This is a genomic window from Myxococcus sp. MxC21-1, assembly GCF_032612255.1.
GTDB lineage: Bacteria > Myxococcota > Myxococcia > Myxococcales > Myxococcaceae > Myxococcus > Myxococcus virescens.
Genome location: NZ_CP123278.1, coordinates 908,003 through 1,021,276, shown reverse-complemented (window position 1 = coordinate 1,021,276; position 113,274 = coordinate 908,003). Strand labels below are relative to the sequence as shown.

Sequence of the window (113,274 nt, the reverse complement as noted above, 5' to 3'; positions counted from 1 at the left end):
CTCCGTCGCCAAACTCGCCCCCGACCGCCACATCCCCCGCCACGACGAGGATGCCGCGGTTCGACACGTCACTCGCCACCTGGAGCCCACCCGGGAACAGACGCACTTCGCCCTCCGCCACGTCGAGCGCGTCGACGCGCGTTACCGTGGCAGGCGCGCCGAGCGTCCTCCCCCACAGCCACGCCAGCGCCTCCAGGAGCGCGCCCTCGGTTCGGTTCGCGCGCGAGAAGAGCTCCTCCAGGGAAGCCCCCTCTGCTTCAGCGAGGAGGTCCTGGAGGTGTGGCGCCAGTTCCTTCAGGAACATCGGCATGGCGTCGATATCGCGGCGGAAGGCCGACCACAGTTCGTCCAGAAATGACATGGCGGCGGACAGCCTACCACCCGCGTCCTACTTCGTTGGGTGCCAGCACTTCCGAAACAAACGCCCTAGTCTGCGTCGACGGTGGGCACGGCACGCCGTCCCGAGGCTTGCACGCGGGGATCCGGCCGAGGCCACACGGCGAAGGCCACGGCGACGGCGAGCGCCACCATGATAGCCACCGTGAGCGGCGTCAGCTTGCGCTTCGGCTCGGCGGCGAGGACGCCAGACGCGCCGGCCCGCGACGCGCCCGCCTTTGAACGCAGCAGCACGGTGGACGCCACGGCCCCCGCGTTGGGCGCGGGTGCTCCAGCGCGGGCGGCATCCGGCGGCCGGGCGCCACCGGCGTTTCCCGCGGCCACGGGCGACCTCGCGATGGGCGCGGGGACCACCTTCGGCGACGCGGCGCCGGCCTGCGCGCCTCCTGACGGCTGAGGAACCGGCGTGCGGGTGCGGCGGACTTCCGGGGACGGCGCGGGGACGGGCTTCTCCGCGGGAGCGGGCTCTTGGCGGGGACTGGCCTCACGGGCCGCGGACTCGCCGCCCTCTTGCGGAGATGCCGCGGGCGCGCTCGCTCCGGCCACGGCGCCATCCCGGGACGTCGCGGGCCGCGCCACGGCCGCGTCCCTGGGATTTCGCGCCCCCTGCGCTGGAGACGCCACGGCTGGCGGCCGGCCACCGGCGAGCGGGCGATGGGCGCGGGCACGACGTCCGCGGGCGCCACGACGGGCCGAGGCGGGGGCGCCTCCATCTCCGGCAAGGGCATCGCCTCGGCGATGGTCGCGGCGTCGTGAGACGGGGCCACCGCGGGCACCGGCGCGGACAGGCTGACCGTCTCCGACTCCCGGAAGGGCGGGTTCACGTCCGGAGGATTCACGTCGACGTCTTCGTCCTCCGTCCCACGTCCCGAGCGCCTGCCGGGCACCGTCTCCGGCTTCGACTCCGGAGCCAGCCCCACTGCGAGCTGCGGCGTGCGCAGCGGCGTGAGCATCGGCACCTCGCCCATCGTCTGGAGCGCGCGCCCCGTCAGCGCGAAGATGAAGCTGGCCACGTCCGGGAAGCGGTCCTCCGGGCGCTTCTCCAACGACTTCTCCACCGCCGCGATGACGTGGTCCGGCAGGTCCGGCACCAGCGCCTCCAGGGGCTCCGGCGGATCATAGACGATGCGGTAGATGAGCTCCGGAAGGTTGCCGTTGTCCCGGAACGGAAGCCGGCGCGCCAGCATCTCGTAGACGAGGCACCCGAAGGCGAAGATGTCCGTGCGCGGGTCCACCTCGCCGTTCTTCCCGGTGGCCTGCTCGGGCGCCATGTACTGCGGCGTGCCCAGGAGGATGCCGCCCTGCGTGTGCACGCTCTGCGAGTCGATGACCTTGGAGATGCCGAAGTCGAGCAACTTCACGTGCTCCATCATCACGCCGCCCACCTCGGTGGGCACGAGGAACACGTTGCCCGGCTTGAGGTCGCGGTGGACGATGCCCGCGCGGTGCGCGGCCTGGAGCGCCGAGCCCATCTGCCGCGCGCAGGAGAACACCTCCTCCAGCGTCATCGGGCCCTTGCGCAGCCTGCGCGACAGCGGCATGCCGCGCAGGCACTCCATCACCATGTAGGGCGAGCCATCCTCGAGGCTGTCGAAGTCGAGCACCTCGACGATGTTGGGGTGCCCCAGCTTCGAGGCAATCTCCGCCTCGCGCCGGAAGCGCACGAAGGCCTCGGCCCCCATGCCCGCATCGTGGCGCAGCACCTTGATGGCCACCTGCCGCCCGCGCAGCCGCAGGTGGTTGGCCAGGAAGACGGTCCCCATGCCACCTCGGCCGAGGACGCCTGCAATCTCATAGGTCTCCCTCAGCACCGTGCCGAGGGGAATGTCATTGGGTTGGGAGGGAGCCATGAGTAACCGGTTTTCAGCTTTGAACCGGATTCTATCCTGCTCCCTCTGACATGCCTTGGCCACCGCGGCCAAGGCGTTCAGAAAGCCCAAATCCAATCCACAAGACCTCTCAGGTCTTGAGAACCGCGACTACTTCGCGGGCACGACGGCGGCGTCGCTGGCCGTGCGCAGCTCGTCTACCACGCGCCTGGCCCCGTAGACGTGCTCCAGCCCCGCCAGGATGCCCTCTCCGTGCACGGCGACCGCGCGGTTCGTCTCAGGGACGTAGGCATAGCGGCCGCCCAGCGAGTGCAGGTTCCCATCGAAGATGAGCCCCACCACGCGCCCGTCGCGGTCCACCAGGGGCGAGCCGGAGTTGCCGCCGATGATGTCGTTGGTGGTGGCCACGTCGAACGGCGTCTGGGGCGGCACCTTGCCGCGCGCCTTCAACCAGGTGTCCGGGAGCTTGTACGGCTCCTTGCCGGTGTGCCGCTCATACGCGCCGCCAAAGGTGGTGAGCGCGGCCACGGGGCGGCCATTCTCATCCCAGCCCTTCACCTGCCCGGCGTTGAGGCGGAGGGTGAAGGTGGCGTCCGGATAACCGGAGGTGCCGTACACCGCGAGGTGCGCCTTGGCGATGCGCTCGCCATTGCGCTTGAGCACCGCCTCCACGGTGTCCTCGTAGCGCTTGCGCGCCGCGCGGGCCTCCGCGTCCACCTTGCGCGCGAAGAGAATCATCGGGTCCTTGGAGGCCTCCACCGCCGCCTTGCCGCCCTTGAGCAGCGCGGCGCGCACCTTCACGTCCCGCAGCTTCGTGCCACGCACCAGGGTGCGCGCCAGGTCGGCGGGCGCCTCGCGTCCGAGCACCAGTTGGACGAAGGGGTCATCCGCGCCCAGCGTCTCGCGCACGCGGGTGAGGCCGAACGTCAGCAGCGCCTGGTCCAGCTCGGGCGTCACCGGCGCGTCGCGCAGGAGCTGCTGCTCCAGCGTGGGGAGCTGGGACTGGGTGTACTCGCGCAGCCGCTCCGCGTTGGGCCGCTCCTTCTCCTCGGCCACGCGCACCGGTGCCGGGCCATGCGGAAGAGCTCGGAGGGATAGGCGTCCCCGGCCTCCTTCATGCGGTAGTCGGGCAGCATGCGGCGGTACGCATCCAACGCCTGGGTGATTTCGTCCCACGCGCCGTCGGTGGCGGCCTTCACCTGCGCGTTGGCGTCCACCTTCTGGCGCAGCGCCGCCTCGTCCTGACGCTTTCCGGCCAGCAGCGCCGGGTCCGCCAGCGACTGGTGCCGCCCGCGCAGGGCCTTCAGCCCGTTCTCCACGCCGCGCAGCATGGAGCGCGTGGTGCGGTAGCGCTCCGCCGAACCCCGGCGTACTCGCGCAGCATGCCGCGCAGCTCGGCGAGCTGGAGCAACGTGTACGGCAGGTTCACGTCGCGCTGGAACTCCAGCTCGGCGACGGTCGCCTTGCGCTCGGTGCCACCCGGGTGGCCGGAGACGAAGACGAGGTCACCCTCCTTCGCGCCCTGCTTCGCCCACGGCAGGAAGTGCGGGCTCTTCGCGGGCGCATTGTCCTGCCACACGCGCAGGAAGGCCGCGTCGAAGCCGAAGCGGGGGAAGTTGAAGTTGTCCGGGTCACCGCCAAAGGCGGCCATGGAGAACTCGGGCGCGAAGACGAGCCGCACGTCCTGGAAGCGACGGTACTTGTACAGGTGATACTTGCCGCCGTTGTAGAGCGTCACCACGTCACAGCGCACGTCTCCGGACGTGGCGCAGGCGGCCTCCACCGCCGCCGTCTCCTTCTTCAACGCGGTGTTGAAGGCCGCGCCAGTGAGGCCCTTCGTCGCCGCGTTCATCCGAGCGGTGACGTCCGTCATCTCCACCAGCTGGTTGGCCTCCACCTTCGGGCAGCGCAGCTCCTGCGCGGCGCTCGAGGCGTAGAAGCCCTTGGCCAGCAGGTCCTTCTTCGGCGAGGACAGGTCCTCGATGCAGCCGCGGATGCAGTGGTGATTGGTCATCACCAGGCCCTCTGGCGACACGAAGCTGGCGGAGCAGCCGCCGGCCAGTCGCACCGAGCCGAGCCGGACGTGGTCCAGCCACGCCTGCGTGGGCGTGAAGCCGTAGGCCTTGTTCACCGTGTCGGAGGGAAAGGCGTCGTAGGTCCACATTCCCTCGTCCGCCGAGGCGGGGAGGGACAGGAGCAGGCCGAGTGCGAGCAGTCTGCGATCCACGTGCGGGCGTCCTTCTGTCATGACTGGGAGTGGGGGTTGCCGGTTCTCGACTTGACGGCCGGCGCGCGTCAACCCCCGAGCGGAGGATGCATTCCCCACGGGTATCATGCGCCGCGTCAGATATGGTGGAGGCAATGCCAGGCAAGCATCGCGTCTACCTCGTCCCCGGTTTCTTCGGCTTCATCAACCTGGGCGAGCTCATCTACTTCGGCCACGCCCTGGACTATCTGAAGGACGAGCTGGCCCGCAGGCAGGTTGAGGCGGAGGTCATCATCGTCCTCTCCCATCCCACGGCTTCCATCCGCACGCGCACCGCGGACCTGCTCAAGGCCGTGCAGGAGACGGCGTCCGGAGACGATGGCCCCATCCACCTCATCGGCCACTCGACGGGCGGGTTGGACTCGCGCCTGTTCGTCAGCCCCGGCGCGCAGGTGGCGGAGGGCGTGGACCTGGAGTCCTTCGCCAGGCGCGTGCGCACGGTGACGTCCGTGTCCACGCCGCACGCGGGCACGCCGCTGGCCACGTTCTTCATGGGCCTGTTCGGGCAGCGCATCCTCAAGCTGCTGTCGCTCTTCACCGTGTACGTGCTGCGCTTCGGCAGGCTGCCGCTGCGCGTGGTGTTCCGCTTCGGACACCTGCTCGCGCGGGCGGATGACCAGCTCGGATGGAAGCCCACGCTGCTGGACCAGCTCTATGACCAGCTCCTGGGGGACTTCTCCTCGGAGCGCCGTGACGCGGTGTCGAAGTTCCTCAGCGACGTGGGCAACGACACCTCGCTGATTCCGCAGCTCACGCCGGAGGGCATCGACCTGTTCAACGCCAGCACGCTGGACCGGCCCGGCGTGCGGTATGGCTCGGTGGTGACGCAGGCGCGCCCGCCGTCGCTGCGCACGCGCATGGCGGCGGGGCTGGACCCCTACGCACAGCTCACGCACACCATCTACGCGCTGACGTACGGGCAGACGCAGCGGATGCCACTCACGGCGCTGCCGCTGCACACGCCCGCGCAGACGGCGGCGCTGGTGCAGGCCTATGGCGCGATGCCCGGGCCCACGGCGTGTGACGGCATCGTCCCCACGCGCTCGCAGGTGTATGGCCGGGTGCTGGCCGCGGTGCGCGCGGACCACCTGGATGCGATTGGCCACTTCGACCAGCCCGCGCACCAACCGCCGCACGTGGATTGGCTCATCTCCGGCTCCGGCTTCCGCAGGCCCCAGTTCGAGTCGACGTGGAAGAGCATCGTCGACTTCCTCCTGGAGGACGAGCGCCCTGTCTTCACGGGGTCGTGACGACCGCGAAGACCTCCACGTCCGGCAGGGTCAGTAGACGCCAATCAGGTGAATCTGCACGCGCGGATTCCCAAGGTATTCCTCCAGCCGCCATCGGCTGCGCATGCCGTCATCACGGATGCCCAGGCCGCCTCCGGGCTTCGGCGCCTCCGCGCTGGCGAGCGCATCCCGGAGCTGGGACACGGCCCAGGTGTCGAAGTTCGGGTCGCCGGAGCCTTCAATCACCTTGAGGTCGAGCAGTTTCCCATCGCGCGCCTGCCAGACCTCGACGATGGCCGCGAGCGCGAGCACCGGCGTGGTGACATCCACCATGTACATGTTGGCGGCGCGTCCGGCCTCGACGGCCGCTTGCATGCGATTGCGCTGCTCCAACCGGTGGTCCCGGGGCTCGGCGGCGATGGGAGTGCCTGTCTTTCCGAAGCGCGCAATGGCATCCACCTGATCGCGCTTCATTCGTGAGCCCAACACCTTCAGGTCCGGGGGTGGCGGGTTCACCAACTGCTTCGCGAAGCCCTCCCGCAACTTCGCGAAGTAGGGATGCGTGGCGCCGCTCGACGCGCGCGCCGTGGCGGCGGCGTCATGGGCCCAGCCGTCTACACGCACGCGGGCCTCCTCGGCCTGCCGGGCCGCCAGCGCCTTCGGGTCGGGGCCTTCGCCAGGGCGGAGCGTCCGTCCCGTCGAAGGAGGGCCACCGCGCAGCATGCCGCCTCCCAGCAGGCCCTGTGGCTCCAGGTTGGGACGCTGCTGTGGCGCGGGGACGTCGCGAGGGACGTCTTGCGCCAGGGCTGGTGGCGATTCGCTGGAGCCAGTTGGGGCGACCTCGGGCGGAGGTTCCTCGGACGTATCGGGGGACTCCGTCGTGGTGGGGCGCGGACGCTCCGCGTGACGAGGCGGATCCTCCTTCTTCGGAGGCAGGCGCGGGGGCGCTTCGTCAGGAGGCGGCTGGCGGGGCTCCGGCGCTGGCGGCTCGGGGAGAGGCGTCACGTCCTGATAGACGACCTCCACCTCGACGGCACGTGGTGCCTCGCGGCGCTGGCGGTCGTTGGGCTCGCTGCCCGACAGCGCCACGAAGAGCGCGACGTGCAGGAGCCCCGACACCAGGAGCATGAGAAACAGTTGAGCGCGCCGCGACACGGCGGACAGCTTGCCTCGACGGGTCACCACAGTGAAGCAGCCCCTTTTGACGGGTGCCCGGAGCTGACTCCTGCCTGCCAGCTACTCGCCTTCACCTCCCTCAACGCGGGCGGTCCCGAACTTCCGTGCCGCCGCCTGGTCCCAGCGCAAGGGGGCAACCCTACGCCGCCTCAGGCCTTCTTCATCACCGCCAGGAAGCGGGCATCCGCGATGTGCGTGCCCTCGAAGTCCTCCAGCCGAACGGGAATCCACTCACGGGCCTTGTCCCCCTTCTGCCGGAGCGCGGCGTCCAGGGTGTTGAACACCTCGGGAGGCGGCTCACAGATGGCGCGAACGCCGCCCTTCGCCTTCGCGTGGAAGGACACCTGCAACTCATTCACGAGCGCCAGGTAACGGCCCGGCGGGAAGCGGCGGAAGAGCCACACGCCCATGGTCAGCTCCATCACCGTCACCTGCACCCCCAGGTACACGCTGCCCACGTGGTTGCGCGTGCGCCGCTTCAGCGGCACGGACACCTGGGCCCGGGCATCCGATGCGTCCTCCACCCGGACGCCCATCACCGAGGACAGCGGGATGATGTTCTTCACCGCCACCGTCAGCAGCGCATTCGCCGCGCTGGGAGATACCTGGCGCAGCCGTTCCACGAGGTCGAGAGCAAGCATGGTCCGCCCATCATACCGACCGTGAGCCCGGCCGCCTGCCCCCCAGGCGCCACGCACGGGCTGGCATTCCCGGCAGGAATCCCCACCTTGGAATGACCTTCTGGAGGAACCGCGCACCATGAACTTTCCAAGCCATGTGAATCTCCCCACCGACGCACGTGAGGAGCTCATCGATTCCCTCAACACCCTGCTGGCCGACGCCATCGACCTGCATTGGCAAATCAAGCAAGCGCACTGGAACATCCGCGGCCGGCACTTCTACAGCCGCCATGAGCTGTTCGACGACCTGGCCAAGCACGTCCGCAAGCAAGCCGACGAGTTCGCCGAGCGCGCAGGCACGCTGGGCGGCTACGCCGAGGGCACCATCCGGCTGGCGGCCAAGAACAGCGAGCTGCCCGAATACGACCTGAAGGCCGTGGACGGTGACGACCACCTCAAGGCCCTGGTGGACCGCTTCGCTCGCTACGGGGCCAGCATCCGCACCGGCATCCACCGCTCCGACGAGCTGAACGACCCCGTCACCTCCGACCTGCTCACCCAGACGCTGGGCGAGGTCGAGCTGGACCTGTGGTTCCTGGAGAGCCACCTGCACGGCGAGCCCCGCGCGGGGGTGCGCCGCGGGGGGACCTCCGGCCCCAGGACACCACCGCCAGCCCCTCCAACGCCTGAACGGAGCGTTGACCACCGGAAGGCCCCCGCGCGCCTGCTCAAGAGCAAGCGCGCGGGCGGACTCCAGCGTATAGAAGGCGTCCTTTCGCGACGGAGGACGCCTTTTTGACTTCACAGACGCGCATGGATGGGAAGGTGTGCCTCATCACCGGGGCCACCGGCGGCATCGGCCTGGAGGCCGCCAAGGCGCTCGCGCGCATGGGCGCCACGGTGGTGCTGGTGGGCCGGGACGCGGGCCGCACCGAGGCGGCCGTGGCCGCCGTGAAGGAGGCCGCCCCCAGCGCCCAGGTGGACTGGCTCCGCGCCGACCTCACCTCCCTGAAGTCCGTGCGGGAGCTGGCGCAGACCTTCCGCTCCCGCTACCCGCGCCTGGACGTGCTGCTCAACAACGCGGGGCTCATCATCGACCGGCGGCAGGTGACGGAGGACGGGCTGGAGGCCACCATGGCCACCAACCACTTCGCGCCCTTCCTCCTGACGAACCTGCTGCTGGACGTGATGAAGGCCACCGGCCCGGCCCGCATCATCAACGTCTCGTCCGATGCCCACGCCGCGGGCAAGCTCGACTTCGATGACCTGCAGAGCGAGCGCGGCTTCATCGGCTTCCGCGTGTACGGCACGTCGAAGCTGGCCAACATCCTGTTCACCCGCGCGCTGGCGAAGCGGCTGGAGGGGACGCAGGTGACGACCAACGCCCTGCACCCCGGCGTGGTGCGCACGGGCTTCGGTCACAACACCCAGGGGTTCTTCCGCCACCTCGTCAAGTTGGGCGCGGCGTTCATGATTTCGGCGGAGAAGGGAGCGCGAACGTCCGTGTATCTGGCGTCCTCGCCCGAAGTGGAGGCAGTGTCCGGGCAGTACTTCTACAAATGCCGTCCGAAGAAGCCGTCCTCCGCCGCGCGGAACGACGCGCTCGCGGAGCGGCTCTGGCAGGTGAGCGAGCAGCTCACGGGAGTCAAGGGATGATCGACCTCTACACGTTCGCGACGCCCAACGGGCAGAAGGTATCCATCGCCCTGGAGGAGCTGGGCCTCCAGTACAAGACGCACGTGGTGGACATCACCAAGGGCGAGCAGTTCAAGCCCGAGTTCCTGGACATCAACCCCAACAACAAGATTCCGGCCATTGTCGACCACGCGACGCAGGACCACCGTCCGCTCAAGGTCTTCGAGTCCGGCGCCATCCTCATCTACCTGGCGGAGAAGACGGGCCAGCTGCTGCCCTCCAACCAGCGAGGCCGGGCGGAAGTGATGGAGTGGCTGATGTTCCAGATGGGCGGCGTGGGCCCCATGTTCGGCCAGCTCAACCACTTCGCCCGCTTCGCCCCCAAGAAGGTCCCCTACGGCATCGAGCGCTATCACGCCGAGTCCCGGCGGCTCGTCGGCGTGCTCGACGGGAAGCTGGGCTCCGGGGATTACGTCGCGGGCCGCTACTCCATCGCGGACATCGCGCTGTATCCCTGGGTGGCCGGCACCCGCGCGTACTTCCCCGAGCTGTTCCGGGGGAGCAGCAACGTCGTGCAGTGGCTCCACCGCGTGGGCAGCCGGCCCGCCGTGGAGCGCGGCATGAAGGTCCCCCAGCTCAAGTAGTCCCACGCAGCTTCCCGGAAGCGCGGTGGCTGGATGGCCGCCGCGCTTCCATGTGTTCTCCCCCGTCATGGCCACGCTCGAACAGCTCCGCTTCGACAACACCTACGCCCGCCTGCCCGCTGGGTTCGGCGCGCGCGTCCACCCCAGTCCCTTTCCAGACGCGAAGCTGGTGAGCGTCAACCCCGCCGCCTTGAAGCTCCTGGACCTGACGCCCGAGGAGGCGCAGCGGCCGGAGTTCGTCGCGGCGATGGGGGGCGCAAAGCCCCTGCCGGGAATGGAGCCCTTCGCCATGGTGTACGCGGGGCACCAGTTCGGCGTGTACGTGCCCCGGCTGGGCGACGGCCGCGCCCTGCTGCTGGGCGAGGTCCGCGACGCCGCCGGGGCGAAGTGGGACTTGCACCTCAAGGGCGGCGGGCCCACGCCCTTCTCGCGCGGGGGACGGACGCGCGGTGCTGCGCTCCACCATCCGCGAATACCTGTGCGGCGAGGCCATGCACGGCCTGGGCATCCCCACCACGCGGGGCCTGGGCATCCTCGGCAGCCGGCCCCGGTGTACCGCGAGGCGGTGGAGACGGGCGCCATGCTGGTGCGCATGGCGCCTTCGCACGTGCGCTTCGGCACCTTCGAGTTCTTCCACTACACCGAGCAGACCGGGCACGTGGCCACGCTGGCCGACCACGTCATCGCCGAGCACTTCCCCCACCTCGCGGGCCAGGAAGGCCGCTACCCGCGCTTCTACGCGGAGGTGGTGGAGCGCACGGCGCGGCTGATTGCGCAGTGGCAGGCGGTGGGCTTCGCGCACGGGGTGATGAACACGGACAACATGTCCATCCTGGGCCTCACGCTGGACTACGGGCCCTTCGGCTTCCTGGACGACTTCGAGCCGGGCTTCATCTGCAATCACTCCGACGACCGGGGCCGGTACGCATTCGACCAGCAGCCGCGCATCGGCCTGTGGAACCTCGCGTGTCTGGGTGAAGCGCTGCTCACCCTCATCTCGGAGGATGAGGCCCGCGCGGCGCTGGCCACCTACCAGCCCACCTATAACGCGCACTTCATGGACCGGATGCGCGCGAAGCTGGGCCTGCGGGAGGCGCGCGACGAGGACCGCGAGCTGGTGAGCGACCTGTTCGCCCGCATGGCCGAAGCTCACGTGGACTACACGCGCTTCTTCCGCGCGCTGGGCCACTTCGCCTCGGTGGACGGCGCGGACACACGTCCAGTCCGTGACATGTTCTCCGCTCCCGAGGGCTTCGATGCCTGGGCCGGGCGCTACCGGGCGCGGCTGGCCGCCGAGGGCAGCGTGGACGCAGAGCGCCACGCGCGCATGACGCGGGTGAACCCCAAGTACGTGCTTCGCAACTGGGTGGCGCAGGAGGCCATCTCCCGCGCGGAGGCCGGGGACTTCTCGCTCGTGGACCGGCTGCTCGGCGTGCTGTCGGACCCGTTCGCCGAACACCCCGACGCGGAGCCCTACGCGGCGGCGCCTCCCGCCTGGGGCCGGCACCTGGCGGTGAGCTGCAGCTCCTGAGGCCGCGCCACGGGCCAAGGTTGAAGAAGCGAAGATTCCGCCCGGCCACGGTTGCCGGAACACGCGGCAGGCGCAACCTTTGCTGTCTATGGTGACGGACCTCACCCGGTTGCCCCTGCGAGGGAAACAAGGCGCCTTTCACGTCATCGTCGAGTCTCCCCGAGGCTCCACGCTGAAGCTCAAGTACGACACGGCGCTCAAGGCCTTCAGCCTCTCACGGCCGCTTCCCAGGGGCCTGAGCTATCCCTTCGACTGGGGCTTCATCCCCTCCACCCAGGGGCCGGATGGGGACCCGCTGGATGCGATGGTGTACTGGGACGACGCGAGCTTTCCCGGCGTGGTGCTGCCCTGCCGTGCGCTCGGCGTGCTCCAGGTGGAGCAGAACACGGGCGACGGCGGACGCGAGCGCAATGACCGCATCCTCGCCGTTCCCATCACCCCGTCCCGCGCCGGACACCTGACGGACTATCAGCAGTTGCCACAGCGCGAGCGAGAGGAGTTGGAGCACTTCTTCCTCGCCGCCGTGCGCTTCGAGGACAAGGACGCGCGCATCCTGGGCTGGGAGGGGCCGGAGGGTGCCGAGCGGATGCTCCGCCAACACGCACGCACGGAGGAATAGATGGCCCAACCCACGCCCATCCGAGGGCTCGGGCCCGACAGCCGCCTGGGAGACGCCGCGCGCCGCATCCTCGCGGGCCGGCTCGCGGACGTCCGCAAACCGGAGGCCGGCTTTCAGGACGCCGTGGATGACGAGTCCGTCCATGACATGCGCGTGGCCACCCGGCGGCTTCGCGCCGCCCTCAAGGTGTTCCGCTCCCTGGGCGGCATGAAGAAGCTGGAGCGCGACGTGAAGCGCATCCAGGACGCGCTGGGGGGCGTTCGGGACGTGCACGTCCAGGCCGCGTGGCTGGAGAGCGTGGCCCAGAAGGCGAGCAAGAAGCCCCAGGTGCGCGCCGGCATCCTGACCCTGCGCAAGAAGCGGCTGTCCGAGTTGGAGACGCACGAGACGCGCCTGCACGCGGAGCTGGAGCGCTGGGTGGACAGGACGGTGCCGCGGCTCTTGCGCAAGCTGGACGGGCTCGATGACGGGCACCGCTTCGCCGGCCGACGCGTCCGGGACGCGCTGCGCCAACGCCTCAAGCGCGTGCAGAAGCGAATCGACACGTACGTGGACGCGGCCGACGCGGCGTCCGCCCACGAGCTGCGCAAGGAGCTGAAGCGGCTGCGCTACGAGCTGGAGATCTTCCAGCCTGCCTTCCGCCGCACCCTGGACGCGCTGCTGGAGGTGCTCGTGCCGCTCCAGGACGGCCTGGGCGAGCTGCACGACGCCGACGTGCGCCTGGAGCTGTTCGAGCGGCTGGCCGCGGAGTCGGCGCCGCGCGAGCGCAAGTCCGCGCGGGCCCTGCTCCCCCTGGTCCGGGAGGAGCGAACGAAACGCGCGGCGGAGATTGCCCGCGAGGTCCAGCGGTGGCGCACGGAAGAGATTCCCAAGCGCTTGCGCCGCATGTTGACCTGAGTCCCTGTCAGCCGCCGAGCCTCACTGCACTGCGGCTCCTGCGGGCACCCAGGGCCCGGACAGTCTGTCTAATCATTTATCGCGCATTCCGTTACATGAAATTGAAGGGCATGGCGACGGAGAGCGTATGGATGAGCTGCTCGGTCTCCGCATAGGGCCTGCGCGTGAAGACGTTGAGGTAGCCCACCTCCACGGAGGAGTGGTCCCCGTACTTCCAGCCCGCACCAACGAACACGCGGTTCATGTCGAAGCCGGCGCTGGGGCCATTCGCCACCGAGCTGAGGTGGTAGAAGACCTCATCCCAGACAATCAACGACAGCCGCCCCTCCGCGGCCACGGGGTGCGCACCGCGCAGCATGACGCGGCCCCGGTGGGAGACCTCCGTCGTGCCGGGCAGGAAGCGCTGCTCCAGACGGGCGCGGAGCGTGCCCCGGACCTGGCCGAACTTCGGCGTGTAGAGGAACTGCTGGAAGAGCCGGCTTTCGCCCTGACGCAAGGCCGGGTCGCCCTCCCAGCGCCACGATGGAAACCAGCCCTGCCCCAGCCACAGCGACATGTCCGGGGCCAACCGTACGCCTCCCGCCGAGCGGAGGATGCCGCGGGCGTCGTCCTTGCCGAAGCGCGGCTGGGCTTCCAGGTAATAGAGGAGGTGTTCCCCGATGCCCCCCTGCGCCGACACCGTGTACCAGAGCTGCGCTTCCGCGCGGACGGGCCGGGCCTCCACGGTGTGGAAGGGGATGACGAGCAACAGGCCGATGAGGGGAAGCCAATTCTCCGTGCGCATGATGCGCATGCCTAGAGCACGACACACGCACCTGCTCAACTGGGCAAAGCGTGAGTGCGGTCTGATCGACGATGCCGCGGCCGCTTCACACACCCCGAGCGTCCGCCCTTCACCGTGGGGGAAGGACGGACCCTGTCGCCTACTGCGTGGGCTGCTGGGAGCCCGGGGTGGACTGGCCACTCTCCGGCGCAGCCGGCGCCGTGGGCTGGACCTGGGAGGTCGCCTCGATGCGCACCGCCTGGGGCTCCCCGCTCTGCTCGTCGGTCCGGTAGGAGGCCCGGACCTGACTGCCCTCCTGGATTTCCCCAGCGCTGGCCTGGCGCCCGTCCACCATGACCTGCGTCTGCGGTGACACTTGCAGGCGCAGCTGCGGCTCGCCCTGTGAGCTGAGCAGCAGCTCGTCATCATTGGCGCGCAGCACCTCACCGACGATTTGCTGCTCCGAGCCCTGCTGGGTCTGGGCGCCCTGCTGCTGCTGCGCCTGGGGAGAGGGCGCCGCGGCGACTGGCTGCTGCGTCTGCTGGCGAAGCTGCTCGGACTGCTGACGAGCCTGCTGGTTCTGCTGCGCCAGCGCGTCGCTCTGCTGTCGCTGGGCCTGCTGCGCCTCCTGCTGAGCCTGCTGGGCCTCCTGCTGGGCCTGCTGCGTCTGCTGCTGGGCGCGCTGCTGGGTCTGCTGAGCCTGCTGCGAGGCCGACTGCGCCTTGGCCTGGGCCTCCTGGTACTCCCGCTGCTTGTTCTGAAGCTCCTGCTGGGCGTCGGCGGCCTGTTTCTGCTGGCTGCTCGCCTGCTCCTGGGCCTTGCGAGCCGAGTCAAAAGCGTTCTCCGAGCGCTGCTGGGCCTGCGCCACCTGGTCGTTCACCGTGGACTGCCCGCTTGCCTGCCCTTGGGTCCCCCGGTCGCGTTCTTCACACGCCGTGCCCAGCGTCAGCGCCGCGGCGCCCGCCAACAACCACCCCGCGCGAAATCTCATTTGGAAGCCTCCCGTCGTCATGCACGTTCGAGGAGAAAGATGGCGAGCGGCGTCCTCGCGCCAACCCGCATCCAATCCGGGCGTCCGCCCTCCTGGCCGCCCTCCTCCCACGGGTTGGTGCACGAAGCGCTACCCATGGATGGGGTTTAACGGTAAGGGGCGCCCCCCATGCGTGCGTGCGGACTCGATTTCGGAACCAGCAACACCGCCGCGGCCCTGCCTGACGGCACGGTGCTGTCCCTGCAACCCCATACCGCGGAGGCCCGTCTCTTCCGCTCCGTCCTCTTCTTCCCGGACGACGAGCAGGACATCTACGCCGGCGCCGACGCCATCCAGCGCTACCTGGAGGACAACACCGGACGCTTCATCCAGTCCGTGAAGTCCTTCCTCCACTCCAACTCCTTCCGCGCCACCCAGGTGAAGGGGCGCACCTACACCATCGAGGAGCTGGTGGCCGTGCTGCTGCGCCGCGTGCGGGACGCCGCCGCGAGCTCCATGGGTGGCGCGCCCGAAGCCGTCGTGCTCGGCCGGCCCGCCGTCTTCACGCCGGACCCGGAGGCGGATGCCCTGGCCCAGCAGCGCCTGCTGCGCGCCGCGGAGCTCGCGGGCTTCCAGCACGTCCAGTTCCTCATCGAGCCCATCGCCGCGGCGCTCGCCTATGAGGCGCAGCTCACGCGCGACGAGCTCGTGCTGGTGGCGGACTTCGGCGCCGGCACCACCGACCTCACGCTGATGCGCCTGGGCCCCAGCCGCCGCGACAACCCGGACCGCCGCCAGGACGTGGTGGGCTCCACGGGCGTGCGCATCGGTGGTGACCGCTTCGACGCGGAAATCATGCGCCACAAGCTGCTGCCCCGCTTCGGCGCCGGCTCCACCTACCAGGTGCGCGGTTTCAGCGACAAGCGGCTGCCCATTCCCCAGCACATCATGGCCAAGCTGCTCACCTGGCACGAGATGTCCTTCATCCGGGAGAAGTCGACCCAGGAGCTGCTGGAGACCATGCTCAACACGAGCGACCGCAAGGCCGAAATCCAGGCCCTGTACGACCTCGTCATGGACAACCTGGGCTACCGCCTGTTCCGCGCCATTGAAGCGGCCAAGGTGCGCCTGTCCCAGGAAGACACGGCCACGGTGGACTTCGAGGAGGCCCGCATCACCCTCCACGAGCCCATCACCCGCGAGGAGTTCGACACCTTCAGCCAGCCGCTGCTGGACGAACTGGACGCGTGCACCGCGGGCCTGCTGGAGAAGCACGCGGAGGCGAAGGACATCGACGCGGTGTTCCTCACCGGCGGCTCGTCACAGATTCCCGCGGTGCGCCAGCTCTACATGCGCCGCTTCGGCGAGGGGCGCGTGCGCACCGCGGATGCCTTCACCTCCGTGGCCGAAGGGCTCGGGCGCGCGGCGGCGCACCTGTCCGTCTGAGCCGGACGCCCGGGGCGGGGGCCTACGGGCCCACGTCCACGGTGCGGCTGAGCCACCCCACCCCGCCCCGCCCATCCCGCGCCACCACCCAGAAGGTGACGCGCTGGGGCGTGGCGGGCGTGTCGTACGCCGACGTCGGGTCACCCGGCCGGCCTTCCACGGGCTCCTGGGAGCGGAACTCCTTCACCTCGCCGTCGCCAGTCGCGAACCAGCTGAAGAAGACCTGCTCGGGGCGCGGGCCTTCGTCCGTCTCTTCGATTTCGACGCTGCCTTCGGCCAGCACCGGTGTGAAGGTCACCTCGCGCGACACGGGCAGCGGGCCGGTGAGCGGCGCGCCGTCCCACAGGACGTCCGACACCACCGGGTTCTGGTTGGGCGTGGTGGTGGCCCGCAACGTCACCCGGCGCACGCCGCGCTCCGTGCCTTCCGGTGTGCCGCTGCCGTCCGTGGCCTCGTATCCGATGAAGAGCGGGATGCCCCGGGCCAGCGCCTCGCGCAGCGCCGGGTCCTCGGGGTCCAGCGTTCCACCGCCCCCGGATTGCCCGCGGCCAGTGCCTCCAGCAACACCGCCTGCACGTTCGGGTCCGACAGCGACAGCTCGCCGTCCGGCAACGGTACGCTGTCGTCCCCGGGCACCGCCCGTCATAGGGATTGCCAGTGAAGCGGCACAGCGCGTAGCGGACGGTGACGGGGCGCGCGTCCGGCGTCACCGCCAGCGCGTTGAACGTCATGGGCCCGGGCAGCGTGGAGGCGTCCGGGTCCACCACCAGCTCGGCGGGCTCCACCTGGATGGCCAGCACGCGCACGCGCCGGATTTCGCTCTGAAGCTCGAAGTCGGGCCCGCAGCCGGCGAGCAGCCACACCACGAGCGCGGGGAGGATGGAACGCATGCTCAGAAGCTCCCCCGGGCGCCGATGATGGGAAGGATGGGCAGTCCTTCGAAGTAAGCGCTTTGGGTGTAGTTGTAGTTGTAGGCGATGCCTTCCACCGCCGGGTTGTTGTAGGCGTTCGTGAGGTCCAGGTAGACGTTGAGCGCCCACTTCTCGAAGGCGAAGTTCTTGTCCACGCGGATGTCCAGCTGGTTGAAGGACGGCAGCCGGCGCGAGTTCACCGCCGCGTAGAGCGGGATGAAGACGTCCGACCCGTCGTCGCGCACCGAGCCCACCACCGGCGTCGTGGGATTGCCCGAAGCGAAGCGCATGCGCGCGCCCACCTCCCAACCCGCCGGCAGCTTGTAGGACGCAATCGCTGTCAGCACGTGCGTCTGGTCATTGTCGAAGAGGCGCCAGCCCACGCCCGGCGCGTCCTGGCGCTCGCTGCGGCTGAGCGTGTAGGAGACCCAGCCGAAGAGCCGGTCCGTCAGCGCGCGGCGCACCAGCACCTCCAGGCCGTAGATGCGTCCCACGCTGCCGTTGCTCAACCGCTCGGGCACCCGCTGGCCGTTGCGCACCACCGTGGCGTTGGAGCGGACGATGAGCCCGTCCAGGTCGTTGTAGAAGACCTCGCCGCCCACGAACCACTCCGGCCGCGCCTGCCACTCCGCGCCCACGCTGTACTGGAGCGACCGCTTCGCGCGCAGGTCCGGGTTGCCGAAGGCCACGCTCGGCTCGTCCTGCACGGGTGGCCCGTGATAGACGCCCGCGCCGCCCTTGAGCGTCAGCGTGTCCGTCAGGCCGTAGCGGACCGCCAGACGCGGGTTGAAGGTGCGGCGGGCCTGGGTCTGGTCGGTGAAGACGTAGCTCTCCGCGCGCAGGCCCGGCACCAGCAGCAGGCGCGGCACGGGGCGCCAGCGCGCCTCCACCCAGGTGGAGGGGAAGTACTGGAGGAAGTCGCCGTCCGCGGTGAGCACGTCATCGGTGACGGTGGGCGTGGGCGGCTCCCCCTCGCGGGAGAGGCCCTGGATGCGCGCGGTGACGCGGGCGAAGTTGCTCACCACGTCGATGCCGCCCGCCAGCGTGAGCGCCTCCCCGAAGGCGTACTCCACGGTGGAGCGCAGGTTCAGGTCCGTGGAGGCGATGCGCAGGCCACGGTCGCCGATGCCGAACTGGACCAGCGTGTTGCCCACCAGGCCGTGCGTGTCCAGGGTGAGCGCGTCCGCGCGGTACTGGTGCCGCAGGCGCAGCTGGTTGAAGCCGGTGGTGACGTTCAGCCCACCGGTGACGGTGGGGTCGTCATCCGCCGGCCGGTCGAAGACGAGCCCCAGCCTGTCTCTGGAGGTGAGCCCCTGCAGCGTGAAGGTGTGGCGCGACTTCGGCTTCCACACCAGCTTGAGCTGCGCGTCGTAGTAACGCGGCGCCACCTGGAGGCTGGGGCCGTTGTCGCCCTGTGGCACCAGGCCCAGCACCAGGTCGATGTACGAACGCCGTCCCGCCACCGCGAAGCTCAACGTGTCGGAGATGGGCCCCTCCACCACCGCGTTGGATTCGATGAGGCTGACGCCCACGGTGGCGTGGAGCCGGTCCGTGCGCGGCTCGCGGCTGCGCACGTTGATGACGCCGCCGGTGATGTCTCCGTAGTACGCGGAGAAGTTGCCGGGCAGGTAGTCCACCGCCTCCAGCAGCTCCGAGTTGTAGACGGAGGTGAGGCCGCCGAAGTGGTAGAGCAGCGGAATCCGCTGGCCGTCGAGGAAGACGCCGGACTCCTGCGGGCCCGTGCCGCGGATGACGAGCTGGCCACCATTGAAGGCGGGGCGCGCCACGCCGGGCAGGTTCTGCACCACCTTCAGCGTGTCGCCCTGGGTGCCGGGGACGCGCTGCACCTCGGCCAGTTGGAGCGTGGTCTGCGTCACTTCCTTGCGCTCGCGCTCGCTGCGCACCACCGTCTCGAACGCGCCGAAGATGCGCTTGCGCACGTAGTACGTGGCGCGCGTCTCCTGGCCTTCGGTGAAGGTCTCCTCGGTGCGGAAGCGCTCGTAGCCGCTCTGCACCACCAGCACCTCATACGTGCCCAGCGGGATGCCGCGGAAGGAGAAGCGGCCCTCCTCGTCGGTGACGGTGGAGCGCTCCAGCGCGGGCAGCACCACCTCCGCGCCCAGGAGCGCGTCCCGCGTGCCCCGCTCCAGCGCCCGGCCGCTGAAGTTCACGGGAGCCTCGGGCTCCACGGCGGCGGCGTCCTCCCCTCCGGCGGTGGCGGTGGACGGAAGACGAACTGGTAGGCGTATTCGATGCGCACCGGCGCGGGGACACCGTCCACCTCGGCGGGCTCGAACTGGAACTGGCGGACCGCCTCCACGGCGGCCTCGTCGAAGCCGTGGCCGGCGGGCTGGGACACCTCGACGTTGGAGACGGCGCCCGTCTCCGAGATGTCGACCCACATCACCACCGTGCCCTCGAGCTGCTGGGCAGCGGCTTCCGGTGGATAGATTGCCTCCACCGGCGCATCAGCGCGGGGGCTTCGTCAGCACGCCCTGGGGCGCGCCGGCGTCGGCATCCGTGACGCCCGCGTCCTGCTGAGCGGCGGCGCCAGTGGCGGCGAGGAGGCAGAGGACGGCGAGAAGGATTTTCATGAGGGGCGCGGGACTCCCGCGCCCCTCCTAGTGCGGCGCCTACTTCGGCGCGAGCACGATTTCGATGCGGCGGTTCAGACTGCGATTCTCCGCCGAATCGTTGGCCGCGATGGGCTGGTACTGCCCATAGCCCGCAGCGGAGAGGAACGTCGGGTCCACGCCAGCGTTCTGGAGTGAACGGACCACCGCCATGGCGCGCGCCAGGCTCAGCTCCCAGTTGGACGGGAACTGACCGCCGCCGGTCGGGACGTCGTCCGTGTGGCCTTCCACGCGGATGATCTTCCCCTGCACCGTCTTGAGCGCGTCGGCGATCTTCTTCAGCGCCTCCTCGCCTTCCTTGCCGACCCGGGCAGAGCCGGAGGCGAAGAGAATCTTGTCCTTGAGCTGGACGGTCATCTTGCCCTTGAGCTCGGACAGCTCAATCTTGCCGTCGGAAATCTCCTGCTTGAGGCTCTGGGCCAGGTTCTCGTACTCGGAGCTGCGCTTCTCCAGCTCCTCCTTCGCCTGGGCCAGCTTCTTCGTGTTGCGCGCCAGCTCGTCGTTGAGGGCGGCCAGCTGAGAGTTCTTCTCCTCCAGCGCGCGGCGCTCCGCGGCGCCCGCGGTGAGGCGGGACTCAGCGGTGCCCAGGCGGGTGTTCAGCGCCTCCCGCTCCTGCTCCAGCTCGGCGATCTTCTCCTCCAGCGCCTTCACCTTGGCTTCGGCGGCCTCGCGAGCACCCTTCTCGTCGTTGAGGCCCTTGGCGAAGTTCTCCGCCTCGAGCGCCTTGGCGTCGAACTTCCCCTGCGAAACGCAGCCCGTGGTGGAGAGCGCGACGAGTGCAGCCAGAACCAGCGGTTTCCGCATATGTACGTGTCCTCCTGACACCTTTGAATGAAGGGCCAGCCTATCGCTGGTGGTGCTCCGGGTCAGGAAGAACCTCGCACATATTTTGAGCTGAAACGAATGAGCGGCTGACGGACAGCCGAGTATGTCAGTCAGCGCGGAAAAATAGGATGAGAGTCGAGCCAGACGGAGAAGAGTGCGTCCGCGAAGTGCTTGCCGGGGATGAAGACGCCACCGGAAGCATCTCCTCCGACTTCGAGCCCGACGCCTGGGGTGTAGGTGATGACGAGGTCCTCGCCCTTCTGCACGTCCTTCAGCGACGCGAGCATGATGCTCAGGTGGTTCGCCAGCGGCCCCCGACGCAGGGCGGGGCTGTGCTCCAACCCGTCCCGGAAGCTGCCCACGAGCTGGTCCCGGGAGATGTTGCGCAGGAAGTGGAAGTGGAGCCGCTTCACGGAGTTGGAGTTGATGGCCTCGTGCGTGGAGCGTGGCCGGTCCTCCATGTAGAGGCTCCAGACGTAGACCTTGAAGAAGAGTTGCTTGTGCAGCTCCATGTGGGCGAGTTCGACGGTGCGCCCCTTGAGGTTCAGCGACACCGGCATGTGCACGCCGCCGACCTGCTTCTGTCCCGCCTGCGCGGAGCCCGCGACGAGCAGCATGCCCGCCACGAGACACCGCAGATTCCCACCCCACGCTTGAGTACGCATGCGCCCGACCCCCGACCCCAGACCCCACTGAATCCGACAGGACATACGCTGCACACGCTCCCGGGCACCGCCAACGCCCGGAAGGGCACCGCTGTACGGCAGTGGACGGCGACAGGTCCTGGAGGCTCAACGTCGGGCAATCAACCGCGACGGGCCCGCCGGGCGGCTCACCGCGCCGGGGTGCGCTCCAGCAGGGCCCCGGCCCACGTCAGGCCGCTGCCCACGACGCTCAGCACCACCGCGTCTCCCACTGCGGGGTCGTCCCAATGCTCGCTCAGGACGCCGGCGCGCCGGCGGCGCCGGTGTTCCCCGGGTGTGCACATTGAAGAAGTGCCGCGCGTCCGGCACCACACACCGCCGCTGCACGGCCTCCAGCATGCGCAGGTTGGCCTGGTGCCCGATGAAGGAGACGGCCCCCGCGCCCTGGTCCGGGTGACGCTCCATGAAGCGCGTTCGCAGGGCCTGGAACGTCTCCCCGCGCGGCGGATGGCGAACTTCTGCACCTCGCCGCCGTTCTGGGTGAAGTGCCCCATGCGCGGCACGCGCACCTTGTCCGCGCCCGAGGGGTCTCCGGCCAGCAGCGTCTCCGTGAGCTGCCAGCGCCCCGGCACGCGCGGCGACAGGATGGCCGCGGACGCGCCGTCTCCCCACAGCACCGCGCTGGAGCGGTCCGTGTAGTCCACCACACGCGTGGAGTTGTCCATGTTGACCACCAGCACGTAGTCCGGCAGCCGCTCCGGCCGCATGCCCGCCAGGAAGTGCAGCTGCATGCAGAAGGACGAGCAAGCGCTCTGCAGGTCCACCGCCGGCGCTTGGATGTTCAGCAGCTGCGCCACCCGGTTGGACTCGGCGGGAATGCATTCGTCGGGACTGCATCCACCCGCCACCACCAGCCCGATGTCGGACGGCTTCAGCCCCGCGCGCTCCAGCGCCATCAGCGCCGCGCGGCGTCCCGTCTCCGCGTTGCTGAAGAGCGCCGCCTCCTGCGCCGCGCGCACGTCGCGGTTGCGCGTCTCCCGCAGGTAGTCCAGCGGCAGCACCGTGTGCCGCGTGCGGATGCCCACGCGGTCCACAATCCACGCATCGCTGGTCTCCAGCCCCAGCTCCTCGAAGAAGGCGTTGGTCAGAAGGTTGGGAGGATGGAAGTGGCCGAGCGCGTGCAGGTACATTCAGAACCCTCTAACCGCGCAGCCTCCCAAAACTCTGTCAGCCGACTGTCACGCCTCCGCGCCTTCGCGCACAGCGGACGACCTGCCGGGCCATCCGCCTAACGCGCGGCGTCAGCCTTCCGGCCCGTGAGCCGCAGCCGCATCGCGCCCTCGCCGCGCGCCTCGAAGCCCTGCTCGACGGCGTCGTCGGTCAGCTCCACCTTCACCGGCCCGGACAAGGTGAGCTCCAGCAACTGGATGCCCTCCGCGAGGACGGACATCTGCCCTTGCAGCGGAATGGTCAACAGGAACGGCGCATTGATTTCCTGGCGTAACACCGTCATCGCCACGTCGAAGATGCCCACGGCGCCGCGCGGGTCCTGACGCACTTCGACCAACCGTGCGCGCGCCTGGGTGACGCGGGTGTCATCGCCCTGCTCGTCCACGATTTGCTTCGCGAGCGCATCGGAGAAGCCGTCCAGGGTGGCGCCCACCGCCAGCGGATTCTTCGGAAAGGCGGCCTCCAGCCGGTCGGGCTTGCCGAGCTCCGGCAGGTGCTTCGTCACCTCGTCCGCCTCCTCCTTGGGCACCGGCTTGCCCGCCGCGTTCGTGATGACCACGCGGTCCTTCTTCCACTCCGCCAGGTACGTCTTCCGGCTGACGGGGCTGGCCTTGCGCTGGACCTTGCCCTGCTCCTCGGCCACCTCGCCCACGTCACCGAACGCCATCTTCACCTTGGAGATGACCTTCCCCTTCGCGGCCAGCACCGTCACCGTGTGGCGGCTGGACGAGGTCACCGACATCGCCACCGACATCGGCTTGTCCATGTCCGAAGCGCGCAGGTCGAGCGCCAGCCGCATGTCCACGGCGTTGTCCAACTCCTCCTGGTCCCCCACGCGGGCGTTCACCTGCTTGAACTGGATGGTCGGCGCCTTCACCTCGGGCGCGGGCGCAGCCGGCGCCGTGGCATGGGCGGCGAGCGGCGCGAGCGAGAGCCCCAGGGAGACGACGAACGGATACACGCGGTGCATGTGCTGCCCTCCTGGGACGGCATCCTTTCACGGGCCTCTCGCACGTGTGCCGCTGAAATCGTGCAGTCCGCCAGGAAGCCCATCGTCTGAACCCAGACGGATGGAAGCGCGACCCGCGCCGCCGGGCGGACGGCCCTCCGCCGCGCGCTACAGTTCCGCGAATGAGCGCCGCCCCGGGTCCCCAGGTCCACTTCCGCACCTGCAACCTGTGCGAGGCCATGTGCGGCCTGCGCATCGAGTTGGACGCCGGACGCATCACCTCCATCCGGGGTGACGCGGAGGACCCCTTCAGCCGGGGCCACGTCTGTCCCAAGGCCCTGGCGCTGGAGGACCTGCACCAGGACCCGGACCGGCTGCGCGGCCCCATGCGCCGCACCGCCAGCGGTTGGGAGCCCGTCTCCTGGGACGACGCGCTGGATGAAACCGCGCGCCGCCTGCATGCCATCCAGCGGGAGCACGGCCGTGACGCGGTGGGCTCCTACCTGGGAAACCCGAACGTCCACAACCTGGGCAACATGCTGTTCGCCCCAGAGCTGGTGCGCACGCTGCGCTCGCGCAACCGCTTCTCCGCGACGTCCGTGGACCAGCTGCCGCACCAGTTCACCGCCTACCTCATGTTCGGCCACCAGCTGATGGTGCCGATTCCCGACATCGACCACACCGGCTACATGCTCGTGCTGGGCGCCAATCCCCTGGCGTCCAATGGCAGCCTGATGACGGCGCCAGACGTGCGCGCCCGCCTGCGAGCCATCCAGCAGCGCGGCGGCCGCATCGTCGTCATGGACCCGCGCCGCACGGAGACGGCGCTCATCGCCGACACGCACGTCTTCATCCGGCCGGGCACCGATGCGCTCGCGCTGCTCGCCCTGCTGCACGTCGCGGTGGTGGAGCACGCGCCACGCCTGGGTCCGCTGGATGCCTTCACCGATGGCCTGGAGACCGTGTGCGCGCTGGCCCGGGACTTTCCTCCGGAGAAGGTCGCCCCGCACACGGGCGTGCCCGCGCACACCCTGCGCCGCATCGCCCGGGACTTCCTCTCCGCGCGAGCCGCCGTGTGTTACGGCCGCATGGGGGTGTCCACCCAGGCCTTCGGCGCGCTCTGCCAATGGCTCATCACCGTGCTCAACGTGGTGAGCGGCAACCTGGACCGGCGCGGCGGCGCCATGTTCACCCTGCCCGCGTTCGACGTCGTCGGAGGTCCACGGGCCCTGGCCGTGGGCCGCGGCGGCTTCGGCCGCTGGAAGAGCCGCGTGCGAGGGCTTCCGGAGTTCGCGGGGGAGTTGCCCACGGCGGCGATGGCGGAGGAGATGCTCACGCCGGCCCGGGCCGCGTCCGCGCGCTGCTCACCGTCGCGGGCAACCCCACGCTGTCTACGCCGGATGGCGCTCGGATGGAACAGGCGCTCGCGGGCCTGGACTTCATGGTGAGCATCGACCCGTACCTCAACGAGACGACGCGCCACGCACACCTCATCCTCCCGCCGGTGTCACCGCTGGAGCGCAGCCACTACGACATCGCCTTCCACGCGCTGGCGGTGCGCAACACCGCGAAGTACTCGCCCGCCCTCTTCGAGCCCGGGCCGGGCAGCCGCCAGGACTGGCAGATTCTGCTCGCCCTCCAGCACCGGCTGCTGACGCTGCGCAAGGGTCGCCCCTCCGTGCGCGCCACGCTCAAATACCAGGCCCTGTCCCGTCTGGGTCCGGAGCGGGTGCTGGACCTGGGCCTGCGGCTGGGGCCCTACGGCGCGCGCTTCCACCCGGCAAAGCACGGCCTCAGCCTGGCGACGCTGCGCCAGTCGCCCCACGGCATCGACCTGGGGCCGCTCCAGCCCTGCCTGCCCCGGCGTCTCCAGACGAAGGACCGCCGCATTCACCTGGCACCGGAGCTGCTGGTGGCGGACGTGCGACGCCTGCAAGCAGCCTTCCCCCAGGACACCGTCCCCGAGCAGCACAGCGGCGAGCTGCTGCTCATCGGCCGGCGGCACCTGCGCGACAACAACTCCTGGATGCACAACGTACCGGGCCTGCTGAAGGGCAAGCCGCGCTGCACCTTGATGATGCACCCGGAGGACGCGGCTCAGCGGGCGCTCGCCGACGGCATGGAGGCCACCGTCATTTCACGCGTGGGCACGGTGACGGTGCCCATCCTCGTGACGGACGAGGTGATGCCCGGCGTGGTGAGCCTTCCCCACGGTTACGGCCATGGCCGCCAGGGCACCCGGCTCGCCGTGGCCACCGCCCACGCGGGCGCCAGTCACAACGACCTCACGGACGCGCAGGCCGTGGACGCGCTCTGCGGCAACGCCGCCTTCAGCGGCACGCCGGTGCGGGTGCGACGGGCAGCGGCGCCCGAATCCGCCACACCAGCGGGATGAGGGCCCCCACCAGCACGAACAGCAGCTGCACCAGGTGCCCCAGCAGCGCCACCGACATGGCGCGCGCGGCCGTGGTGTCCAGCACGCCCGCCGCCAGCGCGAAGGCGCCGTCACTCACGCCCACCTGCCCCGGCACCAGCGAGCCCACCGCCAACGCGCACAGGTAGAGGCCCTGGGCGAAGAACGCCTGCACCAGGGAGGTGTCGATGCCCACCGCGTAGGTCAGCACGCCGTACTGCGCCACCTGGAACAGCCGGCTGCACAGGAATGCCAGCATGGGCGACCACGGCAACAACGAGCCACACCGCGCCGAGGCCTTGAACTGCTCCGCATGGAGCGCCCAGCGGCTGAAGCGGCACACCAGCCACGCACCGGGCCGCTTCGCGCGCATGCACGCGCGCACGCCCACCGACAGCAGCACCAGCAGCACGCCATGCGCCAGCATGAGCATGGTGAAGAAAGACATGCCCGTCAGCAGGTAGGACGCCAGGGCGCAGGGGAACGAGATGAAGCCTCCCGCCGCCAGGGACGCCGCCTGCGAGGTCGCCGCCGCCGCGGTGGCGGTTCCGCCGCCCATGTAGGGACTCAGCAGGGCCGCCTTGGTGGCCTCCGCCGCGGCGCGGCCCGCCGGGGCCATGCTGGACACTGCGGTACCGATGAGCTGCGCGCGGGCCAGGACGCGCCAGGGCACGCGCCCCGCTCCCGGGCCATAGGCACGCCGCGTGGCCAGTCCGTCCATACACTGCCGCCCCAGCTCCAGCAGCACCACCCACGGCAGCCAGGGCGCCGCGCTGGACAACACGGCGCCCAGCTCGCGGGGCCCGGCCTTGTGGACCAGCAACGCCAGTGTGCCCACACCCGCCAGCGCGAAGACGGGCCGAAGCCCCACCACCATCCACCGCTTCAGGACCCGCTGCGGCGCCGCTGCTCCCACAGCGCCAGCTGGCGGGGCCAGGGACAACTCCCCGTGCGCGTTGCTCACCATCGACCTCCTCGCCGTCCCGTTGCCCGCAACGGAAAGTGGGCAGCGTGGACGCGACTGGCGAGCCCCGCCTGTCCGCCTGTCCCCGCCCACGCGGAGCCCGCGTCCTGCGGTGGACAGGCGTGCGCCTCAGGCGGACACTGCAGTGGACCACAGCGGCAGATTGGGCGCTCGGCGCGCTCCTCGAAGCGGTTCAGCTCGTCTCGTCAGGCTCTTCTGGTAGTTCTGGACTTGGCCTCGTAGGAGTACGCCCGAAACCGGAGGACGAGGATGAGTGCGCGTGCGGTCATCTGGCTGTCGCTGGCGCTTGCCATCACGGGCTGCTCGACAACCCGGCTCGTACGTCTGGACACAGGGGATGGGCCTTCCAGCGTCCACACTCCGTTCACGGACGATGACACCGGGCCTGTTGAGCTGGACGACGATGAATTCGAAGAGGCCATGGTGGAACTCGCCCGGGACGTGCGGCCCTTCTCCAATCCCCTGCGCGAGGCCCGCCTGCGCTTCGGCGTCCCCGAGCGAAGCGGCGTGTACCTCTACCAGCCTCGCGGCACCCGGCTCATTCTCCAGGAAGAGAAGGACCCGGACGGCCCACGCCTCCTCGAGTCCTACGCGGATGATGAGCTGACGCGCGCCTATGGCCGCTGGTGCGAACGCAAGTCGCAGCCCGGCGACTGCCTGCGCCTGCTGGCCGAAGGCCCGCTGCTGGCCAGCGACGGCAAGTACTCGCTGGCCATGGCCATCGCCATGGACTCGGTGTGGGAAGAGACGGCCGAGGCGCTGGAGGACATGGCCGACCCGCAGGTGCTGCTGGCGACGGTGAGTGCCTCGGTCAGCATGTACCTGCTCCTCTGGTCGCTGCCCGAGCCGGTGAGCAAGGGCCTAGCAGCCCTGCTGACGGCTACGGCCATTGCCTATCTGGGCGTGGACACCGTGTGGCGCATTCTGGACGGGTGGATGGCGCTGGTGCGCACGGTGGACCGAGCCACCACCTTTGCACAGCTCAGCGAAGCGGGCGAGGCGTACGGCGAAGTCCTCGGGGAGAATGCGGCGCGAGTCTTCGTCATGCTGGCCACGGCGGCCATCGGCCATACGGCGGGACTGGCAGCGAAGGCTTCGAGGCTGCCGGGCTCAGCGCAGGCTGCGCTCGCGGTGGAGACGCAAGCGGGCTACCAGTATGTGGCCATTGGAGGCGTGCAGTCGGTGGCGATGACGGCCGAGGGCTTCACCGTCGCACTGGCGCCCAACGCGGTCGCCATGGCGGCCCGGGGTATGAGCGGCGGCCGTACCGAGGACCACCACCTGGCGACGAACAAGAACAGCGTCTCCACCGCGCGCGGCGGGCCCTGGACGCCGAAGTTCGAGAAGATTTTCAGGAAAGCCGGAATGGAGTTGAAGGACCCTGAGAACATCGTGCCCATTCCGGGCCACAAAGGGCCTCATCCGCAGGAGTATCACGACCTGGTCCACGAGCGGCTGTACGACGCAACCCGCCGTTGCCGTAACGTTTCTGAGTGTAGAGAAGCACTGACGAGAGCACTCAGACGGCTGGCTGCGGAAACTCGCACCGCGGGAACGCGGTTGAACCAGCTTGTCACCAAGGGCGCACAGCCCTAGATGCCCGCCATGACCCAGCGCTTCTTCAGGTTGAAGGAGGATGTCCAGGTTCCAGGCCGTTGGCATCTGGATGACCCTATGGACCAACATGGATGCGAGGTGGACGATCCGAGAAGCTTCAATGAGGGTCGTCCGGTCCATGTGGAGGGGCATCTGAAGATCCCTATCCAGCATGTGGGCAAGCCGCTGGATTTCACGCTGACGGCCCTGAGCGTTCCCATCATCCACGTCAGGGTCGCGGAGGTCTTCACGGAGCTTGCCCCTGACGACGTGCAGCTCATTCCCGTAGATATCCAGGGCTACCCGGACCAGTACCTGCTCTTCGTGGTCACGCAGCTCGTCCGCTGTATCGATGAGAAAGCGTCCGAAGTGCAGTTCTGGATGCCGGAGGATGGGCTGCCCGAGAAGGTGGGCCGGTATTACGCCGTCGACAACCTGCGCATCGACGCCAAGAGGACAGGTGACACCAAGGTATTCCGCACGGAGGGCTGGCCTCTGGCCCTCATCGTCTCCGAGGACATCAAACAGGCACTGGAGCGTGTGAAGGCCACCGGTGTGAAGTTCACGCCGGTGTAGCTCGTGCGACCGCCCCACACCCCTGCTGTCTGAAGCACCTGGATGCAGAGGTGTTGGGGTCCTGATGTCACCCGCATGGCTCGTTCGTGCTGACCGCCTCCCCAGACGCCTGGAGGCCACGGGGGCGCCGCATGCACAGCTCAAGCATCACTTCGTGGGCCCGCTTTGCCATGTCGTGCAGCTCCGCCGCCGCTTCCTCCTGGCCATAGGCATCGCCCTCTCCAAGCCAGCGGCGAAGGTCCGTCGCCAGCTCCCGCGCCGTCTGGTAACGGGCGTCCGGCCGGGGCTGGAGGAGCCTGCGCAGCACCAAGCCCAGTCCCTGCGGAAGCGGCTCCGTCAACGCCTCCAGGTCCGCCTGCGTGTAGGCCGCCGCGCGCCAGATGGCATCCGCCACCTGGGGTGGGCTTCCGGCGAGCAGGGCCCGCCTCACGGCACGCCGGACCCGCACGCGCTGCCTTGCCGACAGTGAATCCTTCATCTCTTAGCACCGGTGGACGCGGGTGCGCAGGTGGTGCACCTGGACGCCACGCAACTGGCAATGCTGCTGGACGGCATTGACGTGGCCCAGGTGAGGCACCAGCCCGCCTGGCCCCCCGGGCGCACAGGTACCTGACGCGCCCGGCCCGGGACGCGGTGCGGCGTGTTGAAGCTGGGGGCCGCGCGAGCTACCTCAGGACCACTTTGCCCCTGGCGCGAGGAAGCGGAGGACCTCAAGGAGCGCCTGACTTCGCTGGAGGAGAAGATGGCGGCGTTGGAGCGCCACGTCTTCGGCCGCAGGGCGGAGAAGCTGCCCACGGTGGCCGCGTCCGAGGCGGAGTCGAAGGCGGCCCGGGAAGAAGCGGCGAAAAAGAAACGCAGGGAGCGGGCCGCCCGGAAGGCGGAGGAGGCCCCCAGCGCGAGAGATTCGCCACGCGGTGCCAGCCGAGGAGCGCCTTTGTCCGGCGTGCGGCGGCGAGGACTTGAGGCCGCTGGGCCAGGGCCACACCTCCGTGGTGCACGAGCACATTCCCGCGCGCTTCGAGAGGCAGGTACACGTGCAGGAAGTCCTGGCGTGCACGTGTGGCCAGGGCGTCGTCACCGCCCCGCCTCCGGGGCCAGGGTGGTGAATAGGGAGAGTACGGCTCCGGCTTCCTGACCCACGTGGTGACGTCGAAGTGCGCCGACGCCATGCCGATGCACCGGCTAGCCCAGCAGGTGGAGAGAAGCGGCGTGCCCATGAGTCACAGCACCTCTTGCAATGAATTTCCTCGGCGGACGTGGTGTGGGCCGACGAGACGCCGCTGCGCGTGCTGGACGTGAAGAAGACGCGGCTTGGCTACCTCTGGACGTTCCTCACCCGGAATGAAGAAGGCCAGTGGCTCATTGGCTACCGCTTCAGACTAGGGCGGGCCAGCAAGGCGCCCAAGCAAGTGCTGGACGGCACCTCGGGCGCCCTCGTGGTGAATGCGTACACCGGCTACAACGTGGTGACGATGCCAACGGGCCGGGTACGCGTCGGATGCTGGGCGCACAGCCAACGCCGCTTTTTCGACGCGCTGGCCACCGCAGCCGAGGCGCGTGAGGCCTTGGACTTCATCCTCGAGCTCTACCACGTGGAGGCTCAGGCACGTGAGGCGGACGTTGTGCGCACCGCCGTCCACCGCGAGCTGCATCAGTTACGCAGCGCCCCCATCCTCGCGCGACTGCGTACCTGGCTGGAGGCGCAGGCGCCTCGACACCCGCCCAAGAGCTCGCTGGGGCAGGCCATCTCCTACGCGCTGAAGCAGTGGGAGGCCCTCACCCGCTTCGCGGACAAACTGGGGCTGATCGCCCGGGCTGAAGAGTCCGGCTCTTCCCCGCCCCGAAACCGTCATGGGCAGTGAATGCTGCCGTGTCACGGCACCGTTGCGCCTGCTTCGGGCGTGGCGAAGATGAACCGGCACCACAACGCCCGACTTCCCAACACAGGAGACTATCGACCAACACCACGTTCAGCTGATTATCGGGACGCGGAAGATGGGCAGCGTGGACGCGACTGGCGAGCCCCGTCTGTCCGCCTGTCCCCGCCCACGCGGAGCCCGCGTCCAGCGGTGGACAGGCGTGCGCCCTGGACGGACGCGGCGGTGGGGCACGGCGACTGCTTGGATGCTCGGCGCGCCCCTCGAAGGCCGCTAGGGTGCGACCCACACGCCTACACGAAGCATGGAGCGTCCCATGAAAGCAGTGCGGTTCTCAGCCTTCGGACAGCCACTGAAAGTGGTGGAAGTCGTGGAGCAGCCGGACGTGGCGCTGAAGCCGGGTGAGGCCCGGGTTGAAGTGCTGGCCACGCCCATCAATCCCTCCGACCTCCTCACGCTCAGCGGCCAGTACGGACAGCTCCCGAAGCTCCCCGCGGTGCCCGGCAACGAAGGTGTCGGCCGCGTCGTCGAGGTCCAGGACTCCAGCGCCGTGAAGACGGGTGACGTCGTATTCCTCCCGCTGGGCGCGGGCACCTGGTGCACCCAATTGGTCGCTCCCGCGGACTCGCTCCTGCGGGTGCCGCCAGGAACCGACCTGCGGCAGGCCGCCATGCTGTTCATCAATCCTCCGACCGCGGACCTGCTGCTGCGGGACTTCGTCGCGCTGCAGCCCGGCGAGTGGGTGATACAGAACGCCGCCAACTCGGCGGTGGGCCGCTCCATCATCACCCTGGCGAAGCAGGCAGGCTTCAAGACGCTGAACGTCGTGCGGCGTGAAGAACTGGCGCCGGAGCTCACCGCGCTGGGCGCGGATGCCGTGCTGCTGGACTCGGATGAACTGCCGGAGCGCGTGCGCGAGGTGACGGGCGGCGCCAAGGTCCGGCTGGCCATCGACGCCGTCGGCGGTGAGTCCACCCGGCGCCTGGGTGACGCGCTCGCGCGCGGCGGCGTGGTGGTGAACTATGGCGTGATGAGCGGAAAGGGCCCTCGGTTGTCAGCCGCCGCCACCATCTTCAAGGACATCACCCTGCGCGGCTTCTGGCTGGTGACGTGGATGAAGAAGACGCCGCGCGAGGAGCAGGGCGCCCTCTTCGCCCGGCTCGCGAAGCAGGTGGCGGAGGGCACGCTCCACGTTCCGGTCGAGGGAACCTTCCCCCTGGAGTCCATCCAGGAGGCCCTGACGCGCGCCATGGAAGGTGGGCGCGCCGGCAAGGTGCTCCTCACGCCCAACGGCCCACTCTGAGGCGCGGAGCGACGCCGCTCCGTCAGCCCCAAGGCCCCTGGAACAACTCCCCGAAGCGCAGGGTCAGCTCCGGGCGCCGCACCAGCAGCTTCCCCCACGCGGTGGCCTCCGACGTCCAGGTGGCCACCGACAGGCCGTGCGCCTCGAACACCGCCATCACGTCGTTGTTCACGCTCATGACCTTCAACAGCCGCGTGTAGTCCAGCAGCGTGCGCAGCCGGGCCTCCGGGAAGCACACCTCCAGGTCGAGCGGCTGCACCGGCCCGCGCGGATTCAGCAGCACCAGCGACGTGAGCAGCGGCGCAACCTCCACGCCGTGCGTGAGCGGTGGCGCGTCCACCTGACGTGCCATCAACTCCCGCTGGCGCGCCAGGTCCCGCTGGCGGGACGCCTCCACCATGCGCCGGAGCTCCGCCTCGCGCTCCTGGTCCTCCCGCTGCCGCTTCCGCTCGAGGTGCTCCCGAATCAACCGGACATCGACCTCGATGTCCTTCAGGAAATCGCGAGAGTGGCTCCGCTCGCTCGACGCAGGTGACGCGGCGACGACACGCTCCCGGAAGCTGGGGAACCAGGCCAGGAAGCGCTCCGCGTCCGGGACGAGCGCGTCGACGTCTCGCCTCACAGTCCCCGACAACACCGCCGCCGCGTATGACACCGCGAGCGAGGTGGCACGCGGTGACGCATCCACCCGAAGCTCCGCCGCCTTCCACACCGGTTCGAGGCGGCGCGACAGGTCCTCCGGGGGCGACTCACGGAGCAGCGCATCCACACGCTCCGGCAGTTGCTCCGGGTCCTCCGCCGGCCACCACGTCTGGAAGCACACCACCGCGTCGGGCTCCGCCGCCTGCTGCCGTTCCCAGAGTGCCGCCCTCCACGGCGTGAAGGTGGCCAACAAGTCTGTGCGCTCGTCCGGGTGCTGCTGGAAGCGCTGCCACACGGCGTCGATGAACACGGCCTGCTGACTGTCGCCATTCCACCCGCGCACCACCTTCGCCAGCGGCGCCAGCAGGCATTCGCGGCCCTCCCCCGTCCAGAGCGCCATCAACAAACGCGCGCCCTGGCCGGGAGCGAGCGTATCGCCCCACCGCAGCCGTGAGGGCAATGACAACACCGCCTCCAGCAACGGCTCCGTGCACGGCGCCTCACGACTCCACGCGTGCAACCGGAGTGCATCCTCCTCGCCAGCGAGCGTGAGGAACCGGAAGAAGGCCGCGTCCTGGAAGCGGCTGGCGCGAAGCGATGGTGGCTCTCGCGCAAGGGACTCGGACACCGCGGAGACGAAGGCGCGCGTCTCCTCCATGCGGTCCGCGTCCCGCGCGGCGGCGGCCCACTCGAGGAAACGAAGCGCATCCGCCGCGGAGAGCCGCGCCAGCCGCGCGAGCGCCCAATCCACCCACAACGCCCGTTCCTCCGGCGGCAACCCCGCGAAAGGCCGGCCATGGGCCCAGCCATGCAGCGCCTCCGCCAGTCCCCCTCCACCCGGTCCGACACGGCGAGCAACGCACTCAGCGCCCCCGGAGGCGCCTGCGCGGGCAACCGCCGCAACACATCGAGCGCGAAGTCCGCGTCTCCCCGCGACGCCATCCGCTCCAGCAACCTCACGGAGCCCCGCGACGCCAATGCTCGACGCGCCTCCTCGGCCCGCGCCAGGTCCGTGGACTCCACGGCCGCGAGGAGGCTGTCCTCGTCCTGCAAGCAGAGCGCGCATTCGAAGCGCAGGTCCGCGTCCGGATGGTTCAGGCCCTCACGCAGCGCGAGCAACAGGTCCGCGTCTGGCGCCTGCCCGGTGGCCCGCATCCACGCCACGGCGGCGCGCGTCCCCTGCTCCGGAAACCGGGCGAAGGCGGCGCGAGCGAGCCGCGCGATGCGCTCGGTGGCCACCCGGGCCCCGTGCGCGCGTGGCCACACCCGCCACCGGGTGAGCGCCAGCGCCGCCTCGCAGCCGAATCGGCCGTCATCCTCCAGACACGTCAGCACCATGTCGAGCGCTTCGTGCGAAGGCGTCCCTTCGTGGACGTCCACCAACGCGGCGAGCCACCGCGGCTCCAGCGCGGGAACGGCGGTATGCACCCCCTCCTCCAACTCGACGGCGGGCTCCTCCTCGGGCACATGCCAGGGAAGCCGCTGGGCCCACCGGTCCTCGACCGCCTCCTCGAAGCCCTGAAGAAACAACGCCTGCTCGTAGCGCCGCACGCCGACGAGCAGGCGCCGCACATAGGCCCACATCCTCGCGTAGCGCGACTCCAACCGCTCCACCATGGAGGTGGGGAGGAGCGACACCCGGTCCGCCAGCGCATACCGGTCCACCCCCGCGTGCACGAGCATCCGCGCGGCGCCATACCGCTCCGGAGGAACCGGGCCGCAGTCGCACCGAGGGCACAGGAGACCCGGCTCGTGGAAGCGCGTGCAGGCAGGGCAGCGGACCTGCGCCCCTCGGCGGGCACCATTCTCTAGCGGGGGATGCATGCGTCTTCTCTACACCGACTGGGGCCACTGCGCCCCACCCCTCAACCGTCGCGACGCAATGATGCGGCAAAGCCACACGGCACCCGCGAATCATTCGCCATGCCATGGCGCAGCTGTAACGCAAAATGTTTCAATTCCTCTCAACCTCCGCGCGGACCTGGGCGGCGCTCACTCCATCCGTTGCAACCAGTAGCTCTCACCCAAGGAGAAACACCCCATGAAGCAGACCTTTGCTGTCCTGGCGGCGCTCGCCGTATCGACCCTGGTGGCCTGTGGCGGCGTTGAAGCCGTGGAGCCACAGGAGGAGCTGGGCCAGGAGTCGAGCGCCCTCGTCTCCTGCTCGACGGAATGTACGACGGGCCCGTCGCTCTCCTGTTGGGGAACGACCTGCTCCGGGTCCAACAACCACTACGTCCAGTGTGACGGCAACTACCAGTACTGCCCCACCACGCCCCCGCCGCCGCTCGACTGCAGCCTGTCGCGAGAGGCGTGCGTGAACGTCCTCGGCCTCGCATGCTCCCCCAGCGGCTCCACGCGGAAGTGCTGCATCGAAGACATGCCCACCGGCAACTGCCAGTGCATGCACAACGGCCAGTGGACGTGCACCGTCCCCGTCGAAGACCCGTAGCCCCTCCCGAGACCTGACTGACGCATGGAAGTCCCAGGAACGGGCACGCTCGACGCGCCCGCTCCTCCTTTCTTCGCGCCAGACGCTCCCGGCACACGCCATGGGTTGAGCGCGCCGAAGGAAGTTGAAGGATGGCTCAGGTAGTGAATCCGCTATTTACGTAAAAATCTGGCTATCCATTGACACGCTGTCCATTGCTCGATATTTGTGATTCGCCACGAATGGGGGACCGTATCGAGCATCCTCAGGAATGCTCAGCGGCGTGGCTGCCCAGAACCCACACATCGTCACAACTGCGCTGGAGACCTCTCCACGAACAGCGGCCCCCTCCTTCCGGGCCGCCGGTCAGGATTCGTACGCTCGTATCCGCGGCTCGAGTGGCGCGGAGGGTGGGACGCGTCTGTCCGGCGGACGGAAGTGCCCGCCAGACGCGCACCAGGAAGCCACCGTCATGGACCCAACCCGCAATGCCTTTCCCGAGAAGAACCGCAATCTCGCCGTGGGCTCCGCCCGGCTCCAGGAAGTCGAGAAGGCGGTCCATTACTACGTGGACAACCATCACTGTGACGTCATTGGGCGGGTGTTTCACGGGATGCCAGGCCGGGAGGCGCGCGTCAGCTTCAGTCCGACGCGCCGGGATGTGAGGCTGAACGCGGAGGGGCCTCGGGACGTCCTCCACTTCGGCTCCTACAACTACTCCGGGCTGAACGGGCACCCACGCGTGGTGGCCGCGGCGGAGGCGGCGCTGCGCCGCTACGGGACGACGGTCAGCGGCGTGCGTCTGCTCAACGGGACGTGTGAGCTGCACCTGGAGCTGGAGCGCGCGCTGGCGGAGTTCCTGGGCTTCGAGGACTGCGTCACCTACAGCAGCGGCTACGCGGCGAACCTGTCCGTGCTGTCCGCGCTGTGTGGCGAGGGCGACGTAGTGCTGTCGGACATGCTCAACCACCAGTCCATCATCGACGGGCTGAAGCTGTCCGGCGCGGACATCCGCACCTACCGGCACAAGAGCCTGCGCAGCATCGAGTCCACGCTGAAGAAGCTGCCGTACGAGCAGCGCAAGTTCATCATCACCGACGGCGTCTTCAGCATGGACGGCGACGTGGCGGACCTGCCGGGCATCGTCGCGCTGGCGGAGAGCTACAACGCCTTCATCCTCGTGGATGACGCGCACGCCACCGCCGCCATGGGCCCCAACGGCCGTGGCACCCCGGCCTACTTCGGGCTCCAGTCACAGGTGGACGTGCTCACCGGCAGCCTCAGCAAGGGCCTGCCGGGCATCGGCGGGTTCGCCGCCGGTTCCAAGGCCACCATCGACCTGCTGCGCTTCGGCTCCAACGGCTACATCTTCTCCGCCTCGCTGCCGCCGCCCATCGCCGCGGGCCTGCTGGAGGGCATCCGCATCCTCCAGGAGCAGCCCGAGCTCCAGGAGCGGCTGCACCACAACGAAAACCACCTGCGCGCCGGCATCCGCTCCATGGGCCTGGACTGCATGAACAGCGAGTCCCCCATCATCCCCATCCTGATGCCCGCCTACGAGAAGACGTTCGAGCTGACGCGGCTGCTCCACCTGGAGGGCATCTACGTCAACCCGGTGGGCTACCCCGCCGTGAGCAAGAACCGCACGCGCCTGCGCATCAACGTCAGCGCCAACCTCACCCAGGCGGACCTGGACCGCTTCCTGGACGCGCTGGACCGATGCAGCCGCAAACTCAACCTCCAGGACGCGCCGCCGCTCCAGCAGACCGGCTCCTGAGCCGGCGCCCCACGCCACCCACGCCACTGGAAGACCCGCCATGGACCTCAAGGAACAGCTCCTCTACGGCCTGCCCGTGTTCCTCGCTCCCATCCTCATCGAGCTGGTGGTGGGGCTCGTGCGGCGCAAGCCGGCCTACCGGCTCAATGACCTGCTCACCAACGTGACGATGAGCCTGCTCACCGTCCTGGGCAGCGTGGTCATCGCGGGCGCCACCTTCGTCTTCTACGGCTACGTCTACAAGCACCACGCCCTCTTCAGCCTGGCGAAGGACTCCGCGTGGACGTGGGTGGTGGCCTTCTTCGCCTACGACTTCTTCTATTACTGGGCGCACCGGATGCACCACACCATGGCGTGGATGTGGGGCGTCCACGTCGCCCACCACTCCGGCGAGGACATGAACTTCGGCCTCGCGGTGCGGCAGAGCGCGCTGGGTGAGCTGACCACGTGGCCCTTCTTCGTGCCCATGGCGCTGCTGGGCATCGCGCCGGAGGTGTTCCTGGGCATCACCGGCATCCAGCTCCTCTTCCAGTACGCCATCCACAACACCTACGTGCCGCCGCTGGGCTGGCTGGAGTACGTGCTCGTCACGCCCTCCCAGCACCGCGTCCACCACAGCCGCAACACGCCGTACATCGACAAGAACTACGGCAACATCCTCGTCGTCTGGGACCTGCTGTTCCGCACCTACCAGCCGGAGCTGAAGGACCAGCCTCCCGTCTACGGCCTGCGCAGCAGCCTGCGCTCGTGGAACCCCCTCACCGCGCACTTCCACTACTTCGTGGAGCTGTTCCAGAAGTCCGCCGCCTGCGCGCGGCTGGCCGACAAGGCGCTGTGCTTCATCAAGGGGCCGGACTGGAACCCGCCGTCGCTGCGCCAGGAGCGCTTCAGCGGCCCCCCGGATGGCGGCCCGTCCGCCACCTTCGAGAAGTACGACCCACGCCTGCCCCTGCCCGTCACCGCCTACTGCGTGACACAGTTCTTCAGCCTGGCGGCCAGCATCCTGCTGCTGGCGTGGTACCTGGACACGCTCAGCCTCGTGGCCCGCGCCGTGACGCTGGGGCTGGTCCTCTTCGGTACCTGGAGCCTGGGCGCGCTGATGGACTCGCGCGCCTTCGCGTGGCGGCAGGAGTTCGCGCGGCTGGCGGGTATCGCGCTGCTGGGTCCCGCCCTGGCGCTGATGGAGGGCGTGCCGCTGGTCAGCGCGCTCCCCATCCTGCTCCACCCCGTCCTCAGCGCCGCGTGGCTGCTGCGCTTCCGCGCCGCGTTCCACGAAGGCGCTGACACCTCCACGCGAGGCTCTGGCGCCCTGGCCGCCTGAAAGCCCCGCCCCCTGTTTCGACGTCCCCAACCCACCCGAAAGACATGACCGCGTCCGCACCCGTCACCGGAAGCGCTCCCGCCTTCCACACCTTCCCGCGCCCCCTCGACGTGCGTTGGGTCGGCTCCATCAACGACATCGGCCGGGAGGACTGGCACACCTGCTTCCCACCCACCGACGTGATGCAGTCCTTCGAGCTGCACCAGGCCACCGAGGCCGCCAGCATCGAGGACGTGCGGTTCCACTACCTGGTCCTCCGGAACGAGGGCGCGGTGGTGGCCATCGTCCCCTGCTTCCGCTTCCGGATGTCGCTGACGGTCATCGCCCCGGAGAACGTCAACAAGGTGGTGTCCCAGGTCCGCCGCGCGTTCCCGGACTTCCTCTTCCTGAATGCGTTCGTCATCGGCACGCCCATCGCCATCTGCAAGGACTTGCTGGGCATCCGCACGGACCTGCCGAAGGCGCGGCGTGACGACGTGCTGCGCGCCATCTCCCGCGAGGTGATTGCCCGCGCCCGGCACCTGAAGCTGGGCCTGGTCTTCATGAAGGAGTTCACCTCCCAGAAGCTGCCCGAGGTGAAGGACGTGCTGTCCCCGCGCTTCCACTTCGTGGAGAGCGCGGCCACCACCTACCTGTACCTGGGCGAGCCCGGGAAGAGCACCTTCAAGGACCGGCTGCGCAAGAAGTACCGCTCCCTGATGAACAACCGCATGGCCCGCATCCAGGAGGCGGGCATGCGCTGGGAGACCGTCTCCGACTTCTCACGCTACGCCGCGCAGATGCACCCGCTGTACCTGCAGGTCCTCAACCGCTCGAAGATTCGCTTCGAGACGCTCAGCGTGGACTTCTTCGCCCAGCTGCCCCAGCGCCTGGGCGACCGCGTCTTCGCGCTCCTGTGCTTCAAGGGCGAACAGCTGGTGTCCTTCGAGCTGTTCCTCAAGGACGCGGAGTGGGTCCACCCCATCTACCTGGGCCTGGACTACCGCCTCCGCGACGAGGGCGCGCTGTACTTCAACAGCATCTACAAAATCGTGGAGGTGCTGGAGTCCCAGGGCAAGTCGGTGGTGCAGCTGGGACAGACGAGCTACGCGGTGAAGGCCAGCATCGGCGCGGTGGTGGACCGGCTGTACCTGGCCGTGCACCACACCCACCCGGTGCTGGACACGTTGCTGAAGCGCTTCGGCGCGGAGCTCTTCCCGCCCACGCCCCTGCCTCGCTCGCAGCGCGTGTTCCGGGACATGAAGGAGAACGACGACGGCCTGGCCCGCCATGGCATCCACTTCGAGCGGCTGGACGCGGAGGGCGACGAATGACGGCGAAGGCGGGCATCACCACGAAAGTCGTGCCTCGCATCCGGGACGTGCCCCAGGCGCTGTGGGACGACAAGGTGGCGCGGGGCCACCCCTTCAAGAGCGCCGCGTTCCTCTCCTGCCTGGAGGCCTCGTTCCCGGAGCGGAAGTTCGGCTACCTCATCGTGTCGCAAGGCGCGGACGTCGTCGGACTGGCGGTCATCACCGAGGAGCGCCTGGACTTGAGCCTGCTGCTGCCGGAGCAGGTGGGCACGCTTGCCCAGGGCGTGCGCAAGGTGCTGCCCGGCTTCCTGTCGCTGGGCCTGGGCATGGTGGGCACCTTCGAAACGGCGGAGCGGCACTGGTGGTACGACGCGCAGCGCGTTTCCGAGCATGACTTCGCGCGGGCGCTGCTCGCCGCTTGCGACGAGGTGTGTGGCAACGCCGCGCTGCTGCTGGTGCGCGACTTCATGGAGGCCCTGCCCGAGGACGTGCGCCTGGAGTCGTGGTTCCTCCAGCGGGGCTTCAAGCAGGTGGCCAACCACCCCATGGCCATGGTGACGCTGGACGGGCTGAGCAGCGAGGCCCACTTCCAGCGGCTGAAGAAGAAGTCGCGGCAGAACCTGCGCAAGAAGCTGAAGGACGCGGAGGCGCTGGGCTTCCAGGTGGAGCGGGTGCGGGACTTCCGCCCCCTCATCGACGAGTGCTACCCGCTCTACCTCCAGGTCCACGAGGGCGCGTCGGAGTTCAAGCGCAACCCATTCCCTCGGGCCTTCTTCGAGACCATCGCGGAGCGGATGCCCACCACCAGCAGCTTCCTCACGCTGCGCGACTCGGCCGGGCACCTGATTGCCTTCATCCTCACGGGAACCGGGGGCGGCATCAACAACCCCTTCTGCATCGGCATGGACTACGCCCGGACGGAAGGCACGCCGGCCTACTACCTGATGATGTGGAAGGAAATCGAGCACGCGGCCCGCACGGGATGCCGCGTGGTGGACCTGGGCCTCACCAGCTACTTCGTGAAGCAGACGGTGGGCGCGGAGCTGGAGGGCATGACGATGGCCGCCCGCATCCAGTCCGCGTGGCTGCGGCCCCTGCTCAATCCCCTGCTGCCCGCGCTGCTGAGCGAGAAGCAGCCGCAGGAGCGGCGGAAGTTCCGCGTCTCCACCTTCGACGACGACTCGCAGCCCCCCACTGACCAGGCCGCCTGACCATGCTCCGCTTCGCCTACGGCTGCATTCCCTCCGTCATGTCCCTGTACTTCGCCAACACCCTGGTGCGGCGAGCAGGGCTGAAGCCCGCGTGCATCCTCCTGTCCGCGGGGGGCCTGCGCTTCCAGAAGAAGCGCTACACCCCGGCCCAGGTGCTGCCTGTCTTCCTGAAGCAGTTTGGCCCGTGCTTCACCGGCTACAACGTGCTCGCCGGGCTGAGTGGCTCGCTGCCCTTCAGCATTCCCGCCTCGGGGTTGATGCGCTTCCAGGCGCTCTCCCAGGCGTATGGCATTCCGCTGGTCATCAGTGATGACTTCTCCGGAGCGGCCACGGTGAGCGAGCTCGAGCGGCACGGGGTGGAGCTGTTCCTCACCAGCATGTGCGACCAAATCATCCGGGAGCCGCTGCTCAGCCTGCCGCGCCATGGCTGTTTGAACATCCATCCATCACTGCTGCCGGAGTTCCGCGGCGTGGACTCTGTCTTCCAGGCCATGCTGAACGGCGTGTCTGAGATTGGAACGACCCTCCACCGCACCACCGCGCGCATCGACGCGGGCGACGTGCTGGCCCAGAGCGCGTTCACCCGCTCGGCCGCCGATTCCCACCTGGCGCTGACGGCGAAGGCGACCGCCGCGGGCATTGCCCTGCTCGAGCGGCACATGGAGGCGTTGGAGCGCGGAGAGACGCCGGACGCGCGCCCCATCGACGTGAGCCGGGCGCGATATCCCTACCGCTCCTGGCCGGAACGGGAGGAGCTGCGCCGCTTCCACGCCCAGGGGAACACCTTCTGGCGGGCGTCGGACTTCCGTCGCCTCCTCGCCTTCGAGGACGTGCTGGCGGCATGACGCGGCGGAAACGACACGCCGGACGGGAGAAGCTCCCGCCCGGCGTGGGTGCTTCGGACCGCGGACTACTTGCCGCGGCTGACGGACTCGCTGTGGATGGTCAGCGCGCTCGCGGCGGCCGTCAGGTCAATGGCCGAGAAGCTGGTGTACGGGTAGTGGCCATCACCCAGCTCCTCGACGAACTCGACGTGGTCGCCGCTGACCTCGCGGCCGTCGAAGTTGAACGTGAAGGCTCCCGGCGTCGCGCTGCGGAAGGACCACACGCAGGCGCCCGAGGGGATGGGGTCATTGAACCCGAAGGTCATGTGGTTGCGGAAGCCGATGTGGATGGGCGTGAAGCGGATGTGGATGTCGTACCAGGACGCGTCCATCGGGAACCAGAGGCCGCGGTTGATGTGCCGGCCCTGGAACTGACCGCCGTTGTACACGTACACGCTGTAGGTCGAACCGCCCGGCGTGCCGGTGAACTGCGGATGGAACGTCACCTGGCCCGGCTCACGGCCGATGCCGACCTGGAGGGTGCTGACCACCTGGTCGCCATCACGCGCCGCCAGGGCGAAGCCCTGTCCGGCCTTGGCGACGTCCTCGAAGACGGCCTTCTGCTCCCACTGCGTCGCGGCGGCGAAGTTGCTGGAGACGCCGTCGTTGGCGGCCTTCTCCAGGCCGGTGACGTTGAGGCCCTTCTCCGTGCGCTCGAGCTTCGCGTTGCCCGTGGCGCAGTTCGTGATGCCGGCGGAGGTCTCAACGCACTGCTGCTTCACAGGGGCTTCCTGGGCCGAAAGCGCGTCAGCCTCGGCAGGCTGCGACTCCTCGCCCTGGCAACCCGCGGCCGTCAGACTCAGGAGTGCTGCCGCCATCAGGCGGCCCGTCAGCTTGATGCTCATGGATGAAAAACCTCTCGTTGGGGGATGACGACTGCCGGGTCTCCGGTGAAGACCCGGAAGCCGCGTTTGCACCCAGCGCGCCAGCGCGTGGCGGACGGCGCCGTCGCTCGGTGAGGGCTCACCGGCCACCCCGCTCGCGAGCACCTGACGTAGCGCGCGGCGTCACAGAAACCCGGCTCCTGTGGCGAGCCTGTTACACCCCAGGCAGCCATGAAGCGCCATTCATGCGGCTTCATGAAGCCCGGGGCACGGGTCGAACGAGACCCCTTTCGGGTGTGTGCACTGCGGGCTGGCTGGGTCCTGAGATTTCGTACCAACCCGCCATATCCCCTATGCTTCGTCACCGTCGCCCGGGAGCCCGGCCGGACTTCCCCCCCGGAGGAGGCTGGAACATGAACAGCGCCAGCGTGAATGAATCCCCCACGGATCGTCGTCGCTTTCCTCGGCTCGAGGCGCCGCTCTATGCCCGGCCCGCGCGACTGAGGCGCGTGGACAAGCAGCAGGTGCTGGACGCCAGCCTGGGGGGCGTCCGCATCTACTCCGACGAGCAGTACACCCAAGACTCCGAGTTGGAGCTGGACCTGTTCCTGCGCGACGGCACTTCGCTGGAGTGCAAAGCGCGTGTGGCCTGGACGCGCAAGCTTCCCAAGGACGCGGTGGCGCGCTTTGAAGTCGGCCTGGCCTTCACGGACGTACCGCCGCTGGCCATGGACAAGCTCAAGTCGGTGCTCGTCGTGGATGACGATGGCGGCCCGGCCGGCTCATAGCTTCCCGGCGGCGGGGACGCCCGCCAGGGCTTCCTCCAACACGGCCCGCAGCTCCTGCTCCAACCCTGGCACCGAGGCCCTCCGGAGCGCGCCGCCGCCTCTGAAGAGCGACAGCCCCTCCAGGAATGCGACCACCAGCGCCGCGCGACGCTCCAGGCGTGACGGGCTGAGCCCGGGCGCCAGTTCACGCAGCAACGCCACGACGCCCGCCCGGAAGCCCGCGTAGAACACGGCGAGCGCGTCCGCGACCATCTCATCCCGTGCGGCGAGCGCCCACAGCTCCGCGAAGAGCTGGCAATGGCGCGGTGACTCCTGGTCCTCCAGCAGGGCCTCCACCGCGCGACGAAGCCGCTCCACCGGCGCACGGCCGCCTTCCTCCACCCGCGCATGCACCCGTTGGCTGGCGGCTTCCAGATAGCGCGCGAGCAGCGCCCGCACCACGTCCTGCTTCGCGGGGAAGTAGTACTGGAGGTTGCCCACGCTGAGCCCCGCCCGCTGAGCCACCCGGCGCAGCGTGAGCCCCGAATGGCCCTCCTCCACCAGTGTGTCGGTGGCCGCATCGAGGATGGACGCCACGCGCTCGGTCCCCTTGGCGTGGACGGCGGTCCCCTCGCGAGGCTTCGACGACGGCAGCTTCCCCCGCGTGGCGCGTGGCATCAGGCCGCCTCCCGGCGCGGTTGTTCGTCGAACCGGACCTGGACGCCGCACCCGCGCAGGGCGGCCAGGGCCTGCTCCGGACGCGCGTCGTGCTCCGGGAACCATACGCCCGCGGCGGGAGGCGGCGCGCCATCCCATCCCAGCAATCGCTCCGTCCCCAGCACCGCGCCCACGGCCGTGAGGTGGGCCTGTCCCTTCGGATCCACCACCTCGATGCGCAGCGCCCCGCGAGGGCCTTCCACGTCCGCCACCCACGCCGCCTCACCGCCCATGCCGCTGCTGGCCATCAGCGCTCGCCGCACGGACGTCAGGCGGGGATGCTGGAGCAGCCGGAGCAGCCCCACTTGCTGGAGCGCCGCGAGCATCCAGGTGACGGTGCCCGAATCGAACCCCAGCCGCGTCGACACCGTGCGCGCGCCCAGCACCAGCGGCAGCGTGGCCTGCTCGGGCGTGTCGAGCCGGAAGACACGCGTGGGCCGCCCATCCGGGAACATCACCCGGCGGCCGTCCGTCAGCGGCAACACCTGCCGCTCCTTCCCTCCCTCCGTGATGTCGAAGGCCATCCCCAGCCGGTCCATGTACTCCACCGAGTCCGGACCCGCCTGGTCCGCCAGGGCGAAGCGGATGCCCACGTCGACGCGCTCGACGCCTCCCACCCGCTCCGACGCGCCCGCGACGAGCCTGGGCACCAGTCCCGCCATCCACGCGGAGCTGAGCAGGACGGGTGCCCGTGGGGGCGTCCCCGACAGCCGCAGCACCGCCGACTTCACACGCGACGTCCAGCGGGTGATGTCGAGCACCGCCACGCCGTCCCGGACCGCCGAGCGCAGCACCGCGTCGTCCGGGTCATTGACCAGCGACACCACGGCCCTGGGCCGTCCGGACAGGCACGCCAGCGGGTCGGGCGCCGTCACATCCAACACCGCGGCCTCCGCGTTCCCCAGCCGCCGGGCCAACGCCTCCGCGGGCTCGCGACGGCGGCCAGCGATGACCAGCGGAAGGTCCGGATGCCGCTCCCGCAGCAACTGCGCGAGCCACGTCCCCACCACGCCGTAGCCCCCACCAGAACGACACTGTCCTCAGCCACCATTGCGCGCTCCACCCGCCCGGCGTGGGCCATCCACGCTGCCTGGAGCTTTATTAGGTCAATTGACCTATATTTTCACGACAATCGTCCTGGCCGCGTGGCCGGGGAGCCCACGTCCCTGGCGTCGTGCTCCGCCCCGACTGGAGCGTGGACGCAGTGGCCGAGCGCATCCTCGCGCGTGGCGGCAGCGCACTGGCGCCCGGGCATCCTGAAGTCACACATCCGCTCGCGATGGTGATGAACCGCCGCGAGCGGACTCGCAACATCACCTTGAGCGCGTCAGCGGCTCGGCCACATTCACGGTGGTGGTGCCGTGCCACACGAGGCCGTACTCGTCCTTGTAGATGTCCAGGTCCACCGTGTGGCTGCCGCCGCTCGCCTCCCGTGGAATGGACTTCGTCATCGTGAAAGTGAAGGCGCCACCCGGCGGCAGGTTCACACCCCAGTCGGAAAAGGCGGTGTCCCAGGCCGACGGCAGGTTGGAATAGAAGTCGTACCAGACCCAATCACACGACGCGGAGTCATTGTTGGTGACGTTCACCGTCCAGGTGACATCCGTTCCCGGCGCTGCCGTCACCGTCTGCGGTGACAGCGTGACGGTAGGCGACGCGGTGACACAACGCTCGACGATGTCGATGTCCGCCGTGCCCTGCACCGTGTGGCCGTCTCGCGTGGCTGCCAGGCCCACGGCGTACGTGCCGGGCGCCACGCTGTAGGGCGTGTACGCCTGGAGGCCCAATGACAACGAGGCGGACGCGGCGACAGTGACTTGCGCGGGCAGCCGGTCGGAGCCCCACCCCTGCGGAAGCAGGGCGGAGACCTGGAAGGTGGACGGCGAACACGTAGGCGAGTCGTGGTTGACGAGAACGACCTCGAACTCCGGCCGGCCTCCGGGCCAAGACGTGGGGGCGAAGGACGTCACCTGCACCTCGTGGGGTGCGCGGACGCACGCGGATTGACGGTGCGCGATGCTCACGACGAGGCCCGCGGACGTCGCCGCGTTCACAGTCACGGAGAGGGTGCTGTAGGGGTCGTCCCACGTCGTGCCCGGAAGCAGGGCCGGGTCCGTCCACGACGCCGTCTGCGGCGTGAAGTCGAGCAGGTGCGAGCCACCCTGCGTCGTCGCATCCGCGTAGTGCACGAGCGCGCCGCCGAACACCTGCGGCGCCAGCGTCGCCTCATAGCCCCCACGGGCTGGCGGTACTCCAACCACAGCCAGTCATTGCTCCCAGGCCGCCGCCGCACCTTGAGGGCCTTCAGGCCGCCCGACGCGACCACGGGCGCGAGGGTGAAGGTGCCGTCCACGCCGTCCACTTCGGCCACGGCGGACGCATCCAGCCAGCCGATGCGTGCCTTCTGCGGCGCCGCGTAGTGGCCCAGGTTCCACCGCCCCATCGTCGAGAAGACATCCCCGTACTCGTCGATGACTCCCGTCGCCCCCGGCAGGCCCAGGGCCTCCGCGCCGAAGTCGCGCGAGCTCGCATGGCCCAACGTGAGGTTGTGCCCCGCCTCGTGCGTCACCAACTCCACGGCACTGTCATGGACCATCATGGACTCCGCCACGAGCCACGACGTGGAGGCCGTCACGGTACCGTCCGCCGTCTGCACCTGCCCACAGGACACCGTGGCCTGACCGGCGTAGGAACAGCCCGCCTCTGGGCGTGGGTGGACGATGAAGATGCGGTCGTACTGCGTGAAGTCCACGTCCGCGTCCGCCGCCCGCACCGCGGCCTCACGCATGGCCGCGCCTTCACTGCACGAATAGGCGCGGTCCAGCGTGTACCCGCTCACCACGTCGCCCGTGGTGGTGGTGCGGCCCTCGGACACCTCGCTCCAGTAATCCGCCAGGGAACGGCGCGTCGTGGAGAAGAACACGTCGTGGACCGCCTGCGGGGTGAGGCCGGGCCGGGCCATGCCGGGGAACTCCGTCATGATGACCAGGCTGCGCTGCACGCCGCTGACGCCACACGCGCTCGCCGTGCTCAGCGAGGACGCGGCATGGGTGTCCACGTCCACGCCCTGGGCGATGAGCTGGCCGCCCTGCTCGCGCCCACGCACCTTCACCTGGAGCCCGCTGCGCAGCCCCGGCGGCGCGCCGTGTTCGAAGCGCACCTGGCGGTGCTGGTTCCCCTGCTTCACGAAGTACTCTTCCCACGACGCGGCGGGCGAGGGCGGGTCCACCACCACGACCTCCAGTTCCCCCTCCCATGACTCCTGGCGGCTCACCGTTTCGTGTGGTGGCGCCCCGTCCTGCGCTTCATCCACGTCGGAAACCTGCGCGCTACAGGCCACGAGCCATACGGCCGATACCATGCTCCACGTGCGGGACATTTCCCCTCCGGAGAACGGCGGCCCGGAACGGGTCGCCGCGCGCCTTGTGCACGGGGCGATTCAGTCGCGCAACGCATCCCCGACGAAGCCACGAGGAATTCACGCGGAACGGATTGGAGACGCGGCGCGGTTCGCTCGCGAGCGAGGTCTGATCGCTCACGGAGCGGCGGCTGCGCTCAGCGCCCGGGCGGGATGCCCAGGTCCAGCGGCGCACGCTGGCTTCGATGTGGTGGCGCACCGAGACGCCCAACGGCCCCGGGGTGACGCCGGCTCCACCTTGAGGGTCTTCTTGTCGGGGTCGTCGCGCCCCGCCTTCGCCACCACGGGCTGGGCGGACGACGCGCCGTCCAGGGACACCGGTGCCCGAGCCATCGCCTTCGTGAGGACCGGCCCTGGACTGCGATGCCTGCCTGGGGCTGGGGGCCCGATGGGGCGCTGGCACGCGGCCACGTGAATGCAATGGAGGGGGTGCCTACCCGTCCGCCGCCCGGGCTGAGGGAAAGGCACGATGGGCACTCCGCCAGGACCGCCCCACTTTGTGAGGCATGGGTTCAATGGAGGAGGACGCCCCGGAGGTGTCGGCCGCCCTGCTGGAGGGCATCCGAGCCGCCGCGCTCCCCGTGTCGGGCCGCGCTTCGGACCTGGACCCGCTCATCGAGAGCATCGGTGATGCGCGGCTCGTCCTGCTAGGCGAGGCCACACACGGGACACACGAGTTCTACCAGGCACGCGCCACCCTCACCCGCCGCCTCATCGCCGAGCAGGGCTTCCGCGCGCTGGTGGTGGAGGCCGACTGGCCGGCCGCCCTCCGTGTCGACGCGTTCGTGCGGGGTAACGGGCAGGACGCGACGGCCGCTGGCGCCCTGGGCAACTTCCAGCGATTCCCGCGGTGGATGTGGCGCAACCGGGAGATGGAGGAGCTGGTCACCTGGATGCGCGCCCACAACGCCACGGTGCCGCCGGAGCAGCGTGCGGGCTTCTACGGCATGGACCTGTACAGCCTTCACGACTCCATGCGGGAGGTGGTGGCCTGGCTGGACACGGTGGACCCGGATGCCGCGCAGCGGGCCCGCGAGCGCTACGCCTGCTTCGACCACTTCGGCCCCGAGCCCCACGTCTATGGCCAGTCCACCACGTCGGGGCAGGCGGACTCGTGCGAGGAGCAGGTCTGGGCCCAGTTCGTGGAGTTGCAGCGGCGGAGGACTCGAGGGCCCGAGGACGCGGACGCCCGCTTCCACGCCGAGCAGAACGCCCGGCTCGTCGCCAACGCGGAGGCGTACTACCGCGCCGTGTATGCGGGTCGGCACGAAGGCTGGAACCTGCGTGACACGCACATGGCGGACACGGTGGACGCGCTCGCGGCGCACCTGTCGCGCAGCGGTCCACCGGCCCGGTTGGTCATCTGGGCGCACAACTCCCACCTGGGTGATGCCCGCGCCACGCAGCTGGGTGACCAGGGGAGCTCAACGTGGGCCAGCTCCTGCGCGAACGGCACGGCGCGGCCACCTACAACGTGGGCTTCACCACATACACGGGCGTGGTCATCGCCGCGCACGAATGGGACGAGCCCGGCCTGCGACGCCGCATCCAGCCCGCCATGTCCGGCAGCTACGAGCGCCTGTTCCACGACGTGGGCATGCCCGCGTTCCTGCTGCGCATGGCCGAGCTGGGCGAAGCGGCGGGTGGCCTGCACGAGCGCCGCCTGGAGCGCGCCATCGGCGTGGTGTACGCGCCGCGCACCGAGCGGTGGAGCCACTACTTCCACGCGAACCTGCCCGCGCAGTTCGACGCGGTGCTGCACTACGACGAGACGCGGGCATTGCGCCCGTTGGACTCGGATGCCGGGCACGGGGAGGAGGACGCGCCCGACACGTATCCCTTCGGGTTGTGAGGAGGCTAGTTCGCCTGAGCGGGCGCCCGCTCCTTGATGGGCGGCGTCTGCGGCGAGGGCACCTTCGCCGGCGGCGCCTTCCAGGTGGAGGACTTCCCGGGCGTCTTCTGGCCCCGGGCCAGGTGCCGCTCGATGCGCCGCTTCACCTCCGGCAGCACGTCGTTGGGGATGGGGATGGAGAGGTTGTACTGGGCAATCTTCCAGGTGCCAGCGTCCTTCACCAGCACGCCGCTGCCGCGGCTGGGGCCCAGGTTGGGCGTGTCCAACGCCTCGTCGAACCAGGCCACCGCGCCATCCTTCGAGAGGAAGATGTGGCGTGACGTCGCCTTGAAGTTCCAGGCCTTGCCCTTGGAGAAGTACGGCTTCGCCCAGGCGCGGAATTCGTCACGGGTCCAACGCTCGGTCGCGTCGGTGCCCAGGTACACCGCGTCGTCGGTGAAGTGGCCGAAGTAACGCGCCTCGTCCGCGACGGCGGCGGCCTGGTGCCAATCATCCAGCACGGCGGTGATGGCTGCCTTCGGGTCGGCGGGGGCCGTGTTCGCGGGAGCGGAGGCGAGCACGAAGAGGAGCAAGGAAACGGTGGGCACGCGGAAGACCTCGTCAGGCGGGGCGTTCAAGGTATGAAGCGGCACGGCCCGCCCCGCGTCAAGGCGAACGGGGCGGCGAGAAAGGCGCGAATCGCATGGTCCTCGAGAGTTTCCTGGTGGGTGAGGGCGATGTGCCCACGGTGATGCTGCACGGCTTCCTGGGCACGGGGCGCAATCTGCGCTCGCTGGCGGCGGCGTGGAGCGCGGCGGACCCGAGCCGGCGCATCCTCCTGCCGGACCTCACCGGGCACGGGACGTCCCCTGCCCTGCCGGCGAACTCGGACCTCTACAGCATGGCCCGGGACGTGGTGGACACGGCGCGTGCGCAGGGGTTCCAGGGTCCGTTCGACTGGGTGGGGCATTCGCTGGGAGGGAGGGTGACGCTCGCGGCGAGCCTCAATGTCCCGGAGGCCGTCCGGAGCGTGGCCCTTCTGGACATCGCACCGGGGCCTGTCCCGGGAGACTTGTCGGAGAGTGGCAAGGTGCTGGGCATCCTGCTCCAGGCACCGGCCCAGGCGGAGAACCGCCGGGCGATGCGCGCGGAGCTCACGGGCCGTGGCTTGTCGGAGCCGCTGGCGGACTGGCTGCTGATGAACCTGGTGACGGTGGAGAGCGGCGTGCGCTGGCGCTTCGACCGGCAGGCACTGGCGGGCCTGCACTCCCGCGTGAATGACACGGACCTGTGGACAGCGGTGGAGCGCAAGGACGGGCCGCCGATGCGATGCCTTCGGGGTGGCCGCTCGAAGTATGTGAGCGACGCGGACGTGGAGCGTCTGGTGGCCGCGGGATGCCCGGTGGAGACGCTGCCGGAGGCCGGGCACTTCGTCCACGTGGACGCGCCGCAGGCGGTGTTGGCGTGGCTGCGCTGAGCGACGGCTGAACCTGGAGGATGCGCCTCAGATGCGCACCCCCAGCAGAAGGCCGGGCCACATCCGGACGCCGCCGGGGCCGCGGCCCAGCTTCCACTGCGGCAGCCAGCTCACGTCGCGGTCCTCGTCCTGGGACGACGGGTCGTACGCGTTGAGGGACACACCGCCGAAGAGCGCAAAGCGCCGCTTGAGCTCCCACCCCAGTGTGGCGCGCATCCGGAACAGCGTGTTCTTGGGCCCCGAACCATAGAAGTTCGGCTGCCAGCTGCCGTACGACAGGTCCACGTCCAGCGAATAGCGGTCCGCCGCATCCAGCGGGACGTGCACGCCCAGGCCCATGTTGAGGAAGGTCCGCAGCGAGTCCTCGCCAATCCCCACGCCCGTGGTGGCCAGCACATAGACGGTCCGGCTCCCATACTTGATGCCCACCGACAGGGGCATGACGTCGTCGGCGGAGAGTTCCAGCACGAAGCGCCCCTTGCGCACGATGCTCAAGAAGCCGATGGGCACCGACACGTCATCCGCGATGTTGATGAACCCCAGCTGCACGCCGCGCACCTCGGCCGCCACGTTGATGAGCCCCACCTGCGCGCCCGCGACGTCCCCGGAGATGTTGATGAGGCCCACCTGCGCGCCGGCGAGTTGCTCCGCCAGGTTGATGCCCACGGCCGCCTGCACGCCACGGAGGCGCGCCGCCGCGCGGTTCGCCGTGGTGCTCACCTGGAAGCCCGTGAAGTCCCGCTCGACCATGTTGAAGACGGCGGACACCTGCCCGCCCGTCCCGCCACCGAAGGCGAGGTTGCCGCCGAACGCCGTCTGGAGACCGAAAATCTCCCCGCCCGCCACGTTCGCCACGCCCGACACCTGGAACCCCTCCACCGTCCCGTCCACCCACCCCACGCCTGCGGACACGCCCACCCCCTGAAGCTGCATCGAGCGCACGCCCAGCACACCCACCGCCGGTGGTTGCGCCCGCCGCCTCCCCACAGCGAGGTGGTGGCCAGCGGCGGCACCAGCGACAGGTTGAAGGGCACGGAGGGCATGTCGCCGAGGACGACCGGCTCGCCGGTGGACAGGGCCTCGGCCCGCATGTCCGTCCCGCCTCGCGCCGCCGTGCGCGTGAGTGTCATGGGAACGAAGTGCTCGGCGCGCAGCTCCGAGCCCCCTTCGGCGACACCGTCAACTCCGCCTCGAACCGCTGCGAGGGACGCTCCAGCACGACCTGATAGCGCCCCGCCTCCAGCCCCAGCGCCGGCGCCGGCCCGCGGGCTTCTGAAGCTCCGCGACCAGCTGGTTGCCCCAGTCGCGCACGAAGAGGCGGCCCTGCACGTCCTCCGCCACCGTGAGCCGCACGCGCGAGGTGCGCAGGTCCGTCAGCACCAGGTCGCCGCTGCCCGCCAGCTGGATGTCATAGGCCGCGTGCTGCGGACCGCCCTGCGAGCGCTCCGTGCGCGCCAGCGTTTCATGGAAGGCGAACTGGTAGGCCTCGTGCAGGGTGACGCGGCCGTCACCGCTGGCGTCCGCCGCGCCGCGCAGGCCCGTCACCAGGAAGTGCGTGAAGAAGGACGCGCCAATGGTGTCCGACTCCTGCGCCACTTCATCCGCGGAGCTGGAGGCGAGGTACGCGTGGCCCCGCACCTGCGACGCCGCGTCCATGAGGAAGCCCGGCCGGTGCACCCCACCCTTGAAGCGCGTCACCGCGCCGGAGCCGCACGAGTCCAGAATCGCGATGCGCACGTCCACGGGCACCGCGCCCAGCCCCTGCTTCAGCGCCGCGTAGGTCAGCCGCTCACCGCGCGGCAGCAGCCCCTCCGCGTCCGAGTGGCCCGAGTAATAGAGCACCAGCTCGCTGCGAACGCCGTCGGCGGCCGCGGCCTCCACCAGCACCCGCATCCGCTCCAGCGCGCCCAGCAGGCCCTTCCGGTCCGCCTCCAGCAGCAGCACGCGGTCCGCCACCGCCACGCCGCCCAATTCCCCCAGCACGCGGGACATGGCCAGCGCATCCGAGCCCGCGTAGCGCAGCCGCTCGCGTCCCTCACCGCCCTCGCTGGAGCCCACGAGCAGCGCGAAGCGGCGCAGCGTCACCGGGGCTCCTCCGCCGGGGGCGGCGTGGCCGCGGCGGACACCGTGGCCCACACGCCCAGGCAGGCGGCGGCCAGCAGGCCGCACCGGCGGCCCCATTCCCCAGCAGTGGTGCGTCTCATCATCCGCGTTCCACCCCACGCGTCAGGCCCGGCCCGGCCTCAAGCGAGTCCCCTCGGCATATCTCGACTGGAGGCCGGCGAGCGAGCCCGGCTCACGGGCTCCAGAGCGCCCGCCGCACCACCCAGGAACTGCCGCCCCGGCCATCCCGCACCACCGCCCAGAACGTCACCTCTTGCGCCTGCGCGCCCTCTGGCGGCTCCCACTCCGTGCGGTGCCGGCCTTCCTGCCCGCCGAAGGACGAGCCACCCGTCTCCTGCGGCGAGAACTCGCCCAGCGTCGCGTGCCACGAAATCTCCCAGCTCTCCCGCAGCGTCACCGCCTCCAGCCGCAGCCCGGGCACCACGTACGTCTCCTGCAGGGCCACCACGTCCTCGGACGTCACCACGAAGGGCCCAGCGCCCCGCAGCTCCAGCGGCGCCTCCGCGGCCCAGGCCACGTCGTCCACGCGCAGCCCCGGAATCACCGGCTGCACGTTGGCCCGCATCCCCTCCACGGCCGGGCACCAGAAGACCATCAGCTTCTGCGCGTACACCCGCTCCTCCCCCGCCTGCGTGAAGAGGACCAGCGGCATGCGCAGGCCGCCCAGCCCCGGTAGGGGTCCAGCGCCTGCACCCGCGCCAGCAGCGGCGTGTCATCCGCCAGCGTGGCCGCGCCCGGTTGGATGCTGAGCGTCAGCTCACCAGGCGCGGTGGTGCCCTCCGCGAGCAGCACGCGGTTGGACTCGTTCGCGCACGTCCGGTCCTCGGGGTCCGCGCACGCCCACAACGTGTATTGGATGGGACGGCCCTCGCCCGCCGGGTCCACCAGCAGCGCGCGGTATGTCACGGGCTCGGAGAGTTCATCCAGCGTCGCCGGGTTGAGCTCACAAGCAGACGCCATGAACTCCGGCGGCTCCGTGGCGAGGCCGAGCACACGGAAGTCGTGGACGCGCGAAGGCTGGTCCTCGACATCGACACACGCGGTGGCCCCCAGCAGCAGCAACAGGCCGCCATACTCGAGCAGGGTCTTCATCTCAGAAGCTTCCTTTCACACCCACCACGGGGAGGATGGGGATGCCCGGCACCTCGTACTCCCGACGGAACCGGTAGTCGTTGAAGACGAACTCGACGTTCTTCGCGTTGTAGAGGTTCTGCACGTCCAGGTAGGCCGTGAGCGTCCAGCTCTGGAACTGCCAGCTCTTGTCCACGCGCACGTCCAGTTGGTGGAAGCCGCCCGTGCGGTCGGAGAAGTAGGGACCGAACGTCGCGTTGTAGCGGTTGCGGTCCGCGTCGTAGACGTCATGGCCGCCCGCCAGCGGCGTCATGGGCCGGCCGCTGGTGTAGCGGAAGCGGCCACCCAGCTCCCAGCCGTTGCCCAGCACATAGCCCGCCACCATCGTGAGGATGTGCGTCTGGTCCCAGGGGCTGAGGCCATAGGTGGAGTCGTCCGGCACGCTGCCGCCACCGAAGGCCCCTCCGCCCTGGGGCGGCGGCCCCGCGCGCCCGTCCTCCGAGCGGCTGAAGGTGTACGAGAGCCAGCCGGACCACTTGTCCGTCGCGGAGGCGCGCTCCTTCTTCAGCATCACCTCCACGCCATACGCGCGGCCGATGCCGTCGTTGGAGTACGGCAGCGTGAAGACGCCGCCGCCCTCGTTGGCGACGAGCTGGCCGGGCGACACGATGTTGTTGAAGCGGCGGTTGAAGAAGCCGGTGACGTCCACGTTGAGCACGTCGGTGATGCGGTGCTCCACGCCCAGGCTGCTCTGGAACGCGCGCTGGTAGGCGAGGTCCGGGTTGCCGTAGGGCGCGGTGATGAAGCGGAACGTCTCTGGCGGCTGGCTGTAGAGGCCCAGCGAGCCCTTGAGGTTGGTACGCGAGGTCGCCGCGTAGCGGACCCAGAGCCGCGGGTCCAGCGCCAGGTTCCGCGTGTTGCCCACCGTCTGGAGGTTGCCGCGCACGCCCGGCGTGAAGGTGAAGCGCCCCACCAGCAGGTCTGCTTCCAGGAAGAGCGCGCCGTCGAAGGCACTCAGGGCAATCTGCTCCTCCAACTGCTGGCCCACCGGCTCGGCCCCGGGGAAGGGCACGTACTCGATGCCGCCCGGCGCGGGGAAGGACACGTCGTAGCGCTCGTGCTCGAAGACGAGGTCCAGACCCGTGCGGAGGGTGAGCGCGGAGGACAGCTCGATGCCCAGCACCTCGCGGGCGCCCAGCGTGTACGTCTTGCCCTCCTGCCGCGCGAGCCCGAAGTCGATGTTGTTGCGGTCCATGCCGACGAAGGGCGTGAAGACGGACCACATCGCGCCCTTGCGGTAGGTCCAGTCGCCCTTCACCCGGTGGAAGTTCATGCGCGTGTCCAGCTCCAGGTCCCGCTCCGTCTCGGGGCCGGTGGACACCACGCGGAGCTGGTCATCACTGCCGAAGGCCATGATGTAGCCGGAGCTGCGTGCGCCCCCCGCCGTCACGGTCGTGTCGTCGTTGGGCGTCCCGCGCTTCGCGCCGAAGTCCACGCGCAGCTGGTAGTCCCAATAACGCGGCACCACGGAGAGCGTGCCCCCCTCCGTCTCCGGCAGGACGGCGGGCAGAATCGCGTCGATGTACGAACGGCGCGCGGCGGCGGCCACACTGATGCCGTCCGTAATCGGGCTCTCCAGGAAGAAGCCCGCGTCCAGCAGGTCCACCTTCACCGAGCCGTGCAGCGTGTCCGATGCGCCCTTGCGCGTGCCCACCTCGACGATGCCGCCCACCGCGCGGCCGTACTGGCTGCCGTAACCGCCCGGGAAGAAGTCGAGCTGGTCGATGAACTCGGCGTTGACCACCGAGGGTCCGCCGAGCAGGTGGAACAGGAGGGGGATTTCGACCCCGTCCATCATCGTCGACGTCTGGCCCGGGTTCGAGCCACGCACCAGCAGCTCACCGGAGATGAAGGGCGCGCGCGCCACGCCCGGCAGCGACTGGATGACGCGAATGGGGTCACCGAAGGAGCCCGGCGTCTTCTGCGCCTCCTCGCGGGTGATGGTGCGGCGCACCACCTCCTTCTTCGGCCGGTCGGAGCGCACCACCGTCTCCAGGCCGCCGCCCGAGGGCGCGAGGTAGAAGTTCACCTCCGTCGTCTCGTTCGCCTTCAGCTCCTCCTTCGTCTGGTAGAGCTGGAAGCCCGTGGCCACCACGCGCACCTCGCAGGTGCCCGCGGGCACCTCGAGCGTGAAGCGGCCGTCCTCGTCGGACATCACCTCGGGCGCGTCCGGGTCGTCGCCGCAACGCACGGTGGCGTTGGGTACGCGCGAACGGCTGCCGCGGGAGATGAGCTGGCCGGTGAGCGTGGCCTTGGGCTGCTCGACCTCCTCGGCTTCGGCGCCCGCCTCCGGCTCCGGCGCGGTGAGGGTGAAGTGATAGACGTACTCCACCTGCACCGGCGCGGGCACGCCGTCGACCTCGGCGGGCGAGAAGCGGAACTGGCGCACCGCCGCGATGGCCGCCTCGTCGAAGCCGTTGCCCACCGGCTCGGTGGGCAGCACCTCGGCGACGGACCCGTCATCCGCGATGGTGATGATGAGCCGCACGGACGCGGTGAGCCCCTGCGCGAGCGCCTCGGGCGGATACTGCGCCTCCACCTGCTGCACCAGTTCGGGAGGCTTGGTGATGGTGGGCTGAGTCTGCGCCGCGGGTGGCGTGGCCGCGTCCGCGGGAGGCGCGCCGGCCTGGGGTGCCTGCGCGAGCACGGGCGCCGCCAGCAGGAGCGAGGCCGCGACGAGCGCGCCTCGGGCTTTCAGGGTGGAGGACATGGCGTGTCCAAGCATACGGGTGAGGGGGTTGCCGCTCCCGCTGAAAGAGAGACGGAGCGATGGCGAGGTGGAATCCCGGCAATGCCTGTGGGGATGGGTACCCCTGACATGCCGGGCACGCCCGTGCTCCGCCGCTCTCCCAGCGGGAGTGGCGACATCAATCGAGCAGGAAGGTGTACGAGTATTTCATCTCCGTGGAGACAGGCTCGCCGCCCTTGATGGCGGGCTTGAAGCGGAAGCGGCGGATGGCATCCCTCGCCGCCTCGTTGAGGCCGTAGCCGGGCCCCTTGAGAATCTTCACCGCCACCACCTTGCCCTCGTGGTCGATGGTGATGGAGAGCGTGACGGTGCCCTCCACGCCCGCGCGGCGCGCTTCCTCCGGATAGGGAATCTTCACCTCGGAGGCCACCGTGGGCTCGGAGTCCACCTGGTAGATGGGCGCGTACTTCGGCGCGCTGTACGCCTTCACCTCCTGGGGCGCCTTCGCCGTGGGGCCCGTCCTTCCGTAGAGCGTGTTGCCCACGGGCGCCGCGAAACCTCCAGCGCTGGTGGTGGAGGACATCGACAGGCCCACCACCAGGGGCGCGGGCTTCGCGGAGGGGGCGGGGTGTCGTTGGGCGGCGGCGGCGCATCCACGGGCGGCGGCGGCAGCGGCTTGGGCGCCACGGCCACCTTCACCGGCGGCGGCTTCACCACCCTGGGCTTGGGAGGCGGCGGCTTGGGCGGCTCCTCCGGCTTCGGCGCCTCGGGGGGCGGTGGAGGAGGCTTCACCACCTCCACCATCACCATCTCCACGGGGCGCTTGGGCACGGGGCGCAAGCGCGAGTCACCGTCACCCAGTGCCCAGAAGCCGCCGACGTGAATCCCCAGCGACACGAGCAGGAAGGCGCCCACCACGGCCAGCGAGCGGTCGTGTGAGGGCGTCGTGGGACTGTTGTCGAGGACCGCCTGGCTCATGCGTTGATGCCTCGCTTCAGGGCGCGGGAACCGTGGCCGCGGGGGCCACGTCCTTCTCGATGTTGAGCGCGAACTTGGCGATGCCCTGGCCCTTCACCACGTCGATGAGCCGCATGACGCGGCCATAGGGAAGCGACTGGTCGGCGCTGATGATGGCGCGCGTGTCCTTGTCCTTGGCCACCGCCTCGGCGACCTTCGCCTCCAGCTCCTTCTCGGTCATCTCGGTGCCGTCGAAGAAGAACTTGCCCTCCTTGTCCAGCACCACGTTGACCAGGCCCTGCACCGTCTCACCGCCGTTCGCGGCGCGGGGCAGGTCCACCTCCACCGTCTCACGGACGATGAAGTTGGCCGTCACCATGAAGATGATGAGCAGCACCAGCACCACGTCCACCAGCGGGGTGACGTTGATGCCGGTGATTTCGTCGTCGTTGTCCTGCGCGCCGCCCGCCATGGCCTAACGGGCCTCCGAGCGGAGACTGCCCACCAGGGCGTAGCCCAGGGCATTGGCGCGGCTGGTGAGCGTCTTGAGCTGGCGGCTGAAGACGTTGAAGGCCACCACCGCCGGAATCGCCACCGCCAGACCCACGGCCGTGGCGACCAGCGCTTCGGAGATGCCGGCCATGACGGTCTGCTGCATGGCCCCGCCGCCGCCCTGGGCGTTCATCTTCCCCAGGTCATTGAAGGCCTTGATGATGCCCAGCACCGTGCCGAACAGACCGATGAACGGCGCGTTGTTGCCCAGCGTGCCCAGGTACGAGAGGAAGCGCTCGTAGCGCGGGCGCTCACGCGACAGGGTGGAGGCAATCACCTGCTCCACCGTGTCCGCGCCCTGGTCGGCGCACGCCAGCCCTTCGCGCAGGATGGCGGCCTCCATGCCCTGACGCCCCTGGATGGCGGCCTTCACCGCGTCCAGCTCACCGCGCGACAGCCGCACCGCCAGCGCCTCCGAGTCCGGCAGCCGGTGACGGGCGAAGTACACCGTGCGCTCCAGCATGATGGCGATGGAGAGCACCGACAGGCACACCAGCACCCACAGCACCCACTCCGCGGAAGTGAGCGTCACCCCCAGCAGCTTGGTGCTGAGCCACCCCAGTTGCTCCGGGTGGGCCTGGGCGAAAACGGCGATGGACGGCATGGTGTCTTTCCCCTCGCGAAACACGTTGGCGCGACCGGAACACCGGGCCCGAATTGAAGTGTCACCGGGTGGTCGGATTTTTTCCGGGCCGCTCTGACGGCGAGGGGTCAGAATGCGCGCCATGCAAGGAAAGACAGTGGTCGTCACGGGCGCCTCGGCGGGCATTGGCGAGGCGCTGGCGGTGGTGCTGGCCGGACGCGGCGCCAACCTGGTGCTGGCGGCGCGAAACGAGGAAGCGCTCCAGCGGGTGAAGGCCCGGTGCGAGTCGGCCGGCGGGCGCGCGATGGTGGTGCCCACCGATGTAGGCGACGCGGAGGCCTGCCGCCACCTGGTGGAGCGGGCGGTGGAGGCGTTCGGCGGCGTCGACGTGCTCGTCAACAACGCGGGCGTGACGATGGACGCGCGCGTGGACGAGGTGAAGGACCTGTCCCTCTTCGACCGGCTGATGCGCATCAACTACCTGGGCGCGGTGTACTGCACCCACCACGCCCTGCCCCACCTCAAGGCCCGGCGCGGACTGGTGGTGGCCGTGTCGTCCCTCACGGGCAAGACGGGCGTGCCCAACCGCAGCGGCTACGCGGCCAGCAAGCACGCCATGCACGGCTTCTTCGACTCGCTGCGCATCGAGCTGCGCGGCACCGGCGTGGACGTGACGGTGGTGTGCCCCGGCTTCGTCGCCACCAACATCCGCGACAGCGCGCTGGGCGCGGACGGCCAGCCCGTGCGGCAGAGCAAGCACGACGAGAGCGCGGGCAACATGGACGTGGACACCTGCGTGGCCATCATCCTGCGCGCCATGGAGCGCCGCGAGCGCGAGGTGGTGATGACCACCAAGGCCCGCGTCGCCCAGTTCCTCAAGCTGGTGGCCCCGGGCGTGGTGGACCGCATCGCCGCGAAGACCATCCAGGACCGGCAGCGCTGATTCGCGCGGCTCAGGTGGCCGGCGGAGGCGTGGCCGGCCGCTCCACGCGTGTCAGCAGGCCGGAGATTCCCTCGAAGGAGGCGTTGCCCACCTGGTGCAGGCCGAAGCCCCAGAGGAAGGCCGTCATGCCCGCGCCGAAACCGCCCCATGTGGGCGAGAAGACATTGAGCAACTGAAGCCCCAGCGCCACCGCCACCGTGGTGAGCAGCGCCAGCACGCCCAGCTCCACCAGCCACATGTGACGCGGCGACGGCAGCGGCATGCCCTCGAAGTCGCCCAGCGCGGGCGCCCCTCCGGCGGGCGCCTCCGGCAGCGCGAGGATGCTTCCACCGCTGGGCGCGGTGGGAGGAGGCACGGAGGGCGCACCGTCGCCCCCGTCGTCCGACGCGAGCGATTCCAGGTGGAAGCTCTTCGCCATCCGCTGGGACTGGCTGGCGGAGACAAACCGGACGCGCGCCTCGCCGTACTTCCCCGCGGCCTCGTGCGACGACTCCGCCACCAGAAGCCCCATGGCTTCGCGCAGGAGCACCTCCACCTCATCGAGCGCCTGCGTCTGCGCCTCGGACTCACTGACCTGCCGCGCCTCGTCCACCGCGCCGCGCAGCTCCACGATGAGCTGGCGCACATAGGCGGCATGCGCGCCCTGGTACATGCGGACGGCATCATCCACGCTGGTGTTCGCACGCTCGCGGGCTCTCTCCAGCAGTGTGTTCACCTGCCGGGTGAGGGCCTCCCACTCCTCCTCCGTGAAGCCTCGCGGCGGCGTGCGGGACGCCAGGGCCGCGGACAGCTCCTCGCAGAGGATGTCGAAGTACGAGCGGCGAGCGAACTCCAGCTGGCGCCGGGCGGCGTCCAGCGCGCCCCGCGCCAGCTCCTCCCGCACGGTCGACAGCAGGGACAGCAGTTCATACTTGAGCCGGAAGCCCAGCGAATCCTCACCGTGCTGCTCCACCAGCGTCCGCGCCTGACGGTCGATGTCCTGCAACCGCGCCTCCAGCCCGGCGCGCGCCAGTCCGTCCACGTCCAGCTCCCGCACCTTGGCGGCGAGGCGGTCCAGTTGCTCGGTAGCGGTGTCCTCTGCGCGCAGCGCGCCTTCCACTTCCGCCAGCAACTGGCTCGCCTGCTCCGGACGCAGCTCGGCCGGGAGCGCGTCCAGCTTGCGTGACGCGTCACACCACGCGCCATACAGCCGTAGACGAGGCTCCAGCGCGGTCAGGTCCCCGTCGCGCACGCGGATGCCGCGCACCGGCCGGCGAATCTCCGACGCGAGCCCGTCCACCTGGCCCAGCATCACCTGCCCCACCTCCCGCGCCCGGGCCCCCTGCCCGCTCACCACGGCCTGGAGCCGGCGGTGCAGCTCCATGACCCGCTGCAAGCGCAGCGTCCGGGGCCGGATGCGCTGCGAGTACAGGCGCACACCGAACGACGACACGGCCCCCGCCGCGATGAGCAACGCGCCCCACAACCAGGGCGAGCTCACCCACAAGGTGAAGGGCTGCTCCACCGGCGTGCCCGAGCGCACGGACAGGCGCACGGTGCCGGTGTACTCGCCCGGACCTTCCAGGCCCCGCAGGTTCAAGAGCAGCGCGCCGCTCCCATGCGCGCTCACGGGAATGCCGCCGTCCACCGACGTGACATCCAGATTGCCGCCATCCGGCCTCCCGCCCTCCAGCGCGAAGCGCACGCTCTGGAAGCGCGGCTGGATGAGGGCCGAGTCCATGTCCGGCGCCTTGCGCTGCAATTGCAGCAACTGGGGCACCGGCACGACCCCGCCCACGCCCGCCGTCTCCTTGAACGGCAGCCGCACAGTGGCGTCGATGGAGCCCCAGCCCCAGCCCGCGGACGTCACCGCTGGCGACGTGGCGATGAACTGCACCGCGGGCACCGCCTGCACGCGCGTGACGATGAGCGCGGTGGTCTCCCGCCCTTGCGCGTGCACCAGCACCACGTGGCCCGTGTAGTCCCCCGTGACGGGCAGGCGCCCGGACAGCTCGACGTGGATGGGGCGCCGCGTGGAGATGGGCACCGTGGCGCCCCCAGCCTCTGCTTCCTTCACCACGGCCTGCAACGGCACCTGCACGCCGTCCTGGGACTGGAGCGGATCCACCAGCACCGTCACGCCGCCGGGCAGCTCGCCGTCCACACCTCTCGCCACGCCGCCGGCTACCGCCACGTCGCCGACCACCTCCGGCGCGCTCAGCAAATCCACGCGCAGCACGTGCCGGAAGTCCTCCGACGCTGTCCGCAGCTTCACCTCGTTGCTGGCGGAGGCGCCCGCCACGCGCAGCGAGGGCTCAGCGCCGGCCCTCCAGGGAAGGACGAGCAACAGGAGCAGGGCCGGAAGACGCACGAGCCCCCACGCGGAGTGGGTGACGGCGGGACGGGTGCCAGCGGAACGCATTCACTGACTGTATCAGGCGCCCCCCATGCCTCCACTTCGCGCCCTATCCCCACCCCAACTGACTCAACATGCTCCCGGACAGGCTGCCGCGGATGGTGTCGATGGGGATGCCCTCGTTGTGTCCCACCGACACGGACGGGACGCGGGGCCCACCGCTGTGATGCAGCGCGGCCAGCCGCAGGTCCTGGGTGAAGCAGGGTGCCCCCGAGGAGCCCGGCCCCGTGCACGCGCGGTACGCCACGCGTGTGCGGCCCGGATTGACGCCCAGGAACTCATCGAGCGCGACGCTCATCGGCTGGCCCGCCGGGTGCTGGACGATGAGCACCAGGCTGCCGGGCGTGAAGGACTCCCGCGAATCGGGCGGCTCCAGCCAGCCTCGGGGTTCCCCGTCGACCAGGTCCTCGCCGGGGACACCCGCCACCTCGAGGAAGGCATAGTCCAGCTCGCCCGACGTGGCATCGCGCGGACGCGGGTGCATCAGGTCCGCGGGGCTGTAAGGACTGCGCGCCAGACAGCGCGTCACACGGTACACCGTCCCCGGATGTAGCAGCGTCCCGTCCTGGAGGACCTTGCGGCCGAAGCGGACCCGTAGAGACTCCAGCAGCCTGTTCTCGATAACGTGGAAATTGGTGAGCACGACGCTGGGGGCCACCAGGAAGCCGGTGCCCAGCGCCGCGCCCACCTCCGGCTCCACGCGGCACACCTGCCGCTCGATGGAGGTCAGGCGCTTGCGCCAGTGCTCACGCTCGGCGTCCGCACGACCGCTGCCGAAGATGCGCTCCAGTCCGACACGGGGGATGCTGCGCTGGACGGACGCGAGGTACACCTGCACGAAGCGTTGGAGGCGAGGGTGTCGGGGCAGGGCCTGGTAGGCGCCGCGAATCAGCTCGCGCAGCCAGCCCTCCGCCTCCGCCATGTGGATGAGCGCGAAGACGCGCTCCCGCAGCCCACCGGAGACGCCCAGCGCTTCCAAATCCCTGCGGCAGGTGGCGGCCACGACCCGGCGAAGGTGCTCCACCGAGGCAAACGCGCTCGTCAGCGCCCGCTGTAGCTCGTCCCTCTCCGCGCCGTCGAGCTCCATGCTTGCCACCCACGACGAAACAACCCTGGGAGCGGTTGCGACTCCGTGTTGCTGCTGGGAAATCTGTGCATCCCCGGCGTAGGTGCCCAGTTGGGAGCGCGGACTACATTTCTTGGAGGCCCGTGAAGTCACCACGAGTCGACACATAACGCGCCCCCCAGCGCCGGGGCAGTGGCCCGGGGGGCAGGAAGTGCCAGCGACTTCTCTTCAGCGTACGGCCCACGTAGCGGGGGGTACGTAGGACACCAGGTCAGGGCGCGACAGGGCCATCAGCGATGACGCGCCGCCCTGGAGCGTGCCCGCCAGCGTCGGGATGACGCGGAAGCGCGCCTGGAAGGGCTCGCCCGGCCCTCGGGGATGAAGCCGCAGCGTCACCGCGCCATCCTCGCTCTGCCAGGACGCCACCTTCCCTTCGCGCACGAGCGCCTCCAGGCTGGCGGTGTCCACCTGCACGCCCGCGGGCAGCCCGTGGCGAATCACCAGCGGCAGGCCCGACGGCGTGGAGGCCTGGAGCGTCACCTCCGACGGCTGCCCCACCTTCGCGTCCGAGGGCACCTGCACGGACAACTCCAGCCCGGCCTGTGCCTGCTGCGTCCACGGCACCGCGGCGCTCAACGCCAGCGCGAAGCCCAACCCGGGCACCGCGGGCTCCGCGCGCACCGTCCAGGTATGCGCGCCACCGGAGCCCGGCGCCGCCGCCTCCAGGGACAGCACCTCACGCAGGGCCTTGGCGTCGAAGGTGCCCTCGGTGATGACCTGGCCGTCCCGCTCCAGCACCACTCGCACCTGGGCGGGCAGCGGCTCGCGGAAGAGGGACACCACGGCCTGCAACGCCAGGCGGTTGGCGCGCCCGTTGCCCCAGCCGTTCACCGGCTCGTAGCTGGCGAGCAACGCGGCGCCCAGGTCCGCCACGGGTGCCTTCGCGTCGCCCTCCAGGGCCAGCACTGCCAGCGCGGTGGCCTCGGCCTCCGTCGGCGTGCCGCCCGCGGCGTCCACCACGCCCTCCTCCACGGGCAGGAACGCGGCACCCTCGTCGCGCCGCTGAACGGCATCCCGCACCTGCTCGCGCAGTGAGTCCCGCAACGAGCCCGTCACCGCGCCGCTCGCCAGCAGCGCCGCCGCGGTGTAGCCATCCTTGACGTGCGCCCGGTTGCGCTCCAGCGCACCCGAGGCCCGCGCGGTGAAGAAGGCCGCGCGGCGCTTGCCCTCCGGCGTCACCGCCGCCGCGTTCACCGCGCGCGTGCAGTCCGCGGTGGCCACCAGCAGCCGCTGGAGCGTCCAGCCGTTGCCGCCCTGGCAGGTGCCGTCCGGAAGCTGTGCCGCCGCCACCTGCGCGGCCAGCCGCTCGCCCAGGCGGGCCAGCACGGGGTTGTCCGGATGCGCCAGCGCGCCCTCCGCCAGCAGCGCCGCCGTGGCCACGTCCGGCGCCCGGCTCCACCGCAGCGCGCGCTGGGTCGCCCGCATCAACCCCGCCCGTACCGACTCCACGTCCACTTCACCGGGCTCCGGAGGCACGGGCGCCGTCAGCCGCTGCCCGGGCGTGCTCAGCGCCTTCAGCGCCTCCGCGGACCGTGTCTCGCCCAGGGCGGTCAGGAGCTCCGGCGCGCGGCCCGTCAGCAGCAGCGAATAGCCCACGCCGGCCGCGTCCTCGCGCGCGCTCGCGTTCAGCAACTCCGAGCGCAGCACGCCCAGCCCGCCGGGGAACACCCGCACCCGGACGCGCTCGCTTCCCGGCTGCGCGTCCACGGCCCCGGTGAGCGACAGCGAGCGCGGCGCCGCCAGCGTGCCACCGCGCGTCTCCACCACCGGCCGCCCCGTGGACCACACGGGAAAGTCCCGCACCACCGCGTCGGTGGCGCCCAGCGTCGCGCGCACCGCCACCTGCCCCGGCGTGGCCACCCGCACCGTCACGTACTCCACCACGCTGCCGCGCGCCGGAACGCGCACGGTGCGGCTGCCGCCCTCCACCAGCGCGCCCGGCACCTCCACCTTCAAGGGCGCCTCCACCACCGCGTCCGTGGTGTTCATCACCTGCACCGGCATCCGCACGGCGTCGCCCGCGCGCAGGAAGGCTGGCAGCACCGGGTCCACATACGTGGGCAGCGTGCCCGTGAAGGACGTCACCGCGCCGGACTGCGCGCCCGAGCGCGAGTGCGCCAGCGCCAGCACCCGCCACTGTGTGAGGCGGTCCGGCACGCGCACCGGCACCGTCGCCGCGCCGGACGCGTCCGTCACCACCAGGGGCTCGAAGAGGAACGTCTCCGGGAACCAGGCACGGCTGGGCGTGGCGTCTGCCTCCGCGCCGCCCCCGCCCTTGCGTGCATCATCCTTGACCACGACAGAGCGGGCACTGCGGAGCGCGTTCGAGAACCCGAGCATCCCCCCTTCCATCTCCCCGATCTCCATCTGCTGCTCCGCCATGACCGGCGGGGGGGCCATCACCGCTTGCACCTCGTCGAACTCGGAGTTCTGTCCACCAAAGGTGCGGAGGCTCTTCGACGCCTGGGGCTCGGACGCCCCCGCCAGCGCGTCAGCGGATGCGCCGAACAGGCGCCGCACGTTGTCACCGAAGAGCGCCACGAACATGACCAGTCCCACCAGGCTCGCCAGGGAGCACCCCACCCCGGCGAAGAACGAGCGATTCATGGCGCCTCCCGGGCAACCCAAGCGTTCCAGTTCTCCACGTCCTCCGGCAGCCGCGTGCCACTGGACACCACCGCCCGCGGGTCGGTGAGGGCCAGCAGGTCCACGGGCAGCCGCGACAGCTTCAACCGGCGGCCAAAGGCATCCGTCACCTTGTCGCCTCGCTTCTCACACGCCGCCAGCGCGCCCTCCCACAGCCGGGCCATGCCCGCGGGGTCCAGCGTCTGCCCCTGCGGCGCCTTCTCCTCCCAGGCGCGCACCTGCGCGTGCAACTCCGCCAGCACGGTGTAGAAGGGGTCGGTCAGCTCCGACTCCGGCTCGAAGGCCGTCACCGCGTTCACCGTCACGCGAGGCTCCGTGTGCTCGCGCCGAGGCACGTCGCTCACCCGCAGCACCGCCGCCGACGCCGCGTTGGCCCCGCGGATGCGGCCCATGGCCAGCGCCTGACCGTCCAGGACACCGAAGGCCGGCGAGGCCACCGTGGGCACCGGCCGCAGCTGTCCCAGCGCGTCCGGCCCTGGCAGCGGCGCCAGCTGCGCCAGCGTCTCATCCACGCCGAAGAGGCCCACCGCCGCCGGACCGTCCTGTCCATCCACCCGTGTCTGCAATTGGAGCCGGGCCAGCTCGCCGGGAGCGTAGTGCTGCTTGTCCGGCGTCACCTCCACGGAGAGCTGCGCGCGCGGCGCCACGTACACCCGCCCCTGCGCGCCCTCCCAGTACGTCATCGCCCAGCCCTCGAAGTCCTCGGGCAGCTTGAAGCGGACCGAGCGCGTCGCCTTGTCCACCTTCTCTTCCATTCGTTGGTTGCCCGCCTGGAGCACCAGGGTCTCGGGCAGCGGGCCCTCGAACTGGGGGCCGCGCATCAGCTCGATGCGAACCTCCTCGCCGCCGCGCGCCAGCACGGGCGTGGCGCGCAGGCGCGTGGGTGGCACCTCCGCTGGACGCAGCACCAGCTTCGTTTCGCCCACGGCCTCTCCCCCTGCGTGCCGCTCACCTTCAGCTCGTAGCCCAGGAAGGTGGTGGCCTGGGAAACAGCCCGGCGCCCCTTCTCGGCCGACGGACGGGCGGTGAGGTACGCCACGCCCAGGGCGTTCTGCGGATACTCGGGCTTGGGCGGCCGGACGCGCGCGAAGCGCTCCTGGATGCAGGGCAGGGCGGACGCGGCCAGCGCGTTCGACTGCTTCGGCAGCGTCACCCACGTCAGCGACTCCAGGCCCCCTTCCCCAGCCGCCAGCTCAACGCCGCGGGCAGCGGAGCTTCCATGCTCAGGTCCCGAGGCAGACACGTGCGCGCATCGAGGGCCGCGTCGTTCAGCGCGACCACCAGCGTCTCAGGGGCGCCAATGGCCGCCTCCACCTCCACTGCCAACTCAGGCAGGCCTGGGTCCATGATGCCCAGGCTCACCTGGAAGACCCGCTCACGCCCGGCGGGAAGCACGCGGGTGCGCAACGCCGAGGCCACACAGGCGCGCAGTGCGTCCTCTCCAGAAACCACGTCCACCACCGCGCCCGCGGCACTCACGCGCAGGCCGAGCGCGACTTCCATCTCTCCATCCTCACGCGTCACGAAGCGCGCACAGGGCTCCAGCGCGGGCAACGTCTTCTCCAGCGCGAGCAGGTCCTCGAGCGAGGCCTCCGTCTCCGGCGCCAGCAGGTTGCGCGTCTGGCCCAGCCTCACCGTGGGCTCGGGCGGCGGCGGGCGCACGGGCATGGGCGGCACCACGACGTTGACGGGAGGCCCGGGGTCCAGTTGGAAGACAGCCACGCCGTCCTCGTCCGTCATCGCGCGCACGCCTTCGTCGCGCGGGTCCCAGGCGCGCTTCACCGTCAGCTCCGTGCCCGGCAGCACCTGCCCCGCGGCCGTCGTCGCGCGCACGTAGACGCGGTTGTTGAAGCCCGGCGCCAATCCGCCCTCCACCTCCGTCACCGCCGACACCTGCAGCGCGTCCTCGGACAGCAGCAGCGACACGCCGCCTTCGATGCGGTCTCCCGCCGCGTCCCGCGCCACCAGACGGGCCACCAGCTGAGCCTGTCCACGCAGGTCCATGGGCACGCGCGGCAGCGACAGGCGGAAGCGCCCCGCGGCGTCCGTGCGCGCGCGGTCCGGCAGGCCTCCCGCATGCCACTCCGTGGGCGCGGGCCAGTCACCGTGGATGTTCCACGTCAGGCCCACCTCCACGTCGGCCACCGGCGCGCCCGAGGCATACGTCACCTGCCCATCCACCATCGGCACCTCGTCCGCGCGCCAGAAGGGCCGGGCGCTGCGCGCCTCCACGCGGAAGCGCGGCAGGGTGAAGGGCTTCACCTCGAAGGACGCCGAGGCCTGCGCCCCGCCGCTCACCCAGCTCACCGTCCAGCGTCCTTGCGGCGCGCCCCGGTCCAGCGGGAAGCGCCCGGCCACCACACCCCAGGGCCCGGCCGGCGCGCGCTCCTCCAGCACCACTTCGCCGGTGGAATCCCGCACCACCCACGTCCCCGGCCGCCCATCCAGCGGCGCCGGGTCCTTGGCCCTCAGCACCACCGCGCGGAAGAGGACCTCGTGGCCCGGCTCGTACAGGGGCCGGTCCGTCAACACATGCGCCAGGGCATTCGCATACAGCGGCAGCGGCGCGTCCACGGTGTCCGTGCCCAGCGGCGAGGTGACGCGAGCCCGGAGCTGGTAGTCGCCGTCCGGTACCTCCGGCAGCGCCACGCGGGCCGACAGCCCCCGGTCGTCCGGGGTGCGCATCCACGCTGCCCCCTTCGGCAGTGGAAGCGGCGTCTCCTTCCCTTCCCCGTCCACCAGGAACACGGCGGCCGTGCCCTTCGTCACCGGAGCCTTCATCATCTGGCCGGATTCCGGGTGCGGCGCCAGCGCATGCGCCATGACCACCACCTGGCCCGTGTCGCCACGCGCCAGGCCGGAGCCATGGACCTCCACCACCTGGCGGAACTGTCCGTCCGGACAGCTCGGCACCTTCACTCCTCGCAGGACCCAGGCGGAAAGGCAGACGTCCCAGGAGGCAAAGGCTATCGCGCCCCCCACGAGCAACGCAGCCAGTCCTCCCCCCAGCAGCCGGCGGCGCCGGAAGCGGATTGTCATCGGTTCTCCCCTTCCCTCCACTCTATGCCGGGAGGCCGGGGCCCTGACGAGTCCCCCCGTTCTTCGCGTGGCTCGAGACGGTGCGCCAGGGTCGCCGCTCCTTGCCAGCGCCCAAGCCCAAATCCCGCCTGCCCCAGGATGCGCTTCCCGCGCGCCTGGAGTCGCTCCTGGAAGCATTGACCGACCGGCATCTCGCGGACCGGCTGGAGCGCGTGCACCGCGCGGCGGCGGTGGCCATCGACCGGCTGGGGCACCTGAGCATCGCGAAGTACGAGCCCACGTCGGTGGAAGCGGACGGCGGCGGCGGACCTGCGCCGCTCCCTGCAAGGCCGGCTGGAGCGCGCGGCGAAGGCGGAGGCCCGCGCGCGCCCCGTGCTGGCACGGCAGGTGGCGGAGAGCCTGTCCGCCTTCGTGTCCCTTCCCGCGTCAGTGGCGCTGCGCACGCCGCAGAAGCACCAGGTGCTGGAGCTGCGCGCCCGGCTGCTGGACACGGCCACCCAGGCGGAACTGGCGCCGGACGCGCTACCGGGGTTGGTGGAGCCCTACCTCGCGGCGTTGGAAGCGCAGATGGAAGAGGTGACGCGCACCTGGCTCGTCGTCCACGACCGCGCGGTGTAGGCCTCCTGCGGCGTGAAGCTGGAGCAGGCGGACATGCACCTCACGCTGGGCTCACGGGGCGCGGAGCGCGTGCTGGCGGAGGCGGTGGAGGCGGCGGGCGCGCTGCAGGGCCGCTCGGCGCCCTTCGACGCCTTCCTGCGCAAGGCAAGGCAGGAGGCGGGCGACGGGCTGGAGGAGGCAGGGGCGCGGGAGCTGCTCGGCCGGTTCCGGGAGCGGCTCGCGGCCCTGCCCTTCAGTTGAAGCGGGATTACGGCCTGGTGCCTTCGGCCTTCGCGCCCTCGGGCAGCGCGGGCGACTCGGGCTTCGGCGGGAGGATGCGCAGCTCGTCGTAGCGCGTGGCCAGCGTCTCCGGCGTCATCTCCTCCTGCCACTGCTTGGGGTTGGTGTTCCAGCCGAAGTCGGCCGGCACCTTGCCGCCGCCCTGGCTGGCGTAGCCAATCATGTCCGGGAACTGCTTGGACCAACGGCCCGCGGGGTCCGGCTCCTTGGTGATGAGCTGGCGGTTGGGACGGTGAAGGAAGGGCTTGGGTGCGTCACTCATGGCCCGTAGCCTCTCCGAAAGCAGCCCGCGAGGGTAGAGGGAAGACGCGGAGCCTCAGGCCGCCCGGCGGGTCCGCTTGCGGCGCCCGGTGCTCACCGGCGGCAGCACGCGGGGGCCCATTTCGAACACCGCGGCGAAGAAGCGGGCCTGGGCCTCGCTGCCATACCGGTATCGGCGCACCGCCCCGGCCCACGTCTCCACCTCCACACCCCAGCCTCGCCGGTCATGGAGGAGCTCCACCCGCAGCACCCCACCCATGCCACCATCCGCACCCTGTGCATCCATGCCCCGGGCCCTTGAAATCCCCGTGCCAGGGCGCACACGCGACATCACCGGGTTGCGGTGTCGGCCACCCACCAAAGCGCGGCGGGCCCGTAAGGAATGCAGGAGGGCTCGGCTGCCCGCCTGCCCGCAGGGCCATGCCCGACCGGGGGACACCTCAGGTCGCCTTGTGCCCCGCGATTCCTGCGTTAACTCAGAAGCATGACTCAATTCGAGAGCAACACCGGCGAGCGGTTCGCCGAATTCGTCCTCCCCGACGGCTGCGTGCTCTGCGGTGGAGAGGTGACTGTGCGTGCCTCTCAGGCGGGTGCGCACAGCTATTGCCCGCGGTGCCACTGGCTGTCCAAGCCCAGCATGCGCGTGCGCGACAACGGCGTGGAGCTGTCCTTCGCCACCACCGTGCTCGCCTGAGCACGCGCCGCCTCACGGCGGCAACATCGTCTCCGACAGCAACAGCGCCAGCAGGGTCGCCTTCTCGCCCTGCCCGAGGCGCAGCACTTCCTCGGGCAGGGACAGGGAGACGGGGCCCGGCTGGAGCGTCGTCCCAGGCTGGCAGGTGCGCCAGCCCGAATACCCTTCTCCCTTCACGGACAGCGTGTAGTTGCATCCGCCCATGGCGCCAGCGATGGCGAAGGGCGCGATGACGAGGCTCGACGGCTGGCTGGCGAAGTTTCCCTCCAGACGCAGGCCCGGCTCTGGCGTCCTTTCGAGGACGCGGAGGTCGACGGTGCCCTCCCCCACGCGTCCGAGCAGGTTTCCGCTGGCCCAGCCGACATCCACGTCACTGCCACGCACCTGTCCCACCAGCGCGGCGCCGCGCTGACGCAGCTCCACGCCGGGCCCCCGCACGACACCGCCCTCCTCCAGGGACAGCGCCACCGACTGCGCTCCCGCTTCGAGCCGCAGCGGTCCTCCCTGTCCGGTGACGGCGACCTGTGCCCGCGAGGAGGGCGCGAGCGCCAGACACAACGCGCCCAGGATTCCGATGACACCTCGTGGCCCTGCTTCGCTCCGCGACACATGACACCTGCTTTCGGCGGGTCCTCTGCCCGAAGGTGAGGCTCCGCCGAAGCCGTGGCAGGGGCCGCGGACCTGGCGCGCTCACGCCGGGACTCGAAAGGTCCCGGGAAGCGAGCGCGAGGTCCGTGGCTCAGTGGCCGCCGTACGTACCGCTCGCGGCGGGCACCACTTCGGGCTCGCACTCGCGCCTGCGCTCGGACTCATCCCAGGCGCGGCCGTCCTCGTAGCCCCACTCGTCGACGTCCACCTGGTAGCTGACCTGCGACAGCAGCCGGCCCCGGCACAGCTGCGAGTCCCAGTTGCCCTCCGCCAGCGAGCTGTTGGCGCGGGAGAGCAGCTCGCGCATCACCCACTCCGGGACGATGTCGCGGTCCGCGGGGTACGCGAAGCGGAAGAACATCAGGTGCGCGAGCAGCACCTCCCAGTACCGGTCGAAGCGCGCCAGCAGCCGCGGCCAGTCGAACGTGCGCCCCGTCTTCAGGAGCAGGTGCGTGAGTTCGTGCCCGTCGAAGCGCTCCCGCTCCAGGACGAAGGCCTTGCTCCAATAGATTTCCTCCGCCGGAGGCACGTTGCACGCGCAGTTCAGCAGCCGGGCGCGAACCGCGTGCTCGAACCAGCCATCGTCGACGACGGTGATGCCATTGCCGGACGCGAAGATGAGGTCGACGAGGAAGTCGTCCCAGAAGGCCTTGTGCAGCCAGCCGTGGACGTTGCGCTGCGTGCTCCAGCCATGGCGCGCGAGCACTTCCAATGCGCGGTCCGCGTCGTCCTTGCGGATGAACAGGTCCAGGTCCTTCGTGTCGCGATAGATGCCCGTGTAGTGAGCGAACGCGTAGGCGCCGCCGACGAGGAATGGGATTCGCGCGTCAGACAACAATTGGATGGCATAGGCCCGTGCGCCCAGCTCGGCGACCGGCCGCCGAACCTCCATCCGCCGTGGGTCTCCCCCGGGCGCGCCCGAGGCCTTCGGTGGTTGCTCAGCCATGCGCCAAAAATAGGAGCGCGATGCCGGGATGACAGCAGTCCGGCCGCGTGGCAGGCCGCAGGGCAGCCGGGCATGCGTCAGCGCGCCAGCATCAACATCAGCGGCGCCGTCGCGAAGGACAGCGGAACGCCCACTCCCACCATCAACACCGCCAGGTCCGGGTCCAGGTCATGCTCGGCCGCGAGGATGGCCGCGCTCACCATGGGGCCCATGGCCGACTGCAGCAGCGTGGCCTGCACCACCGTGGGCGCCAGCCCTGGCAAGGCCAGCAGGCCCGCGGCCGTCAGCGCCGGCACCAGCAGCAGCTTGTACGACAGCCCCAGGGCCACCGCGGGCAGCCGGGGCTTGATGCCCGACAGGCGCAGTTGCAGGCCAATGGCGAACAGCGCCAGCGGCGTCAGCAGCGCGCCCAGCCGCTCCAGCACGCCGTCCAGCCAGACGGGATAGGCCCAGGGCCGCGTCACCAACGCCACCACCAGCGCCAGGAACGCGGGGAAGGTGGCCACCTTGCGCGCGAGTTGGCGCAGGGACAGCGGCGTGTCCGCGCCCGCCCGGGCCGCCGCCACCGTGGCCAGCGAGGACAGCACCAGGAAGGAGCCGAGCTGATCCACCACCACCGCCACCGGCAGGCCCCTGGCACCCAGCAGCGCCTCCGCCATGGGCAGCCCCACGAAGGCGGTGTTGCCCAGCCCCGCCGTCAGCACCAACGCCATGATGGACGGCTTCGACAGCCCCAGCCGGGGCCCCAGCAGCCGGAAGAACGGCCCCGCGCCCAGGTAGTAGAGCCACGGCACCGAGGCGGCGACCAGGAGCTCCGGCACGAACACCAACTGGTGCATGGCCCGCAGCACCAGCGCGGGCAGCGCCACGTACAGCACGAAGGTGTTGAACGCCCCGGCGGAGCCCTCCGGGAACTTCCCACTGTGCCGGGCCAGGACGCCCAGCACCATACACGCCCCCAACAGCCCGATGACGTTCCCCATGGCGGGCGCAGCGTCTCAGCCCGCCGCGTCGGACTCCAGCGACATGCGGAAAAAGAAACGGGCGGCCTTCCGGTGGAGGAAGACCGCCCGTCGTTCACTTCACGTCGAAGCCTGGACTACGGCTTGGTGTAGTTGATGGCCAGGTTGAACGTACCGGACGTGTAGCCACGCACCATGATGTACGCGGTGGTCTGGCCCGCGGGCACGGCGATGTCACACGTCTCGGAAGCGCCGCTGAGGTACGGACGGCAGTTGTACGCGCTCGTGGTGGGGGCCGCGCCAAAGCGGACGTAGAGGTCCGGGTCACCCGAGCCCGTCATCACGACCTTGAAGTTGGTGCCGGCCTTCACGCTGAAGGGGCCGTAGTTCTGGCTGCCACCCGAGGTCACGGAGCCAGAGCGCGTCTCGCTCGTGGGCGTGCCGCTACCACCGCCCAGGGGCGCGAGGTAGTTGATGGTCAGGCTGAAGCTGGCGGCCGAGTAGCCACGCACCATGATGTACGCGCTGGTCACGCCTTCCGGAACCTCGAGCTCGCAGGTCTCGTTGGCGCCGGCGAGGTACGGACGGCAGGTGTACGCGGTCGTGGTGGGCGCCGCGCCAAAGCGGACGTAGAGGTCCGGGTCACCCGAGCCCGTCCCCGTCATCACGACCTTGAAGGTCGAGCGGGGAACGACGGTGAAGGGACCGTAGTGGACGTTCGCGTTCGCACCGACCGAGCCCGTGCGGGTCTCCGTGGTGGGCACACCTTCCGGGGGCGGCGGGGGCGGCGGGGGCGGCTCACCGTTCGGCGTGCCATAGAGCGCCTGGATGCCCTGGATGTCCTTCGCGGTCAGCACCAGGTCGCCGTTCTGGGTGCCGTTGCACTGCGGGTAGTGCATGACGGAGGAGCCGTCGTAGGTGGTCAGCGCACGCCAGTTGCTGTCCTCGAAGCACGCGCCGGACTCGGGGCGGGTGTGCTCGTGACGGAAGCCGAGCACGTGGCCCAGCTCGTGGCGGGTGATGCCCTCCAGCGTCCAGACGCCCAGGGGCTGGAAGGAGCTGGGGTCGAACACGACGTTGCGCTGGGCGCGCGCGTCGCCCGGGAAGAACGCGCGCGCCAGGTACTGGCCACCCGCGTTGATGGGGCTCACGTCGAACAGCACGTTGTTGTTGCTGGCGTTGCAGTTGGTGTCCTGCGCGCTCACGTGAACGAACTTCACGTAGCCAGCGGCTTCCCACGTCGCCGTCGCCGAGGCCATCGCCTGGACCATGCGGTTGTAGTTGCTACCGAAGGTGGTGCTCACGCAGTAGGTGAGGTTCAGCTTCTGCGTGTCGCTCCACTTCGCGTCCGCCCCGCCCACGCGGTGGACGATGAGCTGCCCGTTCTTGACGTTGTTGTCGTAGAACTCGCGCAGGTGCTTCTCGGTCGCGAACGGCGTATCACCGTCCGCGATGAAGATGCCCGTCTCCGGCTCCTGATACACCTGGGAGAGGAACTCCTCCCACGACATCCCCTGGCCGAGCGTCTCCTCGGAGGCGGGGGTGGTGCCATCGCTACCGCCGCAACCGGCGAGCAGCGCCAGGCCCGTGAGGGCGCCGACGAACTTGGACTGTGACATGGACATCCTTGTTGGGATGAGTGGTTCGCAGCCGATTAAGCAGCCGCCATGCCAGCATCCAAGCCATCGCCGTCATTCAGGATTTCTGATGGCTCCCTGTTCAACGAGGTGTACCGGGACTCCAAGACCTCTCGGCCATTCGTAAACAGGCTTTACGCTTCGCCCTGAAACGACAGTGCTTCTAAGGGTTTGCCCATAGAAGAACGGCCGACTGAAATTCGGACAGACCGTCCTGAAACAAGACACCCTTCGCCAGCTGTCCACATTCTCTTGTCCCAAAAAAAGACGATGCCAGCGGAAGCCCTACAGCCCCACCAGGCTCTCCGGACGCTTCAGGCCGCGCGCACGGCCCAGCGGCTGGAGGATGTCCTGCGGCGGCGCGTCCGCGGTGAGCAAGAGCGCGCGCACGGCGGTCTCCACCACGTCCTCGGCACCGGGGCGGACCATGCCGCGGCGGGCGTCCTCCACGCGCTTGCCGCGGTAGGCGTCGAAGCGCTCCTTCACGCGGCGGGCAACGTCCGACACCGCCTTGTCGCCCACCTCCACGCGCAGCTCCAATTCGTTGCGCAGCTGCACCGGGTCCGCGAGCACGCCGTACCGATCGTAACCCTTGTGCGCCGTGTCCTCGTGCATCACCGCGTAGTCCTGCGTGTTGGGCGCGGGCACCTGCTGCTCCTTGATGAGGTCCCGCATCACCGCGGTGACGGAGGCCGTCACGGTGAGCCGGTGGAGCTGCACGTCGAACACGAAGTCCGAATACATGGGCTCCTCCACGGTGATGGGCTCACGGAAGGTGGCGTCGCGGTGGCGCTGCACCTGCGTGCGCTGGCCCTCGGACTTGTCCAGCGCCTCCTCCAGCGCCTTCTCCTTCTGCAGGGACGCGGCGGCCTTGGCCACCAGCAGCACCTCCTCGGCGACACACGCCTTGTTGTCGCAGCGTGAGGGGTTGCACTCGCTGGGGAACTGCCCCGGGCCGCTGACCTCGCGCGCGGCCTCGCCGCAATCCTGCAGGGCCTCGCGGCACTGGCGGCGCTCCCGCTCGCGGCAGCGCTCCGCGGCCACGCGCACCATGGACAGCTCCGCCTGCATGCGCAGGTACTCCCGCAGCGCGGCGGCCTGCTTGCGCTCCACATCCTCCAGGGTGCGCTCGGCCTTCAGGAGCTGGGTCTCGAAGCCGCTGCGGCGCGGGTTGGGCACGGAGCGATTTCCGGCGAGGTAGCGCTGCGTGCGCTGCGACTCCTCCACCACCTGGAGCGGCAGCACCCGCTCCAGTGACAAATCCAGCGCCACGCCTTCGCGGCCCGCCGGGGCCTCCGTCACCACGCGCAGGGGCAGTTGCGTGGGCAGCATCGCCGCCAGCCGGCCGGCCGCCAGCCGCTGCGCCACGTCCGGCGCTCCGGCCCGGTCCTCCACTGGCGAGGCCACCACCAGGAAGGCCACCTCGTCGCGCAGCTTCTGGCGCACGGCCTCGGCCCGCTCCCGCGCCGCGGTGGCGCCCACGCGCTCCTGGTCCGCGCGGACGTAGGCCACCAGCGCGTTGCCCAGCTTGCCGGCCTTCTCCAGGCCCTCACCCGTGCCGAACCAGCGCCGCGCCCAGGCCACCTGCACGCCGTCCACGCCCCGCTTGGCGGCCGCGTGGTCCGGCGCCACCGACAGCACCGCGTCGAACTCCGTGCGCGCGTCCTGCAACCGCTCCGCCTTCAACGCCACGTTGCCCGCCGCCACACGCGCATCCAGGGTGGCGCCAAGCAGCTCTCGCGCCGAAGCGTTGTCCGCGTTGAGCTCCAGCGCGCGCACCAGGCGCTTCATCGCGCCATCCAGGTCCCCGGAGGCATGCACGGCGCGCGCATCCGCCAGCACCACCTCGCTCCAGGCCTGGCGCACCTTGCCCAGCTTCACCTTGACCTCGGAGGCCTCCGGGTCCGCCGCCAGCGCGCGCAGATAGGCCGCCTCCGCCTCCGCCCACTTCTGCTCCTGGCTGGCGGCGTCTCCCTCCTTCACCGCACGGGAGAAGGCGGAACAGCCGGACAGCGCGAGCACCAGGGCCAGGGCCAGGGCCCCCAACCAGGGGTGGGACGAAGAAGGAGGGGGGCGGGGGCTTCGGGCAGACGCGTTCACACCTGCATCTTCGAGGAAAGCCCCCATCGGGTGAAGACTCCGGACGTCCTCTTGGCCGTCCCCCATCCCGGCAAGCACCCCTCCCCCGGAGGTCTGCCATTGCCAACCGCCCCCACGCTCCCGCCAAGAGCCCTCACCCGCCGTCGCGGCGACAATGTATGTCTGCTTTTCAACGGCCTTGAATTCTTGCGCTGCGGGCTACTCTACCCCAGAATGAGTCTCAAACGCCCCACCCCTGGTAAATTCCGCCAGAATTTACAGTGCGGTTGCGATGATTTGCCCTGGCTGTATATATGGACTGATTCATCGCCCTCCCGCCGCATTCCCAACCGGAGCACTCTGGACCCTCCCCCATGGAATCTGTCGCCCGCTCCCAGACTTCAGCGCCTCGCCAGGTCGTACGGACCGTGCTTCATGAGGCCCTGGAGAGCAAACTCGGTGGGGAGGTCGTGGTCCGGTCCACCTCCGTGTCCGGACGGATCTTCGTGGTGGCGCGGAAGGTGGCCTGGGCGGTCCTCAACGGGCCGGGTGCGCTCAACTTCTCTTCGGTGCTCATCCGGGAGCGGGTGGTCAGCCGCGAGGACGTCGAGCAGGTGGTGGCGGAGTGCCGGCAGAGCGGGGGCAACTTCTGCGAGACGCTGGTGACGTGGGGCCTGGTTCCCCGGGACACCATGCGAGACCTGCTGCGCCGCCACATGTCGGAGCAGTTGGAGGCCTTGCTGTCGCTGACGGACGCCCAGGCCATGTTCGTTCCGCAGCCGCGCACCTACTCCAGCCAACTGACGTATGGCCTGGATGAGCTGATTTCCACTGTCCCGAAGCCACCCACCCACCCGCTGGTAGAAAGCGATGTCATGGCGAACGTGAAGCAGTCCCTGGAAGAGACGCTGAAAATCGAAGGGGCCTTCGCGGCCTGTCTGGCGGACTCGAAGAGCGGCATGTGCCTGGGCAGCGTTGGCGGCAGCCCGGCCTTCAACATCGAGACGGCGGCGGCGGCCAACACCGAGGTCGTGCGCGCCAAGATGAAGGCCATGAGCATGCTGGGCATCAAGGACCGCATCGAGGACATCCTCATCACGCTCGGCGAGCAGTACCACCTCATCCGCCCGCTGTCGGGCAAGGAGGGCCTGTTCCTGTACGTGGCCCTGCACCGCACCAGCGCCAACCTGGCGATGGCCCGCTACAAGCTGTCCGAGGTCGAGAAGTCGCTTCAGGTGTGAGCCGTCCCCCAGGTGGATGAGCGCCCGCCCGCCAGCCGGGCGGCGCGCCCCACCCCGCCTCGGACGCGCGCGGGTGGATGCGCGCCAGGGCCCCTCCTCGTTAGAGAGTGCAGCCCCTTCCTGTTGGCCCCCATGAAGTCCGTGCGACCGCACGGCGCGGGTGGCCCCGGACGCGCCGGGAATGACGCGGCGCAATGACAGGTAGAGGAATGACACGTCCCACGAGGGGGGCAAGAGAGGCACCATGTCCTGTCCACAGCCACGACCCACCGAGTTCCGCCTTCCGCTGCGGGCCGAGTCCTTCTCCATCGACGAGCACCGCAACGTGCACTGCCGCTTCTACGGCGGCTGCATCGACGTCGCGGTGAAGAAGGATTGGGATAGCTTCACCTGCGCCAAGTGCCCTCTGTTCCACGAGGACCAGGCCCCGGGTGCCAGCGCGTACGCCTTCAACCAGCCCGCGGACCCGGGCCGGCCCTAGCAGTCATTCGCGGACAGGCCCCGGCGGTGCGCGCTTCCATGGGACGAGGGAGCGCGCCCCACCGCCGGAGCCTCTGTTGACCAGCCCACGCGAAGCCGGGACTCCTGGAGGGAGTAGGCATGCGGGGCTCCTGACGCCAGGTTGGGCCCAACCTGCACGGGCGACTCCTCCGCCTGAAGGGAGAGGCCCCCATGCTGCGCCAGCTCCTGCTCTCCGACTTCCGCTCCGAGGGCCCCACCGCCGGACATGGCTGGCCGCTGGTGCAGCACACGTTTCCCACCGTGCAGCTCGCGCCCCTGGCCGCCGGGCGCGGGGGCCGCGTGCTCCACCTGGACGCTTCCGAATGGAACGCGCCAGCCTTCGACCCCATCGCCTGGGACGCTCGCGTCTTCGAAGCGGCGGAGAGCACCGAATGGCTGTCCTTGCATCTGGACGGTGCGAGCTGTGAGGCGCTCGTCGTGGCCGCGCTGGAAATCCTCACCCGCTACCAATGTCTGGTGCGGCGCCGCAACGCGGCCTCCGCCACACCGCTCTTCAGCCGGCTGCTGGCGCGGTACCGCTCGCTGCATGATTTGGAGCAGCCCCGGGTGCGCGCGGAGTTCCACCGCACGGTGGATGCCTGGCAATGGACGCTCCGGCTGCGGCCAGATGTGGACCTTCCGCCGCAGGCCGCGGCCTTCTTCCATGAAGGGGAGCAACCCACGACGCCGGTTCGCGCCGACCGCGCGGTGCAGGTGTTGGAGGAGGCCGGCGCGGATGACGCCACCTGCCGGCGCGTGCGGGAGTTGCTGACGCGCGACGCGCGCACCGCCAACGCGCGGGACGTGTCCCTGCTGGACACCGCGGACGCGCTGTCGTTCTTCTGCCGGGAGGCCTCCGCCTGGTTCCGCGAGGCCCCGCCCGAGCACCGCCGCCGTCAGGTGGCCCGGATGCTCGCGCGGCTGCGGCCCGAACACCTGCGCTGGTTGGGACACATGCGCCTGGCGCCGGCCGTGCGCGGCCAGCTCGAGGTCCTGGTGGCCGCCCACTTCCCGGTGGACGGCATGGCCTGAGCTGGACGGCACGCGCGCGGCCGCCCACCCTACGCGTGAACGGTCCGGTCCGATGGGCAAGCAAAGGCGTTGTCGTTCATCGTGACGTCGCCCGTGATGCCAGCGGCCTGCTGCCGCTCGGTAATCTCGCGCAGGTTGCGCTCCTGCTTGTTCCCCATGGCTCCGCCCAGAATCACGCCCATGATGAGGACGGAGAAGATGACGACTCCCAGGATGGCGGCACCAAGGATTTCCATGAGCTGACCCTCGCTTTCTGGGGCCGTGCGCCACAGAGGCGAGCACGGCCACGTTGCCTTCACCCTGGAAAGGTGTGTCGTCCCGCCGTTCACGGCGCTGCTTCCCCGTCCGTTCCTGGCAGGGACGCCCGCTCGCCCAGCAGGCTGGGCGGCTAACGCGAGAGCTTGTCTGGTTTCTCGAAGCGAGGCAGACACAGCCAGAAGCGCGTGCCCTCTTCCGACGTGGACGTCACCTGCACCAGGCCGCCGTGGGCTCGCACGATTTCGTGGGTGATGTAGAGCCCCAACCCCAGCCCATTGCGCTGCGCGCTGCGCATGTCCTGCGCGAGCACGAAGGGGTCGAAGATGTGAGGCAGCCGCTCCTGGGGAATGGGCAACCCCCAGTTGTGCACCTCCATCCGGACGCCGCCCTCCACATCGCGCACGGATACGCTGACGGACGTGTCCTCGGGCGAGTACTGCACGGCGTTGCCCACCAGGTTGGAGGCCGCCTGGGCGATGCGGTCCGCGTCCCATTCGCCCCAGCCATTGCCGGACAGGGCCAGCTCGAAGCGGCGCATGGGGTGCGCTACCTCCAGCTCCTCCACCACCTGCCGCAACACTTCGTGCAGGTTCACCCGGGCGCGCGTCAGCGGGTAGCCGCCGCCCAGCCGGGTGCGCGTGAAGTCCAGCAAGTCGTTGATCATCCGCGCCATCCGGTCCGCGGAGATGGAGATGCGGTTGACGGCCTTGCGCTGCGGCTCCGCCAGCCCGCCGTAGCGCAGCAGCAGGGCCGCGTTGCCGGAGATGGCCTGCAACGGGTTGCGCAGGTCATGCCCGAGGACGCCCAGGAACTGCTCGCGGAACACCGCCGTCTGCCGCGCCGCTTCCTCGCGCTTGAGCCCCTCCTCCACCCGCTTGCGCTCGATGGCATAGCGCAGCGCCCGCACCAGCAGCGGCCCCGTCACCTGCCCCTTCACCAGGTAGTCCTGCGCGCCCTCGTGCACCGCCTGCACCGCGAGCTGCTCGTCGTCCGTGCCGGTGAGCACCACCAGCGGCACCGACGGCGCGGCGTTGAGCAGCAGGGGGATGTTGGCCAGCCCCTGCCCGTCCGGCAGCGACAAGTCCAACAGCACCGCGTCCACGCCCGCGCCGCCCAGCACGCGCACCGCGTCCGCCAGCCGCTCCACGTGGAGGACGTCGAAGCGCGCGGTGGCAATCTCCTTCAGCTCCTCCTGGAGCAGCCGCGCGTCGCCCGCGTTGTCCTCCACCAGCAGCAGGCGCAGGGGGCGCCCATCCATGCTCCGGTCGCTCATGGCGCCTCGGGTCTGGGGGGCAGCCGGACGACGGACAACCAGAAGTCGTCAATGGAGCGCACGACGGAAATGAACTGCTCCAGGTCCACCGGCTTGGCGATGTAGCAGTTCGCGTGCAGGTCGTAGGTGCGCAGGATGTCCTCTTCCGCCTTCGACGTGGTGAGCACCACCACCGGGATGCGGCGCAAGGCCGGGTCGACCTTGATCTCCGCCAGCACCTCGCGCCCATCCTTCCGGGGCAGGTTGAGGTCCAGCAGGATGAGGTCGGGCTGGGCGGCGTCCGCATACGCGCCCTGGCGTCGCAGGAAGGCCAGCGCCTCCACGCCGTCGCGCGCCACCGACAGGCGGTTGCGCACCTTCCCCTCCTTGAGGGCCTCAATGGTCAACCGCACGTCGCCGGGGTTGTCCTCCACCAGGAGGATTTCAATCGGGCTGCCAGTCACGTCGGGACGCATGTCTCAAGACTCCGGATGGGACGGTGCGGCGGGCAGCGTGAACCAGAAGGCCGTGCCTTCACCTGGCTGGGACTCCACGCCGATGCGGCCACCATGGCGCTCGACGATTTTCTTGCAGATGGCCAGGCCAATCCCCGTGCCCGGGTACTCCGCCTTGCCATGGAGCCGCTGGAAGATGACGAAGATGCGCTCGAAGTACTCGGGGGCGATGCCAATGCCCCAGTCGCGCACGGTGAAGCGGACCTCTTCTCCCCGCGGCTCGGCGCGCACTCGCACCCGGGGCGGCGCGGCGCCGTGGAACTTGAGCGCGTTGCCCACCAGGTTCTGGAACAGCTGCGTGAGCTGCGTCTCGTCCGCGAGCACCGCCGGCAGCGGGCCGTGCTCCACCGAGGCCTGTGTCTCCTGGATGGCCGCCTGCAGGTTCGCGGTCGCCCGCTCCAGCGCCCGTCCCGCGTCGCATGGGCGGATGCCCCGGCCCTGCGTGCCCACCCGCGAATAGGTCAGCAGGTCCTGGATGAGCCGCTGCATGCGGTTCACGCCATCCACCGCGTAGTGGATGAACTCGTCCGCGTCCGCGTCCAGCTTGCCCTTGTAGCGCCGGCCCAGCAGTTGGGTGTAGCTGGCCACCATGCGCAGCGGCTCCTGCAAGTCGTGCGAGGCCACGTAGGCGAACTGCTGGAGCTCTTCGTTGGAGCGCGCCAGCTCCTGGGCGCGCTGCTGCGACCCTCCTCGGCGCGGCGGCGCTCCACGCCCTGGGCGATGGCGTCCGACACCGCCGCCAGCGCGGCCGCCGCGTCCTCGCCCAGCGGCTCCCTGCAATAGACGCCGAGCACCCCCACCAGTTGCCCACGCACCATCAGCGGCATGCCCGAGAACGCGCGCACGCCCGCCTCCTCCAACCAGGCGCGGTCCAGGACGCGCGTGTCGTGGGTCAGGTCGTCCACGCGGAGCTGGGTGCGCAGGCGGGCCACCTCGCTCACCATGCTGGGGCCGTCCACCCGGACCCGCATCCACTTGTCGCGCGGCGGCGCGGTGGGGCCCGCGTTTCCCGCCAGCTCCAAGGTGTGGCTGTCGCGCGAGTACAGCCACAGCCGCGCCGTCTGCGCCTCCAGGTGCGTCACCAGTGCGTCGGCGCAGTCCTGGAGAATCTCCGGCAAGGCGTCCTCGCGAGCCAGGGCGAGGCTCACCTCCGCGCGCAGCGCTTCCAGCCTGCGGGCGGCCGCCTCACGTTCCAGACGGCGGGCGGCGTCCTCCACCTGGCGCTGGGCGGAGATGTCCGTGGTGGTGCCCACCCATTCGCGCACGCCGCCGTCCGGATTGAGCACCGGTACCGCGCGCACGCGCACGGGGTGTAGTGCCCGTCCGGGCGGGACAGGCGGTACTCCGTGTCGTAGGGGCGGCGCTGCTCCACCGCGGCGAACCAGCTCCGCGCCGCCCTGTCCCGGTCCTCCGGGTGCACGGCCGAAAGCCACTCGAGTCCCCGCCACTGCGCATACGTCCGTCCGGTGAAGGCGCGCCAGGAAGGGCTGTCCTCCTCGATGTCGCCGTCGGGGCGCGTCACCCAGACGGCCTGGGTGGAGGCGGTGACCAGCGAGCGGAAGCGCAGCTCCATCCGCCGCGCGTCCTTGATGAGCCGGGCGTTGTCCAGCGCCACCGCAGCGCGCTCGGCCAGCTGCGTGGCGAGCAGGAGGTCCGCCTGGGCGAAGCGCCGGCCTGACTCCGCGTGCACCAGCGACAGCGCGCCAATGGTGCGGCCTCGCGCTGTCAGCGGCACCATCATGGCGGAGCGCAGCCCCAGCTGCCGCAAGATGCGCAGGTGCTCCGCGTCACGGGCCCCGGCCACCAGCAGCGCGTCCGGGACATCATTGAGCACCACCGGCGTCCCCGTGCGGATGACGGACAACACGCCGGAGGGGTCTTCATGGCGCGGCGGGTAGCGCACGCGCAACTCCTCCGCGTAGCGCACCTTCTCCGGGTCCACGTGGGCCACGCTCACCTGGCGCGTGGAGCCATCCTCGTAGGCGATTTCGATGGCGCACCAGTCCGCCAGCGACGGCACCACCAGCCGCGTCAGCGCCGCGAGCGTGGCCTCGTAATCCAGCGAGGACGACGACAGCAGCGCGCCCGCCTCGGCCAGCACGCGCAGGGACTCCGCGGCGCGCTTCTGCTCCTCGATGTCCGTGCAGGTGCCGAACCACTTGACGATGCGTCCGCTGTCGTCGCGCACCGGGTGCGCCCGTCCCAGGTGCCAGCGCCACACGCCGTCATGCCGGCGGCAGCGGTACTCCACCTCATAGGGTTCACCGGTGCGCAGGGAGTCCGCCCAGCGCCGGCCCGCCACCTCCAGGTCATCGGGGTGGAACGCCAACCGCCAGCCCGCCCCCAGTGACTGCTCGGGGGTGAGCCCCGTGTAGGCGTACCAACGGGCGTTGTAGTACTCGTGGTGGCCGTCCGCGCGGGTGACCCAGATGAGCTGGGGGATGCCCTCAAAGAGCAACTGCAAGGCGTCTACGCCAGGGAGCGCCGGCACCGGGCGCTGGGATTCCGGGGCCGCAGCCGGAGGACTACAGAGGGGGTGCGTCATGGAAGGCACCCGACCTTAACAGCCCGCACGGGCCACCCCCTCCTGGCGGGAGACGGCTTTTCAACAGCCGACAGTCCCCGGGCGGGATGGGTCCCACGCCGGGCGGCCAGGGAGGCGGGCACCTCAGCGGCCCGTGTCGATGCCCCCGCGGTCGTAGATGCCTGTCATGACACGGACAAATCAGACAGACCCATCGCCCGCCATGACAAACAGCTCCAGAATCCTCCCATACAAAGACATCAAACGTGGGAGCCATGGCACACAGCCGTCAAAGCCTGTCACCTCGACGCGATAAGAGACGATGGAGGACGTTGGCATCGGCGTCCGCCCGCTGTACGCGGAGCGGCTGGGAATCAGCAGGCGGGCAGGCGGGCCCTCTTTGTCTTTGCCGCACTGCCACCCTCCGGCCAGGGAACGAGCAACTCCCACATGGCGGGTTCGGGGGAGGGACACCACCTTCCGCAAGCGGATATCGCCTGAGAGGGATAGGCCGCGTGAGGAGCGTGACACCCCCATGTGGAGCCCATCTCCCCGTCGAGTTCGTCCCGCGCCGTGGCGCGTGCGGGGGCACGCGTGCATCCGCGCGGCCCCTGGCGGCCCCGCCGGCGACGTCCCGTCCCCTGGACACACACGCACCGCTGCGCCCCTATCGGGGGCGGCCGCATGGCGTGTCCTCCATGGCCTGTGGGCTGTCGCTCACCGCATTGGGCGGCGCTGGCATCCAGGTGCTGGGCCCTTCCTGCCTGGAGCGGCTGCGTCGGCGGAAGCGGGGGCACCATCGCTGGTGGCACCGCTCCCAGGAGCCGCTGATGGAGTCCATGGAGACGGCCCTGACCATGGCGCTGCTCGGCGTGTCCGTCCTGCCGCTGGTGGGTGACGACAGTCCACCGGACGAGTGGACCGCCCGGCCCGACGCGGTGCGCGACCTCCGGGACGACGCTCCGGACGACGACCTCGATTTCGAGTCTGCCTTCGCGTCCTACTGACGCGCCTGTTAACACCGGGGCATGACGACCGCGCCCCGCCCGAATCCGCTGCTGTCGGACCGCGACGTGGACTTCCAGCTCTACGAGGTGCTGGATGCCACGTCGCTGTGTGCCCTGCCCGCGTTCGCGGAGCACTCCCGCGACACCTTCACCCTGCTGCTGGACAGCACGCGTCGCTTCGCGCGCGAGGTGCTCTACCCCACCTACCGCGACATGGACGCCCAGCCCCCGTCCTTCCGCGACGGGCGCGTCCACGTCCACCCGCTGATGCGCGAGCTGTACCCGCGTCTGGTGGAGCTGGGCCTGCTCACCGCCACACGCCCACCCGACGTCGGCGGCCAGCAGCTGCCGCTCACCGTGCACGCGGTGTCCACCGCCTATCTCATGGCGGCCAACCTGAGCGTCTACGCCTGGCTGGGCCTGACGCTGGGCGCGGCGCACCTGCTGGAGGTGTTCGGCACGCCGGAGGTGAAGGCGACGTTCATGGAACCGATGTACCGGGGCGAATGGACGGGCACCATGGCGCTCACCGAGCCGCAGGCGGGCAGCAGCCTCGCGGACGTGCGGACCCGCGCGACGCCCGCGCCGGACGGCAGCTGGCGCATCCAGGGTTCGAAAATCTTCATCAGCGGCGCGGACCAGGACTTCAGCGAGAACGTGGTGCACCTGACGCTGGCGCGCATCGAAGGCGCGGAGGGCGGCACGCGGGGCATCTCCTCTTCGCGGTGCCCTCGCGGCGGCCGGAGGGCGGCACGCTGGTGGACAACGACGTTCGCGTGGCGGGCGTCATCCACAAGATTGGCTGGAAGGGCATCCCCAGCCGGCCCTCAACTATGGCGAGTCGGGTGACTGCCACGGCTGGCTGGTGGGGCCTCCCGGCCGGGGTCTGGCGTGCATGTTCCAGATGATGAACGAGGCGCGCATCATGGTGGGCATGAACGGGGTGGCCACCGCGACGGTGGCGTACCACGAGGCCGTGGCCTACGCGCGTGAGCGCCCCCAGGGCCGGCCCACGGGCGTGCGTGACGCCACGCGGCCGCAGACGCCCATCATCGAACACGCGGATGTGCGGCGGATGCTGCTGCGGCAGAAGGCCATCGTCGAAGGGGGCCTGTCGTTGCTGCTCGCCGCGTCGTACCAGGCGGACCTCGCGGGACATGGCCAGGACGAAGCCACGCGCCAGCGCGCGGGCCTGCTGGTGGACCTGCTGACGCCCGTGGCCAAGTCGTTCCCCGCCGAGCGCGGCTTCGAGGCCAATGCGCTCGCGGTGCAGGTGCATGGCGGCTACGGCTACTCCAGCGAGTACCTGCCCGAGGCCTGGTTGAGAGACCAGAAGCTCAACAGCATCCACGAAGGCACCACCGGCATCCAGGGCCTGGATTTGCTGGGGCGCAAGGTGGTGGCCGGAGGCGGCGCGGCGCTCCAGTCCTTCGCGGAGGAAGTGGGCACCACGGTGGCGCGGGCACGCACGGCGGGCGTGACGCCGGAGTGGGGCGAAGCGCTCGAACAGGCCCTTGCGGAGACCACCACCGTGGTGACGGAGCTGGGCGCGCGGGGCATGTCCGGCGAGGTGGAGTTGATGCTGCGGCACAGCGCGGACTTCCTGGAGCTGTTCAGCGTGCTCGCGGTGGCCTGGCGCTGGCTGGCCCAGGCCGCGGCGGCGAAGGAGGCGCTGGGGCGCGGCGCCCCGGACGCCGACTTCTACGAGGGCAAGCTGGCCGCGGCGCAGTACTGGTTCGCGGTGGAGCTGCCCCGAGTGCCACTGCTCGCCCGGCTGTGCCGGACAGGAGAGGACTCCTACGCGCGCATGCGCCCGGAATGGTTCTGAGACGACGCCCCCGACGATTCTCCTGCATGAATCGTTGGAGCTCGTAAGATGTAAAGCGTGACTGTTTCTTTCCACCTGTGCCAGCCCGGTGGAGGCGCGTCGTGCGGAGCCTGCTGCGGCCTCTACAACTTCCGGGACCATTCCCGCCTGGCCGTGGCGGAGCAGCTCTCCATGCAGACGGAGCGGCTGCGCCGCGTGCCCTGGGAAGCCTCTGCGTGGCAGGAAGCCGCCCGTGAGCTGCTGGCGGCCCGGCGCGCCGAGCCCATGTTCTCCGCCGTGCGGGTGTGTCCGCTGCTGGGCTTCCTGGACAACGAGCGCAAGCAGGTAGGCTGCCTGGCCCACCCCCTGGTGACGGGCGGGACGGACCTGCGGGACTGCGGCGTGTACCGCTCGTCCGTCTGTGAGACGTTCACCTGTCCCTCGTTCGGTTGGCTGACGGACGCCCAGGCGAGGCTGGTGCAGGTGGCCTGCGCGGACTGGTACCTGTACGGGCTGGTCATCACCGACGTGGAGTTCGTCCGCGGCTGCCTGCGCCTGCTGGAGTGGGAGCTGGCCGGGCCCGCGCGTCCGGAAGTGCTGATGGAGCAGCCGGAGGCGCTCGCCGCGATACGGCGGATGTTCGCCCTGAAGGAGACGGCGCCGCGACGGGGCACGAACGCCACGGTGTTCGGCCGCTTCAACCGGGACGCCGATGGCGAGCCCGTGCCGCGCACCGTGGACTACGTGAAGCTGGGCGTGCGCGCGTCGCCGGAAGACGACGTGGTGCTGTGCCTGGGCTATGCGCCGAAGGACGCCACGGAGCTGATGGGCGCGCGCGAACTGGTGCGCTCACACGTGAAGGCCGTGGCCCGCGCGCTGGCGGCGTGACGAGTGTCCAATCGTCATCGCGGATTTCCAACGCACGGCTCCCACCGAGGGGCCGGCGCACACAGTTTGCATTGGAAGCCGCGAAACGGAACGCGTGGGAACTCGAGGGGCACAGGATGGGAAGAGGATGGGCGTGGGTGGGAATGCTGGGACTCTTCGCGTTGACGACGGGCTGCCGTGAGCGGGAGCCTCGGGCGACGGTGGTCGCGCCCAGCGGCGTGGAAGCGGACATGACGGCCAGGGCCATTGAACGCGAGCCCGTGATGGCGGTGAAGGGCTCGACAGAGCCCGCGGCGCTCCAGCCCGCGATGGCGGTACAGGAACAAGCGCCCCGGCTGAACACCCCGGCGCGAGCGCCCACGGCCCTGAGCGACACGTCCGTGGCTCCGCTGGAGGGCGCACCCGTGCGCGCTCCGGCTCCCGTGGCGGAGTCCTCCGCGCCGCGGACGCAGCCGCAGGCGACCGCGAGCCGGGTGATGATTGGCTCCGAGGCGGTCCAGGCCCGGGAGGATGAGGATTGGTACCTGGGCGCGGCGCGCGCGGCGCAGGACGCGACGGTGGAGACGGGCCAGGGCGGCTCGGGCAATGCGCCCCTGGAGGACGTCATCATCGCCTCCAGCTCCGTGAACGGGCGCGTCACGCGGGTGAAGCAGAACACCCTCATCGTGAAGGACCGGGAGGGTGGCGTCTACGAGTTGGAGCTGGACCCGCGCAGCCGTGGCCTGCGGCAGGGGCGGAAGGTGCCGCTGCGTCAACTGCGGGAAGGCACGCCAGTGCGTGCGCAGTTCGTCCTCATGGGTGGCCGCACCGTCGCGCGCGACGTGCAGATCCGCCGCTGAGACCAGCCCGCGCCGTGGTAGGGCCTGCCCACAGGGAGGCCCTGCCCGGCGTCATCACCGCCTGAAGCCCGTTCGCTCGTCCGCGCACCGGGCAAGCGCAAGAGCCCATGGCTTTCGCCAGCGCCGCGCGCCTCCTGAGATATCGGGGCCCAAGCCTCGGAGGCGAGCGCATGCAGGAGCCCATTCCACCGCGGTCCCACACGTCCGGCTGGCGCAGTGCGTGGCGCGGCCTGTGGGTGACACTCACTGCGAAGCCCACCTGGACGCAGGCGCCCCGCCGCGACTCGGGCCCCGATGCCCACGAGACAACCGATGTGCGACCGCACCCAACGGGGTCCCCACCCCGTGGCCGCGCCTGGCTGGGCATGCTGGTGGCACTGGGCTCGATGACCGCATGCGCGCCGCGCGGAGCAGGCTCGGCCCAGCCGTCCATTCCACCACCGCCCCGGCTCTCCGCGTCACAGGTCGCGAAGCTGATGCCGCCGCAGCTCCAGGACCGCGAGGGTTGGGCGCGCGACGTGCTGGCCGCGCTGGAGGTGGAGGAGATTGCCCCGTCACCGCCCGCGGTGTGCTCGGTGCTGGCCGTCATCGAACAGGAGTCCGGCTACAAGGTCGACCCGGCTGTCGCGGGGCTTCCGAAGATGGTCCGCGCGCGCCTGGAGGAGCACGCGAACAAGCTGGGCCCCCTGGGCCGCAAGGTCCTGGTGTCGGTGCTGGAAGGCCGGGCGAAGGGCAGCAAGAAGACGTTCGACGAACGGCTGCGCGCGCTGCGCACCGAGCGCGACCTGGACCGGCTCTTCCGCGACATGCTCGCGTACTACGAGAACGAATTCCCGAGCACCTTCAAGGTCGTGGACTTCGCCAGCGGCGTCTTCGCTTCGGGGAACCTGCACGAGTTCAACCCCGTCACCACCGCCGGCTCCATGCAGGTGAGCGTGCGCTATGCGATGCAGAAGGCGGGCGAGGACGCGGACCCGGCCGAGGTGCGCGAGTCGATGTATACCCGCGCCGGCGGCGTGCGCTACGGCACCGCGCGGCTGCTGGGTTACGAGGCCGCATACCCCGAGCCCCTCTTCCGCTTCGCGGACTACAACGCGGGCGTCTATGCCTCCCGCAACGCCGCGCTCCAGTCACAGGTGAGCCGTCTCACCGGTCACCCCCTGGCGCCCGACGGAGACCTCCAGCTCTACGACAAGCAGGGGCAGCCGCGCAGCGAGGACAGCAAGTCGCTGCTGGCGCTGCTCGCCTTCCGTCAGCGCTTCGCCCCGGAGGAGCTCAGCGAGCGTCAGGTACGCCGCGACGTGCGCAAGGAGAAGGAGCCGGACTTCGAGTCCACCGACACGTTCCGCGCGGTGAAACGTGTCTACCAGCGGGAAACGGGCGAATCGCCGTCCTACGCCCAGCTTCCCCGGGTGACGCTCCAGAGCCCGAAGCTGAAGCGGGAGCTGACCACCGCGTGGTTCGCGCGCTCGGTGGACCAGCGCTTCCAGAAGTGCATGACCCGCTACCGCGCGCTGACGGCGAAGTAGCGGGCCCCGGGTTCAGCGACCACGCCTCACGGCGTGGTGAAGAACGAGCTGAGAGTGTCCGCGCGCGCCTGGGGCAACCGGTCCACGGTGCTGAACGGGAAGCGCTCCATCTCGTAGTACGGAGCCTCCACGGCCGAGACACGCAGGTAGTAGATGCCCTCTGGCGCCAGCGTCCCGGGCGGCAGCCGCACCTGGGTGAGCGAGCCGGGCACGGTCACGCTGCCATGCAGCACGCTGGTGCGGATATCCTCCCGGAACCGGTAGATGGCAATCCGGTAGGCGGCGGGTGACCCCACCACGGGAGGCAGCCACGCGATGACGGGACTCGCGGAGCCCACCTCACGGGAATCACTGGCGGGCAGACCGTCAATGGTCAGCTCACGCGGCGGAGACACGCGCGGCAGGATGGGCCCTGCGACGAGGCTATCCAGTCGCTCGTAGGTATACATGTTGCCGGACAGGTAGGCCCAGAGCCCGGAGCCCCCCGGCACCTCTGCTTGGACGCGGAATGAGTACTGCGCTCCGCCCACCATCTCCCACGAGGATGGGAACGGGTTGCCGTACGACAAGCGCCGGGTGAAGTTGAACGAAGTGCCCCGCGGAAACATCAGGGACAGCGCCTCCCCCGAGTACCCCACCCAGCCGTCGCTCAGGCCGTGGGCCGCGGGCATGACGAAGAAGGAGGGGTAGTTGGCCGTGGCGAGCGGGTGCACCGCGTGCGCATACCGGGTGAAGTCCGGCAGGCGCCACTCGATGGGGAACTCCGTCATCGGCACGGGGCGCATGACGCCCGTCAGCGGCATGGGGGTGACGCCATCCGGGACGAAGTCGAACGCCCCCATCTCCACGCTGCGCACCAGGGCCGAATATGCCAGCGGGGTCCCGTCCGGCAGCGTCCCCGCGTCCATCTGGCCGTGCTGGCTCACGTACAGACGGTCTCCCCGGCCAGCCTCGAAGACAGGCAGCGCATAGCCGCTGCTCACCCACATCTCCGCGTTGTTGCTGAGCAGGTGCGTCTGTCCTTCAAGCACCTCGTCGAAGACGTTCACGCCCCCGTAGAGGTCCACCTGTGCGGACGCGACCTGCAGGCTCGAGCCCGGCTGCGTCACGCCTCCGTAGGGCACCCATGGCGCCAGGTTGACGAGGTTCACCTGGACGGGCGACCAGAACAAATCACTGAAGACCGTATCCGGACGGCCCAGCCGGTTGCTGCCAATGTCGACGGCGCGCGCGGACGTGACGACGAAGCTGTTGCCCGTTCGCAGGTAGTACGCACCGGTCGGGATGCCCGTGAAGCGCCAGCCTTCCGGAGACGCCGAGCCCGACACGACGCTGAACGTGTTCCCGGAGGGAACGTAGATTTCAGGAGGATTCGCGGAGAGGTCTTCCTGGCGCTCCGCGACCCCCACCGCCGTGTGGAAGCGCGTGGTCTGCGTCACCAACACCACGTCGTCGGAATCACCGGGCTCACTGACGTCGGACCGCGGCTCGTCCGTGCCCGTTCCGTCGCCCGAGGGGCGGTCCGTACTCACGGGCGACTGTCCGTCGCCGAAGTCCGAAGCGGAACCCGGTTCGCCACCCGCACAGCCAAGCCAGGCAGCACAGGTGGGCACCAGCAGCAGCGACCAGTGACGCAAACGCATATGACCCCCATGGAGGATGAAGCGCCGAGCACCCTACCGAGGGCCTCTGACATCTCCTGCGGGGCGGCCAGACGGGCTGCGTTCGGGACAGAGGATTCCGCCCCGAAGGCACCGCCGGCCCGACAACCTCCAGGTCCGGCGGTGCGCGGCGAGTCTCAGCGCTTCGCGGGCGGCGCGAAGTGCTTGTCGGAAATCTTCATCTCCGTGACGGTGCCGTATTTGCGAGCCGCCTCACGGATGTCCGACGCCTTGCCGATGAGGACGAAGGTGAGGTCCTCCGGCGCGGGGAGCTTGCGCTGGATGATGCCGTGCACGCCCTCGCGGGTCGTCGCGGAGACGGCGCTGGCGAAACCATCCACGTCGCTGGCATCCAGGCCGTAGAAGGCCAGCTCCGACAGCTTGCCGGCCACCTGCGTCCCGGTCTCCAGCGTGGGCGGGAACTGCCCCAGCACGTACGACTTCGCGGAGGCGAGCATGGCGTCATCCATGCCGGACTTCCGATAGCCGGCGAGCGTCTCCAGCGCCAGGTCGATGGCGCGGCCGGTGGACTCCGTCTTCGTGTACGAGGCGATGATGACGGGCCCCGGACGCGTGTGACGGATGAACACGGAGTTGGCGCCGTAGCTGAGGCCGGACTTCACGCGCAGCTCCGTGTTGAGCAGCGAGGTGAAGCGTCCACCGAACACCGTCTCCGCGACCCGCACCGAGGCCCGGTCCGGGTCATCGCGGGAGATACCGGTGTTGCCAATCCAGAAGTACGTCTGGGTGGCGTCCGGCTTGTCCACCAGCAGCACGCGCCGGCCCTTGGAGGCGGCGGTGGCGGGAACGGTGGGCGCGGGCGTGGCGGCGCGCGCCCAGCCGCCGAGCGAGGACTCCAGCTTCTTCGCGAGCGCCTTCGCGTCGAAGTCACCCACCACGGACAGGATGAGCCGGTCCGCGCCCAGGTGGTTCTTCGCGTACGCGAGCACGTCCTCGCGGGACAGGCCGGGCAGGGACGCCTCGCTGCCGTTGACGGGCGTGCCATACGGGTGTCCGGCGAAGTGGAAGGCCTGGAAGTACGCGCCAATCAGCATGCGCGGGTCGCCATCCTTCGCGGCGGCGATTTCGGAGGCCTTGCGCGCGCGGACCTTCTCCAGCTCCTTCGCGTCGAAGCGCGGACGCGTGAGCATGTCGGTGAGCAGTTCCACCATCAGCCCGGTGTCGCGCGACATGAACTGGCCGCTGATGACCAGGGCCTCCAGGTTGGCGGCCACCTGAAGCTCGCCACCCACGCCGTCCACGGCCTCGGCGAACTGGCGCGCGTCACGGCTGCCGGCACCCTTCTGCAACAGCTCGCCGGTGAGCGCGGCCAGGCCTTCCTTGCCAGCGGGGTCGCCCAGGGCGCCGCCGCGCACCCACGCGCTGAACGAGACGAGCGGCAGTTCCTTGCGCTCCACGAGCTGGAGCTTCGCGCCGTTCTTCAGCGTGACGGTGGTGGCCTTGGGGAGCGTCACGCCCTGCTGCGCCGCAGCCGCCGTGGCGGGCTTCGGAGCAGCGGCGGAGCCCTGGGCCGCGGCGGGGACGGAGGACAGCAGCAGCGTGGTGAACGCGGCCTTCCAGGAGAGGGGGCGCTCATCGCGAGGCCTCCTTGCGGGAGTCGGGGGTGGCTGCCTGCGCGTCGGCGGGCACGAGCCAGCCAACGGTGCGGCGCTGCGAGTTGAAGATGCGCGCGGCGACCTTGCGGACATCGTCACGCGTCACGCGCTCATAGCGGCCGGGCGCTTCGAAGAGCTGGCGGTAGTCACCGCGGAACGTCTCCGCGGCGCCCAACGCGCGGCCTCGGCCGTTGTTGGTCTCCAGGCTGCGCCAGAACTGGGACAGGGTGATGTTGCGCGCCTTCTTGAGCTCGGCGTCGCTGACGCCGTCCTTGACGACGCGGGCCAGCTCCTCGGTGAGCAGTCCTTCCACCTTGGCGACGTCAGCACCGGGCGGCAAGTCCGCGTAGACCCAGACGAGCGATGGGTCGAAGCCCGGGCTGAAGTGGGTGTTGACGCGGAGGGCGGCGCGCTCCTCCTCGACGAGGCGGCGGTGCAGCCGCGAGGAGTCACCGTTGGTGAGGATGCTCAGGAGCAGCGTGAGCGCTTCCACGTCCGCGTCCTTGCCGGAGATGCCGTGGTAGGCCAGCTGGATGAGCGGGGCCTGGGCCTGCTTCTTCACGACGATGCGGCGCTCTCCCTGCTGCTCGGGCTCCTTGGTGCGGACGGGCTCCGGCGCGGGCTGGGAGGGGATGGGCTCCAGGTACTTCTCCGCGAGCGCGAAGATTTCCGCGGGCGTCACGGCGCCGGTGAAGATGAGCGTGGCGTTGTTGGGCGCGTAGTACGTCTTGTAGTAGCGCTGGAGGTCCTCGATGCGCCACGACTCGATGTCGGACGGCCACCCGATGACGGGGAACTGGTACGGGTGCGCCACGAAGGCGGTGGCCTGCACCTGCTCCATCAGGGCGCCCATGTTGTCGTTGTCGATGGCGGAGCGGCGCTCCGAGTACACGACGCCGCGCTCGGACTCGGTGACCTTGGGGTCGATGGCCAGGTGCTGGAGCCGGTCGGCCTCGAGGTCGAAGATGACGTCGAGCGCGGAGCGCGGGAACCAGTCCATGTAGACGGTGACGTCCTCGGAGGTGAAGGCGTTGTTGGCGCCGCCGTTGGCCTCCATGACGCGGTCGAACTCACCGGGGCCGTACTTCTTCGCGCCGTTGAACATCATGTGCTCGAAGAAGTGGGACAGGCCGGTGATACCGGGGTACTCGTTCCGGCTGCCGACGCGGAACCAGTTGTAGAGGACGACATTGGGAATGTCGTGGTCGGGCCAGACGATGACCTTGAGCCCGTTCTTGAGGGTGCGGGACTCGATGCCGGCGCCGAGCCTGGGCGCGGCGGACACGGCGGACTTCGCCACCGGCTTGCCGCCCTGCGTCTGCGCACAGGCCACGGGGCCGGCGAGCAGGGCCAGACACGAGGTCCAGAGTAACGACTGACGGAACATCCGTGCTCCTGTCGGAAGAGCGCCCGGAAACGGGCGGCGGCGCACGATATTCCAGTTGCCACCCTCCTGGGTTGACCAGGAGGGGTGGATGACGCGGCGGCTCAGGCGCCGAGCACTTCGCGGAGCACTTCCTGGAAGTAGTTGATACTGCCCGTGTGCGTCTGGAAGTGCCTGGCGGACTGGTGGAGGCGCTGGATGACGGCCTCGAACTCCGCCTGGCTGACGTCGCGCAGGGACATGTAGAGGCGGACAGCGCCCTGGAGGTGCGAGAAGAGCGGGTTGCGGTCGGTGCCGTCGGGGCGGCGCAGGAGGTGGCGGTAGAGCCGCTCGAATTCCTGGTCCGTCTCGGTGTTGCGCACGGCGCGGCAGTAGCCGGCGGCGGTGGCCTCGATGAGGAGGAAGAAGGGCTGGTACTCCGGCGGCGGCGCCTTGGCGAAGCTGGGGGGCTTCACGTCCCCGGTGAAGAGCTGGGAGATGGGCTTGAGCGTCACATGGGCCAGCTGCTCGCCCGCGCGAATCTGGACGCGCTCCCCCACCGGACGCACGTGCTTGCCGTCCGCGTCCCACTCCACCGCCACGTACAGGCGCTCGGGCTGGTCCACCTTCACGCCCGCCTTCTCGAGCTCCGCCACTGCGTTCGCGTCCATCGTGATTCGTTCCTCCGGCTCCCTCTCTACCCTGCTCCGGGCAGCCCGTGCACCCGGCATCATGGGGCAACGTCGCGAAGGAGGAGAAACGAGGGCGCCTTTCTCGCGCCCTGGAATTACTGGTATGCCAAGGAACTCCAAGAGCATCTGCGGCCACGGGTCTCCAGCCGCTGTGCGTTACCCCTGATTCCCTGCCCCACCCATGTTCGAGAACTTCTTTCGCTCACGCGATGCCGATGCGCTTGAGGTCTTGGGCAAAGTCGACACGGTCCGCCGACTTCACGGCCTCATCGATGAAGCCCAAGAGCACGTCACGCTGATCAGTCCCTACGTCAGCATCGAGAAACTGCGAGACATTGAGCGCAAGATTCGTCAAGCCCTCGAACGGGAGGTGGCCGTGACCCTGGTCATCCGCGAGGGTGACGAGAGCACACGGGGCCCCTCACAGCAAGGCGTGGAACTCCTGGTCAGCCTCATGCAAGCGGGCATGCGCCTGTTCGTCGTCAGGGACCTGCACGCCAAGCTCTACTACTCCGAACGCCACGCACTCATCACGTCGCTCAACCTCATTGAGTCTTCCTTCAACAACAGCATTGAAGTCGGCATCTGCATCTCAGCCGGTCGCGCCGAGTACGTGAGAATCAGCGAGTTCATCGAGAGCGAAATCACCCCACACCGAAAGGAAGTCCCCTTCAAGCCGGCCACCGAGCCGCGACGCAGGAGCGCCACGCCCGTCCCCCGGCACGCCACGCAGGGATTCTGCATCCGCTGCCGCGACGCAATCGGCTTCAACCCGGAGAGGCCCTACTGCGACAGCGACTTCAACGTCTGGCGCCGATACAACGACCCCACCTACGAAGACAACCATTGCCACCATTGCGGCATGGACTTCGCCGCCAGCAAGAACAAGCCCCTGTGCCGTAAGTGCTACGGAATGCTCAGGTAGCTTCAGCGCCCCGTGACGATGACCTCCCCGTTCCTGTCGGTCCCTGAATCGCAGTGGGTCGCGGCCAACACGTTCGCTTTCGCCATCCGGGATGGCTTCCCGGTGAGCCCGGGACACACGCTGGTGATTCCCCGGCGGCAGGTCGCGACCTGGTTCGATGCCACGACCGAGGAACAGCGCGCCATCTTCGAGCTGGTGGACGAGGTGAAACGCGGGCTGGATGGCGAGCTGCATCCAGACGGGTACAACATCGGCATCAACGTGGGCGCGGCGGCCGGCCAGACGGTGCTCCACCTGCATGTGCACGTCATCCCTCGCTTCCAGGGCGACATGGACGACCCTCGCGGCGGAGTCCGGCACGTCATTCCAGGCAAGGGCAACTCCCTCGCCGGGCGAAACAAGCCCCTGGCCACGGGAGGCGTCGACGACCCGTTCCTGCACCACCTGGAGCCGCTGTTCGCGGATGCGGTGGAGATTTCGGTCCTGGCGGCCTTCGTGCAAGACAGCGGACTGGAGCTGCTGCGCGAGTCCGTGGAAGCCGCGCTCACCCGGGGGGCGACGGTTCGCATCCTCACAGGTGACTATCTGGCCATCACCCAGGCGGATGCACTTCGACGGCTGCTCGACTGGATGGAAGAGGACGCCGCGCTCCAGGCGGAGCCAGGCCGTGGCCGTTTTGAAGCGCGCGTCGTGGAGGTGGAGAAGCTCCAACTCACGTCATTCCACCCGAAGTCCTGGCGCTTCCTTGGCACCGGGCTCGCTGTGGCCTACGTCGGCTCGAGCAACATCTCGCGCGCCGCCCTGAAGACGGGCGTCGAATGGAACCTGCGCGTCGAGCGGGACCGGGACCCGCAGGCCTGGAACGAGGTGGTGGATGCATTCGAGGGCTGGTGGGGCCGGGCTTCCCCCTTGGACGCGAACTGGGTCGAGCAATACGCTCGCCGCGCACCGGCGGCCCGACTGCGTCTCCCAGCAGGTGAGACGGAGCCAGACGCCCCCTTGCCCCGTCGCGAGCCACACAGCCTCCAGCGTCAGGCGCTCGATGCGCTCGCGCGTGGCCGGCGCGAGGGACGGCAACGCGCACTGGTCGTCCTCGCGACAGGCCTGGGGAAGACCCTGCTCGCGGCGCTCGACGTGGAACAGTTCAGCCAGGAGCGGGGGCGAGCGAGCCGCGTGCTGTTCCTCGCGCACCGGGAAGAGCTCCTCGTCCAGGCAGCGGAGACGTTCCGTCGCCAGCAGCACCACCTCCGCTTCGGCTGGTACGTGGGTCAACGCGCGCAGCTCGCGGGCGACGTGGTCTTCGCGTCGGTGCAGAAGCTCTCGCGGCCAGAAGACCTTCAGGCGCTCCGCCTCGCGGCCGCGTTCGACTACGTCATCGTGGACGAAGTCCACCACGCCACGGCGGCAAGCTACCGGTCCATCCTCGCCTGCGTGGAGCCCGCGTTCATGCTCGGGCTCACGGCGACACCGGAGCGCGCTGACGAGGGCGATGTGCTCGGCCTCTTCGATGACCACCTCGCCTGGCGCTCGGACCTTGGAGAAGGCATCCAGGAGGGACTGCTCGCACCATTCGAATACTTCGGACTCAAGGACACGGTGCCTTACGAGAACATCCCCTGGAAGAGCCGCCGCTTCGACGTGGCGCTGTTGACCCAGGCAGTTGAGACCGAAGCACGCATGCAGACACTGTGGCGTGCGTGGCAGAAGCATCCCGCCAGCCGCACGCTCGTGTTCTGCTGCTCCATCTCCCATGCCCACTTCGTCCGGCAATGGCTGGGAGGCCAGGGGATTCGCGCCGTGGCCGTCCACGCCGGGGCAGGCTCAGCGGACCGTGCCCAGTCGCTGCGCCAGCTCGCGAATGGCACGCTGGATGCCATCTGCGCAGTGGACCTGTTCAACGAAGGCGTCGACGTCCCGAGCATCGACCGCGTGGTGATGCTGCGCCCCACGGAATCCCCCGTGGTGTTCCTCCAGCAGCTCGGGCGAGGGCTGCGAAAGGCCGAGGGAAAAGAGCGGGTCATCCTCATCGACTTCGTCGGGAATCACCGGCTGTTTCTCGACCGGCTCCGAACCCTGCTGGCCGTGGGCAAGCCTCCGGTCTCCCTGCGTGACTTTCTCACCTCGGACCGACAACCCGCGCTGCCTGCTGGCTGCACCGTGGAAGTGGAGCTCGAAGCCAAGGAGATGCTCCGGCACTTCCTCTCCGGAGGGGGGCAGGAGGTCGAGCGTGTCTACCGCGAGCTGCGCGATGCCCGGGGACTGCGGCCTACCATCGGAGAACTCTACCGTCGTGGGTACTCACCCGCGACGCTGCGCAAGGCGCACCCGGGGTGGTTTGATTTCGTCAAGTCAGAGGGCGACCTGACGGACGACGAGGCTCGGACCCTCGACAAAGGCCGCGACTGGTTCAAGGAGCTCGAGCTCACGAACATGAGCCAGTGCTTCAAGATGGTCGTACTGGAAGCACTGCTCGAAGCCGATGCCCTGGCACAGGGGCTGCCGCTGCCCGAGCTTGCCCGGCGATGCCTGGCCATTCTCCAACGCTCCCCCGAGTTGCTCCGGGACCTCGAAGCGGTCAAGGCCCTGGGCGACCCACGGCTCCCGAATCCCGCCCGGTTCTTCACGTACTGGATGTCGAACCCCATTGAGGCGTGGACGAAGGGCGGGAAGTGGTTCCGCGTCGAGGAAGAGCGGTTCATCCCTCGCCTTCCCATGGCCCCATCGGCCCAGAAGTCCTTCGAGGCCATGACTCGCGAGTTGGTGGACTACCGGCTCGCACAGTATCGGCGCCGCCAACAGGCGCAGGCGCAGGACTCCGCCTTTGATGCGAGGGTCATCTCGAACAGCCGGGGCCCCATCCTCAAGCTCCCGGTGCGGAGTGCGCGCTCGGACCTGCCCTTGGGAACGACCGCGGTCCGGCTCGACGATGGAGCGCGCTGGCATTTCGACTTCGTGAAGATTGCCGTCAACGTCGCGCGGCCCGATGGCGCGAAACAGAATCAACTGCCGGACCTCTTGCGCCAATGGTTTGGCCCCACCGCGGGAATGCCGGGCACGGCCTTTCGCGTCCGGTTCACGCTCGGCCCTGACGGGTGGAGCGCGGCCCCGGCTCGGGCCGAGCCGAGCCCCTCGCGCCCTGGGGGACACTGGTCGCATTTCCCAGCCTGCGCGCGGCCGCGGGCGCCGTGGAGCACCCCATCTCAATCGACCAGGCCCCGGAAGCGGCGAGGGTCCGCCTTCCGAGCCGGGCGCAAGGCGAAGGACTGTTCGCGGTGCGCGCGTCTGGTGATTCCATGGACGGAGGCCCGCACCCCATCCGCGATGGTGACTGGCTGGTGATGCGCGACGCGAAAGCCGTGGGGGCGGGGCCCCTGGATGGGAGGGTGGCCCTCGTCCAGGTCCCCGACCCAATCACAGGCTTCCGCTACCAGGTGAAGCGGCTCGTCCGACAAGACGGGCACTGGCTGCTCCGCTCCGACAATCCCCTGCGTGAGTCCTTCCAGGCGGGTGAAGCGACCTCTCCCGTCGCCCTGGTCGTCGAGGTCATTCCACCCGAACGGCTGGCACCTCCTCGGGGCACGACGCTCACGGAGGAGCAGCTCAGCTCCCACTTCGGATTGAGCACGGCCCCCAGAACGGGGCGCCATGAAGGCCACCTGTTCCTGTTCATCAAGGACGCGCAAGCCTTCACCTCCCCCGGCCGCCTGGCGCTGCGCGTCCCAGACCACCACCCCAGCGAAACAGCCTTCGTGTTCACACAAGAGACCGCATCCGGTGGCTGGACCTACCAGGGCGCCGCTGTCTGGCGAGACGATGAAGACCGATGGGCCCTGGAGTCCCCCAAGCCCGGGTGAGCCTCCGTCCAGGCGCGGGGGGCCGCCGAGGGCACCTCCGTCACGCACAGGAAGGGCCGAACCACCCGCGCCAGCGATTCCCGGGCCGCGAGCTGAGCGCCACCCTGGAACCGCGATGCACGGCGCCCAAAACGACAAAGGCCTCTGGACTTGGAGTCCAGAGGCCTTCGTCTCCGCTAAGTGCCCAGGGGCGGAATCGAACCACCGACACGGGGATTTTCAATCCCCTGCTCTACCGACTGAGCTACCTGGGCGTATGGGGCACCGCGCGGAACGGCGCCTTCATAGCGAGCCCCTCCCTCCTCCGTCAACAGCATTCTCCGCCACCTGGGCAGGCAGGCGTCAGGCCGCCAGGGACATCGCCTCCCCGTCCCAGGACGTGAGACCGGCCGTCAGCCTGTGGCGCAGCTTCACCCGCAGACCCTGTTCGATCTGCCGGATACGCACCGCCGTCACCCCGAAACGGCGCGCCAGCAGCTCCGCGCTCACCCCATCCTCCGCCAGCATCCGCTCCTCCACCAGCGCGCGCTCCCGGGCATCCAGCTCCGGCCAGGCCGCGTCCACGCTCGCCCGGAGCCGCCGCGCCCACTTCGCCCGGTCCACCTGGTCCTCCTGCGAGTCGACATCCGCCATCAGCCCCTCCAGCCGCGTGGCCTCCGAGTCCGGAGACACCGGCGCGTCCAGCGACACGTCCCGCGACAGCGCCTCCATGGCGAGGGCCACCTCGTCCTCCCGCTTCCCCAAGGCCTCGGCCAGACGCTTCTCCACCTCCGGGTGGCCTTCTCCCCACCGGGCCTCCAGCCGCGACCGCTCCCTCCGGAGCTGGAACACCACCCACGGCGCCCGGCCGCCCGCCATGCTCCAGTTGCGGCCCACGTAGGCGCGGATGCGCGCACGAATCCACTGGCTGGCATAGGCCGCGAACGGCACCCCGCGTTCCTCGAAACGTCCCGCGGCTTCCATCAACCCAACGTTGCCTTCCGCCACCAGCTCTTCCATCGACAGGCCGGTCCACCGGTACTTCCACGCCAACCGCCGCACCAACTTCAGGTGCTCACGGACGCGCGCTTCAGTGACCTCAGCCGGAACCACGAGCTCAGGGGATTCAAAGGACACGTTCAGGTTGATGGCTTCCATGGACCTCCTCCGGTTGGGCGCGCCCACACGGCGGCGCGACGCAGAGGAAATTAAGGGCCGGAGCTCTATAAGAAAATTAGGTAGTTTAACGGCAACACTTCGACTATCTCTATGGGTATGAGCTGGCTCAACTACCATCACCTCCTGTACTTCTGGACGGTTGCGAGGGCGGGCAGCATCGCCAAGGCAGGCGAGGAGCTGCACCTGGCGCAGCCCACCATCAGCAGCCAGCTCAAGCTCCTGGAGGAGTCGCTGGGCCACAAGCTGTTCGAGCGCCAGGGCCGCAAGCTGGTGCTCACCGACGTGGGCCGCACGGTGATGCGCTATGCGGACGAGATCTTCCGCCTGGGGAACGAGCTGAAGAACGTCGTCTCCGGCCTGCCGCCCGGGCAGCAACTGCGGCTCAACGTCGGCGTGCTCGACGTCATCCCCAAGCTGGTGGCCGAACAGCTCCTCAAGCCCGCGCTCGAAGCAGGCCCGTCGCTGCGCATCATCTGCCGCGAAGGGCCCTTGCCGCAGCTGCTCGCCTCGCTGGCCCTGCACGAGCTGGACGTGGTGCTCGCGGATGCGCCCAGCTCGGAGCCGGTGAGCGTGCGCTCGTTCAATCACTTGCTCGGCAAGTGCGGCGTGTCCTTCTTCGCGGCGGGGAGGCTGGTCGAACTCAGGGAGAACTTCCCTCAGTCGCTGGATGGCGCGCCCGTGCTGCTGCCGTCAGTCGAGTCCTCCGCGCGCCGCTCCATGGACCTGTGGTTCGAGCGCAAGGGCCTGCGCCCCGTCATCGCGGGTGACTTCGATGATAGCGCGCTGCTCCAGGCCTTCGGCCAGCGCGGGCACGGGGTCTTCGCCATGCCCAGCGCCATCGAGGCCGAGGTGGAGCGTCAGTTCAACTGCTCCGTTATCGGGCGCACCGACGAAATCGAGACCTGCTTCTACGCCATCACTGTCGAGCGGAAGATTCGCCACCCCGCTGTCGTCACCATCGCCGAGGCGGCGCGCTCGCACATCTTCGGCGAGTAAGCCCCAGGGCGCCGCGCTCAGGCCAGAGATGGCGCGCGGTACACCTCCGCGCCCGCGACCACGGTGGCGAGGACCTGCGCCTTCACCAACGCGGAGGCGGGCCCCTCCAGCGGATCTTCCGACAGGGCCACGAAGTCGGCGTCCAGCCCCGGAGCCAGCCTGCCGCGCCGGGCGTCGTCGAAGGACGCCCAGGCGCGTGCGCGTCCACGAGGCCCGGCACCACGGTGGCAGCACCCAGGTCCACCCGGCGCGCAGTCGGGCCCGCGGCGGCCTCCGCTTCTTCGCGAGTCCCCACGGCCAGCAGCCGCCCATCCCGCACCGCCAGCGCCTGGGCCCGTGGGCGCGCCGCATCCAACGTCCAGACCCGCTCCGCCAGGTAGACGGTCGCCTGCACCGTGACTCCTTCCGCATGCCTCATCGCTGAACGGCCAGGATGCGCCAGCCGCTTACATCGACCGCGTACGTCGCGCCCACATCCAGGGCAATGCCTTCCTGAACACAGGCCCCAGCCTTGGGCGAAAACGAGACCAACACAACACTGTCGGACAGCGCCTTCGCCAACACGTCGTAGGAGCTGCGCTGCGCGAGGCACACCTCATCGGGTGTCGCTTCCTTGGGCGGCTTCGCGCCCCTGGGCAAGAAGTCGTCCATCGCCAACCCGACCGCGGCGGAAATGGTGGCTGGAATGAAGGTGTGCTCCCCCGGAGGAAAGCCCAAGGGAAACACGAACCTCGCCGACTCTTCGGGCGGTGCGTACTCAGGGCGGAACGGGCGCTGAAACAGCGAGCACGCCGATAGCGACACACACGACAACAGAAGAACCACGCGGCGCATGACGACTCCAGGCACCGACACCTAAGTGTCGCCTTCCACGGGCCTAACGATTCCCAGTTCCTTGTCTCGCTCGCTCTCAAGCAACCCCACCAATCGCCAATGTCGCTCTCGCCGCACGTAGACCTCTCCCGGCCGTGGGGTGTTCTTGTGCGGAACGTACTTCATGACGGTGCAGGCCACGTCGAACTGGATGCGGATGAGCCAGACCTGAGTCCGGTTCTGGAAGTCGAACACGGACATCGGAGAAGGAGACCAGGGATGGCTGTGATAGTCCGCCAGGGTCATGGTTCGGCCGCGCGAATCAACGACACTGCTCGGTGGGATGCAGGACTTGCGCTTCTCCGCGCCAACGACGCCCGTCGTCTTACCCAAAGGCGACCCGTGACTCGCGTAGTAGACGCCGTCTCCCAAGGTGTAGATGGCGCCGCAGTACTACTCCGCCTGCGTCTCCTGCGTCTCCTGCGTCTCCTGCGTCTCCGGTGTGCCCGCGTCGGTCTCCGGCAGGGGCGTCGCGGGGCCCGCGGGGGTATCCGGCACGGTCTGCACGGGCTCGCGAATCTGGTCCGGGCCCATCAGGGGCTGACGATTCTCCGTTCCTTCGGGCTGCGTGGTCTTGCAAGCGGGCGCAGCAACTGCCACGCCCAGGGCAATAAGAACGGCACGGCGCATGTAGCCTCCTTGTCGAGTTGCGGACGGCCCCGAGGGAGCGTGCCCTCCATCGACAATCTGTCGACGACAGCGAACGTCCACCAGCGGATGCCCGGGCACACCTTCGAGCGCTTGCCCCCGGTCCCGGACAGCAGCCCGGCAGCCACGCGGCGCGGATGATGCCGCTTCCCATGCGCACCGTTGCGCTGGAGCGCACACCCGGGAGGCCGAAGACATGCTGGACGTCGTGGACATCGGCAAGCGTTCGCTTGCCACCTATCGCGGGATTGCTCCCGACGAACTCCTCGACGAATTGCACTGGCTCTCCGAGGACCTGCGCGGCGCCCGGTGCATGCACCTGAGCGCCACGCCCTACGGCGGCGGCGTCTCCGAAATCCTCCGCTCCCTGGTCCCGCTCTACAACGACCTGGGCATCGTCACGGACTGGAAGATCATCCACGGCGACGACACCTTCTTCCAGGTCACCAAGCGCATCCACAACGGCCTGCAAGGCGCCCCCGGCGAACTCACCGAATCCGAGAAGGCCACCTACCTGGCCAACGCCCAGCTCAACGCCCACCGGCTCGTCACGGATTCGGAGAACTACGACTTCGTCTTCGTCCATGACCCGCAGCCCGCCGTGCTCGCGGCGCTGAGTCCCCATCTCGATGCGCGCTGGATATGGCGCTGCCATATCGACACCTCGCACCCCAACCCGGCCTTCTGGGACTTCCTGTCGCCCTACCTGCGTGCCTACGACGTCGCCATCTTCACGATGCGGGAGTTCATTCCACCCCAGCTCCCCATCTCCGACGTCCGCATCTACCCGCCCGCCATCGACCCACTCAGTCCCAAGAACCACCCGCTGCCGGAGGCCCTCTCGCGCGACGTGTTGGAGTGGATTGGCATCCGCACCCACCGGCCCCTCGTCACCCAGGTCAGCCGCTTCGACCGGTGGAAGGACCCGCTCGGTGTCGTCCGCGCCTACCAGCGCGTGCGTCCCCACGTCCCCGACCTCCAGCTCGCGCTCGCGGGCTCACTGGCCCTGGACGACCCGGAGGGCTGGGACGTGTACGAGGAACTCCGCGACGCCACCGCGGGCGACAGCCTCATCCACATCCTCACCAACCTGGTGGGCGTGGGGAACATCGAGGTCAACGCGCTCCAGGCCGTCTCCGACGTCGTCATCCAGAAGTCCCTGCGCGAGGGCTTCGGGCTCGTCGTTTCGGAGACGCTGTGGAAGGGCACCCCCGTCGTCGGCGGGCGCGTGGGCGGCATTCCCATGCAACTGCCCGAGGGCATCGGCGGCGTCCTCGTGGACACCGTGGAGGAATGTGCAGAGGCCATGCTCCACCTGCTCCGCCGTCCCGACGAGGCCCGGCTGCTGGGCGCGCGTGGACACGAGCACGTGCGTCAGCACTTCCTCATGCCTCGGCTGCTCGTGGACCACCTGCGGCTGATCAAGCACCTGGCAGCCCTGCGCCCCTTGCCCCAGCGCGGCATCGTCCCTGCTTCATTCAACCCCGCCAGCCTCCAGGGGGTGTGAGATGCACCAACGGGCACGGTGGAGACTCGCGGGTCCGGCCCTCCTGTGTGTCCTCATGGCGGGCCTGCTCGCACCCGCGGCCGATGCCCCCACGAGGAACGGCCAGCCCACCGTGGCGCGCTGCGACCTGGAGGGCGTGGTCGATGCCGGCACCGGCGGCTACCTGTCCGACTGCGTGGCACGCGCCACGGCCGCGGGACATGACGCGTTGCTCGTGCGGTTGGACACCCCGGGTGGCTCGCTGGAGGCCACGCGCCACATCGTCCGGGCCTTCCTCGCATCACCTGTCCCGGTGCTCGTCTGGGTCGGCCCCTCCGGCGCCCACGCGGGCAGCGCGGGCGTCTTCATCGCGCTGGCCTCCAACGTCGCGGCCATGGCGCCGGGCACCAACATCGGAGCCGCGCATCCGGTGGTGGGCCCTCCGGCCAGTCCCCGGAAGCCGTGGGCGGGGAGCAAATGGCTCGCAAGGTGGAGAACGACGCCGTCGCGTTCGCGGAGAGCATCGCCCAGCAGCGGGGCCGCAATGTGCAGTGGGCCGCCTCCGCCGTGCGTGACAGCGTCAGCGTGTCCGCGGACGACGCGCGGGCACTGCGCGTGGTGGAATACGTGACGCCCACCGAGACGGACTTCCTCGCGCAGGCGGACGGACGACAGGTGACGGTGGCGGGTGGCGAGTCCGTGCGGCTCTCCACCCGGGATGCGCACATCGTCACGCTGGAGCCCACGCTGTCCCAGCGCGCCGTGCACGCGCTCGCCAATCCCGCCATCGTCTACCTGCTGTTCCTGGTGGCCGGGCTGGGGCTGGTGGTGGAGCTGTCACATCCAGGCGCCATCGCCCCGGGGCTCATCGGCGTGGTGGCGCTGGTCCTGGCGTTGGTGGCGTCCTCCGCGCTGCCGGTTCGCGCGGGCGCGGTGCTGCTGATGCTCGCGGGCGTGGCCCTCATCGTCGCAGAGCTGTTCGTCACCAGCGGGCTGCTCGGCGCCGTGGGCGTGGGGCTGCTGGGCCTGGGCGGACTGTTCCTCGTGGACCGATTCGACCCGGAGTGGTTCGTGGACCGCTCCTTCCAGGTGTCGTGGACGTGGCTGGTGCCCACCACCGTGGCGCTGGGAGGTGCGGCGGCCTACGTCGTCTACCGGAGCGCGCAGACACGGCGGCTCCCCCAGCAAGGTGGCGACCTGGGGCTCGTGGGAGAGCGAGGCACCGCCCTGGCTCCGGTGACACCGGAAAGCGGCGAGGTGTTCGTTCATGGAGAGCGCTGGCGCGCCACGTCCACCGCCCCCATCCGCTCCGGCGCGCACGTGGTGGTGCGAGGCATGGAAGGACTCACCCTCTTCGTCGACGAGGTACCGACCTGATGCAACTGACCGGATTTTTCGGAGTGCTCATCCCCGTCGCCATCCTGTTCCTGCTCTTCCTGTCGGGGGTGCGCATCGTCAACGAGTACCAGAACGGCGTGGTGTTCCGGCTCGGGCGCTTCGTGGGCCTCAAACGCGCGGGCTTCCGCTGGCTCATCCCCTTCGTCGAGCGCATGGTCATCATCGACCTGCGCACCGTGGCCCGCGACGTGCCTCCACAGGACGTCATCACCCGGGACAACGTCAGCGTGAAGGTCAACGCCGTCGTCTACTTCCGCGTCATCCACGCTGACAAGGCCGTGCTCCAGGTGGAGGACTACCTCTATGCCACCAGCCAGCTCGCCCAGACGACGCTGCGCTCCATCCTGGGCCAGGTGGAGCTGGACCAGCTCCTCTCCGAGCGGGAGCGCATCAACCACGAGATTCAACAGGTGCTCGATGCACGCACCGACCCGTGGGGCGTCAAGGTGTCCAACGTGGAGGTGAAGCACATCGACCTGCCCGCGGAGATGCAGCGGGCCATCGCGCGGCAGGCCGAGGCCGAGCGCGAGCGCCGCGCGAAAATCATCGCCGCCGAAGGCGAACACCAGGCCGCCGAGAAGCTCTCCATGGCCGCCAAGGTCCTCGGCCGCTACCCGGCCACCCTCCAGCTCCGCTACCTCCAGACGCTGGTGGAAATCACCACCGGTGGCAATCACACCATCCTGCCCATCCCGCTCGACCTGCTGCGCACGCTCAGCGGAGTGAAGGCCCACATGGAGCGGGCCGACGATGGACATGAGGACCGGCGATACACCGAGGATGAGGAAGAGGGCCCTCCCGCGGGCGGCTTGTCCTGACAGCCGCTAGTCGAAGAGCTCCTGCCGCTCCAGCTTGATGGCCCGCCGGCTCAGCCGCAGCGACGCCAGCACGAGCAGCGCCGTCGCGCCCAGCAGCAACACGCCCACCGAGAAGGACACCACCGGCAGGGCCTCGGGCCGCTGCGTCTGCCGCTTCGTCAGGTACAGCAGCGACGTCATCACGAAGGCCAGCAGCGCCGTGTAGGTGAAGGCAATCGCCCGGGCGAGGGTGGCGTGCCGCCGGTCCAGGATGGCGACCTCCTGGCGCAGCACCGCGCGTCGGGTGTCAAGACTTGGCAGCAGCACTGTCGAGATGCCACTGAGCCGAGGTCCCTCGCGCTCTGGCCACTGTCGCCGCAAATTCGACAGTGTCAACTTGACACCAAAAATGTCAGGTCCTACTGTCTGAACCGTGAGCACGCCGAAGACACAGAGCGAATGGAAGCTGACGGAGCTGGCCGAGGCGGTGGGCGTCTCGCCGCGGACGGTGCGCTACTACGTCCAACGCGGCCTGCTTCCCGCGCCCCCCTTCCGGGGCCCCGACACCGTGTACGGGGAAGAGCACCGGGTGCGGCTCAAGGCCATCCGCGTCCTGCAGGCGCGGTTCCTTCCCCTGGATGCCATCCAGGCGGAGTTGCAGCGCTCGAGCCTCGATGAGCTGCGCCAGCTCGCCGACTCGGACGCGACACCCACGCCCCCGGTGCACGCGCAGCCGCTACCGGGACCGGCCCCGATGGCGCCACCGCACGCGCCTCGAAGACCGGCCACGGGCCTGAATCGTTACGAGCGCTGGGAGCTGCTCCCGGGGCTGGAGCTGCACGTCTCGGAAGCAGCGGACACGAAGACCCGGGCGCTCGCGGAACGCGTTCGCGCCCTCATCGCGGAGTTCCAGGAAAGGGAGAAGCCATGACCATCGAAAAGGCAGGGCTGTACACGCGCAACGGCACGCAGGTCCCCCTGCAAGGTGTCGAAGTCACGGGCGAGATCCTCGGCGGCCACGCGCGCGTCCGCGTTCGCCAGCGCTACCGCAACGAGGAGTACCAGCCGGTCGAGGCCATCTACACCTTCCCCCTTCCCTCGGATGCCACGCTGTCCGCCTTCTCCATGACGTGCGCCGGGCGGCGCATCGAAGGCGTGGTGCGTGAGCGTGAAGAGGCCTTCCGCACCTACGACGACGCCGTCACGGCCGGCCATGGCGCCGCGCTGCTCGACGAGGAGCGCCGCAACGTCTTCACCGCCCAGGTGGGCAACCTGCTGCCCTATGAGGAGACCGTGGTGGAGGTGGAGTTCCTCCAGGCCGTCACCGCCGAGGAAGGCAGCGTGCGCTGGATGCTCCCCACGCTGGTGGCGCCTCGCTACATCCCCGGCGCGACCACAGGCGACCGCACCGGCCACGGCAATGAAGAGCCCACGGCCCAGGTGCCGGACGCGGACCGCATCACCCCGCCCGTGGGCAACGTGCACTACGGCCTGCGCATGGACCTGCTCGTGGACCTGGGCCGCGAGGTGGTGGTGGAGAGCCCGTCCCACGCCATCACCACCACCCGGGAGGAAGGTACCCGCGTGCGCGTCGGCTTCTCGCGCGGCGAGGTGTCCCTGGACCGCGACCTGGTGCTGAGCCTGCGCAGCCCGGACAGCAGCGCCGTGTTCACGCCGCTCGTCACGCACCGCAAGGGCGAGGAGGCCCGGGCACCTTCGCGCTCACCGTGGTGCCGGACCTGCTGGCCATGGCCTCCGCGCCGCCCAAGCAGGAGGTGGTGTTCGTCGTGGACGTCTCCGGCTCCATGGCCGGTGAGAGCCTGCCCCAGGCCCAGGCCGCGCTCCGGCTGTGCCTGCGCCACCTGCGCGAGGGCGACCGGTTCAACGTCATCGCGTTCGAGAATCGCTTCCAGTCGTTTCAGCCCGAGCCCGTGCCCTTCACGCAGCGCACGCTCGAAGAGGCGGACCGCTGGGTGGCCGCGCTGAACGCGGATGGCGGCACGGAGTTGCTCGCGCCCATGCGCGCCGCGGTGCAGGCGGCGCCCGACGGCGTCATCGTGCTGCTCACGGACGGACAGGTCGGGAACGAGGCGGAGATTCTGCGCGCCGTGCTCGAGGCGCGGAAGACGGCGCGGGTGTACTCGTTCGGCATCGGCACCAACGTCAGCGACGTGCTGCTGCGGGACATGGCGAAGCAGACGGGCGGTGACGTGGAGTTCATCCACCCGGGCGAGCGCATCGACGACAAGGTGGTGGCGCAGTTCTCCCGTGCGCTGGCGCCACGTGTCACCGAGCTGGAGGTCCGCTTCGACGGCGTGGACTGTGTGGAGCTGGCACCCGCCGAGCTACCGCCCCTGGTGGATGGCGTGCCCTGGACGCTGCTGGGCCGCTATGCCTCGCCCGGGACGGGCACGGTGACGCTGCGGGGGCGCTCGGAACGGGAGCCCTTCTCGCTCACCGTCCGCGTGGACCTGCCCGCGGTGTCGGACCGGCCGGCGGTGGAGAAGTTGTGGGCCGCCGAGCGCATCCGGGGTTGGGAGGCCGCCCAGCTCATCGGACGCCGCGCGGAGTCCATGAAACAGCGCATCGTCGAACTGGCCGTCGCGCACCAGATTGTCACCCGGTACACCTCGTTCGTGGTGGTGGAGGAGCGCAAGGGCGACCGGCGGAACTCAGGACAGGCGAAGACGCGCGTCATCCCCGTGAACGCCCCCGCGGGCTGGGCCATGTTCGGCGCGCAGAAGGAGGAGGAGGCCGCGCTCGGTGGCGCCGCTCCCCGTCGCGGGCGGATGGCCGCGCGTGGCGCCATGCCGCCCCCGTCTGCCGCCGCGCCCGCCCCTGGGGCTCCTCGTCCGATGATTCAAGTGCGGCGCATCACCCCGCCCGGGCGCGCGCCCGCGCAGAGCGCGCCCCCGATGGATGCCGATGGCGGCACCACGGACTGGATGATCATGAGGAGCGAGCGGCGTGAGCAGGGCAAGGCCGACGCCATGAAGAAGAAGCGCCAGAAGGGAGGAATCCTCTCCAACTTCTTCGGCGGCGTTCAGCCTCCAGAGCCGATGATGGATGAGGAGTTCGAGGAATCCGACGCGTCCCTCGGTGAGTCCCTGGCGGCCGAGGGGGGTATCGACACGGGCGCGGAGGGCCTGCTGTCCCAGCAGCTCGCCAACGGGCTCTGGGACGGCACCGGCGAGGGTTCCGAGCCCGTGCGACAGGCGCGTGCCACGGCGCTGGCCTTGCTGACGCTGCTGCGCGAGGGCATCACCAGCAGCCATCCGCTGCATGGTGCGCAGGTGAAGAAGGCGGTGGAGGCCCTGCTGTCCCTGGCCGCCAGCCTGAGCGGCGATGCACAGGTGGCGGAGCTGGCGCTGGGCGTGGCGTGGCTGGCCGCGGCGGGACCGCGCACCCGGAGCCGCATCGAGCAGGCCGCGAAGCCGCTCTCCGGGCTCAACGGCCGGCTGGGCAACGAGGTGGCCCTGCGCGAGCACGTCGATACGCTGGCCGCGCGCTGACGCACCGCGAAAAGGCGGCGGCCTGGCTGATACATTCCGCCGCCGCGCTTCGCATACAGTGACGGGCGCCATGACGCTCGCCACGCTCATCCTGCTTGCCACGCTCTCCGCTCAGCCCCCGGAGGCTCCGCCCTCTTCCGAGGCCACGGCACCGGAGACAGTCACCGCGCCGCCCCTGGTGTCCACGCCCGATGCCTGTGCAGCGAGCTCCGAGGCGGATTACTCGGCGGGCTTCGATGCGCTCGTGAGCGGCAACGACGCGAAGGCGCTGGAGCTGTTCGAGCGAGTGCTCGCGGCCTGTCCACAGCACCCCTATGCCACCGAGCTGGCCCGGCTCTCCCGGACACGGCTCGCGCCCGGGGGCGGCTGGCCACTGCCGCCGCGAGCGAGGTGGGGCGAGAGCCTCGCTCCAACGCCGCGCGTGCCTCTCTCGTCGTGGTGCAGACGCTGCACGGGGTCGCACAAGGCGTCCTCCTGTGCGCCATCGGAGATTGCAGCGGCCAGGGTTACGCCGCGGTGTCACTGCTGGGCGCCGGAGCGGGCGCCGCCAGCTCGCTGCTGCTCACCCGGGGCGGTGTGACGGACGGACAAGCTGCCGTCATCAACTCCGGCACCGTGTGGGGTTTCTGGTTCGGCGTCGCGACACTGCTCGCCTTCGACCTGGATGGTGACAATGCCTTGGGCGCCGCCATCCTCGGCGGAGCGGGCTTCACCGGCGTGGGCGTCCTGCTGGCGCACCTGGTGAACCCCACCTCGGGACAGGTGTCACTGGCCAACTCGGGTGGCCTCTGGGCGGGCACGGTGACGGCGCTGTTCCTGGCGACTTCGGACAACTATGACACGAAGAGCTTCTTCGCCGCCGAGCTGGGCGCCACGGCCGCAGGCATCCTCTCAATGGCCATCCTGTCGAAGTACGTGCCGGTGTCCCGAGGCCGAATGCTCATCATCGACGCGGGCGGCATCCTCGGCGGACTGGTGGGCGCGAGCGCCGTCTACCTCACCGCGGGCAATGACGCGGGAGACGCCATCCTCGTGGGCAGCGGCGTCGGCGTGCTGGGCGGTCTGGCCCTCACCACGTACCTCACCCGGGACTTCGACGCGCCGGACGCGCCCCAGGTGACGCTGGCACCGCTCACGACGCCACGCGGGGGCACGGGCGTGTCGATGGTGGGCCGGTTCTAGCCTCGGTCAGCGGCGGCGCAGGCCGTAGATGGACATGAGGATCTGCTCGAAGGTGCGTGAGGGCAGCACGGTCTTCGCCACCACCGCCACGCGCTGCGCCAGTTGGGCCACCGGATAGCGCACGTGAGGCGCTCCGCGCTCCATCACCTCCAGCACCTTCTTCGCCACGTCCTCGGCGACGAGGCCGCCGCGCTCGCCGGACTCGATGGCCTTCAGCACGGCCTCGAAGCGCTCCTGGTACACGGAGCCCGCGCCCGCCTTCGCGACACACACGCGGTTCTGGGTGAGCTGCGTCCGCACGTCGCCGGGCTGCACCAGCGTCGCCTCGATGCCGAACTCCGCCACCTCCTGGCGCAGCGCCTCGGTGAAGCCCTCCAGGGCGAACTTGCTGGCGCTGTAGAGCGACTGGAAGGGCAACCCCACCTGCCCGCCCAGGGAGCTGACCTGGATGATGCGGCCGGAGCGCCGCTCACGCATCGACGGCAGCACCGCCTTGCACACGCGCAGCGCGCCCAGGAGGTTGACGTCCAACTGCGCGCGAGCTTCCTCGATGGAGGTGTCCTCGGCGGCGCCCGCGAGCGCGTAGCCCGCGTTGTTCACCACCACGTCGATGCGGCCCTCACGCGACAGCACCGTCTCCACGGCTCGCTGCACGGAGTCGTCCTGGGTGACGTCCAGCGCCAGCATCCGGTAGCCCGGCGGCGCGGCCTCCGCGGGACGGCGGCTGGTGCCGTAGACGATGTAGCCACGCGCGCTCAGCAGCTCCGCGCACGCCTTGCCGATGCCGGACGACGCACCGGTGATGAGAACGACACTTCCCTGTGAACCGGACATCCAGGCTCCGTGCAACAGTCTT

Annotated in this window: 99 protein-coding genes, 1 tRNA gene and 12 pseudogenes (1 of these 112 running past the window's edge); 47 read left to right on the top strand and 65 right to left on the bottom strand. The window is 69.8% G+C overall.

All coding sequences use genetic code 11. The features are described 5' to 3' along the window. The 3 genes and pseudogenes from QEG98_RS04940 to QEG98_RS04930 all read right to left on the bottom strand — a co-directional run. Window positions 1–361, bottom strand: the 5' end (the start) of a protein-coding gene (locus tag QEG98_RS04940) for a hypothetical protein (protein ID WP_316565932.1). The gene continues 401 nt to the left of window position 1, outside the view; the window shows 361 of its 762 coding nt (coding positions 1–361); the start codon lies at window positions 359–361; its stop codon lies beyond the left edge, outside the window. Window positions 362–551: 190 nt separating this feature from the next. Beyond that, window positions 552–2,246, bottom strand: a complete 1,695-nt coding sequence (locus tag QEG98_RS04935; RefSeq protein ID WP_316565931.1) for a serine/threonine-protein kinase — start codon at window positions 2,244–2,246, stop codon at window positions 552–554. A gap of 129 nt (window positions 2,247–2,375) precedes the next feature. Continuing rightward, a pseudogene (locus QEG98_RS04930) lies at window positions 2,376–4,452 on the bottom strand (S46 family peptidase). A 134-nt stretch (window positions 4,453–4,586) separates the two neighbouring features. Here QEG98_RS04930 and QEG98_RS04925 point away from each other — a divergent pair. Beyond that, window positions 4,587–5,741 carry an esterase/lipase family protein gene (locus tag QEG98_RS04925; protein ID WP_174256860.1) on the top strand — a complete coding sequence of 385 codons (1,155 nt, stop codon included), beginning with the start codon at window positions 4,587–4,589 and terminating at the stop codon, window positions 5,739–5,741. 30 nt (window positions 5,742–5,771) lie between these two features. Here QEG98_RS04925 and QEG98_RS04920 read toward each other — a convergent pair whose 3' ends face one another. Both QEG98_RS04920 and QEG98_RS04915 read right to left on the bottom strand, forming a co-directional pair. After that, window positions 5,772–6,905 (bottom strand): ferrichrome ABC transporter substrate-binding protein, encoded by a 1,134-nt coding sequence (locus QEG98_RS04920; protein WP_316565930.1) that lies wholly within the window; start codon window positions 6,903–6,905, stop codon window positions 5,772–5,774. Between the two features lie 140 nt (window positions 6,906–7,045). After that, a complete protein-coding gene (locus tag QEG98_RS04915; protein ID WP_316565929.1) occupies window positions 7,046–7,537 on the bottom strand; it encodes a DUF4442 domain-containing protein in 492 nt (163 codons plus the stop codon). Between the two features lie 118 nt (window positions 7,538–7,655). Between QEG98_RS04915 and dps the strand changes: the two genes are divergently transcribed. From dps to QEG98_RS04885, 6 genes and pseudogenes are all read left to right on the top strand, one after another. Continuing rightward, window positions 7,656–8,315: a DNA starvation/stationary phase protection protein Dps gene (dps, locus tag QEG98_RS04910; RefSeq protein WP_410477953.1), complete on the top strand. Its 660-nt coding sequence runs from the start codon at window positions 7,656–7,658 to the stop codon at window positions 8,313–8,315. Window positions 8,316–8,329: 14 nt separating this feature from the next. After that, window positions 8,330–9,172 carry an SDR family oxidoreductase gene (locus QEG98_RS04905; RefSeq protein WP_090485549.1) on the top strand — a complete coding sequence of 281 codons (843 nt, stop codon included), beginning with the start codon at window positions 8,330–8,332 and terminating at the stop codon, window positions 9,170–9,172. After that, on the top strand, window positions 9,169–9,795 hold the full coding sequence (locus QEG98_RS04900) for a glutathione S-transferase N-terminal domain-containing protein (protein ID WP_090485552.1): 627 nt from the start codon (window positions 9,169–9,171) through the stop codon (window positions 9,793–9,795). The genes QEG98_RS04905 and QEG98_RS04900 overlap by 4 nt, the downstream gene beginning before the upstream one ends. A 67-nt stretch (window positions 9,796–9,862) precedes the next feature. Then, a pseudogene (locus QEG98_RS04895) lies at window positions 9,863–11,326 on the top strand (protein adenylyltransferase SelO). A gap of 88 nt (window positions 11,327–11,414) precedes the next feature. Beyond that, the gene (locus QEG98_RS04890) at window positions 11,415–11,945 is read left to right on the top strand and encodes an inorganic diphosphatase (protein ID WP_316565928.1); all 531 of its coding nucleotides are present in this window, start codon (window positions 11,415–11,417) and stop codon (window positions 11,943–11,945) included. Then, the gene (locus QEG98_RS04885; RefSeq protein WP_316565927.1) at window positions 11,946–12,842 is read left to right on the top strand and encodes a CHAD domain-containing protein; all 897 of its coding nucleotides are present in this window, start codon (window positions 11,946–11,948) and stop codon (window positions 12,840–12,842) included. 91 nt (window positions 12,843–12,933) lie between these two features. Here QEG98_RS04885 and QEG98_RS04880 read toward each other — a convergent pair whose 3' ends face one another. Together QEG98_RS04880 and QEG98_RS04875 are read right to left on the bottom strand one after the other, a co-directional pair. After that, window positions 12,934–13,626 carry a DUF2490 domain-containing protein gene (locus QEG98_RS04880; RefSeq protein ID WP_316565926.1) on the bottom strand — a complete coding sequence of 231 codons (693 nt, stop codon included), beginning with the start codon at window positions 13,624–13,626 and terminating at the stop codon, window positions 12,934–12,936. A 139-nt stretch (window positions 13,627–13,765) separates the two neighbouring features. After that, window positions 13,766–14,596: a hypothetical protein gene (locus QEG98_RS04875; RefSeq protein ID WP_316565925.1), complete on the bottom strand. Its 831-nt coding sequence runs from the start codon at window positions 14,594–14,596 to the stop codon at window positions 13,766–13,768. Window positions 14,597–14,764: 168 nt separating this feature from the next. On the opposite strand from QEG98_RS04875, the gene QEG98_RS04870 reads away from it, so the two are divergent. Beyond that, on the top strand, window positions 14,765–16,021 hold the full coding sequence (locus QEG98_RS04870) for an Hsp70 family protein (RefSeq protein WP_090485565.1): 1,257 nt from the start codon (window positions 14,765–14,767) through the stop codon (window positions 16,019–16,021). Window positions 16,022–16,043: 22 nt separating this feature from the next. On the opposite strand, the pseudogene QEG98_RS04865 reads toward QEG98_RS04870, so the two are convergent. From QEG98_RS04865 to QEG98_RS04830, 8 genes and pseudogenes are all read right to left on the bottom strand, one after another. Next, a pseudogene (locus QEG98_RS04865) lies at window positions 16,044–16,911 on the bottom strand (hypothetical protein). A gap of 2 nt (window positions 16,912–16,913) precedes the next feature. Further along, entirely contained in the window at window positions 16,914–19,121 is a 2,208-nt protein-coding gene (locus tag QEG98_RS04860) for a TonB-dependent receptor domain-containing protein (RefSeq protein ID WP_316565923.1), read from the bottom strand. Next, a complete protein-coding gene (locus QEG98_RS04855; protein ID WP_316565922.1) occupies window positions 19,100–19,393 on the bottom strand; it encodes an energy transducer TonB in 294 nt (97 codons plus the stop codon). The genes QEG98_RS04860 and QEG98_RS04855 overlap by 22 nt, the downstream gene beginning before the upstream one ends. A 7-nt stretch (window positions 19,394–19,400) precedes the next feature. Next, complete coding sequence (locus QEG98_RS04850; RefSeq protein ID WP_316565921.1) at window positions 19,401–19,526, bottom strand: hypothetical protein; 126 nt, start codon at window positions 19,524–19,526, stop codon at window positions 19,401–19,403. A gap of 39 nt (window positions 19,527–19,565) precedes the next feature. Next, a complete protein-coding gene (locus QEG98_RS04845) occupies window positions 19,566–20,369 on the bottom strand; it encodes a flagellar motor protein MotB (protein WP_011550976.1) in 804 nt (267 codons plus the stop codon). Between the two features lie 131 nt (window positions 20,370–20,500). Further along, entirely contained in the window at window positions 20,501–21,055 is a 555-nt protein-coding gene (locus tag QEG98_RS04840) for a chalcone isomerase family protein (protein WP_090485575.1), read from the bottom strand. 167 nt (window positions 21,056–21,222) lie between these two features. Further along, on the bottom strand, window positions 21,223–22,224 hold the full coding sequence (locus QEG98_RS04835) for a ketoacyl-ACP synthase III (protein ID WP_316565920.1): 1,002 nt from the start codon (window positions 22,222–22,224) through the stop codon (window positions 21,223–21,225). Window positions 22,225–22,322: 98 nt separating this feature from the next. Then, the gene (locus tag QEG98_RS04830) at window positions 22,323–23,234 is read right to left on the bottom strand and encodes a hypothetical protein (protein WP_316565919.1); all 912 of its coding nucleotides are present in this window, start codon (window positions 23,232–23,234) and stop codon (window positions 22,323–22,325) included. 161 nt (window positions 23,235–23,395) lie between these two features. On the opposite strand from QEG98_RS04830, the pseudogene QEG98_RS04825 reads away from it, so the two are divergent. Further along, a pseudogene (locus QEG98_RS04825) lies at window positions 23,396–25,608 on the top strand (molybdopterin-dependent oxidoreductase). Here the strand turns inward: QEG98_RS04825 and QEG98_RS04820 are convergent. Continuing rightward, complete coding sequence (locus QEG98_RS04820; protein ID WP_316565918.1) at window positions 25,544–26,593, bottom strand: lysylphosphatidylglycerol synthase domain-containing protein; 1,050 nt, start codon at window positions 26,591–26,593, stop codon at window positions 25,544–25,546. The pseudogene QEG98_RS04825 and the gene QEG98_RS04820 overlap by 65 nt on opposite strands. A 267-nt stretch (window positions 26,594–26,860) precedes the next feature. Here QEG98_RS04820 and QEG98_RS04815 point away from each other — a divergent pair, with 267 nt between their 5' ends. After that, window positions 26,861–28,207, top strand: a complete 1,347-nt coding sequence (locus tag QEG98_RS04815; protein ID WP_316565917.1) for an AHH domain-containing protein — start codon at window positions 26,861–26,863, stop codon at window positions 28,205–28,207. 9 nt (window positions 28,208–28,216) lie between these two features. Further along, complete coding sequence (locus tag QEG98_RS04810) at window positions 28,217–28,783, top strand: imm11 family protein (RefSeq protein WP_316565916.1); 567 nt, start codon at window positions 28,217–28,219, stop codon at window positions 28,781–28,783. 67 nt (window positions 28,784–28,850) lie between these two features. Here the strand turns inward: QEG98_RS04810 and QEG98_RS04805 are convergent, their stop codons facing one another. Further along, window positions 28,851–29,213 carry a hypothetical protein gene (locus tag QEG98_RS04805; protein WP_316565915.1) on the bottom strand — a complete coding sequence of 121 codons (363 nt, stop codon included), beginning with the start codon at window positions 29,211–29,213 and terminating at the stop codon, window positions 28,851–28,853. A gap of 484 nt (window positions 29,214–29,697) precedes the next feature. On the opposite strand from QEG98_RS04805, the gene QEG98_RS41650 reads away from it, so the two are divergent. The 4 genes from QEG98_RS41650 (at window position 29,698) to QEG98_RS04795 (ending at window position 31,963) form a co-directional block, all read left to right on the top strand. After that, complete coding sequence (locus tag QEG98_RS41650) at window positions 29,698–29,889, top strand: IS66 family transposase zinc-finger binding domain-containing protein (protein ID WP_410477952.1); 192 nt, start codon at window positions 29,698–29,700, stop codon at window positions 29,887–29,889. A gap of 61 nt (window positions 29,890–29,950) precedes the next feature. Beyond that, window positions 29,951–30,082, top strand: a complete 132-nt coding sequence (locus QEG98_RS41645) for a hypothetical protein (protein WP_410478056.1) — start codon at window positions 29,951–29,953, stop codon at window positions 30,080–30,082. Continuing rightward, the gene (locus QEG98_RS04800; RefSeq protein ID WP_316565914.1) at window positions 30,040–30,645 is read left to right on the top strand and encodes an IS66 family transposase; all 606 of its coding nucleotides are present in this window, start codon (window positions 30,040–30,042) and stop codon (window positions 30,643–30,645) included. Before QEG98_RS41645 ends, QEG98_RS04800 begins: the two co-directional genes overlap by 43 nt. 331 nt (window positions 30,646–30,976) lie before the next feature. Next, complete coding sequence (locus QEG98_RS04795; protein WP_316565913.1) at window positions 30,977–31,963, top strand: zinc-dependent alcohol dehydrogenase family protein; 987 nt, start codon at window positions 30,977–30,979, stop codon at window positions 31,961–31,963. A 22-nt stretch (window positions 31,964–31,985) separates the two neighbouring features. Here QEG98_RS04795 and QEG98_RS04790 read toward each other — a convergent pair whose 3' ends face one another. Next, on the bottom strand, window positions 31,986–33,005 hold the full coding sequence (locus QEG98_RS04790; protein ID WP_316565912.1) for a hypothetical protein: 1,020 nt from the start codon (window positions 33,003–33,005) through the stop codon (window positions 31,986–31,988). After that, window positions 33,005–34,429: a hypothetical protein gene (locus tag QEG98_RS04785; RefSeq protein ID WP_316565911.1), complete on the bottom strand. Its 1,425-nt coding sequence runs from the start codon at window positions 34,427–34,429 to the stop codon at window positions 33,005–33,007. The genes QEG98_RS04790 and QEG98_RS04785 overlap by 1 nt, the downstream gene beginning before the upstream one ends. Window positions 34,430–34,646: 217 nt before the next feature. On the opposite strand from QEG98_RS04785, the gene QEG98_RS04780 reads away from it, so the two are divergent. From QEG98_RS04780 to QEG98_RS04755, 6 genes are all read left to right on the top strand, one after another. After that, window positions 34,647–35,057, top strand: coding sequence for a hypothetical protein (locus QEG98_RS04780; RefSeq protein ID WP_316565910.1), 411 nt, complete (start codon window positions 34,647–34,649; stop codon window positions 35,055–35,057). A 451-nt stretch (window positions 35,058–35,508) separates the two neighbouring features. Then, window positions 35,509–36,813: an aminotransferase class I/II-fold pyridoxal phosphate-dependent enzyme gene (locus QEG98_RS04775; RefSeq protein ID WP_316565909.1), complete on the top strand. Its 1,305-nt coding sequence runs from the start codon at window positions 35,509–35,511 to the stop codon at window positions 36,811–36,813. 40 nt (window positions 36,814–36,853) lie between these two features. Then, window positions 36,854–38,134, top strand: coding sequence for a sterol desaturase family protein (locus QEG98_RS04770; protein ID WP_316565908.1), 1,281 nt, complete (start codon window positions 36,854–36,856; stop codon window positions 38,132–38,134). A 44-nt stretch (window positions 38,135–38,178) separates the two neighbouring features. Further along, the gene (locus QEG98_RS04765) at window positions 38,179–39,447 is read left to right on the top strand and encodes a GNAT family N-acetyltransferase (RefSeq protein ID WP_316565907.1); all 1,269 of its coding nucleotides are present in this window, start codon (window positions 38,179–38,181) and stop codon (window positions 39,445–39,447) included. Next, window positions 39,444–40,637 (top strand): GNAT family N-acetyltransferase, encoded by a 1,194-nt coding sequence (locus tag QEG98_RS04760; protein WP_316565906.1) that lies wholly within the window; start codon window positions 39,444–39,446, stop codon window positions 40,635–40,637. Before QEG98_RS04765 ends, QEG98_RS04760 begins: the two co-directional genes overlap by 4 nt. A gap of 2 nt (window positions 40,638–40,639) precedes the next feature. Continuing rightward, window positions 40,640–41,482 (top strand): formyltransferase family protein, encoded by an 843-nt coding sequence (locus QEG98_RS04755; RefSeq protein ID WP_316565905.1) that lies wholly within the window; start codon window positions 40,640–40,642, stop codon window positions 41,480–41,482. 65 nt (window positions 41,483–41,547) lie between these two features. Here QEG98_RS04755 and QEG98_RS04750 read toward each other — a convergent pair whose 3' ends face one another. Then, window positions 41,548–42,366: a hypothetical protein gene (locus QEG98_RS04750; RefSeq protein WP_316565904.1), complete on the bottom strand. Its 819-nt coding sequence runs from the start codon at window positions 42,364–42,366 to the stop codon at window positions 41,548–41,550. A 392-nt stretch (window positions 42,367–42,758) separates the two neighbouring features. Between QEG98_RS04750 and QEG98_RS04745 the strand changes: the two genes are divergently transcribed. Continuing rightward, window positions 42,759–43,133 carry a PilZ domain-containing protein gene (locus QEG98_RS04745; RefSeq protein ID WP_316565903.1) on the top strand — a complete coding sequence of 125 codons (375 nt, stop codon included), beginning with the start codon at window positions 42,759–42,761 and terminating at the stop codon, window positions 43,131–43,133. Here QEG98_RS04745 and QEG98_RS04740 read toward each other — a convergent pair. The 4 genes from QEG98_RS04740 to QEG98_RS04725 all read right to left on the bottom strand — a co-directional run bounded on the left by QEG98_RS04740 (window position 43,128) and on the right by QEG98_RS04725 (window position 47,142). Next, the gene (locus tag QEG98_RS04740) at window positions 43,128–43,790 is read right to left on the bottom strand and encodes a TetR/AcrR family transcriptional regulator (protein ID WP_171444902.1); all 663 of its coding nucleotides are present in this window, start codon (window positions 43,788–43,790) and stop codon (window positions 43,128–43,130) included. The genes QEG98_RS04745 and QEG98_RS04740 overlap by 6 nt on opposite strands. Then, complete coding sequence (locus QEG98_RS04735) at window positions 43,790–44,839, bottom strand: saccharopine dehydrogenase (protein WP_316565902.1); 1,050 nt, start codon at window positions 44,837–44,839, stop codon at window positions 43,790–43,792. The genes QEG98_RS04740 and QEG98_RS04735 overlap by 1 nt, the downstream gene beginning before the upstream one ends. 303 nt (window positions 44,840–45,142) lie before the next feature. Then, window positions 45,143–45,889, bottom strand: a complete 747-nt coding sequence (locus QEG98_RS04730; RefSeq protein ID WP_316565901.1) for a hypothetical protein — start codon at window positions 45,887–45,889, stop codon at window positions 45,143–45,145. Beyond that, complete coding sequence (locus QEG98_RS04725; RefSeq protein WP_316565900.1) at window positions 45,886–47,142, bottom strand: M6 family metalloprotease domain-containing protein; 1,257 nt, start codon at window positions 47,140–47,142, stop codon at window positions 45,886–45,888. The genes QEG98_RS04730 and QEG98_RS04725 overlap by 4 nt, the downstream gene beginning before the upstream one ends. A gap of 611 nt (window positions 47,143–47,753) precedes the next feature. Between QEG98_RS04725 and QEG98_RS41640 the strand changes: the two are divergent. Then, window positions 47,754–49,099, top strand: a pseudogene (locus QEG98_RS41640) (erythromycin esterase family protein). A 5-nt stretch (window positions 49,100–49,104) separates the two neighbouring features. Here the strand turns inward: QEG98_RS41640 and QEG98_RS04710 are convergent. Then, complete coding sequence (locus QEG98_RS04710; protein WP_410477950.1) at window positions 49,105–49,716, bottom strand: nuclear transport factor 2 family protein; 612 nt, start codon at window positions 49,714–49,716, stop codon at window positions 49,105–49,107. Between the two features lie 65 nt (window positions 49,717–49,781). On the opposite strand from QEG98_RS04710, the gene QEG98_RS04705 reads away from it, so the two are divergent. Then, on the top strand, window positions 49,782–50,555 hold the full coding sequence (locus QEG98_RS04705; RefSeq protein ID WP_316565897.1) for an alpha/beta hydrolase: 774 nt from the start codon (window positions 49,782–49,784) through the stop codon (window positions 50,553–50,555). A gap of 27 nt (window positions 50,556–50,582) precedes the next feature. Here QEG98_RS04705 and QEG98_RS04700 read toward each other — a convergent pair whose 3' ends face one another. From QEG98_RS04700 to QEG98_RS04665, 8 genes and pseudogenes are all read right to left on the bottom strand, one after another. Further along, window positions 50,583–51,512, bottom strand: coding sequence for an LA_2272 family surface repeat-containing protein (locus QEG98_RS04700; RefSeq protein ID WP_316565896.1), 930 nt, complete (start codon window positions 51,510–51,512; stop codon window positions 50,583–50,585). A 222-nt stretch (window positions 51,513–51,734) separates the two neighbouring features. Continuing rightward, entirely contained in the window at window positions 51,735–52,640 is a 906-nt protein-coding gene (locus tag QEG98_RS04695; protein WP_316565895.1) for a caspase domain-containing protein, read from the bottom strand. Continuing rightward, window positions 52,637–52,762 carry a hypothetical protein gene (locus tag QEG98_RS04690; protein ID WP_316565894.1) on the bottom strand — a complete coding sequence of 42 codons (126 nt, stop codon included), beginning with the start codon at window positions 52,760–52,762 and terminating at the stop codon, window positions 52,637–52,639. The genes QEG98_RS04695 and QEG98_RS04690 overlap by 4 nt, the downstream gene beginning before the upstream one ends. An 89-nt stretch (window positions 52,763–52,851) precedes the next feature. Then, window positions 52,852–53,771, bottom strand: a pseudogene (locus QEG98_RS04685) (hypothetical protein). 1 nt (window position 53,772) lies between these two features. Then, window positions 53,773–56,535, bottom strand: a complete 2,763-nt coding sequence (locus tag QEG98_RS04680) for a TonB family protein (RefSeq protein ID WP_316565893.1) — start codon at window positions 56,533–56,535, stop codon at window positions 53,773–53,775. Window positions 56,536–56,677: 142 nt separating this feature from the next. Then, a pseudogene (locus QEG98_RS04675) lies at window positions 56,678–57,477 on the bottom strand (energy transducer TonB). Between the two features lie 16 nt (window positions 57,478–57,493). Continuing rightward, a complete protein-coding gene (locus QEG98_RS04670; RefSeq protein ID WP_316565892.1) occupies window positions 57,494–57,928 on the bottom strand; it encodes a biopolymer transporter ExbD in 435 nt (144 codons plus the stop codon). Between the two features lie 3 nt (window positions 57,929–57,931). Beyond that, window positions 57,932–58,612 (bottom strand): MotA/TolQ/ExbB proton channel family protein, encoded by a 681-nt coding sequence (locus tag QEG98_RS04665; protein WP_316565891.1) that lies wholly within the window; start codon window positions 58,610–58,612, stop codon window positions 57,932–57,934. A 112-nt stretch (window positions 58,613–58,724) separates the two neighbouring features. Between QEG98_RS04665 and QEG98_RS04660 the strand changes: the two genes are divergently transcribed. After that, window positions 58,725–59,534 carry an SDR family oxidoreductase gene (locus QEG98_RS04660; RefSeq protein WP_316565890.1) on the top strand — a complete coding sequence of 270 codons (810 nt, stop codon included), beginning with the start codon at window positions 58,725–58,727 and terminating at the stop codon, window positions 59,532–59,534. Window positions 59,535–59,544: 10 nt separating this feature from the next. On the opposite strand, the gene QEG98_RS04655 is transcribed toward QEG98_RS04660, so the two are convergent. From QEG98_RS04655 to QEG98_RS04630, 6 genes are all read right to left on the bottom strand, one after another. Beyond that, the gene (locus QEG98_RS04655; protein WP_316565889.1) at window positions 59,545–61,884 is read right to left on the bottom strand and encodes a hypothetical protein; all 2,340 of its coding nucleotides are present in this window, start codon (window positions 61,882–61,884) and stop codon (window positions 59,545–59,547) included. 94 nt (window positions 61,885–61,978) lie between these two features. Further along, a complete protein-coding gene (locus QEG98_RS04650; RefSeq protein ID WP_316565888.1) occupies window positions 61,979–63,016 on the bottom strand; it encodes an effector-associated domain EAD1-containing protein in 1,038 nt (345 codons plus the stop codon). A 207-nt stretch (window positions 63,017–63,223) separates the two neighbouring features. After that, on the bottom strand, window positions 63,224–65,662 hold the full coding sequence (locus tag QEG98_RS04645) for an alpha-2-macroglobulin family protein (protein WP_316565887.1): 2,439 nt from the start codon (window positions 65,660–65,662) through the stop codon (window positions 63,224–63,226). After that, the gene (locus QEG98_RS04640; protein ID WP_316565886.1) at window positions 65,659–66,627 is read right to left on the bottom strand and encodes a hypothetical protein; all 969 of its coding nucleotides are present in this window, start codon (window positions 66,625–66,627) and stop codon (window positions 65,659–65,661) included. Before QEG98_RS04640 ends, QEG98_RS04645 begins: the two co-directional genes overlap by 4 nt. Next, on the bottom strand, window positions 66,522–66,854 hold the full coding sequence (locus tag QEG98_RS04635; RefSeq protein ID WP_316565885.1) for a hypothetical protein: 333 nt from the start codon (window positions 66,852–66,854) through the stop codon (window positions 66,522–66,524). Before QEG98_RS04635 ends, QEG98_RS04640 begins: the two co-directional genes overlap by 106 nt. 5 nt (window positions 66,855–66,859) lie before the next feature. After that, window positions 66,860–68,614, bottom strand: coding sequence for an MG2 domain-containing protein (locus QEG98_RS04630; protein ID WP_316565884.1), 1,755 nt, complete (start codon window positions 68,612–68,614; stop codon window positions 66,860–66,862). A 498-nt stretch (window positions 68,615–69,112) separates the two neighbouring features. Between QEG98_RS04630 and QEG98_RS41635 the strand changes: the two genes are divergently transcribed. Both QEG98_RS41635 and QEG98_RS41630 read left to right on the top strand, forming a co-directional pair. Then, window positions 69,113–69,358 carry a hypothetical protein gene (locus QEG98_RS41635; protein ID WP_410477949.1) on the top strand — a complete coding sequence of 82 codons (246 nt, stop codon included), beginning with the start codon at window positions 69,113–69,115 and terminating at the stop codon, window positions 69,356–69,358. Between the two features lie 12 nt (window positions 69,359–69,370). After that, window positions 69,371–69,598 carry a hypothetical protein gene (locus tag QEG98_RS41630; protein WP_410477948.1) on the top strand — a complete coding sequence of 76 codons (228 nt, stop codon included), beginning with the start codon at window positions 69,371–69,373 and terminating at the stop codon, window positions 69,596–69,598. A gap of 7 nt (window positions 69,599–69,605) precedes the next feature. Here the strand turns inward: QEG98_RS41630 and QEG98_RS04620 are convergent, their stop codons facing one another. Further along, window positions 69,606–69,899 (bottom strand): hypothetical protein, encoded by a 294-nt coding sequence (locus QEG98_RS04620; protein ID WP_316565883.1) that lies wholly within the window; start codon window positions 69,897–69,899, stop codon window positions 69,606–69,608. A gap of 54 nt (window positions 69,900–69,953) precedes the next feature. Continuing rightward, window positions 69,954–70,184, bottom strand: coding sequence for a hypothetical protein (locus QEG98_RS04615; protein WP_141594601.1), 231 nt, complete (start codon window positions 70,182–70,184; stop codon window positions 69,954–69,956). A gap of 198 nt (window positions 70,185–70,382) precedes the next feature. Between QEG98_RS04615 and QEG98_RS04610 the strand changes: the two genes are divergently transcribed. Next, window positions 70,383–70,592: a hypothetical protein gene (locus tag QEG98_RS04610; RefSeq protein ID WP_011550932.1), complete on the top strand. Its 210-nt coding sequence runs from the start codon at window positions 70,383–70,385 to the stop codon at window positions 70,590–70,592. A 12-nt stretch (window positions 70,593–70,604) separates the two neighbouring features. Here QEG98_RS04610 and QEG98_RS04605 read toward each other — a convergent pair whose 3' ends face one another. The 5 genes from QEG98_RS04605 to traC all read right to left on the bottom strand — a co-directional run bounded on the left by QEG98_RS04605 (window position 70,605) and on the right by traC (window position 76,912). Beyond that, on the bottom strand, window positions 70,605–71,201 hold the full coding sequence (locus QEG98_RS04605) for a hypothetical protein (protein ID WP_316565882.1): 597 nt from the start codon (window positions 71,199–71,201) through the stop codon (window positions 70,605–70,607). Window positions 71,202–71,331: 130 nt separating this feature from the next. Continuing rightward, window positions 71,332–72,186, bottom strand: coding sequence for a nucleotidyltransferase domain-containing protein (locus QEG98_RS04600; protein WP_410477947.1), 855 nt, complete (start codon window positions 72,184–72,186; stop codon window positions 71,332–71,334). 77 nt (window positions 72,187–72,263) lie between these two features. After that, window positions 72,264–73,169 carry an AEC family transporter gene (locus QEG98_RS04595; RefSeq protein ID WP_316565881.1) on the bottom strand — a complete coding sequence of 302 codons (906 nt, stop codon included), beginning with the start codon at window positions 73,167–73,169 and terminating at the stop codon, window positions 72,264–72,266. Between the two features lie 116 nt (window positions 73,170–73,285). Then, on the bottom strand, window positions 73,286–74,773 hold the full coding sequence (locus QEG98_RS04590; protein WP_090485679.1) for a M57 family metalloprotease: 1,488 nt from the start codon (window positions 74,771–74,773) through the stop codon (window positions 73,286–73,288). 297 nt (window positions 74,774–75,070) lie between these two features. Further along, window positions 75,071–76,912: an outer membrane exchange accessory lipoprotein TraC gene (traC, locus tag QEG98_RS04585; RefSeq protein ID WP_186817901.1), complete on the bottom strand. Its 1,842-nt coding sequence runs from the start codon at window positions 76,910–76,912 to the stop codon at window positions 75,071–75,073. Window positions 76,913–77,352: 440 nt separating this feature from the next. Between traC and QEG98_RS04580 the strand changes: the two genes are divergently transcribed. The 3 genes from QEG98_RS04580 (at window position 77,353) to QEG98_RS04570 (ending at window position 79,638) form a co-directional block, all read left to right on the top strand. Beyond that, window positions 77,353–78,105: a hypothetical protein gene (locus QEG98_RS04580; protein WP_316565880.1), complete on the top strand. Its 753-nt coding sequence runs from the start codon at window positions 77,353–77,355 to the stop codon at window positions 78,103–78,105. 244 nt (window positions 78,106–78,349) lie between these two features. Then, the gene (locus QEG98_RS04575; protein WP_011550925.1) at window positions 78,350–78,586 is read left to right on the top strand and encodes a hypothetical protein; all 237 of its coding nucleotides are present in this window, start codon (window positions 78,350–78,352) and stop codon (window positions 78,584–78,586) included. 191 nt (window positions 78,587–78,777) lie between these two features. After that, window positions 78,778–79,638, top strand: coding sequence for a DUF4202 domain-containing protein (locus tag QEG98_RS04570; RefSeq protein ID WP_316565879.1), 861 nt, complete (start codon window positions 78,778–78,780; stop codon window positions 79,636–79,638). A 29-nt stretch (window positions 79,639–79,667) separates the two neighbouring features. Here QEG98_RS04570 and QEG98_RS04565 read toward each other — a convergent pair whose 3' ends face one another. The 6 genes from QEG98_RS04565 to QEG98_RS04540 form a co-directional block, all read right to left on the bottom strand. Further along, complete coding sequence (locus QEG98_RS04565) at window positions 79,668–79,874, bottom strand: hypothetical protein (RefSeq protein ID WP_316565878.1); 207 nt, start codon at window positions 79,872–79,874, stop codon at window positions 79,668–79,670. 152 nt (window positions 79,875–80,026) lie between these two features. Then, entirely contained in the window at window positions 80,027–81,169 is a 1,143-nt protein-coding gene (locus QEG98_RS04560) for an ATP-binding protein (protein WP_410477946.1), read from the bottom strand. Next, the gene (locus QEG98_RS04555; protein ID WP_090485691.1) at window positions 81,166–81,624 is read right to left on the bottom strand and encodes a response regulator; all 459 of its coding nucleotides are present in this window, start codon (window positions 81,622–81,624) and stop codon (window positions 81,166–81,168) included. Before QEG98_RS04555 ends, QEG98_RS04560 begins: the two co-directional genes overlap by 4 nt. 3 nt (window positions 81,625–81,627) lie before the next feature. Continuing rightward, entirely contained in the window at window positions 81,628–82,254 is a 627-nt protein-coding gene (locus QEG98_RS04550) for a sensor histidine kinase (RefSeq protein ID WP_316567825.1), read from the bottom strand. Beyond that, the gene (locus QEG98_RS04545) at window positions 82,158–82,811 is read right to left on the bottom strand and encodes a GAF domain-containing protein (RefSeq protein WP_316565877.1); all 654 of its coding nucleotides are present in this window, start codon (window positions 82,809–82,811) and stop codon (window positions 82,158–82,160) included. The genes QEG98_RS04550 and QEG98_RS04545 overlap by 97 nt, the downstream gene beginning before the upstream one ends. Then, window positions 82,808–84,127, bottom strand: coding sequence for a PAS domain-containing protein (locus tag QEG98_RS04540; RefSeq protein ID WP_316565876.1), 1,320 nt, complete (start codon window positions 84,125–84,127; stop codon window positions 82,808–82,810). The genes QEG98_RS04545 and QEG98_RS04540 overlap by 4 nt, the downstream gene beginning before the upstream one ends. A 758-nt stretch (window positions 84,128–84,885) precedes the next feature. On the opposite strand from QEG98_RS04540, the gene QEG98_RS04535 reads away from it, so the two are divergent. The 5 genes and pseudogenes from QEG98_RS04535 (at window position 84,886) to QEG98_RS04515 (ending at window position 90,257) form a co-directional block, all read left to right on the top strand. Beyond that, window positions 84,886–85,194, top strand: a complete 309-nt coding sequence (locus QEG98_RS04535; RefSeq protein ID WP_090485694.1) for a hypothetical protein — start codon at window positions 84,886–84,888, stop codon at window positions 85,192–85,194. 21 nt (window positions 85,195–85,215) lie between these two features. Further along, window positions 85,216–87,022: pseudogene (locus QEG98_RS04530) on the top strand (acyl-CoA dehydrogenase). Window positions 87,023–87,079: 57 nt separating this feature from the next. Next, entirely contained in the window at window positions 87,080–87,889 is an 810-nt protein-coding gene (locus tag QEG98_RS04525) for a hypothetical protein (RefSeq protein ID WP_090485701.1), read from the top strand. 143 nt (window positions 87,890–88,032) lie between these two features. Next, window positions 88,033–88,728, top strand: a complete 696-nt coding sequence (locus tag QEG98_RS04520; RefSeq protein WP_316567824.1) for a hypothetical protein — start codon at window positions 88,033–88,035, stop codon at window positions 88,726–88,728. A gap of 365 nt (window positions 88,729–89,093) precedes the next feature. Further along, a complete protein-coding gene (locus tag QEG98_RS04515; RefSeq protein WP_410477945.1) occupies window positions 89,094–90,257 on the top strand; it encodes a DUF1615 family protein in 1,164 nt (387 codons plus the stop codon). Window positions 90,258–90,283: 26 nt separating this feature from the next. Here the strand turns inward: QEG98_RS04515 and QEG98_RS04510 are convergent, their stop codons facing one another. The 4 genes from QEG98_RS04510 to QEG98_RS04495 all read right to left on the bottom strand — a co-directional run bounded on the left by QEG98_RS04510 (window position 90,284) and on the right by QEG98_RS04495 (window position 95,568). Continuing rightward, window positions 90,284–91,789, bottom strand: a complete 1,506-nt coding sequence (locus tag QEG98_RS04510; RefSeq protein WP_316565874.1) for a hypothetical protein — start codon at window positions 91,787–91,789, stop codon at window positions 90,284–90,286. Window positions 91,790–92,055: 266 nt separating this feature from the next. Beyond that, window positions 92,056–93,477 carry a pitrilysin family protein gene (locus QEG98_RS04505; protein WP_316567823.1) on the bottom strand — a complete coding sequence of 474 codons (1,422 nt, stop codon included), beginning with the start codon at window positions 93,475–93,477 and terminating at the stop codon, window positions 92,056–92,058. A 34-nt stretch (window positions 93,478–93,511) separates the two neighbouring features. After that, window positions 93,512–94,921, bottom strand: coding sequence for a pitrilysin family protein (locus QEG98_RS04500; RefSeq protein WP_316565873.1), 1,410 nt, complete (start codon window positions 94,919–94,921; stop codon window positions 93,512–93,514). 101 nt (window positions 94,922–95,022) lie between these two features. Then, window positions 95,023–95,568: a hypothetical protein gene (locus QEG98_RS04495; protein ID WP_316565872.1), complete on the bottom strand. Its 546-nt coding sequence runs from the start codon at window positions 95,566–95,568 to the stop codon at window positions 95,023–95,025. A gap of 202 nt (window positions 95,569–95,770) precedes the next feature. Here QEG98_RS04495 and QEG98_RS04490 point away from each other — a divergent pair, with 202 nt between their 5' ends. From QEG98_RS04490 to QEG98_RS04480, 3 genes and pseudogenes are all read left to right on the top strand, one after another. Then, a complete protein-coding gene (locus tag QEG98_RS04490; protein WP_316565871.1) occupies window positions 95,771–96,514 on the top strand; it encodes a phospholipase D family protein in 744 nt (247 codons plus the stop codon). Window positions 96,515–96,532: 18 nt separating this feature from the next. Beyond that, the gene (locus QEG98_RS41625) at window positions 96,533–99,853 is read left to right on the top strand and encodes a DEAD/DEAH box helicase family protein (protein ID WP_410478055.1); all 3,321 of its coding nucleotides are present in this window, start codon (window positions 96,533–96,535) and stop codon (window positions 99,851–99,853) included. After that, window positions 99,748–100,368: pseudogene (locus QEG98_RS04480) on the top strand (helix-turn-helix transcriptional regulator); the annotation flags it as partial. The gene QEG98_RS41625 and the pseudogene QEG98_RS04480, both read left to right, overlap by 106 nt. A gap of 181 nt (window positions 100,369–100,549) precedes the next feature. Here the strand turns inward: QEG98_RS04480 and QEG98_RS04475 are convergent. Then, window positions 100,550–100,622 (bottom strand) — tRNA-Phe (locus QEG98_RS04475). A gap of 88 nt (window positions 100,623–100,710) precedes the next feature. Next, complete coding sequence (locus tag QEG98_RS04470) at window positions 100,711–101,505, bottom strand: sigma-70 family RNA polymerase sigma factor (protein ID WP_316565869.1); 795 nt, start codon at window positions 101,503–101,505, stop codon at window positions 100,711–100,713. 117 nt (window positions 101,506–101,622) lie between these two features. Between QEG98_RS04470 and nhaR the strand changes: the two genes are divergently transcribed. Beyond that, window positions 101,623–102,522: a transcriptional activator NhaR gene (gene nhaR, locus QEG98_RS04465; protein WP_090485731.1), complete on the top strand. Its 900-nt coding sequence runs from the start codon at window positions 101,623–101,625 to the stop codon at window positions 102,520–102,522. 17 nt (window positions 102,523–102,539) lie between these two features. Here nhaR and QEG98_RS04460 read toward each other — a convergent pair whose 3' ends face one another. The 5 genes and pseudogenes from QEG98_RS04460 to QEG98_RS04440 form a co-directional block, all read right to left on the bottom strand. Next, window positions 102,540–102,668, bottom strand: a complete 129-nt coding sequence (locus tag QEG98_RS04460) for a hypothetical protein (RefSeq protein WP_239004962.1) — start codon at window positions 102,666–102,668, stop codon at window positions 102,540–102,542. Window positions 102,669–102,718: 50 nt separating this feature from the next. Then, window positions 102,719–102,940: pseudogene (locus QEG98_RS04455) on the bottom strand (amidohydrolase); the annotation flags it as partial. Next, window positions 102,937–103,356: a hypothetical protein gene (locus tag QEG98_RS04450; protein ID WP_316565868.1), complete on the bottom strand. Its 420-nt coding sequence runs from the start codon at window positions 103,354–103,356 to the stop codon at window positions 102,937–102,939. The gene QEG98_RS04450 and the pseudogene QEG98_RS04455, both read right to left, overlap by 4 nt. Before the next feature lie 21 nt (window positions 103,357–103,377). Next, window positions 103,378–103,767, bottom strand: a complete 390-nt coding sequence (locus QEG98_RS04445) for a hypothetical protein (RefSeq protein ID WP_316565867.1) — start codon at window positions 103,765–103,767, stop codon at window positions 103,378–103,380. A gap of 21 nt (window positions 103,768–103,788) precedes the next feature. After that, complete coding sequence (locus QEG98_RS04440; protein ID WP_316565866.1) at window positions 103,789–104,025, bottom strand: hypothetical protein; 237 nt, start codon at window positions 104,023–104,025, stop codon at window positions 103,789–103,791. A 214-nt stretch (window positions 104,026–104,239) separates the two neighbouring features. Between QEG98_RS04440 and QEG98_RS04435 the strand changes: the two genes are divergently transcribed. The 3 genes and pseudogenes from QEG98_RS04435 to QEG98_RS04425 all read left to right on the top strand — a co-directional run bounded on the left by QEG98_RS04435 (window position 104,240) and on the right by QEG98_RS04425 (window position 107,745). Next, window positions 104,240–105,550 (top strand): glycosyltransferase, encoded by a 1,311-nt coding sequence (locus QEG98_RS04435; RefSeq protein WP_316565865.1) that lies wholly within the window; start codon window positions 104,240–104,242, stop codon window positions 105,548–105,550. 1 nt (window position 105,551) lies between these two features. Further along, window positions 105,552–106,906: pseudogene (locus QEG98_RS04430) on the top strand (NfeD family protein). Further along, window positions 106,906–107,745 (top strand): slipin family protein, encoded by an 840-nt coding sequence (locus QEG98_RS04425; protein ID WP_316565864.1) that lies wholly within the window; start codon window positions 106,906–106,908, stop codon window positions 107,743–107,745. Before QEG98_RS04430 ends, QEG98_RS04425 begins: the two are co-directional and overlap by 1 nt. A 6-nt stretch (window positions 107,746–107,751) precedes the next feature. On the opposite strand, the gene QEG98_RS04420 is transcribed toward QEG98_RS04425, so the two are convergent. Further along, window positions 107,752–108,018 (bottom strand): DUF2721 domain-containing protein, encoded by a 267-nt coding sequence (locus QEG98_RS04420; RefSeq protein ID WP_316565863.1) that lies wholly within the window; start codon window positions 108,016–108,018, stop codon window positions 107,752–107,754. Window positions 108,019–108,157: 139 nt separating this feature from the next. On the opposite strand from QEG98_RS04420, the gene QEG98_RS04415 reads away from it, so the two are divergent. The 4 genes and pseudogenes from QEG98_RS04415 (at window position 108,158) to QEG98_RS04395 (ending at window position 112,418) form a co-directional block, all read left to right on the top strand. Next, window positions 108,158–108,655: a MerR family transcriptional regulator gene (locus QEG98_RS04415; protein WP_316565862.1), complete on the top strand. Its 498-nt coding sequence runs from the start codon at window positions 108,158–108,160 to the stop codon at window positions 108,653–108,655. Beyond that, window positions 108,652–111,236: pseudogene (locus tag QEG98_RS04405) on the top strand (VIT domain-containing protein). Before QEG98_RS04415 ends, QEG98_RS04405 begins: the two are co-directional and overlap by 4 nt. A 70-nt stretch (window positions 111,237–111,306) precedes the next feature. Beyond that, the gene (locus QEG98_RS04400; protein WP_316565860.1) at window positions 111,307–111,816 is read left to right on the top strand and encodes a hypothetical protein; all 510 of its coding nucleotides are present in this window, start codon (window positions 111,307–111,309) and stop codon (window positions 111,814–111,816) included. Further along, the gene (locus tag QEG98_RS04395) at window positions 111,753–112,418 is read left to right on the top strand and encodes a hypothetical protein (protein ID WP_316565859.1); all 666 of its coding nucleotides are present in this window, start codon (window positions 111,753–111,755) and stop codon (window positions 112,416–112,418) included. Before QEG98_RS04400 ends, QEG98_RS04395 begins: the two co-directional genes overlap by 64 nt. A 6-nt stretch (window positions 112,419–112,424) precedes the next feature. Here QEG98_RS04395 and QEG98_RS04390 read toward each other — a convergent pair whose 3' ends face one another. Continuing rightward, window positions 112,425–113,252 (bottom strand): SDR family oxidoreductase, encoded by an 828-nt coding sequence (locus QEG98_RS04390; protein ID WP_090485758.1) that lies wholly within the window; start codon window positions 113,250–113,252, stop codon window positions 112,425–112,427. Window positions 113,253–113,274 lie beyond the last annotated feature (22 nt).

Excerpts from the sequence above, each read along its gene's own strand:
- QEG98_RS04935 (WP_316565931.1), bottom strand. The coding sequence starts at position 2,246 with ATGGCTCCCTCCCAACCCAATGACATTCCCCTCGGCACGGTGCTGAGG.
- QEG98_RS04925 (WP_174256860.1), top strand. The coding sequence starts at position 4,587 with ATGCCAGGCAAGCATCGCGTCTACCTCGTCCCCGGTTTCTTCGGCTTC.
- QEG98_RS04915 (WP_316565929.1), bottom strand. The coding sequence starts at position 7,537 with ATGCTTGCTCTCGACCTCGTGGAACGGCTGCGCCAGGTATCTCCCAGC.
- dps (WP_410477953.1), top strand. The coding sequence starts at position 7,656 with ATGAACTTTCCAAGCCATGTGAATCTCCCCACCGACGCACGTGAGGAG.
- QEG98_RS04905 (WP_090485549.1), top strand. The coding sequence starts at position 8,330 with ATGGATGGGAAGGTGTGCCTCATCACCGGGGCCACCGGCGGCATCGGC.
- QEG98_RS04900 (WP_090485552.1), top strand. The coding sequence starts at position 9,169 with ATGATCGACCTCTACACGTTCGCGACGCCCAACGGGCAGAAGGTATCC.
- QEG98_RS04890 (WP_316565928.1), top strand. The coding sequence starts at position 11,415 with ATGGTGACGGACCTCACCCGGTTGCCCCTGCGAGGGAAACAAGGCGCC.
- QEG98_RS04885 (WP_316565927.1), top strand. The coding sequence starts at position 11,946 with ATGGCCCAACCCACGCCCATCCGAGGGCTCGGGCCCGACAGCCGCCTG.
- QEG98_RS04880 (WP_316565926.1), bottom strand. The coding sequence starts at position 13,626 with ATGCGCACGGAGAATTGGCTTCCCCTCATCGGCCTGTTGCTCGTCATC.
- QEG98_RS04875 (WP_316565925.1), bottom strand. The coding sequence starts at position 14,596 with ATGAGATTTCGCGCGGGGTGGTTGTTGGCGGGCGCCGCGGCGCTGACG.
- QEG98_RS04870 (WP_090485565.1), top strand. The coding sequence starts at position 14,765 with ATGCGTGCGTGCGGACTCGATTTCGGAACCAGCAACACCGCCGCGGCC.
- QEG98_RS04850 (WP_316565921.1), bottom strand. The coding sequence starts at position 19,526 with ATGAAAATCCTTCTCGCCGTCCTCTGCCTCCTCGCCGCCACTGGCGCC.
- QEG98_RS04845 (WP_011550976.1), bottom strand. The coding sequence starts at position 20,369 with ATGCGGAAACCGCTGGTTCTGGCTGCACTCGTCGCGCTCTCCACCACG.
- QEG98_RS04840 (WP_090485575.1), bottom strand. The coding sequence starts at position 21,055 with ATGCGTACTCAAGCGTGGGGTGGGAATCTGCGGTGTCTCGTGGCGGGC.
- QEG98_RS04835 (WP_316565920.1), bottom strand. The coding sequence starts at position 22,224 with ATGTACCTGCACGCGCTCGGCCACTTCCATCCTCCCAACCTTCTGACC.
- QEG98_RS04830 (WP_316565919.1), bottom strand. The coding sequence starts at position 23,234 with ATGCACCGCGTGTATCCGTTCGTCGTCTCCCTGGGGCTCTCGCTCGCG.
- QEG98_RS04820 (WP_316565918.1), bottom strand. The coding sequence starts at position 26,593 with ATGGTGAGCAACGCGCACGGGGAGTTGTCCCTGGCCCCGCCAGCTGGC.
- QEG98_RS04815 (WP_316565917.1), top strand. The coding sequence starts at position 26,861 with ATGAGTGCGCGTGCGGTCATCTGGCTGTCGCTGGCGCTTGCCATCACG.
- QEG98_RS04810 (WP_316565916.1), top strand. The coding sequence starts at position 28,217 with ATGACCCAGCGCTTCTTCAGGTTGAAGGAGGATGTCCAGGTTCCAGGC.
- QEG98_RS41645 (WP_410478056.1), top strand. The coding sequence starts at position 29,951 with ATGCCGATGCACCGGCTAGCCCAGCAGGTGGAGAGAAGCGGCGTGCCC.
- QEG98_RS04795 (WP_316565913.1), top strand. The coding sequence starts at position 30,977 with ATGAAAGCAGTGCGGTTCTCAGCCTTCGGACAGCCACTGAAAGTGGTG.
- QEG98_RS04790 (WP_316565912.1), bottom strand. The coding sequence starts at position 33,005 with ATGGCGCTCTGGACGGGGGAGGGCCGCGAATGCCTGCTGGCGCCGCTG.
- QEG98_RS04785 (WP_316565911.1), bottom strand. The coding sequence starts at position 34,429 with ATGCATCCCCCGCTAGAGAATGGTGCCCGCCGAGGGGCGCAGGTCCGC.
- QEG98_RS04780 (WP_316565910.1), top strand. The coding sequence starts at position 34,647 with ATGAAGCAGACCTTTGCTGTCCTGGCGGCGCTCGCCGTATCGACCCTG.
- QEG98_RS04775 (WP_316565909.1), top strand. The coding sequence starts at position 35,509 with ATGGACCCAACCCGCAATGCCTTTCCCGAGAAGAACCGCAATCTCGCC.
- QEG98_RS04770 (WP_316565908.1), top strand. The coding sequence starts at position 36,854 with ATGGACCTCAAGGAACAGCTCCTCTACGGCCTGCCCGTGTTCCTCGCT.
- QEG98_RS04765 (WP_316565907.1), top strand. The coding sequence starts at position 38,179 with ATGACCGCGTCCGCACCCGTCACCGGAAGCGCTCCCGCCTTCCACACC.
- QEG98_RS04760 (WP_316565906.1), top strand. The coding sequence starts at position 39,444 with ATGACGGCGAAGGCGGGCATCACCACGAAAGTCGTGCCTCGCATCCGG.
- QEG98_RS04755 (WP_316565905.1), top strand. The coding sequence starts at position 40,640 with ATGCTCCGCTTCGCCTACGGCTGCATTCCCTCCGTCATGTCCCTGTAC.
- QEG98_RS04750 (WP_316565904.1), bottom strand. The coding sequence starts at position 42,366 with ATGAGCATCAAGCTGACGGGCCGCCTGATGGCGGCAGCACTCCTGAGT.
- QEG98_RS04745 (WP_316565903.1), top strand. The coding sequence starts at position 42,759 with ATGAACAGCGCCAGCGTGAATGAATCCCCCACGGATCGTCGTCGCTTT.
- QEG98_RS04740 (WP_171444902.1), bottom strand. The coding sequence starts at position 43,790 with ATGCCACGCGCCACGCGGGGGAAGCTGCCGTCGTCGAAGCCTCGCGAG.
- QEG98_RS04705 (WP_316565897.1), top strand. The coding sequence starts at position 49,782 with ATGGTCCTCGAGAGTTTCCTGGTGGGTGAGGGCGATGTGCCCACGGTG.
- QEG98_RS04690 (WP_316565894.1), bottom strand. The coding sequence starts at position 52,762 with ATGATGAGACGCACCACTGCTGGGGAATGGGGCCGCCGGTGCGGCCTG.
- QEG98_RS04680 (WP_316565893.1), bottom strand. The coding sequence starts at position 56,535 with ATGCTTGGACACGCCATGTCCTCCACCCTGAAAGCCCGAGGCGCGCTC.
- QEG98_RS04670 (WP_316565892.1), bottom strand. The coding sequence starts at position 57,928 with ATGGCGGGCGGCGCGCAGGACAACGACGACGAAATCACCGGCATCAAC.
- QEG98_RS04665 (WP_316565891.1), bottom strand. The coding sequence starts at position 58,612 with ATGCCGTCCATCGCCGTTTTCGCCCAGGCCCACCCGGAGCAACTGGGG.
- QEG98_RS04660 (WP_316565890.1), top strand. The coding sequence starts at position 58,725 with ATGCGCGCCATGCAAGGAAAGACAGTGGTCGTCACGGGCGCCTCGGCG.
- QEG98_RS04650 (WP_316565888.1), bottom strand. The coding sequence starts at position 63,016 with ATGGAGCTCGACGGCGCGGAGAGGGACGAGCTACAGCGGGCGCTGACG.
- QEG98_RS04645 (WP_316565887.1), bottom strand. The coding sequence starts at position 65,662 with ATGAATCGCTCGTTCTTCGCCGGGGTGGGGTGCTCCCTGGCGAGCCTG.
- QEG98_RS04620 (WP_316565883.1), bottom strand. The coding sequence starts at position 69,899 with ATGAGTGACGCACCCAAGCCCTTCCTTCACCGTCCCAACCGCCAGCTC.
- QEG98_RS04615 (WP_141594601.1), bottom strand. The coding sequence starts at position 70,184 with ATGGATGCACAGGGTGCGGATGGTGGCATGGGTGGGGTGCTGCGGGTG.
- QEG98_RS04610 (WP_011550932.1), top strand. The coding sequence starts at position 70,383 with ATGACTCAATTCGAGAGCAACACCGGCGAGCGGTTCGCCGAATTCGTC.
- QEG98_RS04600 (WP_410477947.1), bottom strand. The coding sequence starts at position 72,186 with ATGGCTGAGCAACCACCGAAGGCCTCGGGCGCGCCCGGGGGAGACCCA.
- QEG98_RS04595 (WP_316565881.1), bottom strand. The coding sequence starts at position 73,169 with ATGGGGAACGTCATCGGGCTGTTGGGGGCGTGTATGGTGCTGGGCGTC.
- QEG98_RS04590 (WP_090485679.1), bottom strand. The coding sequence starts at position 74,773 with ATGTCCATGTCACAGTCCAAGTTCGTCGGCGCCCTCACGGGCCTGGCG.
- traC (WP_186817901.1), bottom strand. The coding sequence starts at position 76,912 with ATGGGGGCTTTCCTCGAAGATGCAGGTGTGAACGCGTCTGCCCGAAGC.
- QEG98_RS04575 (WP_011550925.1), top strand. The coding sequence starts at position 78,350 with ATGTCCTGTCCACAGCCACGACCCACCGAGTTCCGCCTTCCGCTGCGG.
- QEG98_RS04570 (WP_316565879.1), top strand. The coding sequence starts at position 78,778 with ATGCTGCGCCAGCTCCTGCTCTCCGACTTCCGCTCCGAGGGCCCCACC.
- QEG98_RS04565 (WP_316565878.1), bottom strand. The coding sequence starts at position 79,874 with ATGGAAATCCTTGGTGCCGCCATCCTGGGAGTCGTCATCTTCTCCGTC.
- QEG98_RS04560 (WP_410477946.1), bottom strand. The coding sequence starts at position 81,169 with ATGAGCGACCGGAGCATGGATGGGCGCCCCCTGCGCCTGCTGCTGGTG.
- QEG98_RS04555 (WP_090485691.1), bottom strand. The coding sequence starts at position 81,624 with ATGCGTCCCGACGTGACTGGCAGCCCGATTGAAATCCTCCTGGTGGAG.
- QEG98_RS04550 (WP_316567825.1), bottom strand. The coding sequence starts at position 82,254 with ATGGTGGCCAGCTACACCCAACTGCTGGGCCGGCGCTACAAGGGCAAG.
- QEG98_RS04535 (WP_090485694.1), top strand. The coding sequence starts at position 84,886 with ATGGCCTGTGGGCTGTCGCTCACCGCATTGGGCGGCGCTGGCATCCAG.
- QEG98_RS04520 (WP_316567824.1), top strand. The coding sequence starts at position 88,033 with ATGCTGGGACTCTTCGCGTTGACGACGGGCTGCCGTGAGCGGGAGCCT.
- QEG98_RS04515 (WP_410477945.1), top strand. The coding sequence starts at position 89,094 with ATGCTGGTGGCACTGGGCTCGATGACCGCATGCGCGCCGCGCGGAGCA.
- QEG98_RS04500 (WP_316565873.1), bottom strand. The coding sequence starts at position 94,921 with ATGTTCCGTCAGTCGTTACTCTGGACCTCGTGTCTGGCCCTGCTCGCC.
- QEG98_RS04495 (WP_316565872.1), bottom strand. The coding sequence starts at position 95,568 with ATGGACGCGAACGCAGTGGCGGAGCTCGAGAAGGCGGGCGTGAAGGTG.
- QEG98_RS04490 (WP_316565871.1), top strand. The coding sequence starts at position 95,771 with ATGTTCGAGAACTTCTTTCGCTCACGCGATGCCGATGCGCTTGAGGTC.
- QEG98_RS41625 (WP_410478055.1), top strand. The coding sequence starts at position 96,533 with ATGACCTCCCCGTTCCTGTCGGTCCCTGAATCGCAGTGGGTCGCGGCC.
- QEG98_RS04470 (WP_316565869.1), bottom strand. The coding sequence starts at position 101,505 with ATGGAAGCCATCAACCTGAACGTGTCCTTTGAATCCCCTGAGCTCGTG.
- nhaR (WP_090485731.1), top strand. The coding sequence starts at position 101,623 with ATGAGCTGGCTCAACTACCATCACCTCCTGTACTTCTGGACGGTTGCG.
- QEG98_RS04450 (WP_316565868.1), bottom strand. The coding sequence starts at position 103,356 with ATGCGCCGCGTGGTTCTTCTGTTGTCGTGTGTGTCGCTATCGGCGTGC.
- QEG98_RS04440 (WP_316565866.1), bottom strand. The coding sequence starts at position 104,025 with ATGCGCCGTGCCGTTCTTATTGCCCTGGGCGTGGCAGTTGCTGCGCCC.
- QEG98_RS04435 (WP_316565865.1), top strand. The coding sequence starts at position 104,240 with ATGCTGGACGTCGTGGACATCGGCAAGCGTTCGCTTGCCACCTATCGC.
- QEG98_RS04425 (WP_316565864.1), top strand. The coding sequence starts at position 106,906 with ATGCAACTGACCGGATTTTTCGGAGTGCTCATCCCCGTCGCCATCCTG.
- QEG98_RS04400 (WP_316565860.1), top strand. The coding sequence starts at position 111,307 with ATGACGCTCGCCACGCTCATCCTGCTTGCCACGCTCTCCGCTCAGCCC.
- QEG98_RS04390 (WP_090485758.1), bottom strand. The coding sequence starts at position 113,252 with ATGTCCGGTTCACAGGGAAGTGTCGTTCTCATCACCGGTGCGTCGTCC.